This window comes from Aliirhizobium smilacinae (assembly GCF_006335145.1).
In the GTDB taxonomy this organism is placed as follows: Bacteria; Pseudomonadota; Alphaproteobacteria; order Rhizobiales; family Rhizobiaceae; genus Neorhizobium; species Neorhizobium smilacinae.
Genome location: NZ_VDMN01000004.1, coordinates 56209 through 169136 on the forward strand (window position 1 = coordinate 56209; position 112928 = coordinate 169136).

Below are 112928 nucleotides of genomic sequence, written 5' to 3' on the forward strand. Positions count from 1 at the left end.
GCCAGTTTCTCCTGCGATAACCCCACAAACATGCAGGCCTTTACGCCAGGAACCGTGACCTAGCTGCCTCACGGGTCGCGCAAATACGCGTCACTCCGATATCCTGCAGCTGTTCGTCGCCCATATCGCGCAGCATTTGCCGGCCTTTGCGGCGAGCTGCCCAGTTTCCCAGAACATCGATCAGTCCGGCGACCAGCCCTGCACGCACCGGCATCTTCGCAGGCTGCAGCAGATCACCTGCGACATGGAGTGCTTCCTCCCGTTCATAACGGTCGGGGTACATTGTATCGATTGTAGCGAGATATTCGTCGTACTTGCGCATGTCGCACCTATTGGCGTTGCATCTCATTCGGTGCAATCCAAATACATTGACTCGGAAAGAGGGACAATGTAGCTAATTGTCACTATGACAAGTTGGCTTCCAGACATTCAACAGGGCTCCGGCCCGCTTTACATTCGCCTCGCCGACCAGATGGAGAGCGCGATAGCGAAGGGCGATCTGCCGGCTGGCGGAAAATTGCCGCCGCAGCGCAATCTCGCTTACGACATCGGGGTGACAATCGGCACGATCAGCCGCGCCTATTCGCTGCTGCACGAGCGTGGACTCGTCAGCGGTGAGGTTGGCCGCGGTACTTATGTGCTTGCGCGCAATGAAGAAGAGCCCCAATCGCATCGTGACCCGGTCACCAGCAGTCTCGCCGGTACGCGTCCACTCGACGCACCGGCAAACAAGATCCGCTTCGACAGCACCGCTGCCCCCGACATCGGCCAGGGTGAGACCCTGTCGGCCGTCATATCGGATATCATGCGGGACTGTCCCCACGCGGTGGCAGGATACACACGCGGTAGTCCGGATAACTGGCAGGAGGCAGGCGTCCGCTGGCTCCGCTGTGGCGAATGGGCTCCTCGCCCCGATGCGATCGTACCCACATTGGGCGCCCATGCGGGCGTCATGGCCATCATCAGCGTGCTCACCAATCCGGGCGACCGTATAGCGTTCGAGCACCTGACCTATTCCCAGGTCAGCCGCGCGGCCGGCCTGATCGGCCGCCGTATCTCGCTGGTGGCCTCGGATGCTTCGGGGGTGATGCCGGATGATTTTGAGCGGGTCTGTCTTCAGGAACACCCGAAGATCGCCTTCTTCATGTCATCGGCACAGAACCCGACGCTCGCCACCATGCCGTTGGAGCATCGCAAGGCCATTGCCGAGATTGCCCGCCGGCATAACGTCTGGCTGATCGAGGACAATCTTTATGGCGCGATGGACAAGAAGGACATTCCTCTTATCGCGGCACTTGCACCCGAGCGGACCTTCGTCGTCGACGGGCTCTCCAAATCTGTCTCCGCCGGCATACGCGGCGGATGGGTGGCCTGCCCTCCCCATTTAGCCCAGCGCGTCCGGGTCGCGCACAAGATGATGACCGGCGGCATGCCCTTCCTGCTTGCGGAACTCAGCGCCCGCCTAGTCCTGAGCGGCGAGGCCGACGCCATCTGGGAGCGCTGCAGGAATGAGATCAACGCCCGCGAGGCAATGGCCCGCGAGATCCTCGCCGGTTACGATTTCAATTCGAGTACCGACATCCCCTTCCTCTGGCTGAAGCTGCCGGAGCCCTGGCTTTCGGCGACATTCAAGAATGCCGTTTATGCCGATGGCGTCCTTGTCGACGACGAGGACGAGTTCAAGGCGGGGCGTTCCGAAAAGATCAGCCACAGGATTCGCCTTGGATTCTCCTCACCGGGCTCCCGGCAGGAAGTCAGCGACGGCCTGCGGATCGTTCGCAGCCTGCTGGACAACGGCTCAGCCGGTTACGACAGTGTCGCCTGAGACACGGCCGGCGCAGCAGCACCTCCATACTCCTATCCTCCGCCATTGGCGGCGGAGGCTGATTTTCCTGTCGCACTGACGGAACAGTTAGGTTAAAGAGGCGCGAAAGCCCCGACCGGCAGCCATTCCAGGATTAAAGATGACGATCTCCAATTCCCGCCAGATCACTCCCGAACTCATCGCCTCGCACGGTCTCAAGCCGGATGAATATCAGCGCATTCTGGATCTGATCGGCCGCGAGCCGAGCTTTACCGAGCTTGGCATCTTTTCGGCGATGTGGAACGAGCACTGCTCCTACAAGTCTTCCAAGAAGTGGCTGCGCACGCTGCCGACCAAGGGGCGCCGCGTCATCCAGGGTCCCGGCGAAAACGCCGGTGTCGTCGATATCGATGATGGCGACGTTGTCGTCTTCAAGATGGAGAGCCACAACCACCCGTCCTATATCGAGCCCTATCAGGGTGCGGCGACCGGCGTCGGTGGCATTCTGCGCGACGTCTTCACCATGGGCGCCCGCCCGGTTGCAGCGATGAACGCATTGCGCTTCGGCGCACCCGATCATGCCAAGACCAAGCACCTCGTCTCTGGCGTGGTTGCCGGCGTTGGCGGCTACGGCAATTCCTTCGGCGTGCCGACCGTCGGCGGTGAAGTCGAGTTCGATGCCCGCTATAACGGAAACATCCTCGTCAACGCGTTTGCAGCCGGCCTTGCCAAGTCCGACGGCATCTTCCTGTCGGAAGCCAAGGGCGTCGGCCTGCCGGTCGTCTATCTCGGCGCCAAGACCGGCCGCGACGGCGTCGGCGGTGCCACCATGGCATCGGCCGAATTCGACGAATCGATCGAGGAGAAGCGCCCGACCGTTCAGGTCGGCGACCCCTTCACCGAAAAATGCCTGCTCGAAGCCTGCCTCGAACTGATGAAGACCGGCGCCGTCATCGCCATTCAGGACATGGGTGCCGCCGGCCTCACCTGCTCCGCCGTCGAAATGGGCGCCAAGGGCGACCTCGGCATCGAGCTTTATCTCGACAAGGTTCCGGTGCGCGAAGAGCGCATGACGGCCTATGAAATGATGCTGTCGGAAAGCCAGGAGCGCATGCTCATGGTTCTCGAACCGGCAAAGGAAGAGGAAGCCAAGGCGATCTTCGTCAAGTGGGGCCTCGACTTCGCCATCGTCGGCAAGACCACCGACGACCTGCGTTTCCGCGTCCTGCATCAGGGCGAGGAAGTTGCCGACCTGCCGATCAAGGATCTCGGCGACCAGGCGCCGGAATACGACCGTCCGTGGATCCAGCACAATGTCCGCGAGCCCCTGCCGGCCTCACAGGTCGCCGAACCTTCCGATTACAACGCGGCTCTGCTGACGCTCGTCGGCTCGCCGAACCAGTCAAGCCGCCGTTGGGTGTGGGAACAGTATGACACGCTGATCCAGGGCAATTCGCTGCAGCTTCCCGGCGGCGACGCCGGCGTCGTGCGCGTCGAAGGCCATGCTACCAAGGCGCTCGCCTTCTCCTCCGACGTCACCCCGCGCTATGTCGAGGCCGATCCTTACGAAGGCGGCAAGCAGGCGGTTGCCGAATGCTGGCGCAATATCGTCGCGACCGGCGCCGAGCCGCTGGCCGCCACCGACAACCTCAATTTCGGCAATCCGGAAAAGCCGGAAATCATGGGCCAGCTGGTCGGCGCCATCAAGGGCATCGGCGAGGCCTGCACCGCGCTCGATTTCCCGATCGTCTCCGGCAACGTGTCGCTCTACAACGAGACCAACGGCGTCGCGATCCTGCCGACACCCACCATTGCAGGCGTCGGCCTGCTGGGTGACTGGCAGAAGATGGCCCGCATCGGCACTGCCCGCGACGGCGACGTGCTGATCATGATCGGCACCGATGGCAGCCATCTCGGCTCCTCCGTCTACCTGCGTGACGTGCTCGACACGATCGACGGCCCTGCCCCGACCGTTGACCTTGTTGCCGAACGTCGCAACGGCGAATTCGTCCGCGCAGTCATCCGCAACGCCCAGGTCACCGCCTGCCACGACATCTCGTCGGGCGGTCTTGGCGTGGCGCTTGCCGAAATGGCGATGGGGTCGAACAAGGGCATGACGGTCAGCCTCAACGATCAGCAGGGTCCGGCCCACGCATTGCTGTTCGGCGAAGACCAGGCGCGTTACGTTATCGCAGTCCCTGCCGATCTCGCCAATTTCGTATCGGCAAGTGCCGAAAGCGCCGGTGTTCCTTTCCGCACGCTCGGCAAGGTCGGCGGCGACAGCGTTGTCATCGACGGCATCGTCAATACGGCTGTTACCAGCCTCACCACGGCGCACGAAGCATGGTTCCCCGCCTTCATGGCGTGATCCGGGGCTTCAATCCGAACCGGAAACAAATACAATGCCGGCGAGATACACTCGCCGGCATTGTCGCTTTGACCGCGCAGCCGGTTTGAGGCAGTGTTCTCAAGAATGATTGCCCTGGAACGATTCCAGGTGTTGAGAAAAAGGACACGACAGAATGCCCATGCGACCCGGCGAAATCGAAGACATGATCAAGGCGGGCATTCCCGGTGCCAAGGTCACCATCAGGGATCTTGCCGGCGACGGCGATCATTATGCAGCCGAAGTTGTCGCTGAAGCCTTCCGCGGCAAGAGCCGCGTCCAGCAGCACCAGATGGTCTACGAAGCGCTGAAGGGCAATATGGGCGGCGTACTCCACGCGCTGGCCTTGCAAACATCGGCTCCGGCGGATTGATCCGATGAGCGATCTCGTCAAGCAGATCGTGACAAGCGTCGTCGAGAACGTCATCAAGGAACTTCTCGGCAAGTCTCACGGCAAGACTGCAAGCAAGCGGAAGAAGCGTCAGGTAGCCGCCAAAAAGCCGCGACCCTCGGTCAGCGCAGTGTCCGCCAAAAAGACCACCTCCGCCCGCGCGGCGAGACCAGCACGCAAACAGGTCAGCAAAAGACGCACGACATTGAGTCGCAGCAAACAGCGCAGCGTGTAGATTCCGTGTTTTTGCATGTAAGGTTTTCCATTCGGCGCTGTAATTGCGCTGGAATTAATAAGGTTGCCTTGCTATTTAAAGGCAACGTGTAAGCGCAGCGGTCCTTGAAACCGCATGTGAAAGGATATGATATGAGCGGCATTAACGATCTCATCGCCAACGAAATCAAGACCAACGACGTCGTCTTGTTCATGAAGGGCACCCCCCAGTTCCCGCAGTGTGGGTTCTCCGGGCAGGTGGTCCAGGTTCTGGATTACCTCGGCGTCGATTATAAGGGCATCAACGTCCTTGCAGACGCGGAAATCCGTCAGGGCATCAAGGACTATTCCAACTGGCCGACAATCCCGCAGCTTTACGTCAAGGGTGAATTCGTCGGCGGCTGTGACATCGTCCGCGAAATGTTCCAGTCGGGCGAACTCAAAAGCCATTTCGAAGGCCAGGGTGTGAGCGTACGCGCCGCCTGATAGAGCAGCCAAACTCCGCTCTCGAAAATTTGAAGGCGCCGCCCCTCGCGGCGCCTTTCCCATTCTTTAGGAAATCGCTGTGACAAATCCTTCACAAATGCCGCCTGCCCGCCTTCGGGGCATGGGCAAGACGGAATTCATCGGGATGATGGCGGCGCTGATGGCGCTGAACGCACTCGCGATCGACATCATGCTTCCGGGCCTGCAACAGATCGGCGAATCGCTCGGCGTCGAGGACCCGAACCACCGGCAATATGTCGTGTCGGCCTATCTTTTCGGCTTCGGCGTCGCGCAATTGCTTTACGGACCGCTCTCAGACAGATTTGGTCGCCGCAAGCCGCTTCTTGTCGGCCTGCTGATCTACATCCTGTCCGCCATTGCGGTCGTCTTCGTGCCGTCCTTCTCCGGCCTGCTTGTCCTTCGCTTCATTCAGGGCCTGGGGTCGGCTGCCACGCGCGTCATCTCGGTCTCCATCGTCCGTGACGTTTACGGCGGTCGTGCCATGGCCGAGGTCATGTCACTGATCATGATGGTCTTCATGATCGTTCCGATCATCGCGCCTGGAACCGGACAGCTGGTGCTGTTCTTCGGCAACTGGCATCTGATCTTCGCCTTCATCGCAGTCGTCGGCATCATCGTCACGTGGTGGGTGGCAAGACGCCTGCCCGAAACGCTCGATCAGGAAGATGTCCGTCCGTTCACGGTCTCTTCCGTGCTTGCCGGCTTCCTGATCGTGCTCACCAACCGTTTGGCGCTTTGCTACACGCTGGCAACCACCTTCGTTCTCGGCGCGCTGTTCGGCTTCATCAATTCCGCTGAGCAGGTCTATGTTGGCATCTATAAGCTTGGCGTGATGTTCCCCGTCGCCTTCGCGGCAGTCGCCGTCTTCATGTCCCTGTCGGCCTTCCTGAATTCCCGGCTTGTCGGGCGGTTCGGCATGCGCCGCCTGTCTCATGGAGCGCTGCTCGGTTTTATCGCCACGACCCTGCTTTGGCTGCTGGTTCAGGTATTGGGACCGCAACCGATGCCATTCCTGCTGTTCCTCGCCTTCTTCGCACTGACAATGTTTCAGTTCGGCTGGATCGCCTCGAACTTCAACTCGCTGGCAATGGAGCCGCTCGGACACGTTGCGGGCACGGCATCGTCTGTTCTCGGTTTCCTGGGAACGGTCGGCGGCGCCGCGATCGGCGCGATGATCGGCCAATCCTTCAACGAGACTGCACTGCCGATGATCGCGGGTTTCTTTACCGTATCGATCATCGGTCTTATGTTCGTGCTGATCGGCGAAAAGGGCAAGCTCTTCCATCCACACAACCCCAAGGTCTGAATGGAACATGCCGCTCATCATGATGGGCGGCTATCTTTCCGGAGATGAACCACAACAAAAAGACCGCGACGCAGCCAGCGTCGCGGTCTTTTTGTTGTGCCTTTTTCCATGGCAGGCTGGCATCGCATCACGACAAACGAAAAGGGCGCAACCCATGAGGCGCGCCCTTTGCTTTAAACCTGCGAGGAGTTGAGGTGCTTACTGACCCTGCTTGGCAGCGCTCTGAGCTTCTTCAAGCTTCTTGCGTGCTTCCTCAGCCTTCTTCTGCATACCTTCTTCCAGCGTACGCTGGCTTTCGGCCAACTGCGACTGGGTGATCGCCGGGCCGTCGAAGGCGCCGGTGAAGCCACCGAGCGAAACCTTGATCGGGTTCGGAGCGCGGCGGAAGTTCATCGAAGTGAAGACCACGTCATTGCCCTTTTTCAGGCTGGCGATCATCGCATCCGTCAACGGAATTTCGGCTGTGCACTTGTCCGGCAGGCAGACGGTGTAATCGAGCTTCTGGCCCTTGCCGCCATCGATCTGCATGACGACGCCCGGAGGAACCAGACGCGCGGTCGGTACAGAAACCTGAAGAAGCTTGCGGTTGACCTTGCCTTCGAGCGTGATCAGGCCGACGGCGGTGATCAGCTGGCCGTTCTGCGCGAGGATGACATTCTGCACCACGCAAAGATCGGCGTCGTCCTGCTTGGTGCAGGTCTTGAACCAGCCGAGCGGCGGAGCACTAGGCGCTGCCGGAGCTGCAGCCTGCTGTGCAGATGCCGCGAACGGCATGGCAGCCGCGCCGACGGTAAGAGCCAGAGCGGACATAGCCGTCCGCAGAACTTTGGTAGCCTTAAGATTCATAACGAGATCCGTCTCCTGAAAACCCTCGGACGCGGCAATGCCTTCAATCCCTGGGGGTGTCCTACTGATGTGTCACCTGGGGTTCAAATGAGGCTTTTGAATGACCCCACCTCTCGTCCCTCTGTTACATCGCGGCCGCTCCGATATCCAGCCCCCCGCCTTTATATTTGAATACTCAAAGGCACGGATGACCAGTTGTTTTATCGGATGCGCAAGGTTGGTCGCAGGCCAAGACTGGTCTATTTTGCGGCGAATCGGCGATACCTATCGGGGTCCTTATGCGGCGTTTTCTCATCTTGTTGATTGCGGTCCTGATGCCGCTCCCGCTGGCAGCGGCCCCCATCCACGGGATTGCCATGCACGGTACGCCGAACCTGCCTGCAGACTATCGCCATTTCGACTACGTCAATCCGCAGGTGAAGAAAGGCGGATCGGTCCGTTATGGCGTTGTCGGCACTTTCGATAGCCTTAACCCCTTCAACCTGAAGAGCATCCGCACCACCGCTCGCGGCATCTGGGATCCTGCTTTCGGCAATCTGATCTACGAAACCCTGATGACCCGCTCCGGCAACGAGCCCTTCACGCTTTATGGTCTTCTAGCGGAATCCGTCGAATGGGATGACCAGCGCAGCTTCGTCCAGTTCAATCTGAACCCGAAAGCCAGATGGTCGGACGGCCAGCCGGTGACGCCCGAAGACGTGATGTTTTCCCTGCAGGTGTTGCGCGACAAGGGGCGTGTTCCTTTTTCGGCAAGGCTCGACCGGATAAGCAAGATGGAAAAGGTGGGAGACCACGGCGTTCGATTCACCTTCAACGAAAAGGCCGACCGCGAATTTCCGCTCATCCTGGCAAGCTCCACGCCGATCTTGCCGAAACATGCGATCGACGCTGATTCGTTCGACCAGTCGACGCTGAAGCCGCCTGTCGGCTCAGGCCCCTACCTTATCAAAACCATCGCCCCAGGCGAGCGCATCGTCTACGAGCGAAACCCCGATTACTGGGGCAAAGATATCCCGGCCAAGGTCGGCTTCGACAATTACGACCGGATCTCGGTGGAATATTTCCTGCAGGAATCGACGATGTTCGAGGCATTCAAGAAAGGTGCCGTCGATATCTATCTGGAAGGCAGCCCAACGCACTGGGAACGTGCCTACGATTTTCCAGCCGCCCACAATGGCGATGTGATCAAGGACACTTTCACCCCGCAACTGCCGACCGGCATGCTTGGTTTTGTCTTCAACACACGCCGCCCGCTTTTTTCCGACGTCAATGTCCGCGCCGGCCTGTCGCTGGTTTTCGATTTCGAATGGGCAAACAGGAACCTGTTCGAAAATGCCTATACGCGCACCGAGAGCTTCTGGCAGGGTTCACCGCTTTCCTCGCTCGGAACCCCCGCAGACGAGCGCGAACTCACCCTTTTGGGGGCCGAGAAAGATCGCATAGAGCCGGACATGCTCGACGGCACCTATCATCTGCCGAAAACCGATGGCTCGGGCGCGGATCGCGCAGTCCTGAAAAAGGCGGTCGATCTCCTGGAAAAGGGCGGCTACACGATCAAGGACGGCAGAATGTCGGACGATCGCGGCCGTCATCTCTCTTTCGAGGTGATGGCGCAGACCATCGATCAGGAAAAACTTGCCATCACCTATCAGCGAAGCCTCAGGCTGATCGGCGTCGATATGCGCATTCGCACCGTCGACGATTCGCAATACCAGGCGCGCTCGTCGAATTTCGACTATGACATGATCATCAAATCCTATCCGTCTTCGCTGTCTCCCGGCATCGAGCAGATCGGCCGATGGGGATCGACCGCGCGCGACGCTCCCGGCAGCAACAATTTTGCCGGCACGGCAGATCCGGATATCGACCGTCTGATAGAGGCCATGCTCACCGCCCGTCTGGACGAGGATTTCCGGGCGTCGGTGCGGGCCTATGACCGACTGCTGCTTTCAGGTCACTATCTCGTGCCGCTCTATCATGTCCCCAATCAATGGGTGGCGCGGCGCAAACATATCAGTTATCCCGAAATCTTGCCGCTCTACGGCTACCAGCTCAACACCTGGTGGGATAACCGGGCGCAGTAAAGCAATTCCAGCAAAATTGGGAAGCGGTTTTGCGTCCGGAATTGCGTAAGACAGAACACTGGAGAAGTTTCGCGTTTCGAAGAAAAGCGGAAATGCTCCGGACACCCAAACTGCAGTTTTCGCGAAGGATCCAGCCATGGAGCGCGTTACCATCGACATCGTCTCGGACGTCGTCTGCCCCTGGTGTTATCTCGGCAAGGCACGGCTCGAACTGGCGATCGCCGAAGTCCAGGATGAGCTTGGCGTCGATGTGAACTGGCACCCCTACCGGCTCAATCCGGACATTCCGCCGGAAGGGGTCGACCAAAAAGCTTATCTCGAAGAAAAGCTCGGCGGCGCTGAAGCCGTTGCCCGCGGCCACGAAATGTTGACGAAACTCGGGCAGGAAGTCGGCATCCGCTACGATTTCGACGCGATCAAGATCGGCCCCAATACGCTCGATGCACACCGTTTGCTGCATTGGGCTTCGATCGAAGGCCGCGAAGTGCAGGACCGCGTTGCGACCGCACTTTTCAAGGCGAACTTCGAGGAGGGCCGCAATGTCGGCGATCATACGGTTCTTGCCGAAATCGCCGAAAGCTGCGGCATGGATCGCAACGTCGTCGAAAACCTGCTGAAATCCAATGCGGACATTGATACAATTCTTGGCGAGATCGATGCGGCGCAGAAAATGGGCGTCAATGGCGTGCCCTTCTTCATCATCGATGGACAATATGCCATCAGCGGTGCACAGCCCCCCGACGTGCTTGCCGGCGCCTTGCGTGACGTCGCCAAACTCAAGGCAGAAGCCCGCAAGGGCATGATCTAGCTCTTTCAAAGGCCACCCCAGTGCAAAAAGACCAGTCCCTCAAGGGTGTCCTCCTCGCCTTTGCGGCATTTGCCGCCTATGCGTGGAGCGATGCCAGCGTGAAATTGATCGAGGGCCAGTTGAGCCCCTATCAATCTTCATTCCTCGGCGCCGTATTCTGCCTCGTCGGCCTGCCCTTCATCATGAAAAGCGGCGACCGGTGGAGCGATATCGTCCGCACCACCAACCGCCCGCTCTGGCTTCTGCGCTTCGTCGCCCAGGCCGGCGGCACGATCGGCAGCGTTACCGCTTTCACCCATCTGTCGATGGCGGAAGCATTCGCGCTGATCTTCCTCCTGCCCTCCTTCGTCACCATCATGTCGGTGATCTTTCTGAAGGAACAGGTCGGATACCGTCGCTGGGCGGCCGTCGTCATCGGTTTCATCGGCGTCATGGTCGTGCTGCGCCCCGGCTTCCGCGAATTGTCGATCGGCCATCTCGGCGCAGTCTTCGGCGGTTTGAGCGGCGCGATTTCGATCGTCGTCTTCCGTGCCATGGGGCCGTCGGAAAAGAACATTTCGCTTTATGGCGCAGGTGTGCTTGGTACGCTGATCGTCTGCGGCGCGCTGGCCATCCCCGGTTTCCAAGCGCCGACCGCCATGCAATGGGTCTGGCTTGCCGGATACGGGCTGCTGGCAGCACTTGCCGCCATCCTCGTCATGTATGCGGCAACCCATGTGCCGGCATCGATGATCGGTCCGATACAATACAGCCAGATGCTCTGGGCGGTCGCCTTCGGTTACCTCGTCTTTGGCGATGGTATCGATCTGCCGATGCTGCTGGGCATCGTGCTCATCATCGGTTCGGGCATGCTGACACTGATCCGCGAACGCGTCCGCGGCACCCCGCTACCGCCCGCCCTGGGCACCGATGCTCAGGCCGCAGCGGTGATGGCCCCGGAAGACGGGAATGGAAAGTAGGATTGTGCGGTAAGGCAATCCTTGCCCACAGCCGTCATGCTCGGGCTTGTCCCGAGCATCTGACCACGCTCCACGCTGGCTCCGCGACGCGGCGGATAACGACAGTCGCGCCAAGGTGAATGCGAGCATTGAGCCACTCTCGCCACAATCCGAACAGTGATCGCAGCAGATCCTCGAGACAAGCCCGAGGATGACGGTCGTGACGCTTACCCCTTCGCCAGTTCCGCAAACTGCGTCATGATCTGTGCAGCAGCCGTCAGGCGTTTGGTCGGTGTCGGCAGGTCGCGGTTGAGGAAGATGCTCTGGTCCGGACGGATCTTGGCGAGCGATCCCTGCTTGGCGATATAACCGACCAGATTGGCCGGGTTGGGGAACTGCTTGTCGCGGAAGACGATGACGATGCCCTTCGGCCCGGCATCCACCTTCTCGACATTCGCCTTGCGGCACAGCGTCTTGATATAGACAACCTTCAACAGGTTTTGCACTTCCGGCGGCATCGGGCCGAACCGGTCGATCATTTCCGCACCGAAACCATCGAGTTCCGACAGTTCCTGTACCTCGCCGAGGCGGCGATACAGGCCCATGCGCAGATGCAGGTCCGGCACGTAGTTTTCCGGGATCATCGTGGTAATGCCGACCGAGATCTGCGGCGACCAGCCGGTATCGACAACCTCGTCCTCGCCCTTCACTTCGGCAACCGCTTCCTCCAGCATCTGCTGGTAAAGCTCAAAACCGACTTCCTTGATATGGCCTGACTGTTCCTCGCCCAAGAGATTGCCCGCACCGCGGATATCGAGGTCGTGGCTTGCCAGCTGGAAACCGGCGCCGAGCGTGTCAAGCGACTGCAGCACCTTGAGGCGCCGGTCGGCCATTTGCGTCAGCACCTTGTTGACCGGCAGCGTGAACAGCGCAAAGGCGCGAACCTTGGAGCGCCCGACGCGACCGCGCAGCTGGTAGAGCTGGGCGAGACCGAACATGTCGGCACGGTGGACGATCAGCGTATTGGCGGTCGGCACGTCGAGGCCGGATTCGACGATCGTGGTCGACAGGAGCACGTCATATTTGCCGTCATAAAAGGCATTCATGATGTCTTCCAGCTCGCCCGCCGCCATCTGGCCATGGGCGACCGCCACTTTCAGCTCCGGCACGTCGGACTGCAGGAAGGCCTGGATATCGGCAAGATCGGCAAGCCGCGGGCAGACATAAAAGCTCTGACCGCCGCGGTAATGCTCGCGCATCAGCGTCTCGCGGATCACCAGCGGATCAAACGGCGAGATGAAGGTGCGAACCGCCATGCGGTCGACCGGCGGCGTGGTGATCAGCGACAGTTCGCGCACGCCCGTCATCGCCAGCTGCAGCGTCCGCGGGATTGGCGTCGCCGACAGCGTTAGGACGTGGACGTCGGTCTTCAGATCCTTCAGCCGCTCCTTGTGCTTAACGCCGAAATGCTGCTCCTCGTCGATGATCAGCAGCGACAGATTGGCAAACTGGATTCCGGCGCCGAGCAGTGCATGGGTGCCGACGACGATATCGACCTTGCCCTCGGCGATATCCTTTTTCGTCTGCGCCAGTTCCTTGGCCGAGACGAGGCGCGAGGCCTGCGCGATCTTGATCGGCAGCCCGCGGAACCGCTCGGTAAAGGTCTTGAAATGCTGGCGCGACAGAAGCGTCGTCGGCACGACGACTGCCACCTGCGCCCCGTTCATCGCCGCGAAGAAGGCGGCGCGCAAGGCCACTTCCGTCTTGCCGAAACCGACATCGCCGCAGACGAGCCGGTCCATCGGACGACCGGCGGCAAGATCCTCGCGCACCGATTCGATCGCGGTTTCCTGGTCTTCCGTCTCGTCATAGGGGAAACGGGCGGCGAATTCGTCGTAAAGCCCTTCCGGCGTCGCCAGAACCGGCGCACGGCGCACCATGCGGGTGGCGGCGATGCGGATCAGGTCGCCGGCCATGTCGAGCAGGCGTTTCTTCAGCTTCGCCTTGCGGGCCTGCCAGGCGCCGCCGCCGAGCCGGTCGAGATTGGCTTCCGCCGCATCCGAGCCGTAACGGGACAGCAGATCGATGTTTTCGACCGGCAGGAACAGTTTTGCCTGATCGGCATAATGCAGTTCGAGACAGGCGCGCGGCGCACCGGCCGCCTCGATGGTGATCAGCCCGACGAATTTGCCGATACCATGTTCGGCATGAACGACGAGCGACCCTTCGTCGAGACCGGCGACTTCGGTGAGGAAATCGGCGCCGCGCTTGCGCCTCTTGCCCCGGCGCACCATCCGGTCGCCGAGAATGTCCTGTTCGCCGATGACGACGATATTGCCCGTCTCGAAGCCTGCCTCGAGGCTCATCACGGCAGACGCCGCCTCGCCTTTTTCCAGCTTGTCGAGATCGGCAAGCTTGTCGATCTGCTTGATCCGCTTCAGCCCGCGCTCATCCAACACTTGCAGCAGGCGGTCGAGCGAGCCGGCAGACCAGCCGGTGACGACAACTTTTGCGCCCTCTGCCCGCTTGTCGGCAATATGTTTGACGACGAGATCGAAGACATTCACCCGCTCTTCGCGGTCCTGCGTCTCTGAACTCGCTTCCGCCTGACTTTTCGCCCAGCGCGGACCGGTATGGGCATCGAGTGTCACCACTGGGCGACCCGAGGCATCCATCTCGTTGAACGGCGTCAGCCGAAGCGCCGCCGCCTCGTCCAAAGCCGATGCAAAGGCCTTGCTGTCGAGATAAAGCTGGCCGGGTGAAACCGGCTTATAGGGGGTGGAATGTGCAGCCGCCCCCTTGCCCTGCGAGCCCTGATCACGCCGCGCCTCGAAATAGTCGATCACCAGCTTGGAGCGCTCGCCCGCAGCTTCACGGGCGGTATGGTCGGTGACGATGCGGAAACCGGCAAGATAGTCGAAGGCCGTTTCCAGCCTTTCGTAAAACAGCGGCAGCCAGTGTTCCATGCCGGCATAACGCCGGCCTTCGGAAACCGCCTGATACAGCGCGTCGTCGCGGTTGGCAGCACCGAACAGCGACAGGTAATTGGTGCGGAACCGGCTGATCGTATCCGGTGTCAGCGTCACTTCGCTCATCGGATTGAGATCGAGCGACCGCGCCTGTCCCGTCGTGCGCTGGCTGGCTGGATCAAACGAGCGGATTGTCTCCAGCGTATCGCCGAAGAAATCGAGCCGCACCGGCTCTTCCGATCCCGGCACGAAGACATCGAGAATACCGCCGCGCACCGCAAATTCACCGACTTCGCGCACCGTCGAAACGCGGTCGAACCCGTTGCGCTCCAGCCTTGCGGCAATATCGTCCATACGGATCTGGTTGCCGGGACGGGCCGAAAACGCCAGGCTTTCGATGATCTCCGCCGGCGCGATCTTCTGCAGCATCGCATTGACGGTGACCAGCACGATCGCCGGATGCGGCTTCTTCGCATGCGCGATCAGGCCCGACAGCGCCGTCAGTCTCCGGGCGGAGACATCGGCACTTGGCGACACGCGGTCGTAAGGCAGGCAGTCCCAGGCCGGCAGCGACAGGACCGGGATCTCCGGCGCGACGAAGGACAGCATCTGCTCGATGTCGGGCATGCGCTGGCCATCGGACACAACATAGGCGACGGACTGGCCGGAGTGGGCAAGCTCGGCCAGCACCATCGGCTCCATGCCGGGCGGCACATTGCCGATCGTCAGCGGCGCGGAAGCGGCCGCGATCTTCTTCGCATCAAATCCGGAAATCATTAGCCGAGTTTCTCTTTCAGCGATTCTGTCGTGACAATATCGAAATCCGGCTTGTAGGCGGCAACGCGCGCAAACATCGACGTATCGCGATCGGCGGGCAGCGGCTGCGCGCCGGTGATCCAGGCATGCAGGTCGTGATCATCCTCTGCCATGATCGCCTCGAACTCGTCGAGTTCCTCATCGGAGAGTTTGGCAATCTCCGCCTCGGCAAACGAACCGAAGACGAGATCCATCTCGCGAATGCCGCGATGCCAGCAGCGATAGAGGATGCGCCTGCGGCGCGGGTCGAGGTCGGCGCTGGTGCGTGCCAATCCGGTCATAAGCCAAGTCCCTGTTTTGCGGTTCATATAGGATTGTTTTCGGCCCGCGTCACCTTGCCAAATGGGCAAAATCTATCGCATCTATCGGCCATGCGCCCTGCCATACTCGATCCGCTGTTTGCTTCCGCCTCGTCGCTGCCCGGTGTCGGCCCGAAGATTGCCGACCTGATCGCCAAGGTGACCGGCCGCGAGGACGCCGAGGACTGCCGTGTGGTCGATCTCCTGTTCCACGCGCCCTTCTCGCTGATCGACCGGCGCAACCGCCCCGGCATCGCGCTCGCCCCGCAAGGCTCGATCGTCACCATCGAGGGACGTGTCGATCGCCATCAGCCGCCGGCGCGCGGCACCAACCAGCCCTATCGCGTCTTCCTGCATGACGAGACCGGCGAACTGGCGCTGACGTTCTTCCGCGCCAAGGGCGACTGGCTGGCGAAATCCTTGCCGCTCGATGAACAGGTGATGGTCAGCGGCAAGGTCGACTGGTTCAACGGCCGCGCCTCCATGGTCCACCCCGATTTCATGGTGAAGGTCTCGGAAGCGCAGAACCTGGCCCTGGTCGAGCCGGTCTATCCGCTGACCGCAGGTCTCTCGCCGAAAACGCTGCGCAAGGTCATCGAGGGCGCCTTAGAGCGCCTGCCGGATTTCCCCGAATGGGCCGATGCGGCGCTGACTCAGAAGCAGAATTTCCCGCCGGTCAACGATGCCTTCCGGCATCTGCACGAACCGGAAGACGAAAAGGACATCGATCCCAATGCGCCTGCACGGCGCCGGCTTGCCTATGACGAATTCCTCGCCGGTCAGGTGTCGCTGGCACTGGTGCGCCAGAAGATCCGCAAAGTGCCGGGCCAGCCGATCCGGGTAAAGGGCAATCTCGCCGCAAAGATCGTCCACGCCCTGCCCTTTTCACTGACACCAAGCCAGAAGACCGCGATCGAGGACATCACCAGGGACATGGCCGGCGAAGACCGCATGTTGCGCCTGCTGCAGGGCGATGTCGGCGCCGGCAAGACGCTGGTGGCGCTGCTTTCCATGGCCGCCGCCATCGAGGCCGGAGGACAGGCGGTGCTGATGGCACCGACCGAAATCCTCGCCCGCCAGCATTTTGCCACCATCTCGAAGCTCGCAGGCGCCGTCGGCGTCACCGTCGAGCTTCTCACCGGCCGCACCAAGGGCCGCGAGCGTGAGGCGATCGTCGAACGCATCGCCTCGGGCGAAGCGCAGATCGTCATCGGCACCCATGCGCTGTTCCAGGATACGGTCAGCTACAAGAACCTGATGATGGCCGTGGTCGACGAACAGCATCGTTTCGGCGTCCACCAGCGCCTGCGACTGACGGCCAAGGGTATCTCGCCGCATATGCTGGTGATGACCGCGACCCCCATCCCACGCACGCTGGTTCTCGCCGCCTTCGGCGACATGGACGTCTCGAAGCTCACCGAAAAACCCGCCGGCCGCAAACCGATCCAGACCGTCACCGTCCCGACCGAACGGATCGGCGACATCGTCGCCCGCCTGAAAGGTGCGATTTCCGAGGGCAAGAAAGCCTATTGGATATGCCCGCTGGTGGAAGAATCCGACGTCTCCGAACTGATGTCGGCGGAAGAGCGTTACGCGGTTCTCGCCCGCGAACTCGGCGCCCAAAATGTCGGCCTCGTGCATGGCCGCATGGCGGGTCCGGAAAAGGACGCCGTGATGGCCGCCTTCAAGTCCGGCGAGATCCGCATGCTGGTCGCAACAACCGTCGTCGAGGTCGGCGTCGATGTCCCGGATGCAACGATCATGGTGATCGAACATGCCGAACGGTTCGGCCTCGCCCAGTTGCACCAGCTGCGCGGCCGCGTCGGCCGCGGCGACGAGGCATCAACCTGCATCCTGCTCTACAAGGGACCGCTCAGCGAAACCGGCCATGCCCGGCTGTCGATCCTGCGCGACAGCGAGGATGGGTTCCTGATCGCCGAAGAAGACCTGAAACTGCGCGGCGAAGGCGAGTTGCTCGGCACCCGCCAATCCGGAACGCCCGGCTTCAGGATTGCCAGCCTTGCCGCCCATGCCGATCTTCTGGAGATTGCCCGCAAGGACGCGACCTATCTACTGGATCGTGACCCGGATTTGACCAGCGAACGAGGCGAAGCGGTGCGGGTGCTGCTGTACCTGCACCGTCGCGACGAGGCGATCCGGTTCCTGAGGGCCGGCTAGGCCTCCTTCGACGCAATCTTAGCGGCCTTGGCCGCCTTCTTGCGCGGCGCTGGAAGTGCCGGGATGGCCGGCCCGTTCGGATTGTAGTCCGGCGCGATCAGGCCACCCGAGATCAGCAGTTTGGCGCCCTCTTCCGGCGTCATGTCGAGCAAAACGATCTTGCTCTTCGGTACGAACATCAGAAAACCGGCCGTCGGCACCGGCGTCGGCGGCATGAACACCGCGACCATTTCCTCGCCATTGGTATTCAGCTTGGCCGCAATCTCGCCCTGCGCATCGCCGGCGATGAACACCAGAGCCCAGGTACCGGGCGCCGGAAATTCGACAAGTCCGCATTTCTTGAACGAGGTCGACTGTTCCTTCAGCACCGTCTCGAAGATTTGTTTGATGCTTTTATAGACGCTGCGGATCAGTGGCATGCGCTGCAGGATCGATTCGCCGAAATTGACGATCGTCCGGCCGATCAGGTTCTTGCCGAGAAACCCGATAATGGTGATGAACACCACCGCGATCAGAAGCCCGGTTCCCGGGATCGTCACGTCGAAATAATATTGCGGGTCGTAACGCTGTGGAATGTAGGGCGTCACCCAGCTGTCGGCCCAGTCGATGAAGGTGAAGGTCAGCCAGACGGTAATCGCCAGCGGCGCGCAAATGATCAGGCCGGTAAGGAAATTATTCCTGAGCCGACCGGCCATCGAAATGCGCTCGGGGCTCTCGGTCATATGATTTTCCTAGAAAATTTGAACCCAAAATGATTTGGGCATTGTCGCCTGATACAGGCGACAATGCCGGATGCGATGCTGCGATGCAAGGAAAAGCCTAAGCCGTAAATATCACTCGACTGTGACGGACTTCGCCAGATTGCGCGGCTGATCGACATCGGTGCCCATGAAGACCGCCGTGTGGTAGGCGAGCAGTTGGATCGGCAGCGAAAAGATCATCGGCGCGATGATTTCGTCGACATTCGGCAGCGTGATCGTCGCCATCGTTTCGAGCTTGGAAGCGGCCGCCCCCTTCTCGTCAGTGATGAAAATGATCTTGCCGCCGCGGGCCGCCACTTCCTGCATGTTCGACACGGTCTTTTCGAAGAACCTGTCATAGGGCGCAATCACGATCACCGGCATATGTTCGTCGATGAGCGCGATCGGCCCATGCTTCAGTTCGCCGGCGGCATACCCTTCGGCGTGAATGTAGGAGATTTCCTTGAGCTTCAGCGCGCCTTCCATGGCCAGCGGATAGCTGGTGCCGCGGCCGAGATAAAGCACGTCCTTGAAACGCGACAGATCGCGCGACAGCGTCTCGATCTGCGGCTGGATGTCGTTCAGCACCTTGCTCATGATCCGCGGCATTTCGGCCAGATGTTTCACCATCGCCTTCTCTTCCGCCTCGGAGACGGTACCGCGCGCGCGGCCGGCGGCGATCGACAGCGATGCAAGCACCGCCAGCTGGCAGGTAAACGCCTTGGTCGAGGCAACCCCGATTTCCGGGCCGGCGAGGATCGGGAAGATCGCGTCGGATTCCCGCGCAATCGTCGATTCGCGCACGTTGACGATGGCGCCGATCTTCAGTCCCTGATCCTTGCTGTAGCGCAGCGAGGCAAGCGTATCGGCGGTTTCGCCGGATTGCGAGATAAACAGTGCAGCCTGTGTCGGCGAAAGCGGCAGTTCGCGGTAGCGGAATTCCGACGCGACATCGATCTCGACCGGCAACCGTGCATACCGCTCGAACCAGTATTTGCCGACGAGGCCAGCGAGATAGGCCGTGCCGCAGGCGGAGATGGCAAGGCCCGACAGCTTGGAGAAATCGATCGCCTTGTCAGTCGGCTTCACCGTATGGCTGGCGAAATCGACATAATGGCCGAGCGCGTGAGAGATGATCTCCGGCTGCTCGTAGATTTCCTTTTCCATGAAGTGGCGATGATTGCCCTTGTCGACCATGAAGGCGGTCGCTTGGGAAATCTGGCTTTTGCGGGTGACCGGCTTGCCCTGGTAATCCATCACCTCGAGGCCCTTGTGGTTGATGATGGCCACGTCGCCATCGACCAGATAGGTAATCTCGTTGGTGAACGGCGACAGCGCGATCGCATCCGAGCCCAAAAACATTTCACCCTTGCCGTGGCCGATCGCCAGCGGCGGTCCGAAACGGGCCGACAGGATCGTGCCCGGATCGTCCTCAAACATCACGACGAGCGCATAGGCGCCCGAGACGCGGTTCAGCATGGCCAGCATCGCCTCGCGATGGCCAAGACCCTCGCGGGTATATTTGGCCAGAAGATGGGCGACGACTTCGGTATCCGTCTGGCTGGTAAAGACGGCGCCGTCAGCGATCAGCTCATCCTTCAGCTCGGAAAAATTCTCGATGATACCGTTATGCACGACGGCGACGCCATCGACGAAATGCGGATGGGCATTGGCCTCGTTCGGCACGCCATGGGTCGCCCAGCGGGTGTGTGCGATACCGATCAAACCGGGCAGCTGCTCGCCGTCGAGCTTCTTTTCGAGGTTGAACAGTTTGCCTTCCGCCCGGCGGCGATCGAGCTTGCCTTCGTGGATCGTTGCCACACCAGCGGAATCATAACCGCGATATTCGAGCCTACGCAGCGCATCCACCAGACGCGCCGCAACCGGCTCTTGACCGACGATACCAACAATCCCGCACATACAGGCTTCTCCAAAAGTGATTCAATCTGGGCGAATTCCTACCCGATTGCGAACGCCAGGCAATCAGTGCCGAGGTCACTTTCGGTATCGGGCGGTAACGCGCTGCGGTTTCTATTTTTTCGCTGTCTTCGCAGCCTTGATCGCCAGCGCCCGTTCGCGGATCGCGACCGCCCGTTCCGGCTTTATCTCCTGCCACGCGCGACCGAAGGCGAGCGCATCATCCGGCACGTTTTCGGTGATGACGCTGCCGGAGGCGATATAAGCGCCATCGCCGATCGACACGGGTGCGACGAGCGACGAATTGGACCCGACAAAAGAGTTCGCCCCGATGCGGGTTTCGAACTTGTTCACTCCGTCGTAATTGCAGGTGATCGTGCCGGCGCCGATATTGGCATGGGCGCCGATCACCGCATCGCCGATATAGGTCAGGTGGTTGACCTTGGCGCCCTCGCCCACCTTGCCGTTCTTCACCTCGCAGAAATTGCCGACCTTCGACCCTTGCGCCAGATCCGCGCCCGGGCGCAGCCGCGCGAATGGCCCGACCGTGGCACCGGCGCTAACATGCGCGCCCTCGATATGCGAAAACGCGTGGATGACCGCACCACTGTCGATCGTCACACCGGGGCCGAAAACCACATTCGGCTCGATCAGCGCGTCCTGGCCGATTTGTGTATCGAAAGCCAGAAACACCGTCTCCGGCGCGATGATCGACACGCCCGATACCATCAGCTCATGGCGCCGGCGCTCCTGCCACAGCTTTTCGATATAAGCCAGTTCGGCGCGATTGTTGCAGCCGGTCAGTTCGGTTTCCGGCGCATCGACGGCCACAACCTTGCCGCCTTCGGCACGGGCGATCTCGACGAGATCTGTGAGGTAATATTCGCCCTTGGCATTACTGTTGCCGATCTTGTCGAGCAGCGACAGCGCCTTCTTCCCATTGATCGCCATGAGCCCGCTATTGCACCAGGTGACCTTGCGCTCCTCGTCCGTCGCATCCTTTTCCTCGCGGATGGCGACGAGTTCGCCGCTCTCGACCAGCAGCCGGCCGTAACCGAAAGGCTTGTCGGTATGGAAACCGATGACGACGACGTCAGCGCCTTCGGCCAGCTTTTCGCGCGCCGCCGCAAACGGCGCAGCGGTGATCAGCGGCACGTCGCCATAGGCGACCAGTACGTCGTCGAAACCGTCGGCGATCGCTTCGCGGGCGGCCAGAACCGCATGCCCGGTGCCGAGCCTTTCGGTCTGCAGGAAGGAGCGCACCGAAATCCCGTCGAGCGAACCGGCCTTGGCGACCTTCTCCGCATCTCGTCCGACGACCAGCGCTGCATCGGTCATCCCCGCAGACGCCACCGCCGCCATCACATGCGCGATCATCGGCCGACCGGCGACCGGGTGCAGCACTTTCGACATCGACGATTTCATCCGCGTGCTGTCGCCGGCGGCGAGGATGACGGCAAGGCATGAACGGCTCATAGAGAATCTCCTTCGGCAATTGCTCGCTGTTTAGCAGCAACAATCTTGCGGTGCGATAAACGCCTTGTATCGGCGGGAAACAAAAAGGGCGCCCGAAGACGCCCTTTCGATCCATGCAGTGAAGAAGGCTTACTTCGGCAGCTTGTCGTCCACACCTTCGATGTAGAAGTTCATTCCGAGCAGAACGCCGTCTTCGGCCTTCTCGCCAGCCTTCAGCCATTCCGAACCGTCCTGCTTCTTGATCGGGCCGGTGAACGGATGCAACTCACCCGACTTGATCTTGGCTTCGGTCTCTTCCGCCATAGCCTTCACGTCGTCCGGCATGTTGGTATAGGGCGCCATGGTCAGGATGCCGTCCTTCAGGCCGTCCCAGATCTGTTCAGACTTCCACGAACCGTCGAGGACAGCATTGGTGCGCTTGATGTAATAGGCGCCCCATGTGTCGACGATTGCCGTCAGCTGCGTCTTCGGGCCAGCGGCGATCATGTCGGATGCCTGGCCGAAGGCCGGGATGCCGCGCTCGGCAGCAACCTGCATCGGAGCGGTCGTATCGGTATGCTGCGTCAGGATATCGACGCCCTGGTCGATCAGTGCCTTGGCGGCGTCGGCTTCCTTGCCCGGGTCGAACCAGGTATTGGCCCAGACGACCTTCAGCTTGAACTCGGGATTGATCGACTTCGCACCCAGTTCGAACGCATTGATGCCCATCACCACTTCCGGGATCGGGAAGGATGCGATGTAGCCGGCGACGCCCTTTTTCGACATCTTGGCCGCGATCTGGCCCTGGATGTAACGGCCTTCATAGAAGCGGGAATTGTAGGTCGCAAGGTTGGCAGCGGCCTTGAAGCCGGTTGCGTGCTCGAACTTCACGTCCGGGAATTTGGCGGCAACCTTGACCGTCGCATCCATGAAGCCGAACGACGTCGTGTAGATCAGGGCGCAACCGGAGCGGGCCATACGTTCGATGGCGCGTTCCGCATCAGGGCCTTCCGGCACGCTTTCGAGGAACGGCGTCTCGATCTTGCTGTCGAGAGCCTTCTGCAGCGCCTGGCGCCCGAGGTCGTGCGCCTGGGTCCAGCCGCCATCCGTCTTGGAGCCGACATAGATGAAGCAGATCTTCTTCTTTTCCTGAGCCGACGCACTGCCGGCGAAACCGCCGACCACAGCGGCTGTAGCTGCCAGCGCAATAATGAGTTTCTTCATTTCCCAACCTCTGATGGAGTATGACATTGACGTTAACGCGGTCACCGATCGGGGACAAATGGTTTTCCGAGCGAAGCCGGCGTGTTGATGAGCGTCGTGCGACGATTATGCGAAATGATGATCAGCACGACAATAGTTGCGATGTAAGGGAGCGCCGAAAGCAGCTGCGACGGAATGGCGATTCCGCCGCTCTGCGCGAGCAGCTGGGCATGCAGCTGCCCGATGCCGACGGCACCGAACAGATAACCGCCCGCCAGCAACCGCAACGGACGCCAGGATGCGAACACGACCAGCGCCAGCGCGATCCAGCCGCGGCCGGCCGACATGTTTTCCACCCATTGCGGCGTATAGACGAGCGACAGCTGTGCTCCGGCAAGACCGGCGCAGGCGCCACCGAACAGAACGGCCAGATAGCGCGTCCGCACGACGTTGATGCCGAGCGCATGCGCCGAACCGTGATTGTCACCAATGGCGCGCATCTTCAGCCCGGCGCGGCTCCTGAACAGGAACCAGCTGATGCCGAACACGAGCGCGATCGACATGTAGAAAATCAGGTCCTGGGAGAACAGCACGCGCCCGAAGAACGGGATGTTGGACAGAAGCGGAATGACGATCGCCGGCAGGCGTACGCCCGGCATGCCGACAAAAGATTCGCCGAGCTGGCCGGACAGGCCTAGGCCCAGGATCGTCAGCGCCAGACCGGTCGCCACTTGGTTGGCGACGAGCGTCAGCGTCAGGAACCCGAACAGCAACGAGAACAGGCCGCCACCGACAATGCCGCCGAGGATGCCGAGATAAGGTGAGCCAGTGAGCTGCGCGGTCGCGAACGCGGCCACCGCCCCCATGATCATCATTCCCTCGACGCCGAGATTGAGCACGCCCGAGCGCTCCGTCACCAGTTCGCCGAGAGCGGCGATGACGAGAGGTGTCGATGCGGTGATGACAGTCAGAAGGATCGCTTCGAACATCAGCTTTTTCCCTCCTGTGCCGCGGATGGATTGAGGATCAGGCGGATCCGGTAATGGATCAGCGTATCGCAGGAGAGCACGAAAAACAGGATCAGCCCCTGGAAGACGCGGCTCACCTTGTCGGAAATGCCGAGCGAAAGCTGTGCCGCCTCGCCGCCGAGATAGGTAAGCGCCAGCACGAAACCCGACGCGATGATGCCGAGCGGATTGAGGCGCCCGAGAAAGGCGACGATGATCGCGGTAAATCCATAACCCGGCGAGATCACCGGCTGCACATGGCCGATCGAGCCGGACACTTCGGAAATCCCGGCAAGCCCTGCAAGCGCACCGGAGAGCAGCATCGAGAACCACACCATGTTGCGCGCCGAAAAACCGGCGAACCGACCTGCCCGTTCGGATTGGCCAAGCACCGAAACCTGGAAACCCTTGAGCATGAAGCGCATCATGAACCACAGTGCCACGGCCGCGATCAGCGCGAAGATGATGCCGAGATGCGCGCGCCCCGAATCGAGGATTTCGGGCAGCACCGCTTCCGGCTGGAAACTTTTCGTCTGCGGAAAATTGTAGCCTTGCGGATCGCGCCACGGGCCGCGCACCAGCCAGTCGAGAAACAGCTGCGCGATATAGACCAGCATCAGGCTGGTCAGGATCTCGTTGGTATTGAACCGCGTCTTCAACAGCGCCGGAATGCCCGCATAAAGCGCGCCGCCGATCATTCCCATGACCAGCATCAGCGGCAGGATCAGCGGCGAATGCCAGTCGGGGTTCAGCACCGGCAGGATCGAGCCGGTGATCGCCCCGATGGTGAACTGACCCTCTGCGCCGATATTCCAGTTGTTCGAACGGAAACAGATCGACAGGCCGACAGCGATCAGGATCAGCGGCGCCGCCTTGATTGCCAGTTCGTGCAGCGACCAGACATCGAGCAGCGGCTCGACGAAATAGATATAGAGCGACCCGAGCGGTTTTTTCCCCAGCAGCCCGAACATGATCGCGCCCGCCACCAGTGTCAGCACCAGCGCAAGCAGGGGCGACAGGATGGAGAAGAGGGTGGACGTATTCGCCCGCTTCTGCAGTTCAATGCGCATGCGCGGTCTCCACTGCCGAATGGTTTTCGTGGATACCGCCCATCAGCAGGCCGATCTGTTCAAGCGTAAGCTCCCCGGACGGATAAGGGTCGGACAGCTTTCCGTCCGAAATGACGGAGATCGTCGTGGCGATCTCGAAAATCTCGTCGAGGTCCTGGCTGATGACGATGACGGCAGAGCCTGCCTTGGCAAGATCGACAAGCGCCTGCCTGATGCGGCTCGCAGCCCCTGCATCGACGCCCCAGGTCGGCTGGTTGACGACCAGCACGGCCGGTTGGCGGTCGAGTTCGCGGCCGACGATGAATTTCTGCAGATTGCCGCCGGACAGCGACCCGGCAGCCGGATCGTCGCCGCTTTTCCGCACATCCATGATCGAACAGATGCGCCGCGATGCAGTAAGAATCGCATCCCGCCGAAGGATCGACAGAGGCCCGCCAGCCAGAAACGCTTTTTTGTCGGAACGGCTGCGGGCGAGCAGAAGATTGTCCGAAAGCGAAAGCGCCGAAACGGCCGCATGGCCATGCCGTTCTTCCGGCACGAAACCTGCCCCGAGCAGACGGCGTCCGTTGATTCGCAGCCGCCCTACGGGTTTTCCACGAAGCTGGATGCCGTTATCGTCGGCAATCGGATATTCACCCGAAAGCGCATCGAACAGTTCCGACTGGCCGTTACCGGCAATGCCTGCAATCGCCAGCACTTCGCCAGCACGAACCTTCAGCGAAATATCCTTGAGCGAGACGGCAAACGGCGTGCGCGGCGCAACCGAAACACCGGCAACCTCGACCAGCACGTCGCCGAATGCTCCGGCATCAGCACGCTGGACTTCGGCAACGTCCGTGCCGACCATCATCCGTGCCAGAGAGGCAGGCGTTTCCTGCCGGGGATCACAGTCGCCGGTCACCTTGCCATGGCGCAGCACCGTGGCGCGGTCGCAGATACGCTGCACCTCTTCCAGCCGGTGGCTGATATAAAGAACCGAACGCCCTTCAGACTTCAGCCGCATCAGCGTTTCGAACAACCGTTCCGCTTCCTGCGGTGTCAGCACGGATGTCGGCTCGTCAAGAATGATCAGCTTGGGGTTCTGCAGCAGCGCCCGGACGATTTCGATGCGCTGGCGCTCACCGACGGAAAGATCGGCGACATGCGCCGAAGGATCGAGCGGCAGGCCGTAAGCGCGCGAGACCGTCGCCGTCTCTTCCGCGATCTTGGCCAGAGGCGTACGCGGATCGAGCGACAGCGCAATATTTTCGGCCACCGTCAGCGCTTCGAACAGCGAGAAGTGCTGGAAAACCATGCCGACGCCAAGACGGCGCGCCTCGCCGGGCGACGGGATCACCACCGGCTTGCCTTCCAGGGAAACTGTACCGGCCGTCGGCTGCAACACGCCGAAGAGCATTTTCACCAGCGTCGATTTACCGGCGCCGTTTTCGCCCAGCAGCGCATGGATCTCCCCACGGCCGATATCGAGATCGATGGCATTACACGCCGCGAAGCTGCCGAAGAGCTTGGTCAGCCCCCGGACAGACAGAAGCGGGCTTGCCTCAACGCCCTCGGAAAACGTCACGGAACCCCCTTTTATATGCAGTGCCGTCCGTTGCAGCGCTGCATTTGCTTTCGTTTTTTAAAAATGGATTGGCCGCCTTCCGCACCACAGAACGCAGCCATTTGATATTGATAGCGGATTTGCAGACATCCACAATATGTAAGAACGTTATCTCTGCTGCAGCGCGTTATTTTCCAAGATTGGGAAACAGCTGCAACACACCCCCGATGCAATAGAGGTAGATGCCGCTGATCACCACGCCCCAGACGACCCAGTCGGGCGACTCGAAATGCAGGAGCAAAGAATAGCCGCCGAGCAGGCACCAGATAGCGCCTACCGCAAGATTGAGCGGCCTCAACCGCTTTACGCGAACCGGGTGCAGGAAGCTGATCGGCAGGAAGGTCAGGATCACAGAAACGGTGACCACGATCATCGCCGTCGTCGCACTCGCATCGATGACGAAAAGCGTGAAGACCACCATGTTCCAGACGACGGGAAAACCCGAGAAGAAATATTCGTCGGTCTTCATGCCCATATCGGCATAATAGATCGCACTCGACACGACGATCATGCCGGCGGCAACGAAGGACCATGGCTCCCCGATCATGCCGCTCTGATAGAGCGCGAATGCCGGCAAAAGAACATAGGTCACGTAGTCGATGACATTGTCGAGCATGTCGCCCGACCAGTTCGGCAGAACTTCCTTCACCTTCAGCTTGCGGGCGATCGGGCCATCCACGCCATCGACCAGAAGCGCCAGGCCGAGCCACCAGAACATGTCGACGAACCGATGCTCTGCAGCGGCCACCACGCCGAGAAAGGCGAGAAAGGATCCGGATGCCGTGAAGATGTGGACAGAAAAAGCGCGAATTTCCGCGTAGGGCACCGCACGGTAATTGAAAATTCGTCTGAACACGCGCTGGTCCCGCTTTTTTCTTTAGACCTCGGATATGCGGCCAATTCCTGCATATTGCAACCGGCCGGCAGCTTCGCCACAGGTTTTACACCGGTTAGGGCAAGTGATCGATTCGCCGAATGTTACCCCATGGATTGAACAGCTAAGACGCTCTACATAGAGCCGGACAGAGAATTGGAAGCGGACAATGCAGCATTACGAGATCGCGATCGTCGGTGGCGGCCTGGCAGGCCAGGTAGCAGCTCTTGCTCTCGGTCGTGCGGGCCGCAAGGTCTGCCTGGTTGCAGCAGCCCCCCGACACGACGATGGCCGCACCACTGCGTTGATGGATCAGTCGGTGCGTTATCTCGAACGTCTGGGCGTATGGCAAAAGATCCTGCCCTCGACTGCTGCGCTGTCCGTCATGCAGATCCTCGACGGCACCAACCGCCTTCTGCGCGCCCCGCCGGCCCAGTTCCGTGCAAGCGATATCGGGCTTGCCGCTTTCGGCTACAACATCCCGAACAAGGCGCTGGCCGAGGTTCTCGATGACGCTCTGGCCGCCGAACCCAACCTCACCCGCATCGAGACGAATGTCGACAGCGTCGCCGTCCAGACCGACAAGGTGACGATCTCGATCAGCGGTGGCGAGGTCATTGAAGTCGATTTCGTCATCGGCGCGGATGGCCGCAAGTCGATCACCCGCGAGGCGGCCGGCATTGACGTGCGGAAATGGTCCTACCAGCAATCCGCCGTGGTGCTGAATTTCGCCCACACGTTGCCGCACGGCAATGTCTCGACGGAATTCCACACCGAAAGCGGTCCGTTCACCCAGGTGCCCCTGCCCGGTTCGCGCTCCAGCCTCGTCTGGGTTGTCAGACCGGAAGAAGCGACCCGCCTGACGAACCTTACGACGGAAGAACTTTCGACCACCGTCGAAGCCCGCATGCAGTCGATCCTCGGCAAGGTGACCGTCGAAGACAAGGCCCAGGCCTGGCCGCTCTCGAGCATGATGGCCGAGCGTTTCGGCACCGGACGCGTCGCCCTGATCGGTGAGGCCGCCCATGCCTTCCCGCCGATCGGCGCCCAGGGGCTGAACCTGTCGCTGCGCGACAGCATGACGCTCGCGGATCTCCTGTCCGCTGAGCGCGACCGGCCGATCCCGGCGGATGCCGGTGACCGCTACAATCGCCGCAGACGCCCGGACGTGATGAGCCGCACCTTCAGCGTCGACCTCCTGAACCGCTCGCTGCTCACCGATCTGCTTCCGGTCCAGATGGTGAGGGCCGCAGGCATGCACGTCCTCAACGCCGTCTCCCCGCTGCGCAACGCGCTGATGCAGGAAGGCGTTGAGCCGGGGCGCAGCCTGAAGAATTTGGTTCGGGAATTAGGGAAACAGATCCGGCGGTAGAATTCCGCTGGAGATGACGTAAAGCCAAACCGGCAGCGTCACGATCGATGCGAGCGTGATGATCAGAATGCTTGCCGACGCCCTCTCCTGCCACACACCGTATTGCTGGCTGATGACGAAGACATTGGTTGCCGTCGGCAGCGCCGCAAGCAGCATTGCCGCATGCATCCACACCGGATCGAAGTCACCCACCAGCGACAGTACGACATAGACGCTGAGCGGCAGGATAACGAGCTTCAGGACGGCGAGATATCCGAGCTCTGCCGGAATGCGCCTGACTGGCCGCAATGCCAGTGTCACGCCCATCGCAAACAGCGCGCAGGGAGCCGCCGCCTGTGCCAGGTAATCGACGAGCTTCAGGGCGGGTACCGGCACTTGCAGCCCGGAAGCCGCGGACGCGAACCCGAGTGCCGTCGACAGGATGAACGGATGCAGTGCCACCTTCTTCACGATAGAGCCGACAATCTGGTGTTTCGGCCGCGCGTCGTCACCGGCCACCGCCATCATCGCCGGCGCCATGATGAAATGCGCGGCATTTTCCAGACAGACGATCAGCGCGACAGGCACGGCCGCCGCATCCCCGAAGGCAAGCAACGCAAGCCCCGGCCCCATATAGCCGATATTGCCGTAGCCGGCGGTAAAGCCCTGGATCGTGCAGTCCTCGAACGAATTGCGCCGCAGCACATAACCGACCAGAAAAGCGGTTGCGAAAACAAGATAGACCGCGCCGATCTCACCGAGGATGAAATCGATGCGCGCCAGCTCCTCGATCGGCGTGCGCGATACCAGCTTGAAGAAAAGCGCCGGCAGTGCCGCATAGATGATGAACGTGTTGAGCCAGCCGAGCGCTTCGAGCGGCTGTCCTGTCGCTCTTGCCGCAATATATCCGATCAGGATCAAGCCGAAGAACGGCAGGAGAAGTGCAACGACATTGGCCATCGGCTATTTTCTGACCCGCAGCTTGGAGCAATTCCAGCAAAAGTGGGAACCGGTCTTGTGTCCGGAATTGCGTTGAAACGAAAAAAGCCAGATCGATCAGCCGATCTGCATCAGGATAGGAAACGTTTCCTGGAACCAGATCGCCGCCGAGGTGACGAAGCCGAAGATGAAGGCAAGGCCGGTAACGATCAGGAACACGCCCATCGCCTTCTCGACCAGTCCGAGATGGCGACGGAAACGGGTCATAAAGCGCATGAACACGCCTGAAAAGGCCGCTGCGATCCAGAACGGTACGGCAAGTCCGAGCGAATAGATGGCAAGCAGAGCCGCCCCCTCGCCCACCGTCTCGCGCGACGCAGCGACGCCGAGGATGGCGCCGAGGACCGGGCCGATGCAGGGTGTCCAGCCGAAGGCGAAGGCCAGCCCCATCAGATAGGCGCCGGACAACGTTGCCGGGCGACCAGAAGACTGGAACCGCGCCTCGCGGGAGAGAAACCCGATGTGCAACACGCCGAGAAAATTCAGCCCCATGACGATGATGATCAGCCCGCCGATCTTCGACAACAGGTCCAGATGCTGGCGCAAAAGCACGCCGACGGTCGATGCGCCCGCCCCAAGCATTACGAAGACGGTTGCGAAGCCGAGCGTGAAGAAGAATGCCGACCGCAGCACCGCCGCCCGTGCCGGAGATGCCCTGTCCAACGACTGGTCGCGGAACTGATCGACGGAGATGCCGGCCATGTAACAGAGATAAGGCGGGACAAGCGGCAGGACACAGGGCGAAAGAAATGACAATGTCCCCGCCAGAAGTGCGGTGAAAATGGAGATTTCGGCAATGGACACGGGGATCGCTCCGATTATCAGACGTGGCAGAGGCGCTACCGCCGATTGCCGTTTAATACCAATCACCTTTTATGCACCGAAGCAAAAAGCGTCGAACTGCGTTTTTTTTGATGGTTTTGCGGGTTGACCGCAAGATGTGACCTGCATATGTATCGCGCACTTTCGAGAGGCGCCCAGGCGCTTCGGTGAGAGAGCGTAGCTCAGCCGGTAGAGCAACTGACTTTTAATCAGTAGGTCCAGGGTTCGAACCCCTGCGCTCTCACCAAATATACCGAAAGAAAACAACACGGTCAGCTTCGGAAGCGGCCGTTGTTGTTGCATAGCAATTCCCACCTATACGCCGCATATTGGCCTTTTACGGCAGACTCGCGGCACATGAACCGTAGAGGATGGGTGGTCCCGGCTGTTATCAGGAATATCCAGATCGGCGCGATGTGTTACCGCTGGCTAGAACAACCCGGCGCTGCCACCAAAATAAAAAAGGCCGGAGCGATTCCTCGCACCGACCTCCGATGATCACCTTGCCAAGCACCATTTATCAGTGGTCGCCGGCAAGAGATGATTACTTCTTCAGCTTGTCATAGTCGAACTTCGGAGCCTTCGACAGATCGTCCTTGTTGGTGTCGACGTAGGCCTTCCACGTGCCGTTATCGTCAGCGACAGCCATGGAGGCCGGATCAATCACTACGTAGCTCGCACCCAGGCCGAGAAAGCCTCCGACACTGGCGATCACGCCGATCACCGACTTGCCATTGCCAATCACGACATCGGAAATCTCGCCGACTTCTTCATTTGCCTTGTTGTAAATGTTGAGACCTACAAGCTTCGAGGTAACGAGGTCGGAGCTCTTGATTTCGACCGTCTTGAGGGGGCTAGCGGCGGCCATGCCCATCGTGATGCCTGGACCAACGATCGTTGCATCAGCGCCCGATGCCGCGGTAGCTGCAGGCTGGGCCGCCGGTGCGGCCGGTTGCTGCGCGTAAACAGCAGTGCTCATCGTGGCGACAGCGATTGCGGCGGCGATCATGGTTTTCATGAGTATTTCCTCGTATGCTATTGTTATCACGGATTTCCGTGGCGCCTGAGAACGAGGCAGTTAGAAAATAGTTCCGGTTATCGCCTAGAAAAAGAAGCACAGCGGTGAGCCTAACTTACGTCTCTCCCGATCTAGCCCCCTCGTCGGTTACACCGCCGCAGGAATTTGTCGATCGAATGCTTCTCCCCTTTGAACTTGTCGAGAATCTGATTCGATTGCTGGATGCTGAGTTCGTAAATTTGCTGCAGCTCTTCCAATGTGTATTTGGGGATCGGTGGGGCGAGGTTCATAGACATCTCCTTGTCGTGCGGTAATACGACAAGTCATCAGATGTTCCATCAGTTGGAAAAACGTTGGGAAGCTCAGTCTCCCAACCGACCCTCCCCGCTCGATCGCACGAGAGTGCAAGAGCGGCTGGATTATGTCCGGTGCCGTGCCGCATGAGCCAACGCCGTAGCCGACAGGGATCATCGATCGCTTCATTATATTCTCGCGGCAGGGTCGACGCCGCTCCTGATGATCAACTAGGCCCAACCAAGAAAAGCACCAACCATCGGTTAGATTTCCGGAATATTCGTCAATAGGGATAGATTGGGTTGAAGTCGTTCTTAACCCGCCATATTTTGCACCCCGGCATCTTGATGCCACAACAAAGGAAATAGAGACAAATGGCAACCGGCACAGTTAAATTCTTCAACGACGACAAGGGCTTCGGCTTCATCACTCCGGAGAGCGGCGGCCAGGACGTGTTCGTCCACGTGTCGGCTCTTCAGAGCGGTAGCTCGCTGCGCGAGGGCGACAAGGTCAGCTTTGAAGTTGGTCAGGATCGCAAGACTGGAAAGTCGAAAGCCGAGAACGTTTCTGTTCTCTAGCAGGTAAATATGTCCGCCAGTCTTTCTCTTCGGAGGAGCTGGCGGATGTATATTGGTTACGCCACTCGGCGACAGGCGCGCGATTCCCCTGCAGCGCCCCACTGGTTTTGCGTCGACCAGCCTTCGATGAAGGTCGCGACCTCTTCCCAACCCGGTTCTCTGCAGATGCAATGACTGTCGTTCGGGAATTCACGTAATTCCGTGACGCTCAATGCATCGTTATACGCTTTGACGATCTTCTCGTTGAGATCGCGGACGCTATTTCGACAGACGAAGCCGGCACTCAGATAACTCGTCCGGAAAAGGAACAAATGCAGGGGGATAGCAGTTACCTGCGGTCAACTATTCGGGGTAGATCATCAACCGGCCTAATCCAAATTGCTGACGTATACGTATAAAACACGACCAAACCATTGCCTGTCCGAACGACCGTGTCACATCGCATCGGCACTCTCCAAGCCATTGAGAAATCAGGAATCTGCCGTTGAGTTACGATCGCTCCACAGTCGACCTTACGAATTGCGACCGCGAGCCCATCCACATTCCGGGAACGATACAGCCGCATGGCGCGATGATCGTGCTGGGCGAAGATGGACTGGTTACCTTCGTTTCAGACAATCTGGATAGCTTTCTCGGCGATACGAACCGGAATTATGTCGGAGCGGCGCTCGCCGATGTCGTTGGCGACAAGGTTTCGCACGATATTGCCAATGCGGTTGCGCGGGCTGGCCCCGGCCATATCGGCGGAGTCGTTTTGAAAGCCAGGCTTGCGGACGGCAGGCATGCAGCGGACATTACGGCGCATCGATATGAAGGGCGCACGTTCCTGGAGTTCGAGACCCCGGCTTCCGCCGACGACACGGAAGTCGCTTTGCATCTCACCCAATCGCTCGTGCGCCGCGTGGATGGCCTGAAGGACTTCGACAGCCTTTTCCGAGCCGTCGCACGTCTTGTACGGGCCATGCTCGGCTATGACCGCGTCATGGTCTATCGGTTCCTGCACAACGGTGCCGGCCGCGTCGTCGCCGAAGCCCGCGATCCTTCGCTGACCAGCTTTCTTGGCCAGCACTTCCCTGTTTCCGACATTCCGGTTCAGGCGCGAAAACTCTATGTGAAGAACTGGGTTCGGGTGATCGGTGACGCGTCGTTCGTGCCCGTTCCGCTGAAGCCGATGATCGCCGATGGCGAACCTCCGGTCGATTTGTCACATGCCCACCTGCGCAGCGTCTCGCCGATCCATTGCGAATATCTCCGCAACATGGGGGTGGCTGCATCGATGTCGATTTCCATCGTCGTCGATGGCGAGCTCTGGGGACTGATCGCCTGTCATCACAACACGCCGAAGCTGCTTTCCATCCCTCTGCGGGTCGCGACAGAACTGTTTGCCCAGTATTTCTCGCTTCACGTCGCAGCCATCGAGCATCGCCAGCAAAAAGCAGCCGCCGTCGCCACCCGCAGCCGCCTCGATGCAATCATTTCAGGCGTCGATTCAAACGACCCGGTGGAATTCACGCTGCAGACCCGACTGCGGGAGTTCTCGTCACTGATCGCCAGTGACGGCGCGGGGCTTTGGTCGCGTGGTCAGTGGTTTTCCTTCGGCGTGGCACCGTCTGAGGCAGCGATACCGCAGCTAATCGAGATGGTCTCGGCGAAAGCCGGGAGAAACATCTGGGATACCCAGGACCTTCAGACCGAAGTCGGAGACCAGGACGAATACGGCACACGTGTTGCCGGGCTGCTTGCCATTCCCATTTCTGTGTCTTCACAGGACTTTCTTGTCTTCTTCCGCAGCGAAGAAGCGCATCAGATCGAGTGGGCCGGTGAGCCGAGAAAAGCCGAAGATCTCACCGAAACAGGCATGCGTCTGTCGCCCCGCGGCAGTTTCGACACCTGGCGTGAAGATGTCCGTCACAAATCCTTGCCTTGGACGAATGCCGACCTGGTGGTCGCCGATGCGATCCGCAGCTACGTCAGGGACGTCATGCTCTCCCATAACGACGCGACCGAGGAGCAGCGTGAAAAGAACGAAAAACAGCGCAATCTCCTGAACTCGGAAATGACTCACCGCGTAAAAAACATCCTCGCGCTGGTGAAGTCGATTGCGATCCAGACCGGTGCCAATGCCGAATCGGTGAACGACTATACCCAGTCGTTCGAAGGGCGGCTGCGAGCGCTCTCCTTTGCACATGACCAGTCCTTCTCAGGCACCGAAGGTGGGGAACTCCGCGGTCTGATCGACGCCGAGGCGGGAATGCACCGTTTCAGCAAGATGCCCGATCGCATCGTTGTTGACGGCAAGCCCGTGGGCCTGACCGGACGCGCATTTGGCGTCTTCGCCCTGCTGTTACACGAGATGATGACCAACGCTGCCAAATATGGGAGCCTCTCGGTTCCTTCCGGCAAGCTCGAAATCTCATGGCGGGTGACCGAAAACGGCGATTGCCATCTAAGCTGGGTCGAAAGCGGTGGTCCTGAAGTCGTTCCTCCAACACGGCGCGGCTTCGGTTCCAACCTTATCGAGAAAACGATTTCCCATGATCTCGGCGGATCGGTAGAGATGATCTTCGCTCCCGAGGGCCTGAGATCGGCGATTGTTCTTCCGGCAAGTCACCTGCGAACCGTGTCGGAGCAGCATCAGGTTTCCCGTGAGACCACTGAGCTGGCCGAGCGTCCGCTGGATGGCCTTCGGGTTCTCCTTGTCGAGGATCAATCCCTGATTGCAATGGATACCGAAGAGCTCCTGAGATCGCTCGGAGCCGAGGATGTTGCGGTGGCAGCGAATGTGGAGATAGCGCTTGGGATGATTTCGGCGGCTCCACCGGAATGCGCAGTTCTCGATCTCAACCTCGGGACCTCGACATCGGAGGATGCGGCCCGCGAACTGTCTCGCCTTGCCATCCCTTATGTGTTCGCAACCGGATACCGCGATAGCAGCACGATTCCTGAAGGGTTCGAAGCCATCCCCGTGGTCCGCAAACCCGTGTCGGAAAAATCCCTGGCGGCGGCTATGAGCAAAGCGATCGACGCCGCGTCAAAGCAATCGCGAGCCGATATGGAGATAGATTAGAGTGTTCGGAACAACCGCGCCGTTTCAGTGGTTTAGCGCGGACCAGCGGCAAGCTGGCTGGTAAAGTAAGAAACAGAGGATCACACATGTCTTTGGCTAACCCGGATTGCGGTAAGCTTTTCCGCGATCTTGATTGGTCCGCGACACCGCTTGGAGCGCCAAACACCTGGAGCGTGGAGCTCAGAACGCTCACCAATGTCATGCTCGGATCGCTGCAGCCGATGCTGATCGTCTGGGGACCGGCGCAGATAACGCTGTACAATGACGGTTATGCAGCCATGTGCGGGCAGCGGCATCCTTCAGCATTCGGACACCCATTCCGCGACCTCTGGCACGATATCTGGGATCAGGTCGAGCCGATCATATCGGCAGCCTATGCCGGACAGGGCACGTCGATGGACGACATCGAATTCGTCATGCACCGCAACGGATATCCCGAAGAAACGCATTTTGCCTTTTCCTATACGCCGGTTCGTGATCCTTGGGGCACGGTGCTTGGCATGTTTTGCGCCTGTACAGAGCAGACCGCCTATGTCGCCGCGAGGAAGGCCGAACGGAGCCTCCGCGAACGCTTCGAGCGCGTGTTTGAATTGAACCCCGGCGGGATAGCAATTCTTTCGGGACCGGATCATGTCTTTCAGTATGCCAATGAGGTCTATTATTCGATCATCGGAACAAGCCGCGAAATCATCGGGAAATCGGTCGCCGAAGCCGTTTCTGAGGTCGTACGGCAGGGCTATATCGACATCCTGGATGGCGTTTACCTGACCGGTACACCATTCGTAGCGAAAAACCTGGAAATCGAATTGAACCGCGGAGCAGCGGGCGAAAAGCAAAATCGTGTCATAGACCTGGTGTATCAGCCGATGGTCGAGGACAATGGCCGAGTGAGCGGTATCCTCGTTCAGGCCCTGGATGTCACCGAACTGCGAGCCGAGCAGACAAAGCAGGAATTGCTGTCCCATGAATTGGGGCACCGCCTCAAAAACCAGCTTGCCATGGTGCAGGCAATCGCGTCCCAGACCCTCCGGAACTCAACCGATCTCACAAGCGCACGCGCCCGGCTTTCTGATCGGATAGCGGTGCTGAGCGCTGCCCATGACGTCGTTCTGCTTGGAGGAATTGGCGCATCTACGGTCACCCAGCTCGTCGACCAGATGCTATCCCTTCATGACGATGCGCTGAGCCCTCGGATCTCCGTTTCAGGAACAGATATCAAGGTCGGCACCCGCCCTTCTCTGTCCCTCGCCCTGATCCTCCACGAGCTGGCGACCAATGCGATCAAGTACGGCGCCTTGTCGACGCCCGAGGGGCGGATTGCAATCGGCTGGGAGGTGGCAGGACCAAAGTCAGATCGTTTTAAACTGGTCTGGACCGAAACCGGAGGGCCGCCCGCCCACGAACCACGAAATGCGGGTTCCGGAATGAGGCTTGTGAATGCAGGTCTAAACGGGACTGCCGACTGCAAAGTTACATTCTCATTCGAACCGCAGGGATTGGTATTCGTCATCGACGCCGACCTTGAAGGTTTCCAGAGGGAACATTGATGGATCAGCATCCTATTCTCTTGGTCGAGGACGATGGCCTGATCCGAATGGATTTGGCGGACGTTTTGAGCGACTGCGGCTTTGATGTTCTTGAGGCCGCAAACGCGGATCAGGCGCTTGCGCTGCTTGAGTCTGAAACGACGGTGAGAGCTTTGTTGACAGACATCGACATGCCAGGCTCGATGAACGGCATAAAGCTGGCGAACCTCACAGCGTCGCGCTGGCCCGAATGTAGGATCATCGTCATATCAGGGCGTTACTCGCCAGAACAGGGAAAGCTCCCCGATGGTGCGCGTTTCCTCTCCAAGCCGATTTCCGAGCACCAGCTGAGTTGCATGCTGGCCGAACTTGGCGTGATCGCATCCGAATAACGATATGACCAGAACGAGCCAATCTTTTGCAATGTTCGTTCCGCAGACTGCGACTGCAGCCCCTTATGCCGATGATCACAGCCGCGGTGAAGCGCCGGTTTTTCTTAGACAAGCGCATATCCTATCATCGCCATGTCTTGGCCTAAGGCGACGGAGTTTTTTCCCTTATTGAGGATCGCACCGCCGTTGCTGTTCACATCCTGACCATCGCGGTGCCGCCGCCATAGTGGTCCTTTGGTGTCGTACCTTCGAAGACGCCATCGAGTTCCAGTCGAAGGTCGTATGTAATCGTGTCGCGTCATGTTTCTGATAACGAAACGAAGCCGATTTGACGACTTCACCGTGACGTTGCCTGACGGCTCTTCAGTTTTCCTGAAATCGCGTTTCCCTTGATATGTCGAAAGCTCGCGGGACATGGCGCGCTACCGGCCAGCACCAATATTCTCGCCATCGCGATTCATCCCCGCACCGCGGCATTTACATGCTGCCTTTACTACGCCAGCCCGTCGGAACCCGTTCGCATCCACCGCGTTAATTTGAACCTCACGCGACCGTGAGGTTCAAAATGGATGTCGTGCATGACGCAAGCGGTTTACCTCTCCACAGACCCCTCCAGATTTCCAACGCACCGAAAGCCTGAGCCTTGTTTGATCGACAAGGCCGGCTCACCTGGCTGCGTCAGATTGACGAACTGCGATGCCGAAGAACTGGCTGGCATGGTCAAGCAAGGCGTCGCTGCCAAGTTCTTCGACTGAAGGCCTGATAAGGCGCAATGATCTCAAAGGAGAGCCGAATTTGACGTCCACGGCCGAGCCCCTTCCCGACATCGTCGAGACAAGTCCGCATCTGACGCCCGAAGAGCTTGAGCATGCGCGCAAGAAATATCTGTTGAAGCGCTTCTGGATCAGCGCGCGCGGCTATTGGAGCCGTCACGGTGACCGTTTCGCCTGGCCATGCTCTATCGGTTTGCTTATCCTGATCGGGACCAATGTCGGCTTTCAATACGGCATCAATGTCTGGAACCGCGAGATCTTCGATGCCATCGAGCAGCGGAACGCTGCAACGGTCTATCACCTGGGCACCATCTTCCCGTTTTTGGTACTGGGCAGCGTCGCTCTTGTCACCATACAGGTCTTCGTTCGGATGATGATCCAGCGCCGCTGGCGCTCCTGGCTCACCAAAGCTCTGATCGCACGTTGGCTCGACCACGGTCGTTATTATCAGCTCAACCTCATCGGTGGGGACCATCAGAACCCCGAGGCCCGTATCTCCGAAGATATGCGCATCGCAACGGAATCCCCGGTCGATTTCGTCTCCGGGGTGATTTCGGCATTTGTCTCTGCCTCCACCTTTATCGTCGTCCTGTGGACCATCGGTGGTGCACTGACGCTCCCGATTGCAGGGACCTATATCACCATTCCGGGCTTCCTGGTCGTGGCCGCGGTCATCTACGCCATCGTAACATCCGGGTCGATTGCCTTCATTGCCCGCAATTTTGTCCAGATTTCTGAAGTCAAGAACCAGGTCGAGGCCGAATTCCGCTATTCGTTGACGCGTGTGCGCGAAAATGGCGAAAGTATCGCTCTGCTCGGCGGCGAAGAAGAAGAACGAAACGAACTCGACAGGTCGTTTAAAAACGTGCGCCAGCAATGGCGCCTTCTCGCCCATCAATATATGCGCACGACGCTTGTGTCTCACGGCTCGATGCTGATCGCCCCGGTGGTGCCGGTGCTTCTCTGCGCACCAAAATTCCTCGATGGCAGCATGTCGCTCGGGGAAGTGATGCAGGCCGCTTCGGCCTTCACCATCGTCCAGACGGCATTCGGCTGGCTGGTGGACAACTATCCTCGCCTTGCTGACTGGAATGCCTGCGCCCGTCGCGTGGCATCGCTGATGATGTCTCTCGACGGATTGGAGCGGGCCGAACAGAGCGAAACTGTCGGACGCATTCAACGTGGCGAAACAAGTGGCGAGACGATGCTCAGCCTCAAGGACCTGTCCGTTTCGTTGGGCGACGGGACTGCCGTCGTCAAGGAAACGGAAGTGGATATCGAATCCGGCGAACGGGTACTGGTTTCCGGAGAGTCGGGCTCTGGCAAGAGTACGCTCGTCCGCGCAATATCGGGCCTATGGCCGTGGGGCGGAGGAAGCGTCAACTTCCGTCAGGACGCCAGCCTCTTCATGCTTCCGCAAAAGCCTTACATCCCGTCAGGAACCTTGCGCCGCGCCGTCGCCTACCCGCATGGCGTAGACGATTGGTCCGTTGAGGAGATGAAGGCAGCCTTGGATAAGGTCGGCCTCGGTCATCTCAACGAGAAGCTTGAGGACGATGCCCCCTGGGACCATACGCTTTCCGGCGGCGAGAAGCAGCGTCTCGCATTTGCGCGCCTCTTGCTTCAACGCCCTGAAATCGTCGTCATGGATGAGGCAACGTCGGCTCTGGATGACAAGAGTCAGGACGCCATCATGCAGATGCTGACGGATGACCTACCTGATGTCACCATTGTCAGTGTTGGTCATCGCGCGGAGCTGGAAGCGTTTCACAGTCGCAAGATCACGCTGGAAAAACGCGACGGCGGTGCAAGACTGGTAAGCGATGTGGATCTCATTCCACAGGCCCGGAAACGCAAGGGGTTGTCACGGTTCTTGCCGAAAACTGTCCGATAGCCCTTCAGTCACCGCGAGCCTGACCGCGTAGCGGAGAATCTGGCGGTCTTCGGCTCGCTACGCTTGAAGAATAGGTTGTTTGCGACGGAACAAAACACCCACTGCGCGATTATGAGACGCATCTCGGAAGGAGGATACGCCGATGATGAATATTCATGATTGGCTTGACGCGAAAATAAGCGAACGACGCCCCAAAGTGGTCGCCATGCCCGGCTCGTCTGGTGACTTCGAGCACTCTGAGCAGTTCGTCGGTGAGGCGCTTGCGTTAAAGCTCGCAGCGCTTGCGGATGGTTTTTCGGAGAACGAACTGATCGATGCCTGTGACGGCGATGTCGTGGAATTCGTGATGTGCCGCCAGAATCATCTCATTCATCTGGAAGCGGCGGATCGTCATTGATACCGCTCACCGCCGCGCAAATCTTCAGATGAGAGAAAACATGAGCACCGGAAAAACTGCACGCTCCAGAATGTATGCGTTTGTGAAGGTCATCTTTGTGTCGGGCCTGATGCTGGCCGGCTATTATACCGTTTTCAAGACACCAGGAGAGACCAAGGACTCTCCCACTTCTGAAGTCGTCAATCCACGATCATAACTCGTAAGCAAAAGACCTCGCTTTGGTTTTATCGAGCGATAACCAGGTTTTGCCCGACTTTTTCCAAGTTGGAATTTTTCTCGGTTGTGCTTTTGGAACCCACCACCATACAAGCTCGTTTCAACTCGGATCCAGTTTCCTGTATGGATCTAGGCGGCTGCTCGTGACCCCACAGCAGCCGCTTGATTTTACGGCGCGCAAGATGCCAAGGCGGGGGCCTCGCGGTGAGGAAAACAGCCGCTCCCACATGCAAGGGCCACGCGTCGTCTGGCATTGTTTCGACGATTGACGAAACTGTATGGGCCGGGCCGGTCTACCGGAACATCCAAACCACTAAATAAAAGGAGACGGCATCACTGCCGCCTCGGATCTCTTTGGTCGAATTCAGTATTTCGCCGCGTTATTGGCGCGATTGCCAGCGGTCCGTGCGGCACCGACAGTGTCGGCTTAATCTTGGCCTATGTAACGTCTACTCAGGACTTGCCGACGACGCTTTGGGCGGCGCCCTTGATGTGGCCTTTGGCCTGTTGGGCATCGCCCTTGGCCTCCTGTGCCGCGCCTTTTGCCTGCGTCTCATGGCTACCGGTTGCCTTGCCGACACCCTGCTTGGCTTTTCCGGCAAGCTCGTTGGCCTTGCCTGAAATCTTGTCTGCTGTGCTACCCATGATGAATTCTCCCTTGCGAAGCGGATTTGCTTCGTCGGGTACCCAACAGATGCAACAGCCTTTCGTTCCGCCCGGGCGGAACGCAATCGTCATTCGCGTATTGTGCGGGCTCCAGATGGAACCCGCTCCAGGAAAGGCGACAAATGACTATCCGCTACACTCTTGGCTGCGACCTGTCCTATGAAGTCAAAGGCCCGACCGTTTTTATTTTCAATATTGAGGTCGCCAAGCTTGCTCGCCACCATGATCTGGTCGAACGGCTTATCATCTCGCCCGACCACGAGCATCGCATCTACACCGTGCCGGACATCCGAAATAGATATTTCAGCATCGACGCCCAGCCCGGCCCTTTGAACGTCCGATACGAAGCGGATGTTACACTCGACGTCTTTCGAACCAATCCCGATAGCATCCACGAGACGCCCCTCAACGCGCTGCCCCTCGACATCATGCCGTTTCTCCTGCCGTCAAGATTTGTGCCTTCCGACCGGCTGGCTGCGTTCGCCTTGAGGGAATTCGGTGACAGGCCGGCAGGCCACAACGGTGTTACAGCCATCTGTAACTGGATCTACGACAACATTGACTATCAACGTGGTTCCTCAAACGAACAGACCACCGGCACAGAAAGTCTGATCAAGCGGGCCGGTGTCTGCCGGGATTTCTCTCACATCGGGATAGCGTTTTGCCGGGCTCTCAATATTCCGGCGCGGTTTGTATCCTGTTACGCCTACGGGCTCGAGCCAAGAGACTTCCATGCCGTATTCGAGGCTTACCTGGACGGACGCTGGTGGCTATTCGACGCCACTCGGCAAGCCAATCTGGACGGGCTGGTGCGGATCGGGGTCGGCCGTGACGCCGCGGAAATCGCCTTCGCATCACCATTCGGACAGGTCGAGTTCGGCGAGGTCAAAATCACCATCGAACATGCCGACGGGTCTCCCGAATTACCGGGGCGGACGACTGATGCAATTTCCACTGAGGAACCCGCGCCAAACGCAGGGGCTGCATAGATTACGACGCACGGGGAGGCAATCGGACTGCAACACGCAACCGCTTTGTTTCAAGCACCTGTGGGAGTCTGCCGTCCGAAGGACGCGACACCATTCAGCATGGTGTTCAGCCGTTTAGCCGTATGGCGCCCTCAACGCAGCCGTCTTTTTATCACGGACAAGTTTGTACGCTTCCGACCTCTTCAAGACCTATGCGACTAATTTTCAATCAGTAGAGCGAGGGGGGCGAGCCCCTATGTTCTCACCATCCGGTCAATTTCCCAAGCGGTCACACAGGTAACGTCCCCTCCTCTTCCGAAACAAAACTTCACTACATTCCGGCATCTTCGACTGAACACCAGGGGAACAACTGTATCGCTGATGTGTTATTTCCGCCGAAGGAGACTTACATGCGGATTATTTTCGTCATTCTTATTGCTTCGGTCCTGAGCATAGTTGGTTTCAAGTACATGGACCGGTCGATCGGCGAGACGCAGATCATGGCATCCCCAAATGAGCTTTCCGCCAACAGCTAGGGCCAAAGCCAGGGGATTACAGCACCCGCGCATCTGTATGGCATCCTTTTCATTTCGAACCCGATCCGCCTCAGACAGACACCGGCCAGGGAAGAAATGATTTATCGAGCCCCACGTTTTCCTTTGAAGAAGGAGAATTCAGATGAGACGCAGCACATTCATGATTGCTCTGGCGACCGTATTTGCAGGCGGCCTTGCCGTCCTGTCTGCAGTCGCCCCGCTTCAACCGCTTATGAGCGGCAAGTCTGACCGGCTGAGCGGAAAGCAAACGGAAACGGCATTCCTGCCTGAGCGCTTCGGCGTGCCCGCTAGCCGTCAAGAGTGAGATCAGCACAGCACCCATAAAATATGGCCGGCGCATCATCGAAGCGTCGGCCATATTGATTATTGAGAGGACGCGTCAGTGCACGCCCTTGCCGCCCTGCTCTTCCTCGAAGGTCACGGCAACGTCGCCATTGGCAGACAGCCTTACAGTGTCGCCTTCGATATCGGCGACCAATTCAAGCGGGATGAAGTGGTGATGCCCTTCATGCCGGCCTTCGCCGCTGTCCTTCTTGGTCAGTTTGATACGGCTCCCCTCGACATGATCCACCGTTCCGACGTGAACGCCGTCGGCACCGATAATCTCTGCGTGTTCCTTGATTCTCGCTACGTCGATCATTGCAGATCTCCTTTGTTGCGGGAGAGAAACGCGCGACAACCGACTTCGATGCATTTCAAGAATGGACCGGTCTGAAAATCCGCGCCACGAAAAAACGGCGGCTCGCCTGATTCAGATCATCGGCTTGGCGGTCACCGACAACTTACGGTTATTTAATTTCTCCATCAGAGCGATTCATGGCATGGAGCCAATACGATCCCCCGCCTGCCGGTTGCTACGGTCACGGCATCGACGATGGATTAGAACGACACCGAACCGATGAAAAACGAGGCTGCAGAGTGAACGCCCCTACCGATCCCGCCACACAGGATGCTCCGGATCTCGCCGCGATCCTAGCAACCTCCGGCCGCCAGCGGAAGCGTGGCCGCGGCAAGTGGGTCTTTGCGATCCTTGTTCTGCTCATTGCCGGCGGTGCCGGATATTATTTTTTTGGCACGGGCGATGGCCAGCAGTTCGACTATACGACGCAGGAAGCAAAGACCGGCAACCTGCAGGTCATCGTCACCGCCACCGGTTCTATCCAGCCGACCGATCAGGTGGATATATCCAGCGAGCTTTCCGGCACGGTGCGCAAGGTCAACGTCACCTATAACAGCCCGGTCAAGGCAGGCCAGATATTGCTCGAACTCGACACCAACAAGCAGGAGGCCGACGTCCAGAGCGCCCGCGCCCAGCTTGCATCGGCAAAGGCCAACGTGCTGAAGGCGCAGGCCGAAGCGGCGTCGGCCAAGACATCCTTTGATCGACTTTCAGGACTGGTCAGCAATCGCATTTCCAGCCAGCAGGAACTGGATGCGGCGAAATACGCCTATGATTCGGCGCTGGCGACGATTGAAATCAACCAGGCGGCAGTGCTTTCTGCCGAAGCCAGCCTTCGTCTGACGGAGATCAACCTCTCCAAGCTGAAGATCGTTTCGCCGATCGACGGCGTCGTCCTGACCCGCGACGTCGATCCGGGCGCCACCGTCGCATCCTCACTCAATGCACCGGTTCTGTTCACCATTGCAGGCGATCTGAGGCATATGGAGCTTCAGGTTGCGGTGGACGAGGCCGATGTCGGCCAGGTGCGTGAAGGACAGGAAGCAAAATTTTCTGTCGACGCTTATCCCGACAGAAACTTCCCGGCAAAAATCGAGGCCGTCCGCTTCGCCTCCGAAACCGTCTCCAACGTCGTCACCTACAAGGCGATCCTGACGGTCGACAACGAAGACCTGCTTTTGCGCCCCGGCATGACGGCCACGTCGGACATCACCGTGCAATCGGTCGGTAACGCGCTGCTCGTGCCCAATGCGGCGCTCCGTTACGCGCCGCCTTCGACCATGCAGCCCCGCGGCAGCTTCCTGTCGCGCCTGTTCTCCCCGCCCCGCCCGCGTGGAAATCGCGGCGGCCGTGGTGAAGCAGCGACAGCCGGCCGCTCGGTCTGGGTATTGCGCAATGGCGCGCCCCAACGTGTCCCGGTCGAAATGGGCGCGACCGATGGCCAGTTTACCGTGGTAAAATCGGCTGAATTGAAGGATGGCGACCAGTTGATCACCGAAGCGACAGCCCGCAGCCGGTGACTGGGAGACAGACGATGGCCGCTCCCCTCATAACCTTCAGGCAGGTCTCCAAGGTCTACGGTCGTGGCGAAGCGACCATTCGTGCGCTCGACAGAATAGACCTAACCATCACCCAGGGCGAGTTCGTGTCGATCATGGGCCCGTCCGGCTCCGGCAAATCGACGGCGATGAACATTATCGGCGCCCTCGATCTTCCCTCCTCCGGCGAATACATCTTCCAGGGTATCCCGACGAGCGGTTTCGACCGCGCGCAACTGACCTTGCTGCGCCGGCACATGCTCGGCTTCGTTTTCCAGGGCTTCAACCTTCTGGCGCGCACCTCTGCGGTCGAAAATGTCGAGCTGCCGCTCGTCTATCGCGGCATGGACCATACTGAACGAAGACGCCGGGCTATGGCGGCGCTGGAACAGGTCGGACTTCGCGGGCGTGAAGGACATACGACCCAGGAGCTTTCCGGCGGCCAGCAGCAGCGCGTCGCAATCGCACGGGCCATCGTCACCGATCCCGCCGTGCTTCTGGCCGACGAACCGACCGGCAATCTCGACACCAAGACGAGCGGCGAGATCATGGACCTCATCACAAGGCTCAACCGCGACAACGGCATTACCGTCATCATGGTCACTCATGAGGAGGATATCGCCGCCTATGCGCGCCGGCTTCTCCGTTTCGTCGACGGCCATCTCGTCAGCGACGAAATCCAGGCAAGCGAGGCAGCTCATGTGGTTTGAGACGACAAAACTCGCCTGGCGCGCCATCAGCCGCAACATGCTGCGGTCGTTTCTCACCGTGCTCGGCGTCGTCATCGGCGTGGCCGCCGTCATCGCCATGGTCACGGTCGGCAACGGCACCACTGCCAAGGTGCGCGACGAACTCTCGCGGCTCGGCACCAACACGCTGTTCGTCCGTCCGGGACAATGGGGGCCGGGCCGGGCAAGCACGGAGGCAAAGCGCTTCACCGACGACGATGTCACGGCCATCCGCGATCAGGTGAGCGGCCTGCGCGCCGTCGCCCCCGTCAATCGCGGTACCGTCACCGTCATCGCAGGCGGCGCCAACCGCTCGACCGGAGTCATCGGTACGACCAGCGATTATCTCGTGGCGCAGGACTGGGAACTGGCTTTGGGCCGGGATTTCCTGCCCAACGAAGACCGCGGCAGCCAGGCGGCCTGCATTATCGGCGAAACGACGCGCCGCGAATTGTTCGGCGCCGCCAGCCCTGTCGGCCAGAGCATCCGTGTCAGCAACGTCGCCTGCCCCGTCGTCGGCGTTCTTGCCGTCAAGGGCCAGTCGGGCATGGGCGACGATCAGGACGACACGGTGATCATGCCGCTCAAGCTGCACCAGCGACGCATCGGCGGCACCACGACCATATCGAGCATCATCCTTTCCGCCCAGGAAGGTGTGTCCACGGCAAAAGTTCAGTCGGATGTCGAAAGCCTGCTGAGGGAAAGACGCCGCATCGCCATCGGCCGCGACGACGATTTCTCGGTCAACGACATGTCCCAGATCGCTGCGGCGATGACCGGGACCACAGTGCTGCTCACCGGCCTTCTCGGCGCGGTCGCGGCCGTCAGCCTCCTTGTCGGCGGCATCGGCATCATGAATATCATGCTGGTATCGGTCACAGAGCGCACCCGCGAAATCGGCATCCGGCTCGCGATCGGCGCGCTGGAAAACCAGGTGCTGACGCAGTTTCTGGTGGAAGCGGTGATGCTATCGATCTTCGGCGGCGTGACCGGCATCGTAACTGGCCTCGCACTCGCCTATGGCGTCGTGAGCTACCTTCAGGTGCCCTTCGTGGCGAGCCCGACGATCATCCTGCTCGCCTTCGTCTTTTCGGCGGCTATCGGCATGATCTTCGGCTATTTCCCGGCCCGCCGCGCAGCCCAACTCAACCCGATCGATGCTTTACGTCACGAATAACTGAACCGCAGCGCGGCTCAGTTGGCGGACGCGTCCCGCTCTTCTTCGGCAAAAGCGGACTGGAGTTCGATCTGTACAGCATTCATGAACAGTGCGGCCTGATGACGGATCTCGTCATCCTCGACGCCCTGCGCCCGAAATCCCTTGGCAAACTGTGCCATTTCCGAACGCCAGAAACGGTTTGCCTCTTCGCCATGAAGACGCTGGAGTGCGTCGGCGCATCGCCTTACGTCGGCGGTCCGCCTGTGGGCGGGGAACTGCAGCAGTGTCATGCCATCTCCATACTCGATGGGCCGAATCGCCCGTACATGAGGCCACTTTCGCTGCCAGACCTTCACAAAAAGTGAACCAGCAAAAAACCTTTTGGTTCCGATTCAAGGCCTTGCCGTCCCATTTTCGGACAATATGTTAAGATGGAATCAGGCCTAATGATCGGTGACGCTGGCCCGCGCATCGCTTTGTGGCCAGCCCGGCACAAGCCGAAGCACCCAATCATGTCCGCACGTCATGAGGACAAACGAAAGGGACATGAATGTCTAAGGAACTTGATCTAGTGAACCAGCCGTCAGACCAGTCGATCGCACTCTTCCTGCAGGAAAACGACATGGACGGCCTGACCGACATCCTCGTCGAAGCCCTGTTTCAGGCCCTGAGCATCATGGACGACGACAAGGCCGCCACCGAAACACTGCATTAATCGGAAACCGGCGGCTGATCGTCCTGAGGCATCATCCGCTGGTAATAGACCGCAAGTTCGGGAACATCTTGCGCCAAACTCTCGACCAGATCAGCCGGTGGCATGTTCCCCTCGTAGTGAAGAGCCAAAACCTTCCCATGCCTCTCGGCCAATGACGTATCCCGATTGCGGCTGGCTGCGAAGATCCGCGTTTCCTCCAGCTTGCCCTTGACCGCGATCCTGTCGAGTTCGAACACGCCGAATACCTCATTGACCTCTGCCGCCACCCTTTCGCCGATCAGCAGCGACACGCCATAGGCCTTCGACGCCGATTCCAGCCTTGCTGCCAGATTGACTGCATCGCCGAGCGCCGAATAGTCAAAACGCTGTTCCGAGCCCATATTGCCGACGACGCATTCGCCGGTATTGACCCCGATGCCGATCCTCAGCGGAAAGAAGCGTCGGCCATCGGCTTCCGCCTCATGCTGAAGTTCCTCATTCAGCCTATCCATCGACGCCAGCATGTCGAGTGCTGCGGATACGGCGTGCACCGCATGATCCGGATCGTCAAGCGGCGCATTCCAGAAGGCCATCAGGCAGTCGCCGATATATTTGTCGATCGTCCCGCCATGGGAGAGAACGATTTCTGAAAGCGGCGTCAGCAGCCGGTTGATCAGCGCGGTCAATTGTTCCGGATCGTCCTTCAACTGCTCCGATATGGTCGTGAAACCGCGTACATCGCAAAACAGGATAGACAGGAAGCGCTTTTCACCGCCAAGCTTCAGCTTGCTCGGATCCTTGGCCAGTTGCGCCACCAGCGCCGGTGCCAGATATTGGGAAAACGCCCGCGTGATCTGCCGACGGCTGCGCCGCTCCTGCGCATAGTCCAATGTCGCCTGAGCCGCCGCCACGCCGACAAAAGCGAAGGATGGCGCAAGCGGCGACACGAATATTCCGCCCATGTGAAGCACCAGATAACTCCCGCCGGCCAGAAACAGCACTGCCGCGACACTTCCAACGATCGTCTTCCAACCGGTCCGGCGGCTGACCAGCAGATAGGCACAAAGCGCAGACACGAAGAGAATAACCTGCGCCAAACTGCCTCGTATCTCGGTGATCGAGCGGCCGAAACGCAGATTGTCGAGAATGGTCGCCTGCACCTCGGCACCGGCCGTCAGACGTCCGTCATGCACGGTATGCGATGTGGCAAACGCATCCGCCCCACCACTGTCGATGGAGGGCGCATTCTGCAGGCTCAATCCGACGATCACCGTCTTGCCGGTGAAGAAACCCGGTGGCAGGAAATTGGCGGGATCAAGCGCCTGGTAATAGGAGACCGTCCGATAGGTCCTGGCCCCACCGAAGACCTGCACGAGTTTGCCCTCTTCCGGGACCTCGACGGCATCGCCGCCTGCTGTCGCAATCGTTGCGGCAAACCCGTCGAAAACGGTCGGTACCCGCCGGAATGCACCGTCGCGATCGAGCATTATCGACGCAATCCCGGCCGCAGCTCCCTTCGCGATCAGCATGTCGAGCGGCATCACCCTTATATATTGATCGGCCTGATCCGAGGTGACGACCGTTTCATCCGCAGCCAGAACCACGTCCGGCCCTATCACATCGGCCAGCGCCTGGTCATTCGCAGCCGAAGAGGGTTCGGAGAAGATGATGTCCAGCCCGATCACCTTCGCCCCTGCCGCCCTCAGGTGGGAAACAAGCTGCGCGTGAAGACTGCGCGGCCAAGGCCATTGCGTGTTGATCTCAGCAAGCGACGGCTCATCGATGGCAACGATGACGACATCATCCGAAGGCACCCCCGGCCCCTTGATCGTCGAGAGATAATCGAATGCCCGATAATCCATCAGCGACCAGGCAGGCAGCCGCGACAGAAGCGCCACGGCACCGAAGACGAATACTGCCAGAAGCAGGACCTGCAGCGGACGCGAAACGACCAGCCTGCGCACCGTTGAACGTCTGAAGGCAGGCGGCATCAGAAACGGACCCTGAACGTGCCCTTGAATGAGCGGCCCCAACCGGGCGTGTCGGTGTTCAACTCGATATCCTGGTCCAACAGGTTATAGGCGGCCAGTTCGAGCTCGAAGCGCTTGTCGAACGGCTCCCAGACGAGATTGGCATCGAGCGTCCAGTAATCGTCGAGCGAGGCGCCGGTCTCACCGACGCGCTCCCCTACATAATTGGCGGCAAGCGTCGTCTTGATATGCGCCTGGCTCACCCAGGTCAGCGCCACCTGCCCCGCCCAATCCGGCACGAAAGGCAGCGGCCCGCCCGATGTCGGCGTGCCCGAACCCTTATCCTCGGAATCCGTATAGGCAACCGTCGAGGACAGGCCGAACCCATGGCCCAGCACCGCATTGGCCGTCAGGCTGGCCCGATCAAGTCGCCCTTCCGTCGTTGTGAAAGGTGTCGAGATCAGCGGGACCGGAATGCGCGGATCATCCATTTCCTGATGCTGGTATTGCAGCGCCGTGAAGAAATCTGGCGTCCATTCGGCATCCCAGCGCAGTGCGTAGGTATCGACATAACCTTCCGTCGCGACCGAAATCGCATTCGGTTGGATGCCGACAATACCGATCGGCGACAGCGTCGGCGTCGTCAGGTCAATGCTGCTGCGCATGAAGCCCGCCCGCAGCCACTGGCCATCCACCGGAGACCATGCCAGTCCGATCCTTGGCTCGATCCGCGCCACGTCCGCCGTATCGCCGCTGATATAACTTCCGAACAGGGCGTATTCCGCCTTCAGGCTATCGCTGATCTCATGCAGCAGATCGACATAAACGCGCCCGACGGTGCTGTCGAAACGGTCATCGATTGGCGCAGGAGATACTGGCGGATTCAAGAGATTTTCGGTTCTCTGGATCTGCCTGAGATTGATCCAGCCACCCTCGATGCCATATCGCCAGGTAAAGTCGCCTGACCCCACCATGTGGTTGACGGCCGCGACGTAGGCCTCTTGCCGATACTCTTCATAGGTCTGGCCAAGCGGGATAGGAATGCCGAAAAGACCGGCCTCAAGATATTGAGTATCCTGGCTCTTGATGCCGCTATACAGCAAGGCGGCGTTCACCACGTTCTGATAGCTTACAGTATGGCTCCAGCCCAATCCGCCTGTTGTCGAGCGGGCAGAGACATCCTGCGTAGTCGAAAGCGTTCCCGCCGGCAGGCTGCCCGGTGGCAGGCCGAAAAGGAATGACGGATCGGGAACAGCCGCCGTCAGATCTCGTGAGATCTCGCTCTTCGATTGATTGAAATAGAACACCAGCCGATCGTAAGCCGTCGGGCTTGCGGTCAGATAGGCGTTGGCGCCGATCAGCCTGTTTTCGGTTTCCAGATCGGTCAGCGCCCCGACGTCACGTGCATCCGGCACTTTTTGCCATTGCAGGTTCGCATAAAGGCTCACCGGGAAGGGCAGGTTTCGATAGGCCTGCACCTCACCTTCCGCCGTATACCCCGTCTCGCCTCCTGCAGTCGTGAAACCGCCGCCAAGCTCGACCTCGAAAAACGGCTGCTTCAGCAGGTTCGCCTCGCGCGAACGGCCGGAAATGATATGCGGATCGAGCAGCAATCCCTGCAGCAGAGAGGAAAACGCCTGGCTGTTGCCGTCGTTGGTAATGACGTTGTCGCCGTAGAAATAATTGTCGACGAAAGGATCGCTGCTGCCGCGCAGGCTCTGGTCCACATAGGCCGTCGCCTGGAACGGGTCGAAGGCCGCATCGCCGTAGAATTCGCCCCAGGCATCGAGCCCCTGCAGACGAAACGCGTCGTTGAGCGTCGACCCGGCCTCGTGATTGGCGCCGACGGAGGTGAACTCGCCGCCCCGCGCCTTAGACCGCCGCAGATATTCCTGCGCATGCCTGATCGCACCGATCGAATCGTAATCGTCGATCGCCATCGCGGTCCTCACCGCCGCAATGACGGGATCGTTGTCATCGAGCCGATCGGAGTTGTCGAGTGCCTGATTAGCGGCAACACGATCGCCCTTTTCATAATGCGCGGCGGCAAGCATCAACTGCCCCTGCGAGTATGCGGGATTGGCGACCGTGCCGGCCAGCAGGTCCTCCAGAGCCTTGTCCACCTCACCGGTCTGCAGGTAATAGCGTCCACGCGCGACGAGCGCGAGATCGAAAGCCGGATCGACATCGATCGCCTTGTCGATCTCGGCCTTGGCCTTTTCGATCCGCCCGGTATCGAGATAGAAGATCGCAAGATTGGCGTGCGGGATCGGGTCCTGCGGATCGAGTTCGATCGCCTTGAGAAACGCCACCTCCGCCTCCCGGTTCGCATCTCGGGAAGACTGCACATTGCCGATCACGTTCCAGGTGGAACTACGCCCTGGCGAGACCTTCACGGCCGCGTCGAGATCGTCCATCGCGCCCTTATTGTCGCCCTGGAACCCGGCCTTGTAGAGCGCACGCGCTTCGAGTGCAGTCGGTTCGTTCGGGTCGAGCGACAGCGAGCGATCGACAGCCTCCTGGTATTGCGGCCGGTCGTTCAGCAGAAGCGCCAGCATCGCCCGGTAGGCCGGCAGTTGCGGGTCGCTCGGATAATTTCTTTCGGCATCCTCCAGAACCTTCATCGCTGCGCGAAGATCCTGCAAAAAACCCAGTGCATAGGCTCTGAGAAACGCCGCATCCGGTCCGCCGGCGGCGCGCGGCAATTGCTCGACACGGTTCGGATCGGCAAGGCTGCGCGCGTAATAACCGCCGTAGAGCGCAACGCCCCTGCGGCGGGTATCGAGCCCGCGTTCGGCTTTTTGAAACAGTTTCGCGGCCTGCGCATATTGCTTATTGCCGGCCAGCACTATGGCCTCGATCAGCGTCACCCGTGCCTGCTGGTTCGCATTCAGCGATCGCCCCTTCAGCAAGGCAAGTGTGTCGCGCACCGCCGGGCGGCCCTCCAGCGTCAGTTGAGCCTCCGCGAGCGTCACCCAGTCCTCTGTCGTGCGCATGTCCGCCGGTTTGGCAACGATGCGGTCGGCCTCGCGCCGCATCTGCGCGACCGGCTGGTTCGATGCCGGCATGCGCCCGAAAGCCTCCCGTGCCGGAAGATAAAACAGCATCTGTTCGCGGTCGTCCGAATCGACAATCACGACCTTGCGCGGTGCCTGTCCGATGGAGGCAACGGCACCCTCGCCCTGGCGCACATCGACACTGCCTTGCGGATTGCTGAGCTGGACCTGGCCCTCAAGCACGTTGAGCAAGGTTTTTGCGCCCTCCACCGTCATCGTCCAGTCGGTACCGCGGATGGCGGCGGCCGCCGCCGGCGTCTGCACCTCGACGCCCGGACCACCGCGTTCGGCGCGCGCCCAGATCGTGCCGGCCTGCAGTTCCAGCACCGTGTCGGCACCGGAACCGGACGTGACCTGCTTGACGACCAGCGTCGCATTGCGCCCCATGCGAATCTGCGTCCTGTCGGAAAACAGAATGGCGAGCTGCCCAGTCGCATTCGTGCGGAGCACATCGCCCCCGACGAGATCCTGTTTGAGGTCTACGAACTGCCAGTTCGACACGTCGATGAAGCGCACTTCCTCGCCCGTCTTGCGCGCGATCACGGCTCCGGCCACCGAACCGCCACGCGGCACGGGTTCGCCCCACGACGGAGAGAAAAGCCCGGTCGCAAGCAGCGTCGAAAGAACCGCAAATAAAAACCGATTGAACGCCCCGCCCATGCCGCAACCTGTGGCACAAACATGTAAACTGTCAAGTTTTAGCAAGGGTATCATCTTGCTTTAAAAGGCAGGTGTATTAACACGGAGACACTATAACGGGAGATGTAACGAGTAATGAGCGATTTTGACAGCGCGCCGACCGAGATGTTGGAAATGCCGATGGCGACGGGCGTCGTCACCGAAGAATACATCAATCATATCCGCAAGGTGAACGACGTCTTCTACGACCAGATCAAGATATCGGACCAGAAGGCAGCCTATATCTTCACCTTCATGCTTGCCTTCCTGATCTCGTCGGCGGAAGGGCGCGGCGTTTTTACATTCGCCCGTTATACGGAAGGCAGCTGGCCGGCGGCGATCCTGTCGGGCGGACTGGCCATCGCATCCGTCGCCTCTATACTGTCAGCCATTCTCGTCGTCCTGCCGCGCAGGGCGGAAAAATCCACCTCGCTGTTCTGGGGAACATGGCCGCAGCACCGACCGATCTTCGAACACGCAGCACAAAGAAGCGACGTCAGCTACCTGTTTCACGAATATCTCAACAATGCGGACGTGCTTTCCCTTATCGCCCGGCAGAAGTATAGATGCGTTTCCTATGCCTTCCGCGGCCTCGTCTTCACCGTCATCGCCTATATCCTGCTGCTGCTTGCGACCTGAACCGCCTCCCCCCTTTCAACATCCGTCGGACCCCCCCCGTATGAGCTTTTCCCTGACACCCGTCCTGACCATCGGCCTTCTCATTCTCTCCAACATCTTCATGACATTCGCCTGGTACGGGCACCTGAAGTTCGAGAACAAGCCGCTCTTCACCGTCATCCTCGTAAGCTGGGCGATCGCGTTTTTCGAATATTGCGCGCAGGTGCCGGCAAATCGCATCGGCTACGGCTATTTCAATGCCGCCCAGCTGAAGACGATCCAGGAAATCATCACGCTTTCCGTCTTCGTCATCTTCTCGGTCTTTTATCTCGGCGAGAGTTTCCACTGGAAACAGGCGATCGGCTTCGGCTTCATCGCGCTCGGCGCCTTCTTCATCTTCACCAAATAGCGGGAACGTTCCCGGCCTCTCTGCAAAATAATCCCCTTGATCTGCCGCAACTTGGCCTGCGCCTTCCTGCCCGTTCATCCCCGCGGCCGCGGGATGCGCGACAATCGGCTCGTCATCGGATGGGAAACCGGGTTCGCGAACCGGCCTCCTCGTTCAGCGGGTCTCGGCTCGGTTTCCGGTGATGGTCGAAAGATCGGGGCAGACGGGAACTGACACGTCCCGAAAGATCCGAAAAAGCGGCCGGGGCAGGCAGATCGAATATCCAACCACCCTTTGAATGCCACTGCCTGCCCTATTCCCGCTCCCGCCATGCCGGCCTTGCCCGCATGGATCTTTCCGCTGCATCCGATTTCAAAAAAGAACGCACTGGCCGTCCCGACGCTCGCGCGCTTTTCATCGCCGATGCCTTCTATTCCGCCGCAGTTTGTTCTAGAGACAGTGCTTCATCCGCCGGAACAAGGCGGCAGACTGTCTTTAGGTATGTTGATCGATGCTTGATTCTCTCAGAAACGCCGCTCGCTCCTGGGTCGCGAAGTCTCTGCTTCTGCTCCTGGTTGCCTCTTTCGCCATATGGGGCGGCAGCCAATCGCTGATCGCTTCGAATGCGAACACCGTGATGACGGTCGGCGATCAGGAAATCACCCCCGAGCAGTTCCGGCTCGCCTATCAGCGCCAGATCGCAAATCTCAGCCGCCAGTTCGGCACGCAGCTGACAGCCCAGCAGGCCCGTTCCTTCGGCATCGACCGCGAGGTTCTGACCCAGCTTTCCGCAGGTGCCGCTCTCGACCAGCTGTCCGACGACATGAACCTCGGCCTCTCCGAAGAGCGTCTGGCGAACCTGATTGCCGAAGATCCGGCCTTCAAGGGCACCAACGGCCAGTTCGATCGCGACCTCTTCTCCTCGCGCCTGCGCAATGCCGGCCTGCGGGAAAACGACTATATCGCCGAGCGCAGCAAGGTTGCCGTCCGCAGCCAGGTCGTCGAAGCCGTATCCGACGGTTTCAAGCCGCCGCAGGTCATGCTCGATGCGTTGAAGCAGTATCGCGATGAAGCCCGCACCATCGATTATCTGCTTCTGTCCAACGCCAATATCGATCCGGTCAAAGCACCTGCAGACGACGTACTGACCACTTGGTTCGATGCCAACAAAGCCAAATATCGGGCGCCGGAATACCGTAACTTCGCCTATGTGAAGCTGGAGCCGAGCGATCTGGCCGACGCCTCGTCGATTACCGACGAGCAGCTGCGCGCCGAATACGACAAGCGCAAGGACGGCTACAAAACGCACGAGACCCGCACGATCGAGCAGCTGACCTTCCCGAACAAGGAAATGGCGGATGCAGCAGCCATCCAGCTGCGCGACGGCACGACCACGTTCGACCAGATCATCAAGGATCAGGGCAAGACGACGACGGACGTGCATCTTGGCGATTTCACCAGGGAAAGCCTGCCGGATCCGGCCTGGGCCGAGCCTGCCTTCAAGGTTTCCGCCAACGGTGGCACGACGCCCGTCATCAAGGGTACGTTCGGTTCGGTCATCCTGCGCATCAGCAATATCCGCCCGGAAAGCACCCGCACTTTCGACGAAGTGAAGGAAGAACTGCGCCAGCAGGTGGCAGTCGCTGCGGCTTCGCAGGAAATCACCAGCGCCCATGACCGCTTCGAAGATCTGCGCGGCGGTGGCGCAACGCTCGATGACGCAGCCAAGGAACTCAACCTCAAGCTCGTCACCGTGACGGCCGATGCGTCCGGTCAGGACGAACAGGAACAGCCGATCGCAAACCTGCCTGCCGCCAGCAATCTGGTCGCCGAAGTGTTCCGCACCGAACCCGGACAGGACACCATTCCGGTCGCTCTCGGCAATACCGGCTATATCTGGTTCGAGGTCCGTAACGTGATACCTGAACGCGACCGCACGCTTGCCGAAGTCCGTGAAAAGGTCGTTGTCGACTGGACCGCGGAACAGCAGCGCGATGCACTGACCGCCAAGGCAACCGAGTTGAAGGGCCGGGTCGACAAGGGCGAAACGCTTGCCGCCATCGCCGAAGACCTCGGCATCGCCGTGGAAACCAAGACCGGCCTGCGCCGCAATGCCGAAGACGCGATCTTCGGTGCGGAAGCGATCGCTACGGCCTTCTCCGGTCCGGTCGATACGACGGGCACGGCACTTGCTGCGGACCGCGAAAGCCGCATGCTGCTGAAGGTGACGGCCGTCGAGCAGGCTCCGACCGACGAACTGGCCAATGACCCGCAGCTTCAGCGTCTGGCGGAATCAGCCGGCGACGACATGCTCGATCAGATGGTCAACAGCCTGAAGGACCGATATGGCGTCTCCATCAACCAGACTGTCCTCGATCAGTCTGCATCCACAGTCCAGTAATCGAGGCGGATGCCGCAAATGCCTGACTTGAAGCCATTCCTCGCCAAGGTCGCCACCGGCGAATCGCTTTCCCGCGAAGAGGCGCACGACGCCTTCGGAATTCTGATGTCCGGCGAGGCGACGCCGTCGCAAATCGGCGGCTTCCTGATGGCGCTAAGGGTGCGGGGCGAAACGGTGGCGGAAATGACCGGCGCCGTCTCCACCATGCGCGCCAAGATGCTGCGTGTCGAAGCACCCGAGGACGCCGTCGATATCGTCGGGACCGGTGGCGACGGTGCGGGAACCTACAACATCTCCACGCTGGCCTCGATCATCGCGGCAGGCGCTGGTGTGCCCGTGGCCAAGCACGGCAACCGGGCGCTCAGCTCGAAATCCGGCACCGCCGACGCGCTCTCCGCGCTTGGCGTCAATCTGGAGATCGGACCGAACCTGATCGCCCACTGCATCCGCCAGGCAGGCATCGGCTTCATGTTCGCCTCCATGCACCATGCCGCCATGCGTCATGTCGGCCCGAGCCGCGTGGAACTCGGCACGCGGACGATCTTCAACCTGCTTGGGCCGCTTTCCAATCCCGCTGGTGCAAAACGCCAGTTGCTCGGCGTCTATTCTCCGCAATGGCTGATGCCGATCGCGGAAACCCTGCGCGAGATGGGATCGGAAACCGTCTGGGTCGTCCACGGCGAAGGTCTCGACGAGATCACCACGACCGGCGCGACGCAGGTCGTCGCCCTCGAAAATGGCAAGATCCGCGAATTCGAACTGACGCCGGCCGATTTCGGCGTTGCGCCGGCAACGCTCGCCGACCTCAAGGGTGGCGATGGCGTTCATAACGCCGCGGCCCTGCGTGCCGTCCTCGGCGGCGCGAAGAACGCCTATCGCGATATCTCGCTCTGCAATGCGGCGGCAGCTCTGGTCGTTGCTGGCAAGGCGGAAACGCTGAAAGATGCTATGCTACTGGCCACCGCCTCCCTCGACGGAGGACAGGCCGCGGCAGCCCTCGACCGGCTCGTGGCGGTCTCCAACGAGAAGGAATAGGATCATGGCCGATATCCTCGAAAAAATCGAAGCCTACAAGCGCGTCGAGATCGAAGCCGCCAAATCGGCCGTACCGCTTGCCGAAATCCGGGCACGCGCCGCCGAACAGTCGGCACCCCGCGGTTTCCTCAAGGCGCTGCAGGCGAAAAAGCGGGCCGGTCAGTTCGGACTGATCGCCGAGATCAAGAAGGCAAGCCCGTCCAAAGGCCTGATCCGCCCCGATTTCGACCCGCCGGCATTGGCCGCTGCCTATGAATCCGGCGGTGCCGCCTGCCTTTCGGTTCTGACGGATACGCCGAGCTTCCAGGGCGCACCGGAATTCCTCGTCGCCGCCCGCAATGCCTGCGCGTTGCCGGCTTTGCGCAAGGATTTTATGTTCGAGCCCTATCAGGTCTATGAAGCGCGCGCCTGGGGCGCCGACTGCATCCTGATCATCATGGCCTCGCTGTCCGACGACGAGGCGCTGGCGCTCTACGAGACCGCCACCGAACTCGGCATGGACAGCCTTATCGAAGTGCATGACGAAGCGGAGATGGAACGGGCGCTGAAACTGCCCTCGCCGCTTCTTGGCGTCAACAACCGCAACCTGAGAACCTTCGAGGTCAGCCTCACCACCAGCGAACGCCTGTCCGCGATGGTGACCGGCGAAGACCGCCTGCTCGTCGGCGAGAGTGGAGTCTTCACCCATGAGGATTGCCTGCGTTTGCAGAAGGTCGACATCAGCACCTTCCTCGTCGGCGAAAGCCTGATGCGCAAGGAAGATGTTGCGGCCGCGACACGGGTGCTGCTGACAGGCGAAGCAGGCACGCTGGCGGCCGAGTGATGGCCGAACAACCGAACAAGCTTACCCATATCGATCAGTCGGGCGAGGCCCATATGGTCGATGTCGGCGATAAGGCCGAGACAAGCCGTTCGGCCACTGCCGAAGGTTTCGTCCGCATGTTGCCGCAGACGCTGGCGCTGATCCGTGAGGGCAACGCCAGGAAGGGCGACGTGATCGGAACCGCGCGGCTTGCCGGCATCATGGCCGCCAAGAAGACATCCGATCTCATCCCCCTCTGCCACCCGCTGATGCTGACCAAGGTATCCGTCGAGATCACCGAGGACGAGGCCCTGCCCGGCCTGCGCGTCACCGCCACAGCAAAACTCACCGGCAGGACCGGCGTGGAGATGGAAGCGCTTACCGCCGTCTCGGTGACGTGCCTGACGATCTACGACATGGCCAAGGCAGCCGACAAAGCGATGGAAATCGGCGGCATAAGGTTGTTGGAAAAGACCGGTGGCAAATCCGGCCATTATCACGCCGAAGCCTGAGGAGATTTCGCCATGGCGCTTTTGCCCGTTTCAGACGCCAGGGCCCGCCTGCTTGCCCGCGCCGAACCGCTTCGCGAAATCGAATCGGTTCCTCTCGGTGATGCCACGACACGAGTTCTCGCCTCAGACATCCGGGCAAGACTGACTCAGCCGCCCTTCAATTCCTCCGCCATGGATGGTTATGCACTGGCTGCCGCAGACGCGCCGTCGATCGGCTCCGAACTGACGGTAATCGGCACCGCCGCCGCCGGTCACGCCTTCGAAGGCGCTTTAGGTCACGGCGAAACCGTCCGCATCTTCACCGGCGCGCCGGTACCGGAAGGCGCCGACACGATCCTCATTCAGGAAGATGCCGAGAAGATCGGCGAAAACCGCATCCGCACGACATTCGAGGTCATCGAAGGAAGACACATACGTCCCCGCGGTCAGGATTTTGCCGAAGGCGAAACCGTGCTGAAGGCCGAAACGGTGATCGACTTCTCGCATCTGACAGTCGCCGCGGCGATGAACCACCCGACGCTCCCTGTGTTTCGCAGGCCGAAGGTGGCGATCCTTGCAACCGGTGACGAACTTATCCAGCCCGGCGGCACACCTGCACCCGCGCAGATCATCGCCTCCAACACGTTCGGCATTGCCGCGCTGGTGCGCGACAATAGCGGCGAGGTGCTCGATCTCGGCATCGCACCCGATGGCCAGGAGGCTATTTCCGCCGCCATTAGCCGCGCCCGTGATGCCGGTGCCGATATACTCGTCACCCTCGGCGGCGCCTCCGTCGGCGACCATGATCTTGTGCAGGCGACCCTGAAATCCGCTGGAATGGAGCTCGATTTCTGGCGCATCGCCATGCGGCCCGGGAAACCGCTGATGGTCGGCTCACTGGACGGCATGCATGTGCTTGGTCTGCCCGGAAACCCCGTCGCAAGCCTTGTCACCGGCATGCTTTTCCTTGAGCCGCTGCTGCGCCGCCTCGCCCATCTGCCGGAGCGAAAGCGAGAAGTTTTGGGAATCACGGCACGAGCGCTTGCCGCAAACGACCAGCGGCAGGACTATCTCCGCGCGAAAATTACCCGCGACGAAGAGGGCAATCTGGTTGCCGACGCCAATCCGAAACAGGATTCGTCGATGATGAAGATTTTTGCCCATGCCGACGGTCTCATCATCCGGGAGCCTCATGCTCCGGAACTGGCCGCAGGTGCGTCCTGCCCCATATTGCTCATCCGTCCTTTTGCGTGATCTGCACCTTTGAATGATCCAGGCGGACGAAAAATCCGTAGCCTTGGGCATGCATGCCCAAACGGAGTAGATCGTGCCAGACAAGAGCCAAACAGCCGCCATCCTCTGGTTCCGCAAGGACCTTCGGCTCGATGACAATGCGGCGCTTCATGCCGCGATCGATGCAGGCGGCCCGGTCATCCCCGTCTATATCCGCGAACCCGAACATCCCGATACCGGCCCGCTCGGGTCAGCACAGGCCTGGTGGCTGCATCACTCGCTGGCAGGGCTAAAGGAACAGCTGAAGTCACTGAGCAGCGACCTGACGCTCGCCACCGGCAAGGCCGACGAAATCCTCATCGATTTCGCCCGAAAGACCGGCGCAGAAACGGTTTACGTCAATCGTGCCTACGAGCGGACGGCGATCGACCGAGACATTGCTATTGCGCTCAAGGATGCGGGCATCGCCATCCGTGCCTTCCACGGGCAATTGCTGCACGATCCGAAAACGATCCGCACCGGCTCTGGCAACGCGTTCAAGGTCTACACGCCGTTCTGGAACGCCATGCAGAAGCTGCACGAGCCGCATGAACCCATCGATCCGCCAAAAACCATTCCGTCTCCCGCAAGCCATCCCCGCTCCGAAGCTCTAGACGGCTGGAACCTGCTGCCGACCAGGCCGAATTGGGCAAAAGGCTTTTCCGAACACTGGACGCCCGGTGAAGCCGGTGCGCAGGAGAGGCTGGAAGACCTGATCGATGCCGACCTGCACGATTACAAGCGCGGCCGCGATTTTCCCGCGATCGAAGCAACATCCAGGCTTTCTCCGCATCTGGCGCTCGGCGAAATCTCTCCCGCCCGCATCTGGCACGCTACAAATGGGCTGGCGCAGAAACACCGGGACGATCTGGTGCATTATCGGAAGGAACTGGCCTGGCGAGATTTCTGCTACAATCTGCTTGTCGAGTTCCCTGAGCTTCGCACGAAGAACTGGGACGACAAATTCGACGCTTTCGAATGGGATTTCGACGCTGCCGATTTCAGCGCCTGGACAAAGGGGTTGACCGGTTATCCGATCGTCGATGCCGGTATGCGCGAACTCTGGCAGACCGGCTACATGCACAACCGGGTGCGGATGATCACGGCATCCTTCCTGATCAAGGACCTGCTGATCAACTGGCGGCGCGGCGAGGAATGGTTCCGCGATACGCTGCTCGATGCCGATCCGGCCAGCAATACCGCCAACTGGCAATGGGTGGCGGGATCGGGCGCCGACGCCTCGCCCTTCTTCCGCATCTTCAACCCGATCCTGCAGGGCGAAAAATTCGATCCCGACGGCGATTATGTCCGCCACTTCGTGCCGGAACTGAAAGACCTGCCGAAAAAATACATCCACAAGCCCTTCGATGCCCCCGACCATGTTCTGGCGGATGCAGGCGTGGATCTTGGAAAGACTTATCCGAAGCCCATCGTCAATCACGGTCTCGCGCGTGACCGTGCTCTGGAGGCCTACAAGGGCCTGAAAGGCTAGCGCCGTACCGCAACGCGCGGGATTGGCGTTTCCATCACGACAATCGGCAACTACTCTCTCCCTTCCGGAAGAGGAGAGAGCGAGATGGCGCGGCGAAAAATTGCGGTTGTCGGATTGGGCGGGATTGGCGGGGTCGCTGCCGCCTGCCTCAGCCTGTCACCGGAGAATGACGTGACCGTCTGCGCCCGCAGGCAGATCGATAAGCTCACCTTCGACCACCTTGAAGAGAGCAAGCAGATACCGCTGAAAACGCTGACGGACCCGAGCCGCGCCGAACCGGTCGATTGGGTTATCCTTTGCACCAAGGCGCAGGACAGCGCCTCCGCCGCTCCCTGGCTCGAGAGACTGTGCACCCCGCAAACGACCGTGGCCGTACTGCAGAACGGCATCTCCCACGAAGAGCGCGTAGGGCCTCACGCAAAAGGCGCCACCATCCTTCCGGCGATTGTCTATTACAACGGCGAGCGGTTTGCGCCCGACCATGTCAGGCTCCGGCATATCCGCGGCCACGACCTGCTGGTCCCGGCCGGACTGCCGGGCGACGCATTCGCAGCGCTTTTCGAAGGCACGCCGATCGATGTCGGCCGCAGCGCGGAATTCATCACCTATCAATGGCGCAAACTGCTGGTCAACGTCATCGCCAACCCGATCACCGCCCTGACGCGCCAGAGGCTCGGCGTGTTCCAGAGACCGGACATTCAGGGCCTGTCGCTCGGCGTCCTTCGCGAAGCCGTTGCTGTCGGCCGGGCAGAGGGTGCGCAACTGCGCGACAACGAGGCAGAGACGATCCTGGAGACGTTTCTGGGCTATCCGCCGGAAGCAGGCACCTCGATGTATTTCGATTGCCTCGCGGGCCGCGCATTGGAAATCGAAGCGCTGAACGGCGCCGTCGTTGCGGCAGCAAGGCGCCACGGGCTTCCGACACCATTGAATGCGGCAATGCTGACACTGTTGACGGCGGTCAGCGATGCGAATGCGGCGGAAACCAAAACCCTCTAACAAGAGATTTGATCGAAGCTGGGCCGAATAGCATTTAGCGGCGGACCAAACTCAACCCTCATTCCTGTCCTTGTGACAGGAATCCAGCCGTCGCGCGTCTGCGCGACGAGGAGAGTCTTTTCAGCCCAACGACTTGGGCTGACTGGATTCCTGTGACAAGCACAGGAATGACGCAAAGATTCAGTCGTACAAGCGATCCAAACCCGATCGCAACCGAGTCTGTCTCATCTGATTACACGAGCCGGTTCTGTTCCAGAGCCGCTTCGATGAAGCTTGCAAACAGCGGATGCGGATCGAGAGGACGGCTCTTCAGTTCCGGATGGTACTGGACGCCGATGAACCACGGGTGATCCGGATATTCGACGGTCTCCGGCAGAACGCCGTCCGGCGACATGCCGGAGAATACCAGGCCGCAGCTTTCCAGCCGTTCCTTGTAATCGACATTCACCTCGTAGCGGTGACGGTGACGCTCGGAAATATCGGTCGAACCGTAGATCTCGGCGATCTTTGTATCCTTCTTCAGGCTCGCGGCGTAGGCGCCGAGACGCATCGTGCCGCCGAGATCGCCGGCAGCCGCACGCTTCTCCAGCGCATTGCCCTTCACCCATTCGGTCATCAAGCCGACGACCGGCTCTTTCGTCGGACCGAATTCGGTCGAGGAAGCGTGTTCGATACCGGCCAGATTGCGCGCCGCTTCCACGACCGCCATCTGCATGCCGAAGCAGATGCCGAAATACGGCACCTTGCGCTCACGGGCAAACTGCGCGGCCTTGATCTTGCCTTCCGAACCGCGCTCGCCAAAACCGCCCGGCACCAGGATTCCGTTGACCTTTTCGAGGTAAGGCGCCGGGTCTTCTTTTTCGAAGACTTCCGACTCGATCCACTCAAGCTTGACCTTGACCTGATTGGCGATGCCGCCGTGATGCAGCGCCTCGATCAGCGACTTGTAGGCATCCTTGAGGCCGGTATATTTGCCGACGATCGCGATCGTGACTTCGCCTTCCGGCTGCTTGATACGGCTGCTGACCTCTTCCCACTGGTCGAGACGCGGCTTGGGAGCAGGCTCGATGCCGAAGGCGGCCAGAACCTCGTTGTCGAGACCTTCCTTGTGATAGGCGACCGGAACGTCATAGATGTTGGCAACGTCGAGCGCCTGGATGACGGCAGAGGGACGGACGTTGCAGAACAGCGACAGCTTGCGGCGTTCGGCTTCCGGGATCTCGCGATCAGCGCGAACGAGCAGGATGTCGGGATGGATGCCGAGTGCCTGCAACTCCTTGACCGAATGCTGGGTCGGCTTGGTCTTCAGCTCGCCTGCAGCCGAAATATACGGCATCAGCGTCAAGTGAACATAGATCACGGTGCCACGCGGCAGGTCGTTATTGACCTGGCGGATCGCCTCCATGAATGGCATCGCCTCGATATCGCCGACCGTGCCGCCGACTTCGCAGAGTACGAAATCATAGTCGTCATTGCCCTCGGTGACGAAATCCTTGATCTCGTTCGTCACATGCGGAATGACCTGCACGGTTGCGCCGAGATAATCGCCGCGGCGTTCCTTGTCGATGATGTTCTTGTAGATCCGGCCGGTGGTGATGTTGTCGGTCTTGGTCGCCGAACGCCCGGTAAAGCGTTCGTAGTGACCGAGATCGAGATCCGTCTCGGCACCGTCGTCGGTGACGAAGACCTCGCCGTGCTGTGTCGGGCTCATCGTGCCCGGATCAACGTTGAGATAAGGATCGAGCTTCCTCAGCCGAACCCGGTAACCCCTCGCCTGAAGCAATGCTCCGAGGGCCGCGGCCGCAATTCCTTTTCCGAGGGAAGAAACCACGCCGCCTGTGATGAATACATATCGCGCCATGGGAGTCACCGGTTACCTTTTCACACACGATTCCGCCAGCCCTAATTTTGCCAAACGCTAAAACGGCTGTGGAATGTTCACAAAATAAAACCGGCAGGCTTTTGGCCTGCCGGAGCTTGAAGACTTGACCGAAGCCTTACTGGCCGGTCGGAACGGTGTTCGACGGCGCAGCAGGTGCCGCCGGAACAGCCGTAGCAGGTGCCTGACCGGCTGCCGGGGCAGACGGCGTGGCAGCGCCGGTTTCGGATGGAACGCCGTTGCCTGCAGGTGCCTGAGCCGGCGGTGCGGCCGGTGCTGGACCGAGCTGATCGAGAATGCCGTTGCCCGTGCCCTGCTGGCTCTGCGGAATACGGTTCAGAATATCGGTCGGCTGCGAATCGTAACGGGCAAGAATGCCGAGCGCCAGCGAGGTGACGAAGAACAGCGCCGCCAGAATCGCCGTCGTGCGGGTCAGCGCATTGGCGGTGCCGCGCGCCGACATGAAGCCGGAGCCGCCGCCGATGCCCAGCCCGCCGCCTTCGGAGCGCTGGATGAGCACTACGCCGACGAGCGCAAGCACGATCATGAGATGAATGACGATCAGAACGGTCTGCATGTATCGGGTCCCTGCCCTACGCGGGCATCGAATAAGAGTTTTGCGGCTCTTTACATGAGGCTACCGCGGTTTCCAAGCCTTGATTACAAGGTTTCCGCGATCAGCCCCTCATAGACGGAATAGATGGCGAGGAAGTCGGCCGCTTTCAAGCTCGCTCCGCCGATCAACGCACCATCGACATTGGCGATGCCCATCAGCACCTCGGCATTGCCCGGCTTGACCGAACCGCCATAGAGAATACGCATCGTTTTGCCTTCATCGCCAAAACGCCGCACCAGTTCGGAACGCATGAAAGCATGCGCGACGGCGATGTCTTCGTTCGTCGGGGTCAACCCCGAACCGATCGCCCAGACCGGCTCATAGGCGATGACGGTGTTTTCAGCGTGGGCGCCATCGGGAATGGATCCATCCAATTGCCGCTTCAGCACGTCCAGCGTCTGATAGCTGTCGCGCTCGCCCGCGGTTTCGCCGATGCAGATGATCGCTGTCAGATCCGCCTGATAGGCTGCAGCTGCCTTGTCACGAACGACATGATCGGTCTCGGCATGATCGGTGCGGCGCTCCGAATGGCCGAGAATGACGTGGGTTCCGAAGCAGTCGGCAATCATCTCGGCCGAAATGTCGCCGGTATGGGCGCCCGAGACCTTCTGATGGCAATCCTGTGCGCCGATCATCAGCGGGCTGTCGGTGCACAGCGCCGTCGCGACATAGAGAAGCGTCGAGGGCGGGCAGATCAACGCTTCGACATGATCGGACAGGGGGCCGACCACTCCTTCGGCCATCGCCTTTATCTCGCCGAGCGCGTCACGGGTGCCGTTCATCTTCCAGTTTCCAGCCACGAGCGGGCGAACGTCTGGGGTCATCGGGTGGTTTCCTCCTCTATATTTCTCGACGACCTCGAAACGAGATCGCAATCATCGCCTGCAAAATCCGGTCGCCCGGATAGGTCGGCATCTTTCGTACGCTGAAAAACAATCTCGATTCAAGCGCTTGCTTCAAAGCCGGCGTTCGCCCGACCACCAGAACGAACAAAACCGCAAAACAATCCCGAGATTCAATCGGTTGGGTGGCGCCAAAGATCGATTTAACCGCCGATTCCAGTCATCTGTGGGCAACCAGCACGAAATTTAACACCTTGCGCCAATCGACCATCCGGATCGGCGTTCCATGTCCTCCCGTTTGAAAAACGGTAAAACGGGCCGGATAACCGGAAGCGCGCAATCCGCGAAAAATCTTCTCCTGATCTTCCGCCTTGTAGACGCTGTCGGCACTGCCATGGGCGAAATAGAGCGGCAGCTTGAGTTTTACGAACGCCGTGGTCGCAAGCCCCGGATCCGGCGGGCCACCGAGCAGGACCATGCCGCCGAGATAATGAACCGCTTCCTTGTCGCGCACGATGTTCTGGCAGATGATCCCGCCCATCGAGGCGCAGGCGAGAATGACCGGCTGGCCGGCAGATTGTTCGAAAGCATAGCGCAAAAGAGCACCGACATCCGCAGCCCCCTTGTCGTCGAAGGACCGGACGCTCACCGAATAATAGGTACCGCCATTGCGGCCGACGAGGTTTTTCAGCCGGTTGAAATTGCCGCCGAAACTATAGTCGTTGACGCCGAGACGGCGATCGCCACCGCGCCCATGGATAAAGATGACGGCGAAGCGTTCTCCCGAAGTCGGCCCCACCCGTGTCACGTCTACGGTCCGGTTGCCAAGCGTCAGCGTCTCATTTTCCTGCAGACGACGAACCGATGTATCGACATAGGCACCCCTGACCCGGCGTTCCGGCTCCTGGTCCCGGTCGTTGATGTCGCGCAGCTCGTTATAGTCGATCACCTCATAGGCCCCGCCATCGTCGCTTTTGAGAGTGGCGTGACTGGAAAAGAGATTGTCCTTGAACGGCGGTATCGGTCCTTCCTGCGCGATTGCAAAGTCACCGGTCGATGATATGCAGAGCGCAAGAAGCGTGCCGAAAACGAAATGAATTGTGGACATGCGGAATTTCATTTAAGTCCTTGCGTCTTCAAAGCTTGCCATCACGAGGCCCAGCTAGCATTGCTGGCAATAAAGGCCGCAAATACGGCATCGCGAAAAAGCCGGACTTTTGGCAAAATCGCAAGTGATTCGAAACGACATGAGATGGGTATGGCTTCCTCCTCGGCACCTCGACAGGTAGCAGTGAAAGACCAGATGGACGATAATAACAACGATCTTTTCGGTGATTCCTCGGCCAATGCCCAGCCGCTCGATGCAAAGGCGGCCGGCGCAAAACCGGTTGCTGCGGCGCCTGTGGCTGCAGTAGCTGCCGAACCGGCCGAGCGGCGCCCTGCTCCGATCAAGAGCGGCGACGACAACTACGGCGCCTCGTCGATCCGTGTCCTCGAAGGACTGGAACCGGTGCGCATGCGCCCCGGCATGTATATCGGCGGCACCGACGAAAAGGCGCTGCACCATCTCTTCGCCGAAGTCATCGACAACTCGATGGACGAGGCGGTCGCCGGCCACGCCAATTTCATCGAAGTGCATCTCGACGCCGAAGGGTTTTTGACCGTTTCGGATAATGGCCGTGGCATTCCGGTCGAAAACCATCCGCAGGTTCCCGGCAAGTCGACGCTCGAAGTGATCATGACCAAGCTGCATGCCGGCGGCAAGTTCGACGGCGACGCCTACGAAACGTCTGGCGGCCTTCACGGCGTCGGCGTCTCGGTCGTCAACGCGCTGTCCGACGTTCTCGAAGTCGAAGTCGCCCGCAATCGCAAACTCTATCGCCAGACCTTTTCCCGCGGCGTGCCGCAGGGCGGCCTGCAGGAACTCGGCGACGTCCACAACCGTCGCGGCACCCGCGTGCGCTTCCATCCCGATCCGCAGATCTTTGGCGATCGCGCCAAATTCGACGGCGGCCGCATTTTCCGCATGGCGCGTTCCAAGGCCTATCTTTTCGGCGGCGTTGAGATCCGCTGGAGCTGCGATCCGGGCGTCGTGCCGGAAGGTGGCGAGATCCCGGAAAAGGCCGTCTTCCATTTTCCGGGCGGCCTGAAGGACTATCTCGCCGCGACGCTCGGCAAGGATTTTACCGTCACCCGCGATATCTTCTCCGGCCGCACCGAAAAGACCGGCGGCCATGGCGCGATGGAATGGGCGATCACCTGGTATGGCGGCGACCCGCAGGTCCATTCCTATTGCAATACCATTCCGACCCAAGAAGGCGGCACCCACGAGGCCGGCCTGCGCATCGCGTTGACCAAGGGCCTGAAGAATTACGCTGAACTGACGCAGAACAAGCGCGCCAGGGAGATCACCACGGATGACGTGATGATCTCGGCCGTCGGCATGTTGTCGGTGTTCATCCGCGAGCCCGAATTCGTCGGCCAGACCAAGGACAAGCTCGCCACCGTCGAGGCCCAGCGCCTTGTTGAAAACGTGCTGCGCGATCCGTTCGACCAATATCTAGCCGGCAATCCCAACGAAGCGGGAAAGCTGCTCGAATGGGTGATCGAGCGCGCCGAAGAACGGTTGCGCCGCCGCAAGGAAAAGGAAGTCAACCGCAAGACTGCGGTGCGCAAGCTGCGCCTGCCCGGCAAGCTGGCCGACTGCTCGCAGAATACCGCAGAAGGTGCCGAGCTGTTCATCGTCGAGGGCGACTCGGCTGGCGGCTCGGCAAAGCAGGGCCGCAACCGTACCAACCAGGCCATTCTGCCGCTGCGCGGAAAAATCCTCAACGTCGGTTCGGCCAGCCGCGAAAAACTGTCTGCAAACCAGCAGATCGCCGATCTGGTCCAGGCGCTCGGCTGCGGCACCCGGACAAAATACCGCGAGGAAGATCTTCGTTACGAACGCATCATCATCATGACCGATGCCGACGTCGATGGCGCCCATATCGCCTCGCTGCTGATCACCTTCTTCTACCAGGAAATGCCGGAACTGATCCGCGGCAACCATCTCTTTCTGGCGGTGCCGCCACTCTACGTCATCCGCCAGGGCGGTAAGACGGTCTATGCCCGTGACGACGCCCACCGCGCCGAGCTGATGGAAACCGTCTTCAAGGGCAAGAAGGTCGAGATCGGGCGCTTCAAAGGTCTGGGCGAGATGATGGCCGCGCAGCTCAAGGAAACCACCATGGATCCGGCCAAGCGCACGCTCCTGCGCGTCGATATCGACGAGGTGGATTTCGAGGGCACTCGCGAGGCTGTCGACAACCTGATGGGCACCAAAGCCGATGCGCGCTTCCGCTTCATTCAGGAACGCGCCGCTTTTGCAGAAAACCTCGATATCTGAGGGTGATCTGGCCGAACAAGGATTGAATGTGACGACGTGGCGTGCTTCACGCGAGAGGAAATGTTTTTCCAGGCAAATGAAGCACACCACGCCATGAAGCAGATCCTCTCCATCCAGTCCCACGTCGCCTATGGTTATGTCGGAAACCGTGCCGCCACCCTGCCGCTGCAGCGGCTCGGCCACGAAGTCACTGTCATCAACACGGTGCAGTTCTCCAACCACACCGGTTATTTGAAATGGACCGGCGAGGTATTTTCCGCCGCCCATATCGAGAGCATCCTCGACGGGCTCGAGAGCCTTGGCGCATTGGGAAAGATGGACGCACTGCTGACCGGTTATCTCGGTGATCCCGCGATCGGCGACATCATCCTGTCGGTTCTCGATCGCCTTCCGCAAGGCACGCGCTGGCTCTGCGACCCGGTCATGGGCGATGTCGGCCGCGGCTTTTTCGTCCGGCCCGGTATTCCGGATTATTTCCGCGAAAAGGCGCTCGCCCGCGCTTCGATCATCACCCCGAACCAGTTCGAGCTGGAATACCTCGCAGGCCGCCAGATCCTGACGCTGGAAGACGCACGCGCTGCCTGTCGGATGATCCATGAGATCGGCCCGGAAACCGTGCTTCTCACCTCGCTGATCCATGACGGCACCCGCGACGACGAAATCCAGATGCTGGCCTCGTCGAAATCGGGCGAGCAGTTTCTGGCAACGACGCCGCGCTTACAATTCGATCCGGCGCCGAATGGCGCGGGCGACTGCACCTCGGCCCTGTTCCTCGGCCACATCCTCTCGGGCGCACCGCTCGACCAGGCGCTGTCGAAAACCGCCTCCAGTATCTTCGCGCTGTTCGAAAAGACGCTGGCGGCAGGCCGTCGCGAACTCAACATGATCGCCGCACAGGACGATTTCGCCCGTCCCGCCCCGTTGGCTGTAACGACGCTTTAAAGCAATTCCAGCAAAAGTGGGAACCGGTTTTGCGTCCGGGAATTGCTTTATCGCGTCTCGAGCAGTTTCGTGATCGCAGAGATCAAAGCTTCTGCTTCATAGGGCTTGCGGACGATCGGTGCTGCCAGATTGACCGGGATGATCGAACGGTCACTGTATCCGGTGGCAAAAACGAAGGGCACGCCGCGTCGCACCAGCTCCTCGGCAATCGGCAGCGACGTGCCGGATCCGAGATTGACGTCGAGAATAGCGACATCGGGGGTAAACCCTTTCAGCCTGCGCAGCGCCTCGGACACGGATGGCGCAGTCGTCACCTTGTCTATCCCGTGTTCGGCCAGCATGACTTCGACATCCGCGGCGATCAGCATCTGGTCCTCGACCAATAGAAACTCCATTTCGGACAGCTGCGGTGCCGCCAGCCTTTCGGCGCCGGTCGCTTCTACATCGCCGATAACAATGGTGGTGACGTCGTCATCGCCATGCAGGTTCTTCGACGGCACGAGGAAACGGGCCTCGACCCCGCTTTCGGGATAGTTGACCTCAGCTTCTCCGTCGAGTTCGTACGGAATGCTACGCCCGATCAGCACGCTGCCGAATCCGCTGCGGCTCGGTGGCGTTACCTTCGGACCGCCACTCTCGATCCATCTCAGCTCGCAGGCGCCCGATTCGAGTTTTGTCCATCGAACGTCGAGCCTGCCGCCGGGAACCGACAGCGATCCGTATTTTGCCGCATTGGTCGACATTTCGTGCAGAACCAGGGCCATGACCGAAAATGCCCGGCTGTCGAGCCAGATGCGCGGACCTTCAAGCACCACCGATCGGGTGCCCTCCATGTAGGGCCGCAGTTCCGCGTCCAGCAGGTCCACAAGCGAACCGCCGTCTCCGCCGCGCACCACCTGGTCGTGGGCGAAGGCAAGCGCCTGGATGCGCCCTTTCAGAGAATCGACATAATCGGGAAGACTGCGCCCGCCTTCGACAGGATGACCGACCAGTGCCTTGATGATCGACAGGATGTTCTTGACCCGGTGATTGAGCTCCTCGTTGAGCATCCGCTGCCGCACGTCCGCCTTGCCGCGCTCGTCGGCCAGTATTTCGTTATGATGCAGAACGATCTCGACGAGAACGGCGCGGATGGCTTCGGCTATTTCCCGATCGGCGTCGGTCCAGGGCTGGGCCTGAAGCCTCACGGTCTCCTTCCAGATGGCAAAGCTCTTGCGCGGCGTCAGCCGGTCGCCCATCGGCCCGGTCGTATAGGATTTGTCAGGATTTCCGGCCCAGTCCAGTGTCTGCACCACTTCCTTGCGGAAGAAGAACAGATAGTCCCGCGGCCGCTGCGATAGCGGAATGGCCAGCACGCCGCAAACGTCATCCGGCGAAATCTCTGACTGAGGCAAGGATTGCGACAACTGGAAAGTCGACCAGACCTTGCTCCCGGTCATGCCACCGATCCCGTTAGCCAGCTCACCGATCATCTCTGACGGAGGCGCGGTCCCCTGGCTGCTCCAGACGCCATCGAGCCACAGGCCGACGCCATCGCAGGGCATCATCGCCGAAAAGACCTCGAGCGAGTTGCGCAGCAGAACGCTGATATCCCGGTGATGCGAGGCTTCCTGCAGGAACCGGTCTAGCGAACGCCGGGCCTGTCCCGCCGTTTCATGCAGCTCTTTCTGCCGCAGGGCGGAAAGATGCAGCGAGAAAAATTCGCCGAACGTCTCCGCGGCCACACGCTGGGGCATGGACAGAATTTTGGGCGAATAATGGTGGCACGCAATCAGCCCCCAGAGTTCGCCATCCACCACGATCGAGATCGACATGGATGCTCCGACGCCCATGTTGCTCAGATATTCGCAATGGATCGGCGAAACGCTCCGAAGATGCGCGAAGGACAGATCGAGCGGTTGATCGTTTTCATCGAGTTCTGGCACGATCGGCACACGCTGGTAATCGGCGTCGCAGATCACACGAATGGTGTTCTTGATGTAGAGTGCCCGCGCCTGGACAGGAATATCGCCTGCCGGAAAGTATTGCCCGCGGAAACTTTCGAGATCGCGCCTTTTGTATTCGCTGATGACCTTGCCGGAGCCGTCCTGTTCGAACCGATAGACCATGACGCGATCATAACCCAGCATCGCATACATCAGCCGTGTCGCACTCTGCACCAGCCGGTCGAGGCTGGAGACGTTGCGGATGCGGCTGATCAGCATACGGGCGACTTCGAGAGGCTGATCGGTATCCGTCGACGCCGGTTCGAATTCGAGGATCACCTTGTCGCCATTGCGGTGAAGCGCAATATCCATCCCCCGCCCCGAAGCGAGGCGTAATGCGTGGCGCAGTGCCGGCCGGGCGGGATCGTCGGAGGTCGCAAGCGCATTTCTCAGCGTATGGGCGACATCACCGCCCAGGACCGCCTCCATTCTTTCGCCGATCACCGGAGATTTGAGCCCCAGCATCTCGCCCAGATTGGCCGAATGCTGCAGGATGACGGAGCCGACACTGTCGCAGACCATCAGGCAACCATGCGGCTGGATAAATCCGGGGATATGGATAGGCTCGCGGTCGCAATTGGTAAGGTTGACCGCTTCAGTCTGACGCATCAATTTTCCCTTGAAGCTCCTGGCCTGCCAATGGCACACATGGCTTCTGTTTCCCCGCGCGCCTATAAAGACCCGCAAGCTGTTTAAAACATGCCCGTGTTAAATGGAGCGGCATTGCCAATTGGCAATTTCATATTTCTATCGCATCTACGCGCTACCGCAAGTAATGAAATAGCGTTTTAATGAATCGGTGCGAAGCTTGTTTTCACGATCTCCGCTGGCCATATAGGAGCCAGCTTTAGACAGGACCTTATGGTGAACCGCAGCAGCAATCGAAAAGGCACCGAGCCGCGTTGGCTTGGCCCCGTCAGCCCGAACAGGATTGCCCTGATCTCACCGATTTCGGCCGCGCGCTGGTTACTCATCATTGTCGCAGCCGCCGCCATCTATTTCTTTCACGGCTTCATGGTGCCGGTTCTGGCAGCATTGGTGATCGGTTTTGCCAGCTGGCCGCTCTATCGTCGCCTGCTCGGCCATGTCGGTGGCAACACCACGATCGGCGCGACGCTGGCGATCATCTTCATCGTCATCTTCATTGTCGTGCCCGTCGGTATCGGCGCATCCTATGCGGCGCGTGAAATCGCCGAATGGTTCCGTTGGGCGGTCGAAGTCAATCGCAACGGCGCACCGCCACCCGTCTGGATCACCGGCCTTCCCTTCGCAGGCGAATGGCTCAGCGTCCAGTGGACCCGACATATCGGCGCCCCCGGTGCTGTCGGAGAGCTGGCACAACTGATCAGCGGCGCCAATATCGGCGCGATCTATCATGGTGTGCTGGTGGCCGGCAACAGCGCCTTCCACATCATGCTGACGCTGCTGTTCATGCTGATTGCCCTGTTTTTCGTCTATCGCGACGGCGCATCCTTCAGCGCTCAGATCGACCTTCTCGGGGAACGGTTTTTTCCGACACGCTGGGAGCGGATTTCCCGCGTCGTACCCGCCACGATCAGCTCCACCGTCACCGGCATGACGCTGATTGCCATCGGCGAAGGCATCGTTCTCGGCATTGCCTACTGGATCGCCGGCGTGCCCTCGCCCGTCACCTTCGGGGTGCTGACCGGCATTATGGCGCTCATTCCGGGCGGCGCGCCGCTCTCCTTCACGCTCGTGTCGGGCTATCTCGTCGCCAACGGCTCCTATGTTGCCGGTGCCGGCCTGTTCATCTGGGGCAGCGTCGAACTCTTCATCGTCGACAAGACCCTGAGGCCGCGGCTCGTCGGCGGCCCGATCAAGCTGCCCTTCCTGCCGACCTTTTTCGGCCTTGTCGGCGGCGTCAAGACGATGGGCTTTCTCGGCCTGTTCATCGGACCCGTGCTCATGGCGCTCGTCGTATCGATCTGGCGCGAATGGATCCGCGAAGTGCGGATCGCGGATGTGACAGAAGCCGAGCAGCCGGCAGATCCCGAAGCTGTGCTTTCGGAAGACGATTTGCCGATCGTGCGCAAGGCTTCCGCTCCCTGAGCCCATACAGGCCCTGAGCCAGCCTTCATCGAGCCATGATCTTCGCCATAAGCTGCTGCGAACGGATTGGAGATCGCAATGAACGCTGCCCTCGTCGTCATGACCATTCTCGGCTGTAACGACAGCGGGACGGACTGCCATTACATCGCAACCGCCCAAGAACGTTGGCCGACGGTTGCCATGTGCGATTCGGTGTCGGAAGACCATCTGCCGAAATATGCGAACCAGCCCTACCCGGTTCTGATCTCCGTCTGCCAGGATCCGGAAACGGCAGGCGTCCCGAGTGCTGCCCCAGTTCCCGCAACGCGCCCTTCATCGACCCCGGCACACACCGCCGAGAACGCTGCACCGGCAAGCGGGAACACGGAAACAACCCAAGCTGCGGAAGTGACACCGGAAGAGGCCGAGACGCTGGCAGGGCGTGCCATCCAGCGCGTCCGCAACGTGCTGCCGACGACCGAAGGCGTCAAGACGCTGATGACGAAGCCGGTACGGCTTGTGGAAGGCGGTTATTCCTGGGTTGCCCGCAAGTTCGATCGCTGACGCATCGCGGTTTTGAGATAGCGCCGCGCAACGTTTGACCGGTCAGGCGACAAGCGAAACATCCGCGGCGTAGGACCGCGCATTGCGGCGCATCTCGCCACGGTGAAGCAGGTCGACCATATCCAGCAATTGCCCGATGGCACCGCCATCTCCGCGCGAACCGTCGAATTGCTCGAGAAGCGCGAAATAGCAGGTATCGAGCCCAGCCCCTGCCGCCGCACGCCGCCAGAGAAACACCGCTTCGACAAAGACGGCGACAATATCCCGTCCGATGCCGGCTGCCTCGAACAGCGCCCGGACCGCATGGATCCTGCCGGTGGCGAGAATGGCGCGCACGCGACGTTCTTCAAGATTGACGAGCGACACGATCGCCGACGCGAAGAAATCGACCTTGCCGCTGCACAGCGCATGGATGAGAAGCGCCGGCGTCAACCGACCGCTCGTCTTCAGATGTTCGACCAGCGCGGGAATTTCATCCTGCGCGATCGATCCGGCAATCGCCACGACTGCCTCGTCACCGGCTTCGCGTGTGACGATATCGATGCGTTTGGCGCCGATCGTTCGCGTCACGAGGTCCGAATCGGCAAGCGCCGCTGCCACATGCGCGACCAGCATATGCCGCGCATCGGCCGGAAGGTTGCTGCGGTCGAGCAGCATGTGCCGCACATCCGCCAGATGGCCGAAACGCTCCGCCATGCGGCGCAACGAAATACGGCTGATCGAGGCCGTCTCGTTTTCCAGAAGAAGGATGATTTCGGGACCGTCGCCCACTTCCGCGACCGCGGCGGCAGCGCTGTAGCCAAGCGAGGGACGCGCCGCAACCAGAGACCGTGTGAACGAATCGCCCCGGCCGGCAAGTTCGACCAGATCGGCATCACGCAGAACCGGTGAACAGGCGATCACCGTGCAGGCGATTTCCGGCTGGTCTTCGGCAAGCGACATGATGATGGCCCGCGGCGCGGCGTCGGACGATGCGAGCGCCTGAGCAAGCGACAGCCGCACCTTTGGCGACGGGTCATCGAGAAGATAGGTCATCGCCATCATCGCGGCACGATGTTCGTCCGGACCGAGCGCCGACTGGACGAACGCCTTGGCCAGTGCGTTTGCAGCCCTTGCCCGCTCGCCGGTCCTTGCCGTTTCAGCCCAACGTAGAAATGCCTGTACGATCACAATGCGCCCCGGAAATCTGGCCGATGCCTGAACGGCCCGACTGTCCGAAAGCTAGCTCCGAAAGGTTAATATTGGTTCACCACGTTTATTAACCCCGATATTCGCTCCGCCTTTATCGGGTCGGGCGCTTGATCTGGAACACATCCGAGCCACCATCGGCATAATCCATATATCCCATCCGGGCGATCGGCCGTGCGAGATCCATGGCGATTCGCCCGTCACGGATGATCTCTTCGCTGATATGGATGCCCACCACCTCGCCGAAGACCATGAAGGATTGCGCCTTCTCGCCATCCAGCCCCTTCGGCTGGATGATTTCGGTCAGGCGGCATTCCAGTGCGGTATAGGCCTCGGCCACATAGGGCGCATCGACCACCTGCCCCATCGCGGCAGTCAATCCCGCCAACTCGAACTCGTTCACCCCGTAATCGACCGGCGCAGAGGACGCGTTGACGTGATCCGCCAGATGGCGACTGGCAAGGCTCGCGGTGAACACGCCGGCTTCCTCGGCATTCCTCAGGCTGTGCTTGCGTCCCGAGGATGAAAACATCACCAGTTTCGGGCTGTCGGACACGATATTGAAGAAGGAATAGGGCGACAGGTTGAGCGACCCGTCCCTGCCCTTCGTGCCGATCCAGCCGATCGGCCGTGGCGCGACGATAGCCTTGAAGGGATCATGCGCCATGCCGTGGTCGTTGGTATCCGTGCGGTAGAACATGGAATGCCCCGCCTCAGGCATAGGTGAGGATGTCGGAAAGCTGCGGGCGCGGCCGGTCCGGTGTCGGAAAATCGCTGGAGCCGATATGGATGAAGCCGGCAACCTTCTCGCCTTCTTTGATGCCGAGCGCCTTCAACGCCTTTTCATCATAGGCGACCCATTCGGTGCGCCAGTTGGCGACGTAACCGCGCGCTTCGCAGGCCATCAGCAGGTTGAGGCAGACGGCACCGGCAGACAGGACCTGCTCCCATTCCGGGATTTTCGCATGCGGCGCGGCGCGGCTGATGACGCCGACGATCAATGGTGCTCGGGTAAAGCGCACACGCTCGGCTTCCTTCGCGGCCTCGGTCATTTCGCCATTCTGCGCAGACGCGATTTCGAGGAAGGCCTCGCCGAGAGAGGCGCAGATATCGCCGCGATAGACGACAAGCCGCCAGGGAGCGATCTTTCCATGGTCGGGAACCCGCACGGCCGAGGTCAGGATCTCTTCAAGTTCGGCGGTTTCCGGCCCCGGCCCTTTGATCTGCGCGACGGGCGTCGAATGACGTCCGCGCAGGTAATCGATCAGCTTTACGTCATTATTCATGTCGGAAACCTTCATTTGATGGGCTGTGTTAGGGGTGTGGTAGAATGAGGCCTTGAATTTGCCTTTCCCATGGTCTTCAAGTGGCCAGTCGTAAAACAAGAGTCAACCGGTCATCGAATGTCAGGCACTTTCATTGCTCGCCGTATACTCCTTGCACAAGCGTTGATGCTTCTGCTGGCGACAGGCGGTCACGCGCAGGATGCCGACGCATTCAAGAGTTTTCGCCAGCTCGACAGCTCCGCCAAGATGCCGAAGCTGAACGCCTTTTCTCCATCCTCGATCCTGCCTCAGAGCGCCGTTGCCAAAGACGTGCGTTTCAGCGCCAAACTGACCAATAACGGCGATGTGATGAAGGACGGCCTCGCCTGGAGGGTGTTCAGCCCGATCGCCGGCGAAGACGGCAAGCTGCCGCTCGTGGCAAGCTCGGATGGCGGTTCGGCCGATTTCCAGCTGGCGCCCGGTGACTATTTCGTCAACTGCGCCTTCGGCCGCGCCGGCATCACCAAGAAGCTGACTGTTCCGGCGGAAGGCAATGTCTCCGAACAGACCCTCGTGCTCGATGCGGGCGGCTTCGTGCTGAATGCAGTTGCAGGGGCCGACCAGCGCATCCCCCCGGCACAGCTCAGCTTTTCCGTCTACTCCTCCGAGGTGCGCGACAACGGCGACCGCGCGCTTGTCATGTCAGACGTCAAGCCGAACACGATCGTGCGGCTGAACGCCGGCACCTATCACATCGTTTCAGAATATGGCGACATTAACGCCGTTGTGCGCGCCGATATCCAGGTCGAGGCCGGCAAGCTCACCCAGGCGGTAATGCAGCATAAGGCGGCCCAGATCACCCTCAAGCTGGTTTCGCAACCCGGCGGCGAAGCGATTGCCGATACCGCATGGTCCGTGCTGACGGCCGCCGGTGACGTCGTCAATGAAAGCGTCAGCGCCTTTTCCATGATGGTCCTGTCGGAAGGCGAATACCTCGCCGTCGCCCGCAACAAGGACAAGATCTATCAGCGCGAATTCAGCGTCAAAGCCGGCCGCAACACCGATGTCGAAGTGCTGATGCGCAATCCGCGCAATACCGGCGCACAGGCTGCCGTCGAGCCGCAGGATTAAGCGGCTACTTTCTCATCTCGCAGCAGGCTTTATATCGAAAAAACGACCTTGATCATGATCGAGGTCGCGCCCTTTCTAATTTCATTCGACCCTGAACCTGACACAGCCGAGCGCAGCAGAAAGCGCATGGCGATGATGGCACAGGAGAACCGGGATGAATTTCGCAACCACCATACTTGTGGCGATCGCCACCTCCCTTCTGATAGCAAGACAGCCGGGGCTGGCGACCGAGAATGTCGGCATGCGTCAGATTACAGCCCATTCAAAAGAGCGCGGCGCCGATCTCGCGGTGACCGTCTGGTATCCCGCGGAACGAGGCGGCAAGCCTGTCACACTCGGGGAAAGCGTCTTTTTCATCAGCACGCCGGCAATGCACGATGCGCTGGTCCGGCATGGGAAATATCCCCTCATATTGCTGTCCCATGGCGCGGGCCTTGCCGGAAACCCGGAGGCCTTGAGCTGGCTCGCGACACCATTGGCAGAACACGGAGTCATCGTTGCGGCCCCGACACATCCCGGGAATTCCGGACCGAACCGGTCCGCGGCAGAAACAATGAAGCTCTGGCTCCGCCCTCAGGATATCACCGCGACTTTGAATGCAGTCAGCGAGGATGCTTCTTTCGCAGGCCATATCGAACCTTCGAGGGTCGGCATGCTCGGTCTGTCGATGGGCGGCAGCACCGCATTGGCGATCGCCGGCGCACGGATCGATCCTCAGCGGCTGGCGAGCTATTGCGACACGGACATGCTCAACCAGTCGCTATGTGGATGGGTGAGGAAAAGCGGCGTCGATCTGCATGCCATGGATCTGCGTCTGGCTGGCCGCAGCAATACGGATCGTCGCATCCGCTTTGCCATGGCGATCGATCCCGCGCCCGTCGATGTCTTCGATTTCAGCAGCTTTTCCGGCATCTCGATCCCCGTCGAACTGGTCAATCTCGGCATGCCCGGGACGATCCCAAGGACGACGCAGGCCGGCGAGATTGCAAAGGCCATTCCAAACGCGCGCTATTCAACGATCAGCGATGCCAGCCACTACAGCATGTTCGCAGAGTGCAAACCTGGAGCAGCGGAGATTGCCGAAGCCGAAGACATAGGGGATCCGATCTGCTCGGATGGCGCAGGGCGAAGCCGTAGCGAAATTCACGGACAGATGATCGACATGGTCGTCAGCGCATTCGATCACGCCCTGAACCAGGGCCGATGAATTGGATCAGGCCGCTTCTCTGCCGACGATCTCTTGTGCGGCAAGGCGCCTCTGCTGGAACTTGGCGAGGCGCGACTGCCGTATCGGGCGCATCGAGAACACCGCGTCGTGCAGGACTATGAGCAGATCCTTGCGGTCGCGGATGCCGGAAAGCTCTTCCCAGCTCATCATCGCGCCCACCCGCGCCCGGATCGAACTGCCCGAAAGCCGCTTGAACTCGCGGATCAGCAGCGACAGCCTGAGTGTCAGCGACAGTTTACTGGCTATGTGGAAAAGCGCACCGTTCTGGCCGTCGAAATAGATCGGCACGACATCGGCCTTGGCCGCCTGCACCAGTTTTGCCGTAAAGATCTTCCAGGGCAGGTCCTGCGCCACGCCAAAACCCTTTTTGGCCGTGGCAACCCCGCCGGCCGGGAAGATAATGATCGTCACGCCTTCCTTCAGAAGCTTCAGCGCCTCGTGCCGGGTCTGCATGTTAATCGCCAGTGCTTCCTTGGTTTCCTCGAAGGAGACCGGCAGCGAATAGGGCGCGATCTCCGGCACCTTCAGCAATTCGTTGTTGATCAGCACGCGGAACGGACGGCCGAGCTGTTCGGCCATGGCCAGAACCGCGATCCCGTCGCCGATGCCGAAAGGATGATTGGCGACGATGACGAGCGGGCGGCCGTCTTCGACGACCGGAAGCCACTCTCCCTGCACATCGAGTTCGACATCGATCAGGTCGAGCATCTTGCCGAACACGCGATCGGTCTTGCCGACGATGTCGATACGCCAGATATCGTAGAGACGGGCATAACGGTCACGGCCCGAAAGGCCCTCGATCGAACGGATGAACCAGCGTTTCAGCTTGGGATCACGCTCGTTGGCGTAGGAAAGTTCCTTGAAGCGCAAATCACTCTCCGCGGAATATCCGCCATTGATGAGGGGGATAGAATATTGCAGTCCAATGACAGAATTCTGACAGCGCCCGTGGATGACGGGCGCTGTCGATCGTTTGGCGATCAGGCAGCCTTGTTTCGGGCAGCCTTGCGGCGCTTGACGTCCGGCGGCGTCGCTTCGTCGGTAAGCGAGGCCAGCGCCTCGTCGAGCGACATCGACGTCTGTGCCTGTGAGCCGAGACGACGGATATTGACCGAACGCTGCTCGGCTTCCTGACGACCGCAGACGATGATCACCGGCACCTTGGCAACCGAGTGCTCGCGGACCTTGTAGTTGATCTTCTCGTTGCGGAAGTCGGTATCGACCTGCAGTCCGGCATCGCGCAGCTGTTCGGCAACTTCACGGCCGTAATCGTCAGCATCCGAGGTGATCGTCGCGACGACGACCTGCGTCGGCGCGAACCACAGCGGCATATGGCCGGCGAAGTTTTCGATCAGGATGCCGAGGAAACGCTCCATCGAACCGCATATGGCGCGGTGGATCATCACCGGCTGGGTCTTTTCCGAATTGGCGTCGATATAGAAGGCACCAAAACGTTCCGGCAGATTGAAGTCGACCTGCGTCGTGCCGCACTGCCATTCGCGACCGATCGCGTCCTTCAGCGTATACTCGAACTTCGGACCGTAGAACGCGCCCTCGCCCGGCAGGATACCGGTCTTGATGCGGCCGCCCGACTGTTCCTCGATCGTCTTCAACACGTCGGTCATCACGCTTTCGGCGCGATCCCAGAGATCGTCGGTACCAACGCGCTTTTCAGGACGCGTCGACAGCTTGACCACGACTTCCTCGAAGCCGAAATCCTCGTAGACCGACAGGATCAGCGCATTGATGCGCAGGCATTCCGCCGCCAGCTGCTCGTCGGTGCAGAACACATGCGCATCGTCCTGCGTGAAGCCGCGCACGCGCATCAGGCCGTGCAGCGCACCGGACGCCTCGTAGCGATGTACGAGACCGAATTCGGCAAGACGGATCGGCAGTTCGCGGTAAGACTTCAGACCATGCTTGAAGATCTGCACGTGACCCGGGCAGTTCATCGGTTTCAGCGCGAAGACACGGTTATCCGCTTCCTCGTCCTTCGGATGGGTGAAAGCGTAGGCGGATTTTACCGCGAACATGTTTTCCTGGTACCAGCCCCAGTGACCCGACGTTTCCCACAGCGAGGCATCAAGCACCTGCGGTGCGTTGACCTCTTCATAGGTACCGGCCAGACGGCGGCGCATATAGGCCGTCAGCGTCTGGAACATGCGCCAGCCCTTGCCGTGCCAGAACACCACGCCCGGACCTTCTTCCTGAAAATGGAACAGATCCATTTCGCGGCCGAGCTTGCGGTGGTCGCGCTTTTCGGCTTCCGCCAGAACATGCAGATACTGGTCCAGCTCTTCCTGGGTTGCCCAGGCCGTGCCGTAGATGCGCGTCAGCATCGGTTTGGTCGAATCGCCACGCCAATAGGCGCCGGCAACCTTCATCAGCTTGAAGGCCGTGCCGATCTGGCCGGTCGAGGCCATATGCGGACCGCGGCAGAGATCGAACCAGCCGCCCTGATTGTAGATCTTCAGGTCCTGGCCTTCCGGGATCATGTCGACCAGCTCGACCTTGTAGGCCTCGCCCTTGTCGGCAAACACGTCCTTGGCCTTTTCGCGGGTCCAGATTTCCTTGGTGAAGGCGGCATTCTTCTGGATGATTTCCTTCATCTTCTTTTCGATCTTCGGCAGATCGTCGGGCGTGAAGGGCCAGTCTTCGCGGCTGTCCGGATGGATGCGCTTGAAGTCGTAATAAAAACCGTTTTCGATCACCGGGCCGATCGTCACCTGCGTGCCGGGCCACAGATCCTGCACGGCCTCGGCCATGACATGGGCGGCATCGTGGCGGATCAGTTCGAGCGCACGCGGATCGGTGCGGGTGACGATCTCGATCCGACCATCGGTGACGGGATCGGAGAGATCGCGCAGCTCGCCGTCGAGCGCGATTGCCACGGCCTTCTTGGCCAGCGACTTGGAAATGGATTCGGCAACGGCAAAGCCGGTCGTGCCAGCGTCGAAGACGCGGACGGAGCCATCGGGAAATGTAAGGGAAACGGACATCAAAATTCTCCTGTCCAGTCCCGCCAACGAATGCGGGTGGTCAAAAAAGGACCGCGCGGCTTTTCCGGCGCGGCATCGAACGCGTGCGTGATAGTCAAAAATCGCTGCGGAGTAAAGGTTACGAGGTCTTTCGACCGACACGCCAGAGCCGCCAGGGCATCCATCGCCAATAGCCGGTCGCGAGTGCATCGGGTACCGGATCAAGCCCGCTCGTCCCGCCCGGTCCGCAACGGACGACCCGGAACAACGTCAGCCAGAAACCTGACCAGAAACCGTGCCGGGCAAAGGCCTCGTAACCGTATTCCGAACAGGTCGGGATATGGCGGCAGGAATTGCCGATAAAGCCGGACAGCGTCAGCTGGTAGAAGCGGATGAAACCCATGCCGAGAAGCCGTCCGGGTGTCTTGCGGAACTGTCCCTGCCAGTTACGGGACCGGCTTGGCTGTGATGGTTTTTCGTGACTGCAGTCGGGGGAGCCGCACATCAGACGAACATGGCGGAAGCAGCGGCTTTCCGTTTCCCCTTTGCGCCTGCCGGGCCCCCTCTGCCCTGCCGGGCATCTCCCCCACGAGGGGGGAGATCGACTCGCGGCCCTAGTTTCGCCAAACGGAAAGTTTGGCAATGTTGGTGACGCGTTTCCCGCCAAGTGGCATCGTTTGCTGTGGAACGAGTGGCCGCGCCCAGCTGATCTCCCCACCTGTGGGGGAGATGGCCGGCAGGCCAGAGGGGGGTGATTGCCGCAGCGCTCAATTCAAGCCTCCAGCCTGTCCACCTGCTTCGCCTCGATCTGGTCGAGCACATCCACTACCGCATCGAAGGTCAGCATGGTGGAGGCGTGGCGGGCCTTGTAGTCCTTCACCGGCCTCAAATAACGCATCTCCTCGAAGCGGCCGACAGGCCCCTCGCCGCCATCCTTCAGCATGGCCAGCATATCGAGACGGGCCTGACGCAGTTCGCCTGAGGTTGCACCGACCACATGCAGCGCCATGATCGCCGACGACGCCTGCCCGAGCGCGCAGGCCCTGACCTCATGGGAAAAATCCGTCACCAAATCGCCATCCAGCTTGAGATAGACGCGCACTTTCGAGCCACAGAGTTTGGAATGTTTCTCCGAACTCGCATCCGCATCGGGCATTGCGCCGCTGCGGGTGATGTTACCGGCGAATTCCAGGATCCTGTTGCTGTAGATGTCGTCCATACCAATTCGTCCGCTTCGTCGTGATCCGGTGAACGGATCGTAGCGTAAGGTGAGCTATCGAAGAAAGTCGTTAGTCTCTATATGTGATGGCATCATACAGCGATCAATAAGGCAGGTTTTTGCCGAATTCGATCTGCGGTGAAACAGAATATCTTGTCAAAAGCCCCGTCAGCCATCAGATAACGGGCACGGACAGAGATGTGTTGGGCGTTTTTCTCGTTAAAAGACGCCTGTATGTATGTCGGATGCGGCCTTGAACCGCATCGGGAGATCATAGATGGATGCGATTGTGAAGAATTTTCCGGCCCAGGGCCAGGAATCGAGCAAGGATCAGGCCCGCCCTTCCCAGGCAGAGGCCGAAGAAGCCGTTCGGGTATTGCTGCGATGGGCAGGCGATGACCCGACGCGCGAAGGCCTGCTCGACACGCCGACGCGTGTCGCCAAGTCCTATCGCGAACTGTTTGCCGGCTATGACCAGTCATATGAAGAGGTTCTCGGCCGCACGTTCGAGGAAATGTCGGGCTTCGACGACGTCGTACTGGTGCGCGACATTCCTTTCTTCTCTCATTGCGAACACCACATGCTGCCGATCAAGGGCATGGCGACGGTCGCCTATCTGCCGAACGGCCCGGTCCTCGGCCTGTCGAAGATAGCCCGCGTCATCGAGATTTTCGGCCGCCGGCTGCAGACGCAGGAAAATATGACGGCGCAGATCGCCAACGCGATCCAAGACACATTAAAGCCGCGTGGCGTCGCCGTGCTGATCGAAGCCGAACATATGTGCATGGAAATGCGCGGCGTACAGAAGCAGGGCTCCCGTACGCTGACCACCACATTTACCGGCGAGTTCAAGACCAACGCGACCGAGCAGGCACGTTTCTTCACGCTTGCCCGCAACAGGTAATCGACATGACAGCCCAGGATTTTCCGGCACCGTCCACCGACAAGGTCGAGCTGGAGGGCGCCGGCCTCTTCACGCCGCGCTTCGACGCAAGCGGCCTGATCACCGCCGTCGTTACCGATGCCGGCGACGGCGAGTTGCTGATGGTAGCCCATATGAATGCCGAATCATTGCGGCTGACGATCGATACCGGCATTGCCCATTATTACAGCCGCTCGCGCCAATCGCTGTGGAAGAAAGGCGAGACCTCCGGCAACCTGCAGACCGTGCATGAGATTCGCACCGATTGTGATCAGGATGCGATCTGGCTGAAGGTCTCCGTTGCAGGCCATGACGCCACCTGCCACACCGGCCGCCGCTCCTGTTTCTATCGGGCCGTAACAAAAGATGACGACAGGACCATCCTTGAAATCAGGGATGATGCGCGTCATTTTGATCCTGAAGCCGTGTATTCCAGCAAGCCGACCGAATAGGTACCCGCCTCGTTCCGATCCAGCTCCCGCCAGAGTAAACGCTTTCGAAACCATCCGATGCGTTAATTACCGATCACGCAATGATCGGCTCAGGAGGGTATGGATCAATGCTGAACTGGAGCTGGAACCGTCAGGATCGTCAGCCCGCATCGCAGGATGCAGGTTTGACGGGCGTGCAGAACCCGACGCCGCCTGTCGCGATCGCCCCTCCCCGTAAAGCGAAACTGTCACTTGCGCTTGGCGGCGGGGCTGCCCGCGGCTGGGCCCATATCGGTGTTCTCAGGGCACTGGACGAAGCCGGCATCGAAGTCGGCATGATCGCCGGCACCTCGATCGGCGCGCTGGTCGGCGGATGTTACCTGGCCGACAAGCTGGACGAACTGGAAACGTTTGCCAGATCCCTCACCATGCGCCGCATCGCGGCACTGCTCGATCTTACCATCGGCGGCGGCGGCCTGCTCGGCGGCATGCGGTTGACCAAACGGATGCAGGAACATCTCGAGGGCCTTAGCATCGAGGACCTCGACCGTCCTTTCGTCGCCGTTGCAACAGAACTTCTGACTGGCCACGAGATCTGGATTTCGAGCGGTTCGCTGATCACCGGTCTTCGAGCATCCTATGCGCTGCCCGGCATTTTCGAGCCGGTGAAATGCAACAACCGCACGCTGGTCGACGGTGCCCTCGTCAATCCGGTGCCGACCTCCGTCTGCCGCGCCTATGAACAGCCGCTCGTCGTCGCGGTGAATTTGAACTACGACATTTTCGGCCGCTCGGCCGTGGTCAAGCACAATGCCAGCGTCCAGACATTCGACGAGGTGATCAGGGAAAAGTCGGATGCGGCGCGCGTCGGCATGACGGCCACCATGGTGCAGGCGTTCAACATCATCCAAGAGCGCATTTCCCGCGCCCGCCTGGCCGGCGATCCGCCAGATCTGGCACTTCATCCGCGCCTGAGCGATATCGGCCTGTCGGAATTCCACCGTGCCGGCGAAGCGATCGAACGCGGCTACGAGGAAACCATGGCGCAGATCGGCGCCCTGAAGCGCATACAGGAAGTGTTCGCCCGCTGAGCGCGGGCGAGGAATTTTTCAAATCTCGCAGTCGCGTTTCGGTCTGCCGTCAGCTGGCGATATAGGCCTTCATCTGCTCGGCCTCGTGCTCGACCTCGCGCATGCGCGCCTTGACCACGTCGCCGATCGAGATAATTCCGGCGAGCTTGCCATCGGTTTCGACCGGTACGTGGCGGAAACGGCCGCCGGTCATCATTTCCATGACTTCCTCGACCGTCTGGTCCTCCCGACAGCGTGTCACGCCGGTCGTCATCATCGTCTGGACCGGCTGTTCCAGTGCTGCAACGCCATGCGTTGCAATCGTCCTGACCAGATCCCGCTCTGTAAAGATGCCGGCGATTCGTCCCTCCAGACCGGCAACGATCACAGCACCGATCTTCCTGTCGTTCAGAACCGTCGCAACCTCCAGCAGCTTCCGATCCGGCTCGACCGTCTCCACTGCGCGCCCCTTGGCGTCAAGCATCATCTTCACGGTAGTCGACATGCTTTCTCCTTACCAATCCACATGACCCATCAACGTGCCGAATCTCTCCTCCTCCGAGATTTCCGGCACCTTCTCCATGCATCTGGGATTGTAGATCGGGCCCGAGGCGAGTTCAAGCGGAAGCCTCTACACCTCACGGTAGCGAATAGGATCAAAAAGACCAAAAAGCAGGAAACCGAAAAGAAAGCCGCCGATATGGGCATCCCAGGCGATATCGCCTGCATCACTGCCGATCAGCGGCAGGCCGACGGCCACGAGAATATTTCCGAGGAACCACATGGCGGTGAAGATCACCACCGTGCGGTTGGAAAACGCGCCCAGGATCGACTGGCGTGGGTAAAGATGGCCGTGCGTGCGATCATAACCGCCGCCATCGGGGAAAGCGAAACGGCATGCCGCACCCATCAGCGCCGAGACGACGCCGGAAGCACCGATCAGCAGCGTCTCTTCACCCCAGTGAATCCCGGCATGAAAGAAAGCCGCGGCCGCAGCCGACAATATCCAGAAGATCAGAAAGCGGACCGTCCCGATCCGCCGCACCACCGGCGTGCCGAAGGCGGCAAGCCACAGGGCGTTGAAAGCGATATGCTCGACGCTGCCGTGAAGCAGCGAATAGGTGACCGGCGTCCAGAGCCATTCCAAACCCTGCTCGGACAGCGGGAAGATGTAGCGGACGGGCGTGAATGCCAGCGTCACGATGAATTCGGCGCGCGCATCCGCGCTCAGCATATATTCCTGGACGACGTAGAGCACTGCCAAGAGCGCCATGCTGGCAAGCATAATGCCGGGCATATTGAAGATGGGCTGGCTTTGGCGTTTTCCGTTGTCTGAAAACGCCTCGTCATCGGGGGCCATGTCGGGCCTATCGTCCATGGCCAATCCTTCCGTCATCAACAGTCCAGCAGGCATACAGCAGCGTTTCAGGCTTGAAAAGCCACGCGGGCAAGCCGGCCCCATGCGGAAAGCGACGGCGCGGCCGCGTTCACGCTCCAACTGGCACGATTTTCGCTGAATGAAGCCTATCCACACGACTCCAAGGGGTATTCTGGATCATTATTGGACAGGAATAACGCATGAGAAACACGGCAACACAAGAAATCTTTAACTATTGGAACGGCTTAAGAGGAAGCCGGCCAGCCCCTCTGCGTTCCGAGATCGATCCGTCGGCCCTGCGCCGTTTCCTGCCACATCTGTTCATTGTCAACGCGACCCTCCCGGCCAACCCGACTTTCGCTCTTGCCGGTACACGGATATGTGAACTGTTCGATCGCGAACTTCGCGGCCTCGATTACGCATCCATGTGGCTTGGCACCGAAGACGAAACGCCGACGACGATTCTCAACCATGTTCTGTTCTACGAAAGGCCGGCGCTGCTGGATATCCGCCTGTCGCATGGCGAGGATGACTATGCCCACGATCTGCTTCTGATGCCGATGCGTTCGCAAGGGTACCGAAGCGACCGGGTTCTCGGAGCGCTTGTCCCGCGCCACAGCCAGCTTCCGTTCACCGCACTGCCGATACGGGGCCTTGCTTTCGAGGGCTGGGGCTTTGTCAAACCCGACGGCACACGACCGACCGTCAGCGCCGATAGCCACGTCTCTACCGCAATGCCAGCCACCTTCTTCCGCCGCCTTGTCGGCCAGAAATTCACCCAACCCGGACGTTAACATCGCGCGTTGGGACAACCATCTGTTAACTGCCTAATGTTATCTGTTTGGTTCAGTATCAGCCCAGAGCCAATCGTACCGATATGTTTTCCTTCCAGCCGGCACAGACCCAACCGACGCATGCGATCGCTGCCCAGCGTTCGTTTCAGCGCGTCACGGTCAATGTCGAAGGAAGACTGATGCTGGCCGATCACGAGGAATATCCCTGCTCGGTGGTAGACATGTCGCCCGGCGACGTAAGTTTCGTCTGCGCCGGGCAGCCGCGCCTGAACGAACGGGTCATCGCCTATCTCGACCACCTGGGACGCCTCGAAGGCACAGTGCTCAGCCTGTCGAACGACGGTTTCGTACTGTCGATCAATGCGACCGAACGCAAGCGCGAAAAGCTGGCGGCCCAGCTGACCTGGATCGCCAACAAGCACGAACTCGGCCTGCCGGAAGATCGGCGCCATGATCGTCTGACACCGCGCAACACCCTGACCGAACTGACGCTTGAAGACGGCAGCCGATATGCTTGCCGCCTGATGGACTTGTCCTTGTCCGGCGCCGCCGTCGATGTCGAGATCCGTCCGGCTCTCGGCACGCCTGTCCGGCTCGGCAGCATGCGTGGCCGCGTCGTGCGTCACTTCATGGAAGGCGTCGCAATCGAGTTCGCCTCGGTCCAGTCACGCGAAGCCCTGACCTCTTTCCTTTAAACCACCCGATCACCGATTCATCGACCAGCCGCTGCATCGCCGCGTCCGAAATCGGCACGGCATGAGCGGATTTTTTGCGTCCGCCTGTTCGAAAATCGGCCAGGGTCGAAAAAATGTATCTTTTCGGGATTTTTTTCGCGGTGGTTTTGACCATGTCACGGGCCGTTCTCACTCCATTTTCGACCTCCGCAAGCGCTGCCGCCGACACCGAACAGAGACAGACCGCCCCGGCTCCTTGCCCGCTCAGCCGCGACAGAGACGAACCGGCACCTCGAAAATCCAATGACTTACCCGCCGACTGATCGAATTCATCTCGAATTTTAGCTAAATTTGTCGCGAATTTTCTGCGCATTCGAGTCGAATACTGCGCGTGTTTTATTCGGTTTTTCTTCGAAATCGATTAGAATAAGCGTTTGATTTTACGACGCTATTTTGCGTTCACTCAAAATCTTTCCGGCACTGTCGCTCCAACCACGGGGAGACAGAAAAATGACGCTTCCGAAAAGACTTGCACAGGTACTCCTGACCGCCGCCATCGCGATCGCCGCCGCTACACCATCTTTCGCGATGCCGGCCGGAGCCATGCGCGTCATCGGCAAGGCCAGCCCGCCGATCGGCCACTACGAGTTCTGCAAGAACTATGCGAGCGAATGCAAGCCACTCAGGGGAGACGCCGGTCCGGCAGCGTTGACGGAAGACAAGTGGCGGACGCTGCTCGACGTCAACTACACGGTCAACACCGAGATCACCCCGATGACCGACCAGGAGCTCTATGGTGTAGAGGAATACTGGACCTACCCGACCACGGCCGGCGACTGCGAGGACTTCGTTCTTCTGAAGCGCAGAATGCTGATGCAGAAGGGTTTTGACGCATCGGACCTGTTGATTACCGTCGTGCTGCAGCCAAGCGGTGAAGGCCATGCCGTACTCACCGTGCGCACCGATCGTGGCGATTACGTCCTCGACAATATGCGCAACAAGGTCCTTCTCTGGACGGATACCGAATACACCTACCTGAAGCGTCAGGATAACGTTGATCCCTCCCGCTGGGTCAAGCTGCAGGATGGCCGTGCGATCGCTGTCGGCAGTGTCAGCCAGTAAGCAACCAACCACCGAATTCACCGAAAATTAACCTTGCCCGCGAGACTATCGCGGGCAGAGGCGTTTGGACCCCGTATCCTGTTCCGGTCCCGCATAACGACATCTGGACACGGGGCCAAGCCATGACACGCCGCGCCACAGCGCCGCCGCAGGAAGACCTGCCGCTGATTTCCGACCGGTTTCTGCTGTGCCTGACGCTCGCCGCCATCCTGCTCATACTGGTTACATTGGCGATAAGCATCGGTGGGCGCTGGCTCGGTCAGCGCATGGCGCTCGGCGGGCATTCCGAAAGTGGTGCGGCACTTGCCATCACGATTGGCGAGGACACGCTGCATATCCCCGAAAACACCATCCGATTTGCCGAGCAACGCCGTTCGGGTCCGGCTGAGCGGATAGATCTCTATCTCACCTGGCCCGGCCTGATGGGTTACAGCCAGGAATACCGTGACAGTTTCGACAATGCCGGGCGCCCGGACCTGCTGCTGTTCCTGCAGATTTCCCAAAGCACAATGTCGAAGGACATGTCGGGCCGCCTGGAGCCAATCTATAGCCAGCTCTTCGATGGCCCGGCCGAGTCGTTCGGCGATGGATTGACCCTTCACCACCTCAAGAACACCAGCGGTTACGGGTCGGAAGTGCTGCTGACGGCGGATCGTCCCGGCCAGCCGCCTTTCGCCGTGCGCTGCCTTCTTCCGGCAGCAGAGGAACGCGCCACCAGCGGCGACTGCCAGCGCGACATCCATGTCGGCCGCGATCTCAGCGTACTTTATCGATTCTCCAGCAGCCTTTTGAAGGACTGGGATCATATTGATGCCGCAGTTGCATCCTTTGTCGGCGCGCGGATTGATGCCACCGGCAGCAACCCCGCCCCGAAAGGCAACTAAAATGCTTCAAATCGAAGTAAGTGGCCGTTCATCATAAACCTCTTGGTAACGCTGATCTCCTAGATTGGTCCCCTAGCGATCTGGGGTGGGGGCACGTCCGGATCTATTGAAAAATGACAGAATCGATGAGTGCGGCAGTGTTGAAAACCATGTTCCCGGCGTCCCTTCCCAAGGGTGCAGTGAAAGTGCAGGCGAAACGTCTCGGATATCTCTTCGCAATAGCGTTGTCGTTGTCCGCTTTGGCTCAACCGGCGCGCGCGGAGCCCAAATATGCAGGCATCGTCGTCGATGCCAAGTCGGGCAAGGTGCTGTATGGCGAAGACCCTGATGGTCTGCGCTACCCCGCATCGCTCACCAAGATGATGACCCTTTACCTGACATTCGAAGCGCTTGAAGCAGGCCGCTTCAGCCTCGAATCGAAGGTGCCTGTGTCCGCACATGCTGCGAGCGAGCCACCGTCGAAGCTCGGCGTCCGCGCCGGCGGCAGCATCTCTGTCGACGACGCCATTCGCGCGCTTGTCACCCGTTCGGCAAACGACATGGCGACGGCGCTCGGCGAATATGTCGGCGGCTCCGAAGCACGCTTCGCGCAGTTGATGACCAACAAGGCTCGTGCGCTCGGCATGACCCGCACGACCTATCGCAACGCCAACGGCCTGCCGAATACTGCGCAGATGACGACGGCCCGCGACCAGGCCCGCCTCGGCATCGCGCTGCGTCAGCACTTTCCGCAATATTACGGTTATTTCAGCATCCGTTCCTTCCAGTTCGGCAAGCAGACAATCGGCAATCACAATCGCCTCGTCGGCACCGTCAAGGGCGTGGACGGCATCAAGACCGGTTACACGCGCGCTGCCGGCAGCAACCTTGCCACCTCGGCGCAGTTCGATGGACGTTCGATCGTCGCAGTCGTTCTCGGCGGACGTTCGAGTGCCGCCCGTGACGCCACGATGCGCAAACTGGTTGCCGAATATCTTCCCAAAGCCTCCCGCGGCGGTAATTCCAACCTGATCGCCCAGACGGCACCGGCCGCTCCCGCGACACCCGTGCCGCGTACTCCGGCCGTCACTGCCGAAGTTTCCGAAGGCCGTCAGGTCGCAGCGCTCGATCTGCCCAATAGCGGTCCGCTTCCGGATGCACGTTACGAACAGCGCGAACAGCGCCCGACGGCTCCGCTCGCCGTGCCCAAAATGGCTTCAGCGTCCGCCTATGCCGGTGAAAGCGCTCAGAGCAAGTCGGCAACCCAGGCTCTCGCAGCACTCACCCCTCCGGCATCCGTGCCGAAGCGGGAAGCAGCGTCCAGCAAGCGCGATCTGCCATCCGAGCCCGTCGATCAGGTCACCACGGCTTCGACCCGCGCAAGCACATCGACTTCGGTCACATCCGGCTGGGTCATTCAGATTGGCGTCTCTCCGAGCGAGAAGATGGCCTTCGATCTCCTGCAGAATGCGCAGGATAAAGGCGGCAAGGTATTGCGTTCCGCCAAACCATTCACGGTCGCCTTCAGCAACAAGGGCGAACAGATCTACCGCGCACGTTTTGGTGGTTTCGACGACCAGAAGACCGCGGTCGATGCCTGCAACGTTCTGAAGAAAAAGGGCGTAGGCTGCTGGGCATCCATGCAGTGAGGGCGGGGCGCGAGCCCTTCCTCGACACCGCATCGGAAACGGTGCGGCGAAATCTCGAATTGTAATGTGTAAACGGGGTTTCCGATGGGAATGAATGAAAATAGCGCCAATTTCGGAACGGCCCATCTGTCCCGGGCCAAGGGTGTGGCACTCAATCCGCTTCACGAAGCGGCGATGCGGCTTGCAGGCCTTGGCCTGACCCGCTCGAAGGAAAAGACGAGGGATCTGGTCTCGCTTCTGCTCAGCCATGGCGCACGCGCCTGGCGTCAGGCTCAGCCCGAGGCCGGCATCCATCTGCATGTAGCAGCCCATTCCGGCCGCGCACCGGTGCGGATGAAGCTTCCGCCCAAGACGATCGCTTAAAGCAGACCCAGATCCGAGAGTTCGCGGCGCAGGTCTTCGGGAAGCGCCGCGACATCGTCGCCCAGCGCACCGAGATCGCGCGGCGTCTCTTCGTCCTTCAGATACCGCCAGCCCTGAAACGGCCGCTTCGGCTGCGATGCGGTTTCGATCACTTCGGGACCGAGAACCAGCTCGCATCTCTGGATGCCGTCGGCACCTTTGACAGTGCGCAGATCGAGCAGCTTCTGCCGGGCGGAAACCTGCCCCTTGATTACCCAGTAAAGCGAACCGCCATCGAGCAGTTCGTCCACCCGCTTCGGCACCATGCGGGTCGTGTGGATGCTGTGCGGCTCCAGGCCGACAGCCATGGCGGTCAGCGACCGCTCCGATACCCAATCCCTGAGATCCTGGATACTGTCCGCGCCGACGCAAAGCTTGATGAGATGAAGAGCCATGACTGGCTTGAAGACCCGTAAGTCCCGCCAGTCAAGTCAAAACCCGATCGGGTCCACAGAGACGCGCGGAATCAGCATTCCACCACGTTGACGGCAAGCCCGCCCGTGGAGGTCTCCTTGTATTTCTCGCTCATGTCGTTGCCGGTCTGGCGCATCGTCTCGATACAGGCGTCGAGCGGCACGAAATGCGTTCCGTCGCCCTTGAGGGCAAGCGACGCCGCAGTGACCGCCTTCACCGCGCCCAGCGCATTGCGCTCGATGCAGGGTACCTGGACGAGGCCGGCAATCGGATCGCAGGTCATGCCGAGATGGTGCTCCAGCGCGATCTCGGCTGCGTTCTCGATCTGCTCCGCCGAACCGCCCATCACTGCGGCCAGCCCGGCAGCAGCCATGGCGGCCGCAGAACCAACCTCGCCTTGGCAGCCGACTTCGGCGCCGGAAATCGAGGCATTGTGCTTGATGATGCCGCCGATCGCGGCGGCCGTCAGCAGGAACTCGCGAATGTCGTCCTTCGTCGCGTCCTCGTGGAAATGCAGGAAATATTTCAGCGTCGCCGGTATGACGCCGGCCGCCCCGTTGGTCGGTGCCGTCACGACGCGACCACCGCCGGCATTTTCCTCGTTCACCGCCATCGCGTAAACGGAAAGCCAGTCGTTCGCCAAAAGAGGATTTGGCCGGTTGCTGCGCCATTCCTCGTTGAGACGATCATGGATGGCCCTCGCCCGCCGCTTGACCTTCAGCCCGCCCGGCATGATGCCGTCGACCTTCAGGCCGCGATCGATGCAGCCGTTCATCGCCTCCCATATGGCGTCGATACCGTCATCGAGCGCCTGCGTGTCTGTCCGCGTCAGTTCGTTGGCCCGCTTCATCTGGGCAATCGAAAGACCAGCGCCATGCGACATGTCGAGCATCTGCCTGGCGGTCGAAAATGGATAGGGCACACGCTCGCCACCGGCCGCATCCTTCGTCGCGCGCATCGCCGCAAGCTCCGTATCGGTCACGACGAAACCGCCGCCGATCGAATAATAGATGCGCTTCAGGAGCAGCCTTCCGTCCTTGTCGAGCGCCGAAAAGCTCATGCCGTTGGCATGACCCGGCAGCGGCTGCTTCTTGTCGAAGACCAGGTCCGTCTTCGGCTGGAAATCATAGGCGGGGTGACCGGGTGGCGTCACGCGTCCGGTCCGCTCAACCTCGTCGATGATCGCGTCCATCCGGTCGGGATCGACCGTGTTCGGCGCTTCGCCCATCAGGCCGAGAATGACCGCCCTGCCCGTTCCATGACCGATCCCGGTAAAGGCGAGCGATCCGTGCAGCGATGCGGACAGGCCCGCGACATGCGCACCGGCGGGGCGCGGCCAGTCGTCGGACAGAATGAGTTCGAGAAACCGGTTCGCAGCCGACATAGGCCCCATCGTATGGGAGCTCGAAGGACCGATGCCGATCTTGAAAACGTCGAATACGGATAGAAACATGGAAGTTCAACAATCCAGATATTGGCTGCGCGAATAAGGTCGATTTCAGCCTATGTCATATGAGTGTGCCGTCATGTTGACGCTCCGACACCCTATTGGACAACAACGACATCACGCGCGGATCTCATATGCGACCTCGTCCGCAGATGCGCAAGTCCGCACAAACTGTTGTACCGGAATGGTTGGTCCTCTTGCCGCCGACGCCGAAACAACGCAAAAGTTCGGCGATACGATTTCGGCTCCCGGCAGTTTCCCATGATTCTTGCAGATTACATCGCGCTCGCCCTCTTCGCCGTTTTGTGGGCGGCTTACTCCTGGTTCTCAGCGGGTTCGGGAGGAAAATTTCTTCCTCGGCAGAGCCTTAACCAGGCCATGGTCGAGCGCAGGCATCGCTGGATCTACAATTCGCTAAAGCGCGAGTTGCGGATGATCGATACGCAGATCTTCGCCGGATTGCAGAATGGTACCGCCTTCTTTGCCACGTCGTCGATCTTCGCGTTGGGCAGCTGCTTCGCGCTTCTCGGCTCGACCGACAAGGTGAATGCGGTCTTCTCCCATTTGCCCTACGTTCCTTATGGCGGGCAAGCGGTCTTCGAAATGAAGGTTGGTGGACTGGCCTTCCTTCTCGGCCACGCTTTCTTCAAGTTCGGCTGGGCCTACCGGCTGTTCAACTACTGCACGATCCTTTTTGGCGGACTGCCAATGACCAGGGAGGCCGAAGCCGACCCCGAGACTGCACGCCGGGCTGCCGATCACGTCATCCGGATGAACATGATTGCCGCAAAACACTTCAATTCCGGCCTAAGGACACTTTTTCTGTCGATCGGCTATCTCGGATGGTTCGCCGGGCCCTATGTGTTCATGGCAACGACGGTGATCATCATCGTCGCGCTGGTCCGCCGCCAGTATTTTTCCGAGGCGCGGCTCGCCATCATGGATGACGACTAAGGATTTAAAGTAGAGTGACTTCAGCCGACACCCCCACGCAGCCGACAGGCGAGCGCCCGCCGCGCATACTGCTGATCGATACGTTTCGCGGCATAGCGCTGATCGCCATGGCGACCTATCATTTCACCTGGGATCTCGAGTTTTTCGGCTATGTCGATCCCGGCACGGCCACCCAGGGCTTCTTCCGGCTTTATGCACGGGCAATCGCCAGTTCGTTCCTGTTTCTCGCCGGCGTCAGCCTCGTGCTGGCGCATGGCCGCGGCATTCGCTGGCATTCGTTCGGCAAGCGACTGGCCATCGTTGCCGGCGCCGCAATCGCCATCAGCGTCGCCACGCTTTTCGCCTTTCCGCAGGAATGGATCTATTTCGGCATCCTGCACAATATCGCCTTGTCGAGCCTGATCGGCCTCGCCTTCCTAAGGGCACCTCTGGGGATCGCCTTCGCAATACCGATCCTGATCGTCGCAGGCATGATTATCGACGCCACGGTCATGCCCGGTATCCTGCAGTCCCCCCTGTTCGATACACGCTGGCTGGCCTGGATCGGATTTTCAGAATTCCCGCCACGCTCGAATGATTACGTGCCGCTGTTTCCATGGCTCGCTGCCTTGCTGACCGGGATAGCCATCACACGCCTCGCCATTATACGCGGCTGGACGGGGCGATTGGCCGAACTGCAGCGCAACGACACGATACTCGCCAAGGCGGGTCGCAACAGCCTGATCGTCTATCTGGTACACCAGCCGATTCTGCTCGCGCTCGTCTATCTGTTCTCGCTGATCTCGCCGGCTCCTGCACCCGATCCCCGGCTGGTCTACATGAACAGTTGCCAGCCGAGCTGCCTGCGCGAAACAGGAGATGCGGCGCTCTGCCAGCGGTTCTGCGGCTGCACGGCAGACAAGTTGATCGGTGAGCAGCTGATGACACCGCTGCAGAGCGGTACGATCAGCGCGCAGGACAATCGTATCCAGATCATGGCGCAGGAATGCTCGATCAGCGCCGGGCAGCCTTGACGGCCCTCAGGTACCGACGCCGATTTCCGCCAGGCGTGTAAGGCAGGCCTCTTCGACATTGTCGAGTTCTGCAAGCGTTTCGTCGATATCCTTGCGCTTCTGGCGAAGCTCGTCGCGCTTCTCGTCGACGCGTTTCATCAGCAGCTTGAGCTGCCCCATTTCACCGGGCGGCTCGCGATAGACATGGATGATCTCGCGGATTTCGGAGATCGTGAAACCGATGCGGCGGCCGCGAAGAATCTCCTGAAGAAGGCGTCGGTCCGTGGCCCGGAACAGACGTGTCCGTCCGCGCCGTTCGGGATGAAGCAGACCTTCGTCCTCATAGAATCGAAGCGTGCGTGTCGAAACGCCGAATTCGCGGGTCAGCTCGGTAATGCTATAATATTTGTCCACGTCGGTTCCCTGCTGTGGTTCGCGAAAATAATTGACTTTTACGTAACAGTCAAACCGCGCCTATTTCAGCAGCCACAGGGTCGCAAGACCGAGGAAACTCATGAACCCGGTCATATCCGTGATGGCGGTGACGAACACGGCCGACGACACGGCGGGATCGGTTCCCGCCTTGTTAAGCAGGATCGGGATCATCATGCCGGCCATGGCGGCTGCGAACATGTTGATGATCATCGCCGAGGCGATCACCATTCCAAGGTGGTAATCCGCAAACCACCAGCCCGCCACCGACCCGACGACGGTTCCGAACAGTGCACCGTTGATCAGGCCGACACCGGCCTCGCGGCGCACGACGCGCCATGAATTGTGGATGTCGAGGTCGCGGGTGGCAAGCGCCCGCACCGTCACCGTCATCGTCTGCGAGCCGGCATTGCCGCCCATGCCGGCCACGATAGGCATGAGGATGGCGAGCGCCACGATCTCCTCGATCGTCGCCTCGAACAGCCCGATGACAGATGCCGACAGGAAAGCGGTGACGAGATTGACCATCAGCCATGGCACGCGCGACCGCGACGTATCCTTGACTGTATCGGACAGTTCTTCGTCACCGACACCGGAAAGACGACGAAAATCCTCTTCCGCCTCTTCCTGGATCACGTCGACCACGTCGTCGATGGTCAAGACGCCGACGAGGCGACCATTGTCGTCGACGACGGCGGCGGACAGAAGGTCGTACTGCTCGAAGATCTGGGCAGCCTCTTCCTGGTCCATGTCGGCCGGGATCGGATGGCTCGTGTCGCGCATGATCGTTTCGATCCGAACCTGCCGCTTGGTCCGCAGTATCCGGTCGAGATCGATGATGCCGAGCAGCCGGAACGTCGGGTCGATAACAAAAATCTGCGAAAAGCTCTCTGGCAGGTTCTCCTCGTCACGCAGGTAGTCGATCGTCTGCCCGACCGTCCAGAATGGCGGCACGGCGACGAATTCCGTCTGCATGCGCCGGCCGGCGGAGCTTTCCGGATAATCCAGAGCCCGCCGGAGACGCACCCGCTCGGTAAACGGCAGCTGCGCCAGAATTTCTTCCCGGTCCTGATGATCGAGATCTTCCAGAATGTAGACGGCATCGTCCGAATCGAGGTCACCGATCGCCGCCGCGATCTGCGCGTTCGGCATCTGGTCGACGATCTCCATACGGATGGCTTCGTCGACTTCGGTAAGGGCCGTGAGGTCGAAATCCTTGCCGAGCAGTTTGACCAGCGCATGGCGCTGATCGGGAAGGATAGATTCGAGCAGGTCGCCGAGTTCGGATTCGTGCAGCTTCGCAACGTTCTGGCGAAGGAAGAGTACGTCACGATCGGCAATGGCCGCACCGACGCGTGCCAGGAAGTCCGACCGGATCGATCCGCTTTCGGAATAGATGTCGTGCCCTTCGCCGCCGACTTTCCGGTCGATGAGGGTGTCGTTCTGGTTATCACTCATCAACCGCCCTCGCCTTGCACGATTGCCGCTGCCATGACAGCGACCGAAAACATATAGTCAACAATCAGATAGCATGAAAGACTGAAGCAATTTTATCGACAGCCGCAATGCGGCTTTCGGCTCGTATTTCGTCAGGGGTGGCATATCTGCCGCCACGCCGCAGAAAGAGAACCGCCATGACCATCCGCACCATTCTGAACTATCCCGATCCGGGCCTTTCGAAGCCTTGTGCGCCGGTCACTCGATTCGACGACCAACTGGCAGTGCTGGCACAGGACCTGCTCGAAACGATGCGCGCCGCCCCCGGCGTCGGCATAACCGCCGCCCATATCGGCATCTTCCAGCGCCTTTTCGTGCTGGAACTCTCGGCTGCACAGGGGCCGCTTTATTACGTCAATGCGGAAATCCTGTCGGCGAGTGAAGAAACGATTCGTCACACGGAAGGCAGCGTTTCCATGCCCGGAGCAACCGACGAGGTCGAGCGTCCGCGGAGTGTTCGGGTGCGATATCAGGATTTGCAAGGCACAGTGATCGAGGAGGATGCGCAGGATTTCCATGCTGTCTGCATCCAGCACGAAATCGATCAGCTGGACGGCATTTTCTGGCTTCGCCGCCTGTCGCGGTTGAAGCGCGAACGGCTCGCGCGCCGGTGGCAGAAGGAAAAATGAGTTTTCGGGAGAACCGAGCAGGTTCTGGCGCGTTATACGCTCATGGTTCAACGAGGAGAAAGACCATGACGGAAATATCCAAGATCGATGGCAAAGACCTTGGTAGCGAAGTGGCGGCACGCCTCGCATCGCTGCCGGATGTCGACGCTTCTGCAATAGAAGCTCATGTCGAAGGCAGCAAGGTCGTGCTGGAGGGCGCGGTGGACAACATCATGTCCGCACGCAAAGTCATTTTGGCAACGGAAACCATGGACGGCGTCCACGACGTGGAAAACCATCTGACCCTGACCGGCAACAAAAACAACACGCAGAACTGAGCGCGACCACCAAGGTCCCCGACACTGACGCAACAAAGCCAAGGAGGCCTTGATGTCACCGAAAAAGGATATCGACGACATTTCGCGCGAAGAGGACTTTCGCGATTACGACGATCGAAACATTGATGACGGCTGGCCTTATGCGGACAAGCCGGGCGAAGCCTCCGGCCCCGTCGACAATGCCGAATATGGTAACTCGAACCCGAATACCGAAACGGATCGCAATCCGGGCTTTCTCGTCGACGAAGCGGGTTTCGACGGCCTTGAACCACCACAGCGCGACAGTCTGCGCCCCGGCACGGTCGGCCTCGAAGACTCGGACGATCTTGAGGAACGCATCACTGATGCAATCGACGGGCTCGGGATCGTCGACATGGACCTGATCGACATCCATGTTGACCGCAACAACGTCACGATCGAAGGTCAGGTGGACGATGCAACGACTTCACACCGGATCATCACCGCGACGCAGACGGTCACGGGCGTCGGCCGCATCACCAATCACCTGCGCCTCGCCGGCGTAGACAGCCGCATTCCGGACAGTGACTGAGCCGGTCAACCGATGGAAAGAGAAATGGCCGGGGGCGTCTTCAGCGTATTGCTGACGGTGCAGATTTCCTCGGCCATATGAACGATCTGATGACGCTCGCCTTCCGAAAGATTGCCATCGATCCTGATCTTCACGATAAAACGTTCGACCCGATAGGGCTCCTCTGCAGACTTTTCACCTGTCACTTCAGCCGATGCGCCATCGAAACGGTCTAGAAGAGCAAGCTTGCTGGCAGCGATTCGGGCGGAGAGAACAAGGCAGGCCGAAAGCGAGGCGAACATCAGGTCGAGCGGATTGAAACCCTCTTCCGATGCGCCGGTGACGACACCGATGCGACCGCCTGTCCGGCTTGTCACCTCTGGGTGACCATTTCGCGCAACCTCAGCGACGGCTCCGATCGGGCGCTTCTTTATCTTCAGATCAACCATTGACTACGCCTTCTCGATCACCGTCGGCCCGAAAATTTCTTCGAAGGCCTGACGCAGCCGGATATCGACATCCTCCATCATCACGAGCATTCCGAGATCCACGAGGCTCGTCACCCCGTAGGACGTGACGCCGCAAGGAACGATGCCTGAAAAATGCGAGAGGTCGGGATCGACATTTAACGACAGCCCGTGAAAGCTCACCCAGCGGCGCAGGCGAATGCCGAAGGCCGCGATCTTGTCTTCCGCCATGCTTCCATCCGGCAACCTTGGCTTTTCCGGCCTCTGAACCCAGACGCCGACTCGGTCTTCGCGGCGCTCTCCGCGAACATTCATCAGTTCAAGCGTCTGGATGACCAGTTGCTCCAGTGCAGCGACATAGGCCCGCACGTCCTGGCGGCGTCGTTTCAGGTCGAGCATCACATAAGCGACCCTTTGTCCGGGGCCGTGATACGTATATTCGCCGCCGCGGCCGGTGTCGTGGACCGGGAAACGGTCGGGCTCTATCAGGTCCGCAGCATTGGCGCTTGTGCCGGCCGTGTAGAGCGGCGGGTGCTCGAGCAGCCAGACGAGTTCATCCGCCTTGCCGTCGGCAATTGCGGAGACCTCGCGCTCCATGGTCGCCAGCGCCTCTTCATAGGGCACGGGACAGTCGCAGATGCGCCAGCGCACCGGCGCACAGTCCGCCGCAGGGAACATCAGGTGGTCAAGATCGGTTCGTGTCTGCATGACAGCCTTCTGACAAGAAGATTGGTGGTTTGCAAGGCGCCTGTCCGGCCCGCAAAACAAGGGCTTTAGGGAAACTGTCCACAGGCCGGCCTGTGGACTTCGAATTTATCCTTCAAAAAACTGTCACGACGCACTTGTGCAGCCAGAATCCATTTGCTAGATGCTGCGTCGCCGGAGCAATTCGGCTCTACCACGATGCGGTCGTGGCGGAATTGGTAGACGCGCAGCGTTGAGGTCGCTGTGGGGCAACCCGTGGAAGTTCGAGTCTTCTCGACCGCACCAAAAGAACCCGGCTTCGGCCGGGTTTTTTGTTTTCTGGCAATAGCTTACTTGCCGCAATGCCCGTATGGAAATTCATCGCAGGGCATCTGGATCGGCAAGTCGATTTGCGACAGCAGCAATCGATTTCAGGCGTTACGCGACCCTTCGACGGCCAGCGACTGGATAACCAGACGACAGTTCTCGTTGCCCTGAGGAAGCAGCGTGATGGGATCGACCAGACCGGCGCTGACACCGATTGCATTAGCTGCAGCCCATCCCCAGTTGTCCTGAGCATATCGGAGCAGCCCTGGCCCTTCGACCGAGATACACGCCTTGCCGGCTTCGACAAGTTCCTGCGAGGGCACGCCTTGCAGGCGCTCCGAAAGTTCAGCCTGAAGCGGCGTCACGACAAAGATGGCGAACAGATAGCTGATGAATTCCGACAACGACATCTCCTGGGTTCAGACAGGCAGATAGGGACGCCGGATACGCTGTGCCAGTAGGCACACGCGCAATCACGCCCTCGTCTCAGGCTTGAACCCCACTTGCGGCTATGGTTGAACACTGCAGCCCCATAAGAGTGTTGCCCATGTCCGATTCTTCCCCGCAAAATCCGATCAAGGGCATGGCGATCATGGCGGCCTGCATGGTCGTCCTGCCGATGATGGACGCGATCGCCAAATACATGGCGACCTTCGAGACCATGTCGCCGGGTCAGGTAACCTTTTATCGGTTCTTCTTCCAGTTTCTGGCGCTGCTGCCGATCGCCTTTTTCGTTCCCGGCGCGATCCGTGGAGGCAAGCGCCCCTGGATGAACCTGTTGCGCGGCGCGCTGCATGCCGCCGCCAGCCTGATGTTCTTCATGGCGGTCAAATACATGCCGCTCGCCGATGTCTTCGCCATCTATTTCGTCGAGCCCTTCATGCTGACGATGATGTCGGCGCTGTTTCTCGGCGAAAAGGTCGGTTGGCGACGGTGGCTCGCCATTGCCATCGGTTTCGGCGGCGCGATGATCGTCATCCAGCCGAGTTACGAAATCTTCGGCTGGACGGCGCTGCTGCCGGTCCTGTGCGCCTTTCTCTACACGCTCTACCTGTTCCTCAACCGCGCGATCGGCGATGCCGATTCGCCGCTGACGATGCAGTTCGTCGCCGGTGTCGGCGGAACCCTGTTCATGACGGCAGGGCTGTTTGCCGGGCACTTCATCTATCCGGTGGAGTTCGAGGCCTCGCTGCCCTCATCCGGCCTTGGACTGGTTTTGCTGATCATCCTCGGCAGCCTGTCCGGATACGTGCACCTGCTGGTGGTCCGCGCCTTTCGCATGGCGCCTTTGTCGTTGCTCGCGCCCTTCCAGTATTTCGAGATTATTTCGGCGACGGTGCTGGGTTATCTCCTGTTTGCCGACTTCCCCACGGCATCGAAATGGCTCGGGATCGCCATCATCGTCGCCTCCGGCCTGTTCATCATCTGGCGCGAACGTGCCAGGGTGAAACAGATTTCGGCCGAACCGCCGCTTGGCTAGTCTTCGTTAACCGCCCTTATTGTCGGCCTCTCAACTTCTCCAAATTAAGAGCAATATCAGTTTCATGATGAAACGGAGAAAGAGATGAGCGGTACCCGCTTTTCTTTTCCGGCATGTATTATCGCCGGAAAGGGCCGCATAGACAGGCACGACCTGTTGATTCTGCGAAAATACGCCTTTACGAACGGAATCCGTGGTTACGACGACGCGCTGCTTCTTCTGGCTTTGAACGACATGTGTCCGGCCCATTGTGAAGAATGGCCGGCCTATTTCGTCGAGCAGATGACCGCATTCATCGTCGATACAGCGGCACCCAAAGGCCGGTTGGACGCTGCGAAATCCGCGTGGCTGATCCGCGCGCTGGCACTCGACGGCCGTGTCGAGCATCCGCTGCAGCTGGAAACCCTTCTGCATGCGATAGAACGCGCCGACAGTTGCCCGGACATCCTGCTTGCCTTCGCGCTCGACCAGTTGCGCCACAGGCTTATGGACCCACTGGAAACGTCGTATGGCATCCCGGCACCTCGCCATGCGGGTATCACCGCCGATGACATGGCCTATATCTGGCGGCTGCTCAGATGCCGGATTGATAGTGGCCGTCTCTTCATTTCGGCGCTGGAAGCCTCCAGCCTCGCGATGATAGACGATGTCGTACGGCATCGGGATAACCATCCGGGCTGGCAGGAGGTTATGGACAATGTTGCGGGCCAGGAGCGTCATGGCGAAAACCTTCGCTCTCACCCATGGCTGCTGACCGGCAATAGTGCCGTGACGTGGGACGAGCGTGTGGCCTGAGCGGGTAATTTTATCCGCAAACGGTTGACATGAGCGGGCCAAAACAGTCCAAGAGCGCATGCAAACGTCAAATCCCACGCTCCCGTTCGGTTACTCTCCCGTTCCCGCGGGAAAGCTCGCCAACATGGTCACCTGCCTCGAAATGTTCGAGCGCCCGGCCGCCCGGCCCTTGCCTCCGGCAAGCGGCCTGCGGGTCGAACGCTGGGCAGCGCCTTCGGTGGAGGACTATCGCGATCTGTACCGACGGGTCGGTGAAGAATGGCTGTGGATCTCGCGGCTTGTGATGCCGGATGCCGAGCTGGAAGCGATTCTGACCGATCCGCTGATCGAGGTCTATGTGCTGACTGACGGCGAACGCCGGCTAGGGCTTCTGGAACTCGATTTCCGCGAAGAGGGCGAATGCGAGATCGCCTTTTTCGGCGTCGTCTCGGAAGCGATCGGCAACGGCTCTGGGCGTGTCGTGATGAATGCCGCGATCGAGAATGCCTGGTCGAGGCCGATCAGCCGGTTCTGGGTGCATACCTGCAATTTCGATCATCCGGCAGCGCTCGCCTTTTATCAGCGCTCCGGTTTCAGGCCCTATTCCTTCATGGTCGAAATCTGCGACGATCCCCGGATCGATGGCCGCATGTCGCGCGATCTCGCACCGCATGTTCCGATCATAGAACCCCGCTGATCGAAGCGTGATCGGCATCTGTCGTTTTGCGGCATGCCGCATCGGGTTCCGGCTTGAGCCGGATCGCCCGAGCGTGCAAAAGTCCGCGCAGATTCTAATTCAGTAACAACACTTTTCGAATTGCCAATCCAAGGAGAGACACGATGGATGTCCGCGCCGCTGTAGCCGTTCAGGCAGGAAAACCGCTGGAAGTGATGACGGTCCAGCTCGACGGCCCGCGTGCCGGCGAGGTGCTGATCGAGGTCAAGGCGACCGGCATTTGCCATACCGACGACTTCACCCTCTCGGGCGCCGATCCGGAAGGCCTGTTCCCGGCGATCCTCGGCCATGAGGGTGCGGGCATCGTCGTCGATGTCGGCCCCGGCGTCACGTCGGTGAAGAAGGGCGATCACGTCATTCCGCTCTACACGCCGGAATGCCGCGAGTGCTATTCCTGCACCAGCCGCAAGACCAATCTCTGCACCTCGATCCGAGCAACGCAGGGCCAGGGCGTCATGCCCGACGGCACGTCGCGCTTCTCGATCGGCAAGGACAAGATCCACCATTACATGGGCTGCTCGACCTTCGCCAACTTCACGGTCCTGCCGGAGATCGCGGTGGCCAAGGTCAATCCGGACGCGCCGTTCGACAAGATCTGCTATATCGGCTGTGGCGTGACGACAGGCATCGGTGCGGTGATCAACACCGCCAAGGTAGAGATCGGCTCGACTGCGATCGTTTTCGGCCTCGGCGGTATCGGCCTCAACGTGCTGCAGGGCCTGCGCCTTGCCGGTGCCGACATGATCATCGGCGTCGATATCAACAATGACCGCAAGGAATGGGGCGAAAAGTTCGGCATGACTCACTTCGTCAATCCGAAGGAAGTCGGCGACGATATCGTTCCCTATCTGGTCAACATGACCAAGCGCCATGGCGACCTGATCGGCGGTGCGGATTACACGTTCGACTGCACCGGCAACACCAAGGTCATGCGCCAGGCGCTGGAATCCTCGCATCGCGGCTGGGGCAAGTCGGTGATCATCGGCGTTGCCGGTGCCGGCCAGGAAATCTCGACGCGTCCGTTCCAGCTGGTCACCGGCCGCAACTGGATGGGCACGGCCTTCGGCGGCGCCCGCGGGCGTACCGACGTGCCGAAGATCGTCGACTGGTACATGGAGGGCAAGATCCAGATCGACCCGATGATCACCCACACCATGCCGCTCGACGACATCAACAAGGGTTTTGAGCTGATGCATTCGGGCGAAAGCATCCGCGGCGTGGTGGTCTATTGACCACCGTTCCAACCTACATCGTCGACGTGCGGAGACTCGAAGAGTTCTCCGCACTCGACCTTTATGCGATGTTGAAAATGCGGGTCGACGTTTTCGTCGTCGAGCAGGAGTGCCCGTACCCGGAACTCGACGGCAATGACCCCGACTGCCTGCATCTTCGGTTGCTGGACGGCGACGACCTGCTCGCCTGTGCCCGCCTCTGGCGCCCGACGCCGGATCACCTGCCCCGCATCGGCCGCGTGGCAGTCTCGCCGAACCACCGCGGAAAACATCTTGGCGAAGCGCTGATGCGCGAGGCGATTACCGAGTGCGAGAAAGCCTATCCCGGCGAGGCGATCGAGATTTCCGCCCAGGCTCATCTGCAGAAATTCTATGGCTCGCTCGGGTTTGAGCGAACGTCGGAAGAATATCTCGAGGACGACATTCCGCACGTGGATATGGTGCGGCCGATTTCGAATTAGCCGCAGAACGGCATCTCTGGCTTTGGCGCCACAAGATTGATAGAATCGAATACGCTAACACTGGAGCATCTATAGATGTCTGCCGTCTCATTGAACAAGAAACAGCAGGAACTTATCGACCGGCTCGTTCTTACGGGACGGTACGGCGGCGCAAACGAAATCGTCGCTGCCGGGCTGCGGCTGGTGGAAGAACGTGAAGCTCAAGCAGCCAAATTTCTGACCGATCTGGAGGCTGAAATCGACATTGGCCTGATCAGCGGGGACGCCATGCCGATGGAGACCGCCGAGGAATTGGTCGCCGATTTTCGCCAAAACCGGTAGGCTGTAAGTGGGCACTATTCTTCGCCGACCTCAATTCATCCGGGATCTGCGCGATACCTGGCTTTTTATCGCCAGAGACAGTGAGGTGAATGCTGACAGATTCATATTCGCACTGGAGAAGCGATATATGATGCTGGCGGACAATCCTTCACTCGGAGCGAAGTGATTTCCAAAATATCCGACGACGCGCATCTTCAGTTATCGGAACTATCTCATCATCTATACGCCGTTGCCAGATGGTGCCGGTATCGAACTGATACGCCTTCTTCACGCGGCCAGAGATTATCATCGGTATTTTGACGACTGACGCATAAAGCAAGGAATCCTAAAAAGCCTTACCTTGCATTTCCCTTTGCCCAATCTATCATCCGAACCGGGAAGTAGAGAGAGAGGAAGTCAGCATGTACAAATTCGAAGTCTACAAGGATAAGGCAGGCGAATACCGTTTCCGGTTCAAGGCCTCCAATGGCCAGAACATGTTTTCGTCGGAAGGTTATTCGGCCAAGGCATCCGCGCTGGCGGCGATCGAATCCATCAAGAAAAACGCACCCGCTGCAAATATCGACGATCAGACGACTGCAACGGTTTAATGTGCTAATTCGCCTTCCTGCTCGTTGGAACAAGCAAGAAAGCGAATACCGTTGATTTATGTCGATGCCGATGCCTGCCCGGTAAAGCCGGAAATCCTCAAGGTCGCGGAACGCCACGGCCTTGAGGTGACGTTTGTTGCCAATTCCGGCCTGCGCCCTTCCCGTGATCCGATGGTCAAGAATATCATCGTTTCCGGTGCCTTCGACGCCGCGGATGACTGGATCGCCGAGCGCGCCACGACCGGCGATATCGTCGTAACCGCCGACGTGCCGCTTGCGGGGCGCTGCGTGGCGGCAGGCGCGTTCGTCACGGGTCCGACCGGCCGCCTGTTCGACAAGACCAATATCGGCATGGCGACCGCGATGCGTGATCTTGGCGCTCATCTGCGCGAGACGGGCGAAAGCAAGGGATATAATGCCGCCTTCTCGCCGAGGGATCGCTCGGCATTTCTGGAAACTCTCGACCGGCTTTGCCGCAGGGCAAAATCGACCGGCTGAGCGATATGGATCAATCGAAATATGGCAAGGACTGACGGCGGCGACCGAAAACGGCATTGGCGTCATCACCGCCATGGCCCCTTCTTTGCAGCGGCAATTGCGTCGATCGTTACCCTGCCCGTTCTGATCGTCGTATTACCAGAAGTCGCCGCAGCTCTGACGGCAATCGTCTTCTTCGTCATCTATCTTGCCATGATCGGCTTGCGCATTCGCCATCTCGATGCCGACAAGCTGGAAGCGAGCGGCCAGAACACCGATGAGCCTGCGCCGATCATTCTGGCGGTCACCTTGCTTGCAGCGGTCGCGGCACTCGTCACCCTGTTCGAAGCGCTGAATCAGAAACAGCCGTCGGGTCTGCTGGATGTGGCGGTCGGTTTTGCCGCCGTCATTCTTGGATGGTTTTCGATCCACACGATGTTCTCGCTGCATTACGCCCATCTCTACTGGCGCCCCGGCGACAAGGATGATGGCATATCGGTCGGCGGGCTGGATTTTCCCCAGACGGATCGGCCGGGTGCCTGGGACTTTCTCTATTTCGGTTACGTCATCGGCATGACGGCGCAGACCTCGGATGTCGCGATCACCTCCACCGACATGCGCAAAATCAATCTGCTGCATTCGGTCGTGTCTTTCTTTTTCAACACCGTACTGGTAGCCGCTGCGGTCAACGCCATCGTCTCGCTGGCGACCTGAAGCCTTTAAGCCTCGATCCCGAAAGGACCACCCCATGAAGATCATTTCACAGAACACTGCCTTCGGTGGGATGCAGGGTGTTTTCGCCCACGACTCGGACGCCTGCAAAGGTGAGATGACCTTCGCCGTCTTCGTGCCGCCCCAGGCAATCCAGGAACCCCGCCCTGTTCTCTGGTACCTTTCGGGCCTCACATGCACGCATGCGAATGTCATGGAAAAAGGCGAATATCGCCGGCTTGCTGCGGAACTCGGCCTCATCATCGTCTGCCCGGATACGAGCCCGCGTGGCAACGACGTGCCGGACGAACTGACCAACTGGCAGATGGGCAAGGGTGCAGGCTTTTATCTCGACGCCACCGAAAAACCCTGGGCCGAGAACTACCAGATGTACACCTACATCACCGAAGAACTGCCCGCGCTTGTCAGCGAACAGTTCCGCGTCGATATGGGCAGGCAGGGGATTTTCGGCCATTCGATGGGCGGCCATGGTGCCATGACCATTGCTCTGAAGAACCCGGACCGTTTCAAGAGCTGCTCCGCTTTTGCACCGATCGTCGAGCCATCGACCGCCGACTGGTCAGAACCTGCACTTGAAAAATATCTCGGCGCCGACAAGGCCGCCTGGCGCCAGTATGATGCGTGCGCACTGGTAAAGGATGGCGCACGCTTTCCGGAATTTCTGATCGATCAGGGCAAGGCCGACGGTTTTCTGGAAACCGGTCTGCGCCCATGGCTGTTCGAGGAAGCGGTAAAGGGTACCGATATCGGCCTGACGCTCAGAATGCATGAGCGTTACGACCATTCCTATTACTTCATCTCCACCTTCATGGACGATCACCTCCGCTGGCATGGCGAGCGGCTTGGTTGATCTGAAAGATGGATGAAGCCGGCGACCCGCCGGCTTCAAGCTATTTGCGATTTTCAGATCTTCTTGCGGTTATCGACCGAGAACGCGCCTGCGCCCGCAAAGAAAAGATAGATGAAGACGAAAGAGAACAGGATGGCGGCTTCGCCATTGTTCAGTGCCGGCCAAAAACCCTTGGACGCATGCGCCATGAAATAGGCGACCGCCATCTGGCCGGAGAGGATGAACGCCACCGGTCGGGTGAGGAAACCGATCGTGATCAGTATTCCGCCGACGAACTCCAGCAGCGCTGCGGTCAGCAACAGCGGCGACAGGTGGTCACCGCCCTGAGCCGCCGGGAAAGAAAAAAGCTTCATCGTGCCGTGCTCGAGAAAGAGCAGACCGGTCATGATTCTTAAGGCAGCCAGGCCATAGTCCCGGTAAGCTGCCAGACGATCGAAAAGTGCCATAGGTGTATTCCCATAAAAGCGTTGCACGGCAGCGATAGTGGGGATCTCGTACTGCCAAAAGTCAATTCTATGGCATTACACGAAAATTGCAGGAATCAGGCGATCGTAGAGACTTTTCAGCGTCTGACGCTCTCGGCATATGCGGTGATCGTGGTCGCTCTATGCGGATTGGTCAGGCGAAATTCCGAAGCAATCTGGCTGGCAATCTTTTCGGCGAGCGAATCGGCAGCTCCCTGCTCGGCGAAAGCAAACGAGGTCGCTTCGAACGATCCCTCTGCCACCGGCTCTCCTGATGTAACGGAAACCGCCTTGACCGTCACCCTTGCAGAATATCGATAACCGAACAGAACGGGCGATGGTCGCGCCTCGCCGATCCTGACCGTCAGGATCGTCCGCGGCAGAATGATCGAACGCGTGGTCGCCTGGATCGCGGTATCGATCAGCAGATCGGTGCGTGTGATGAGATCACGCGAGACATCGGGTTGCGCCGTCACGAAAGCACCCCTTATGTCGTAGAGCATGTGCTCCGACACGTCGCCATTCACCGGCATGCGGAAGCCTGTCAGCATCAGCATGGTCAGCGGCAGGATGGCGATACGGAACGGACGGAGAGACATGCAGGCACCAAGGACAATGAGCCTGCATGTTCCCTGTTTAGGGTTATCGAAGCATTAAACCGAAGGCTTCAGCGCCTCGAAAACCGCAACTGCAGCCTGGAATTCCGCATGGCGTTTCTCGCGACGGTTTTGCGCTTCCGCATCCTCGCCCCAATGCTCAGCTGTCCAGTCTTCTTCGAGATGCGCAATTCCCCAGACATCCTCAGCCGAAAGATGGCCTTCGGCAAAAGCAAGCGCCAGAATTGCCGAACCCGTCAGCGTGGTCACGGTGTGGAGAACGGCCAGTTCGATCGGCATTTCGTATTTTCTGAGCGCCGAGGAAAATGCCGCCGTGGCTTCACGGGGTTGTTCCTTCGGCATCACGCCTTCGATCAGCTCGAAACGCGCGCCGTGCCGATCGGCGACCCAGTCCAGAACAGGATCCCACTGGTTTTGCTGGCGAAGAACCAGATTTTCAGGGTTTTCCGCGCGGTAGCAGAGCATGTCGCTGGACGAGAACCGCAGGATATCCTCGAACACGGCCTGCGATTCGACAGCGACACCGTCGATGGCGGTATTGATCAGCCGGGTTACCGGCATGGTGCGCGGGTCGATGACCTCGACCTGATTGGCCCATTCGTCCCTCAGCAGCTCGGCAGCCCGCACAGTCGGCACGGCAAGCGCTGCTTTCGCCGGCGTCTTGACCGGGCGACCGTCGAGATGGACCGCATGTCCGCCCTCGTCTTCGACGATTGAGACCTCTTTGTAGAAGCGCTTGGGCAGCGGCTTCTGCATCTGGATCTGCGCCCGCCGTGTCGGGTCCGGATGGCTCATCGCCTCGGAAGGATCGGGGAAAAGTTCGCGCATGTCTAAATTCCTCAGCCGATATGGGCCAGTATCTCGCTCGGGTGATCGACGATCACGTCGGCACCGGCCTGCCTCAGTTCTTCAACCGAGGCGTAACCCCAGGAAACGCCGATCGCCGTTGCACCGGCAGCCTTGGCCATCTGCATATCGTAGATCGCATCACCGATCACAAGTGTGTCGGCAGGCCGCATGCTCGTCTCGTCGCAGCATTCCGTCACCATGGCCGGATGCGGCTTTGACGGGCAATCGTCGGCCGTGCGGGAAGCCACGAACCTGAAACCGTGCGTTTCCCTGACGGAATCCAGCCCACGACGCGACTTTCCGGTCACTGCGCCGAGAATGATCTCTTCACGCTTCTCCAGTGTCTCCATCAGGTCGAAAATGCCGGGAAACAGCGGCTCGCGATAATCCATATCGGTACGGACAGTGGAAAACAGCGACTTGTAATAGGCCATCATCTCGACAGCCTCCTGATCCGCATGTTGTTTGCCCTGCATCCGGGCGATCGCGATGTCGAGCGTCAACCCGATGATCGCCTTGGTATCGTCGAATGTCGGCTCAGGTTTGCCGAAATGCAGAAACGTCCGGCGCATGGTTTCGTGGATCAGGGCTGCGCTATCGACCAGCGTGCCGTCGCAATCGAACAGAACCAGTTTCATTCGTCGTCGTCCCTTGCACCGTTTTCCATATCAAACCCAAGCAGGTTCCAGGTCTGCACCATATGCGGCGGCAAAGGCGCGGTCACCTTCAGGCGCCCCCCGTTCGGATGCGGGATGTCGATATGACGGGCATGCAGATGCAGCTTCTTCTGGATACCGCCGGGGAACGGCCAATTGATATCGTCATCCTGATATTTCGGATCGCCGATGATCGGATGCCCGATGGAAAGCGCGTGAACGCGCAGCTGGTGAGTACGGCCCGTATAAGGCTCCATCTCCAGCCATGCCATCGTCTGCGCCGCGGTTTCGAGCACGCGGTAATAGGAGATCGCGTGATCGGCGCCCTCTTCGCCATGCCTGGCGATCCGCATCCTGTCACCATCCGGTGTCTGCTCCTTGACCAGCCAAGAGGAAAGCTTGTCCTCGCGCTTGCGCGGCACGCCCTTCACCAGCGACCAGTAGGTCTTCTTGGTGTCGCGTTCGCGAAACGCGGCCGTCAGCTTCTGT

Annotated in this window: 112 protein-coding genes, 2 tRNA genes and 2 pseudogenes (1 of these 116 running past the window's edge); 68 read left to right on the plus strand and 48 right to left on the minus strand. The window is 59.9% G+C overall.

What is annotated here, in order from left to right; all coding sequences use genetic code 11:
• Positions 1-40: 40 nt before the first annotated feature.
• Positions 41-322 (minus strand): DUF1127 domain-containing protein, encoded by a 282-nt coding sequence (locus tag FHP24_RS18205; RefSeq protein ID WP_139677666.1) that lies wholly within the window; start codon positions 320-322, stop codon positions 41-43.
• 84 nt (positions 323-406) lie between these two features.
• On the opposite strand from FHP24_RS18205, the gene FHP24_RS18210 reads away from it, so the two are divergent.
• The 6 genes from FHP24_RS18210 (at position 407) to FHP24_RS18235 (ending at position 6607) form a co-directional block, all read left to right on the plus strand.
• Entirely contained in the window at positions 407-1825 is a 1419-nt protein-coding gene (locus tag FHP24_RS18210) for an aminotransferase-like domain-containing protein (RefSeq protein WP_139677667.1), read from the plus strand.
• Positions 1826-1964: 139 nt separating this feature from the next.
• Complete coding sequence (purL, locus tag FHP24_RS18215; protein WP_139677668.1) at positions 1965-4172, plus strand: phosphoribosylformylglycinamidine synthase subunit PurL; 2208 nt, start codon at positions 1965-1967, stop codon at positions 4170-4172.
• Between the two features lie 154 nt (positions 4173-4326).
• Entirely contained in the window at positions 4327-4563 is a 237-nt protein-coding gene (locus FHP24_RS18220) for a BolA/IbaG family iron-sulfur metabolism protein (protein ID WP_139677669.1), read from the plus strand.
• 4 nt (positions 4564-4567) lie between these two features.
• On the plus strand, positions 4568-4816 hold the full coding sequence (locus FHP24_RS18225; protein ID WP_139677670.1) for a hypothetical protein: 249 nt from the start codon (positions 4568-4570) through the stop codon (positions 4814-4816).
• A 131-nt stretch (positions 4817-4947) separates the two neighbouring features.
• Positions 4948-5280, plus strand: coding sequence for a Grx4 family monothiol glutaredoxin (grxD, locus tag FHP24_RS18230; protein WP_139677671.1), 333 nt, complete (start codon positions 4948-4950; stop codon positions 5278-5280).
• A 121-nt stretch (positions 5281-5401) separates the two neighbouring features.
• A complete protein-coding gene (locus FHP24_RS18235) occupies positions 5402-6607 on the plus strand; it encodes a multidrug effflux MFS transporter (protein WP_139677971.1) in 1206 nt (401 codons plus the stop codon).
• A 198-nt stretch (positions 6608-6805) separates the two neighbouring features.
• On the opposite strand, the gene FHP24_RS18240 is transcribed toward FHP24_RS18235, so the two are convergent.
• Positions 6806-7453 (minus strand): invasion associated locus B family protein, encoded by a 648-nt coding sequence (locus tag FHP24_RS18240; protein WP_139677672.1) that lies wholly within the window; start codon positions 7451-7453, stop codon positions 6806-6808.
• A gap of 278 nt (positions 7454-7731) precedes the next feature.
• Between FHP24_RS18240 and FHP24_RS18245 the strand changes: the two genes are divergently transcribed.
• From FHP24_RS18245 to FHP24_RS18255, 3 genes are all read left to right on the plus strand, one after another.
• Complete coding sequence (locus FHP24_RS18245; protein WP_139677673.1) at positions 7732-9537, plus strand: extracellular solute-binding protein; 1806 nt, start codon at positions 7732-7734, stop codon at positions 9535-9537.
• 136 nt (positions 9538-9673) lie between these two features.
• Positions 9674-10345: a DsbA family oxidoreductase gene (locus tag FHP24_RS18250; RefSeq protein ID WP_139677674.1), complete on the plus strand. Its 672-nt coding sequence runs from the start codon at positions 9674-9676 to the stop codon at positions 10343-10345.
• A gap of 20 nt (positions 10346-10365) precedes the next feature.
• On the plus strand, positions 10366-11304 hold the full coding sequence (locus FHP24_RS18255; protein ID WP_139677675.1) for a DMT family transporter: 939 nt from the start codon (positions 10366-10368) through the stop codon (positions 11302-11304).
• A gap of 206 nt (positions 11305-11510) precedes the next feature.
• Here FHP24_RS18255 and mfd read toward each other — a convergent pair whose 3' ends face one another.
• Together mfd and FHP24_RS18265 are read right to left on the minus strand one after the other, a co-directional pair.
• On the minus strand, positions 11511-15029 hold the full coding sequence (gene mfd, locus FHP24_RS18260; protein ID WP_139677676.1) for a transcription-repair coupling factor: 3519 nt from the start codon (positions 15027-15029) through the stop codon (positions 11511-11513).
• On the minus strand, positions 15029-15349 hold the full coding sequence (locus FHP24_RS18265) for a succinate dehydrogenase assembly factor 2 (protein ID WP_139677677.1): 321 nt from the start codon (positions 15347-15349) through the stop codon (positions 15029-15031). The genes mfd and FHP24_RS18265 overlap by 1 nt, the downstream gene beginning before the upstream one ends.
• A 90-nt stretch (positions 15350-15439) precedes the next feature.
• Here FHP24_RS18265 and recG point away from each other — a divergent pair, with 90 nt between their 5' ends.
• Positions 15440-17545, plus strand: a complete 2106-nt coding sequence (gene recG / locus FHP24_RS18270; protein ID WP_139677678.1) for an ATP-dependent DNA helicase RecG — start codon at positions 15440-15442, stop codon at positions 17543-17545.
• Here recG and FHP24_RS18275 read toward each other — a convergent pair.
• The 8 genes from FHP24_RS18275 to pcsA all read right to left on the minus strand — a co-directional run bounded on the left by FHP24_RS18275 (position 17542) and on the right by pcsA (position 27396).
• Positions 17542-18267, minus strand: a complete 726-nt coding sequence (locus FHP24_RS18275) for a DUF502 domain-containing protein (RefSeq protein WP_246091828.1) — start codon at positions 18265-18267, stop codon at positions 17542-17544. The two genes, recG and FHP24_RS18275, sit on opposite strands and share 4 nt — an antisense overlap.
• A 111-nt stretch (positions 18268-18378) precedes the next feature.
• Positions 18379-20205: a glutamine--fructose-6-phosphate transaminase (isomerizing) gene (glmS, locus tag FHP24_RS18280; RefSeq protein ID WP_139677679.1), complete on the minus strand. Its 1827-nt coding sequence runs from the start codon at positions 20203-20205 to the stop codon at positions 18379-18381.
• 111 nt (positions 20206-20316) lie between these two features.
• Positions 20317-21678 (minus strand): bifunctional UDP-N-acetylglucosamine diphosphorylase/glucosamine-1-phosphate N-acetyltransferase GlmU, encoded by a 1362-nt coding sequence (glmU, locus tag FHP24_RS18285; RefSeq protein ID WP_139677680.1) that lies wholly within the window; start codon positions 21676-21678, stop codon positions 20317-20319.
• Between the two features lie 129 nt (positions 21679-21807).
• Positions 21808-22881, minus strand: coding sequence for a BMP family ABC transporter substrate-binding protein (locus tag FHP24_RS18290; protein WP_139677681.1), 1074 nt, complete (start codon positions 22879-22881; stop codon positions 21808-21810).
• Between the two features lie 41 nt (positions 22882-22922).
• Positions 22923-23849 carry an ABC transporter permease gene (locus FHP24_RS18295; protein WP_139677682.1) on the minus strand — a complete coding sequence of 309 codons (927 nt, stop codon included), beginning with the start codon at positions 23847-23849 and terminating at the stop codon, positions 22923-22925.
• Positions 23849-24937 carry an ABC transporter permease gene (locus FHP24_RS18300; protein ID WP_139677683.1) on the minus strand — a complete coding sequence of 363 codons (1089 nt, stop codon included), beginning with the start codon at positions 24935-24937 and terminating at the stop codon, positions 23849-23851. The genes FHP24_RS18295 and FHP24_RS18300 overlap by 1 nt, the downstream gene beginning before the upstream one ends.
• Positions 24927-26501 (minus strand): ABC transporter ATP-binding protein, encoded by a 1575-nt coding sequence (locus FHP24_RS18305; protein WP_139677684.1) that lies wholly within the window; start codon positions 26499-26501, stop codon positions 24927-24929. The genes FHP24_RS18300 and FHP24_RS18305 overlap by 11 nt, the downstream gene beginning before the upstream one ends.
• A 166-nt stretch (positions 26502-26667) precedes the next feature.
• Positions 26668-27396 carry a phosphatidylcholine synthase gene (gene pcsA / locus FHP24_RS18310; RefSeq protein WP_139677685.1) on the minus strand — a complete coding sequence of 243 codons (729 nt, stop codon included), beginning with the start codon at positions 27394-27396 and terminating at the stop codon, positions 26668-26670.
• Between the two features lie 187 nt (positions 27397-27583).
• Here pcsA and FHP24_RS18315 point away from each other — a divergent pair, with 187 nt between their 5' ends.
• The gene (locus FHP24_RS18315) at positions 27584-28786 is read left to right on the plus strand and encodes a UbiH/UbiF family hydroxylase (protein WP_139677686.1); all 1203 of its coding nucleotides are present in this window, start codon (positions 27584-27586) and stop codon (positions 28784-28786) included.
• On the opposite strand, the gene FHP24_RS18320 is transcribed toward FHP24_RS18315, so the two are convergent.
• Positions 28763-29725 carry an AEC family transporter gene (locus FHP24_RS18320; RefSeq protein ID WP_139677687.1) on the minus strand — a complete coding sequence of 321 codons (963 nt, stop codon included), beginning with the start codon at positions 29723-29725 and terminating at the stop codon, positions 28763-28765. The genes FHP24_RS18315 and FHP24_RS18320 overlap by 24 nt on opposite strands.
• 96 nt (positions 29726-29821) lie before the next feature.
• Positions 29822-30568: a cytochrome c biogenesis CcdA family protein gene (locus tag FHP24_RS18325; protein ID WP_139677688.1), complete on the minus strand. Its 747-nt coding sequence runs from the start codon at positions 30566-30568 to the stop codon at positions 29822-29824.
• 189 nt (positions 30569-30757) lie between these two features.
• Between FHP24_RS18325 and FHP24_RS18330 the strand changes: the two genes are divergently transcribed.
• Positions 30758-30833 (plus strand) — tRNA-Lys (locus tag FHP24_RS18330).
• A gap of 297 nt (positions 30834-31130) precedes the next feature.
• On the opposite strand, the gene FHP24_RS18335 is transcribed toward FHP24_RS18330, so the two are convergent.
• Positions 31131-31604, minus strand: a complete 474-nt coding sequence (locus FHP24_RS18335) for a PRC-barrel domain-containing protein (protein ID WP_139677689.1) — start codon at positions 31602-31604, stop codon at positions 31131-31133.
• A 131-nt stretch (positions 31605-31735) separates the two neighbouring features.
• The gene (locus FHP24_RS28770) at positions 31736-31894 is read right to left on the minus strand and encodes a hypothetical protein (RefSeq protein WP_180356048.1); all 159 of its coding nucleotides are present in this window, start codon (positions 31892-31894) and stop codon (positions 31736-31738) included.
• Positions 31895-32272: 378 nt separating this feature from the next.
• On the opposite strand from FHP24_RS28770, the gene FHP24_RS18340 reads away from it, so the two are divergent.
• The 4 genes from FHP24_RS18340 to FHP24_RS18355 all read left to right on the plus strand — a co-directional run bounded on the left by FHP24_RS18340 (position 32273) and on the right by FHP24_RS18355 (position 37461).
• Positions 32273-32476: a cold-shock protein gene (locus FHP24_RS18340; RefSeq protein WP_139677690.1), complete on the plus strand. Its 204-nt coding sequence runs from the start codon at positions 32273-32275 to the stop codon at positions 32474-32476.
• Between the two features lie 484 nt (positions 32477-32960).
• Positions 32961-35543: an HWE histidine kinase domain-containing protein gene (locus FHP24_RS18345; protein ID WP_246091830.1), complete on the plus strand. Its 2583-nt coding sequence runs from the start codon at positions 32961-32963 to the stop codon at positions 35541-35543.
• A gap of 221 nt (positions 35544-35764) precedes the next feature.
• Positions 35765-37090, plus strand: coding sequence for a sensor histidine kinase (locus tag FHP24_RS18350; RefSeq protein ID WP_246091854.1), 1326 nt, complete (start codon positions 35765-35767; stop codon positions 37088-37090).
• Entirely contained in the window at positions 37090-37461 is a 372-nt protein-coding gene (locus FHP24_RS18355; protein ID WP_139677693.1) for a response regulator, read from the plus strand. The genes FHP24_RS18350 and FHP24_RS18355 overlap by 1 nt, the downstream gene beginning before the upstream one ends.
• 202 nt (positions 37462-37663) lie before the next feature.
• Here FHP24_RS18355 and FHP24_RS29045 read toward each other — a convergent pair.
• Positions 37664-37877 (minus strand): annotated as a pseudogene (locus FHP24_RS29045) (DNA polymerase ligase N-terminal domain-containing protein); the annotation flags it as partial.
• Positions 37878-38087: 210 nt separating this feature from the next.
• On the opposite strand from FHP24_RS29045, the pseudogene FHP24_RS29050 reads away from it, so the two are divergent.
• The 4 genes and pseudogenes from FHP24_RS29050 to FHP24_RS28775 all read left to right on the plus strand — a co-directional run.
• A pseudogene (locus tag FHP24_RS29050) lies at positions 38088-38216 on the plus strand (L,D-transpeptidase family protein); the annotation flags it as partial.
• Positions 38158-40128 carry an ABC transporter ATP-binding protein/permease gene (locus FHP24_RS18370; RefSeq protein WP_139677694.1) on the plus strand — a complete coding sequence of 657 codons (1971 nt, stop codon included), beginning with the start codon at positions 38158-38160 and terminating at the stop codon, positions 40126-40128. The pseudogene FHP24_RS29050 and the gene FHP24_RS18370, both read left to right, overlap by 59 nt.
• 142 nt (positions 40129-40270) lie before the next feature.
• A complete protein-coding gene (locus FHP24_RS18375) occupies positions 40271-40525 on the plus strand; it encodes a hypothetical protein (protein WP_139677695.1) in 255 nt (84 codons plus the stop codon).
• 40 nt (positions 40526-40565) lie between these two features.
• Positions 40566-40721, plus strand: a complete 156-nt coding sequence (locus FHP24_RS28775) for a hypothetical protein (protein ID WP_180356046.1) — start codon at positions 40566-40568, stop codon at positions 40719-40721.
• Positions 40722-41194: 473 nt separating this feature from the next.
• Here FHP24_RS28775 and FHP24_RS18380 read toward each other — a convergent pair whose 3' ends face one another.
• Positions 41195-41386: a CsbD family protein gene (locus tag FHP24_RS18380; RefSeq protein WP_139677696.1), complete on the minus strand. Its 192-nt coding sequence runs from the start codon at positions 41384-41386 to the stop codon at positions 41195-41197.
• A gap of 149 nt (positions 41387-41535) precedes the next feature.
• On the opposite strand from FHP24_RS18380, the gene FHP24_RS18385 reads away from it, so the two are divergent.
• The 3 genes from FHP24_RS18385 to FHP24_RS18390 all read left to right on the plus strand — a co-directional run bounded on the left by FHP24_RS18385 (position 41536) and on the right by FHP24_RS18390 (position 43236).
• The gene (locus FHP24_RS18385; RefSeq protein WP_139677972.1) at positions 41536-42396 is read left to right on the plus strand and encodes a transglutaminase-like domain-containing protein; all 861 of its coding nucleotides are present in this window, start codon (positions 41536-41538) and stop codon (positions 42394-42396) included.
• 389 nt (positions 42397-42785) lie between these two features.
• The gene (locus FHP24_RS29240; protein WP_281287457.1) at positions 42786-42911 is read left to right on the plus strand and encodes a hypothetical protein; all 126 of its coding nucleotides are present in this window, start codon (positions 42786-42788) and stop codon (positions 42909-42911) included.
• A gap of 142 nt (positions 42912-43053) precedes the next feature.
• On the plus strand, positions 43054-43236 hold the full coding sequence (locus FHP24_RS18390; RefSeq protein ID WP_139677697.1) for a hypothetical protein: 183 nt from the start codon (positions 43054-43056) through the stop codon (positions 43234-43236).
• Positions 43237-43311: 75 nt separating this feature from the next.
• Here the strand turns inward: FHP24_RS18390 and FHP24_RS18395 are convergent, their stop codons facing one another.
• Positions 43312-43572 (minus strand): DUF2171 domain-containing protein, encoded by a 261-nt coding sequence (locus FHP24_RS18395; protein WP_139677698.1) that lies wholly within the window; start codon positions 43570-43572, stop codon positions 43312-43314.
• Positions 43573-43850: 278 nt separating this feature from the next.
• On the opposite strand from FHP24_RS18395, the gene FHP24_RS18400 reads away from it, so the two are divergent.
• Genes FHP24_RS18400 through FHP24_RS18410 form a run of 3 tightly spaced genes read left to right on the plus strand, consistent with a single transcriptional unit; the run spans position 43851 to position 47054 of the window.
• Positions 43851-45131 (plus strand): efflux RND transporter periplasmic adaptor subunit, encoded by a 1281-nt coding sequence (locus FHP24_RS18400; RefSeq protein ID WP_246091832.1) that lies wholly within the window; start codon positions 43851-43853, stop codon positions 45129-45131.
• Between the two features lie 14 nt (positions 45132-45145).
• Entirely contained in the window at positions 45146-45859 is a 714-nt protein-coding gene (locus FHP24_RS18405; RefSeq protein ID WP_139677700.1) for an ABC transporter ATP-binding protein, read from the plus strand.
• Positions 45849-47054, plus strand: coding sequence for an ABC transporter permease (locus FHP24_RS18410; RefSeq protein WP_139677701.1), 1206 nt, complete (start codon positions 45849-45851; stop codon positions 47052-47054). Before FHP24_RS18405 ends, FHP24_RS18410 begins: the two co-directional genes overlap by 11 nt.
• Positions 47055-47071: 17 nt before the next feature.
• Here the strand turns inward: FHP24_RS18410 and FHP24_RS18415 are convergent, their stop codons facing one another.
• Positions 47072-47326 carry a DUF6074 family protein gene (locus tag FHP24_RS18415; RefSeq protein WP_139677702.1) on the minus strand — a complete coding sequence of 85 codons (255 nt, stop codon included), beginning with the start codon at positions 47324-47326 and terminating at the stop codon, positions 47072-47074.
• Positions 47327-47586: 260 nt separating this feature from the next.
• On the opposite strand from FHP24_RS18415, the gene FHP24_RS28780 reads away from it, so the two are divergent.
• Positions 47587-47751, plus strand: coding sequence for a hypothetical protein (locus FHP24_RS28780; RefSeq protein WP_180356049.1), 165 nt, complete (start codon positions 47587-47589; stop codon positions 47749-47751).
• On the opposite strand, the gene FHP24_RS18420 is transcribed toward FHP24_RS28780, so the two are convergent.
• Positions 47748-49721, minus strand: a complete 1974-nt coding sequence (locus FHP24_RS18420) for a CHASE2 domain-containing protein (RefSeq protein ID WP_139677703.1) — start codon at positions 49719-49721, stop codon at positions 47748-47750. The genes FHP24_RS28780 and FHP24_RS18420 overlap by 4 nt on opposite strands.
• Positions 49721-53416 (minus strand): FecR domain-containing protein, encoded by a 3696-nt coding sequence (locus tag FHP24_RS18425; protein ID WP_139677704.1) that lies wholly within the window; start codon positions 53414-53416, stop codon positions 49721-49723. The genes FHP24_RS18420 and FHP24_RS18425 overlap by 1 nt, the downstream gene beginning before the upstream one ends.
• 114 nt (positions 53417-53530) lie before the next feature.
• Here FHP24_RS18425 and FHP24_RS18430 point away from each other — a divergent pair, with 114 nt between their 5' ends.
• The 9 genes from FHP24_RS18430 to FHP24_RS18470 all read left to right on the plus strand — a co-directional run bounded on the left by FHP24_RS18430 (position 53531) and on the right by FHP24_RS18470 (position 62932).
• Positions 53531-54073, plus strand: a complete 543-nt coding sequence (locus FHP24_RS18430; protein ID WP_139677705.1) for a Pycsar system effector family protein — start codon at positions 53531-53533, stop codon at positions 54071-54073.
• Between the two features lie 40 nt (positions 54074-54113).
• Entirely contained in the window at positions 54114-54461 is a 348-nt protein-coding gene (locus FHP24_RS18435) for a DMT family protein (protein ID WP_139677706.1), read from the plus strand.
• 490 nt (positions 54462-54951) lie between these two features.
• Positions 54952-56841, plus strand: coding sequence for a peptidylprolyl isomerase (locus FHP24_RS18440; protein WP_139677707.1), 1890 nt, complete (start codon positions 54952-54954; stop codon positions 56839-56841).
• 18 nt (positions 56842-56859) lie between these two features.
• Positions 56860-57876 (plus strand): anthranilate phosphoribosyltransferase, encoded by a 1017-nt coding sequence (trpD, locus tag FHP24_RS18445; protein WP_139677708.1) that lies wholly within the window; start codon positions 56860-56862, stop codon positions 57874-57876.
• Between the two features lie 4 nt (positions 57877-57880).
• The gene (gene trpC / locus FHP24_RS18450; protein WP_139677709.1) at positions 57881-58699 is read left to right on the plus strand and encodes an indole-3-glycerol phosphate synthase TrpC; all 819 of its coding nucleotides are present in this window, start codon (positions 57881-57883) and stop codon (positions 58697-58699) included.
• The gene (moaC, locus tag FHP24_RS18455) at positions 58699-59190 is read left to right on the plus strand and encodes a cyclic pyranopterin monophosphate synthase MoaC (protein WP_139677710.1); all 492 of its coding nucleotides are present in this window, start codon (positions 58699-58701) and stop codon (positions 59188-59190) included. The genes trpC and moaC overlap by 1 nt, the downstream gene beginning before the upstream one ends.
• A 12-nt stretch (positions 59191-59202) precedes the next feature.
• The gene (locus FHP24_RS18460) at positions 59203-60423 is read left to right on the plus strand and encodes a molybdopterin molybdotransferase MoeA (RefSeq protein ID WP_139677711.1); all 1221 of its coding nucleotides are present in this window, start codon (positions 59203-59205) and stop codon (positions 60421-60423) included.
• A 73-nt stretch (positions 60424-60496) separates the two neighbouring features.
• Complete coding sequence (locus FHP24_RS18465) at positions 60497-61933, plus strand: cryptochrome/photolyase family protein (protein WP_139677712.1); 1437 nt, start codon at positions 60497-60499, stop codon at positions 61931-61933.
• 84 nt (positions 61934-62017) lie between these two features.
• Positions 62018-62932 carry a 2-dehydropantoate 2-reductase gene (locus FHP24_RS18470; protein ID WP_139677713.1) on the plus strand — a complete coding sequence of 305 codons (915 nt, stop codon included), beginning with the start codon at positions 62018-62020 and terminating at the stop codon, positions 62930-62932.
• Positions 62933-63164: 232 nt separating this feature from the next.
• On the opposite strand, the gene FHP24_RS18475 is transcribed toward FHP24_RS18470, so the two are convergent.
• The 4 genes from FHP24_RS18475 to FHP24_RS18490 form a co-directional block, all read right to left on the minus strand.
• Entirely contained in the window at positions 63165-64793 is a 1629-nt protein-coding gene (locus FHP24_RS18475; protein WP_180356050.1) for a CTP synthase, read from the minus strand.
• A 136-nt stretch (positions 64794-64929) separates the two neighbouring features.
• Positions 64930-65388: a preprotein translocase subunit SecG gene (gene secG, locus FHP24_RS18480; protein WP_139677715.1), complete on the minus strand. Its 459-nt coding sequence runs from the start codon at positions 65386-65388 to the stop codon at positions 64930-64932.
• Positions 65389-65471: 83 nt separating this feature from the next.
• The gene (gene tpiA / locus FHP24_RS18485; RefSeq protein WP_139677716.1) at positions 65472-66251 is read right to left on the minus strand and encodes a triose-phosphate isomerase; all 780 of its coding nucleotides are present in this window, start codon (positions 66249-66251) and stop codon (positions 65472-65474) included.
• Between the two features lie 238 nt (positions 66252-66489).
• Complete coding sequence (locus tag FHP24_RS18490) at positions 66490-67377, minus strand: alpha/beta fold hydrolase (protein WP_180356051.1); 888 nt, start codon at positions 67375-67377, stop codon at positions 66490-66492.
• Between the two features lie 195 nt (positions 67378-67572).
• Between FHP24_RS18490 and parE the strand changes: the two genes are divergently transcribed.
• Together parE and pdxY are read left to right on the plus strand one after the other, a co-directional pair.
• On the plus strand, positions 67573-69657 hold the full coding sequence (gene parE / locus FHP24_RS18495) for a DNA topoisomerase IV subunit B (RefSeq protein WP_394344649.1): 2085 nt from the start codon (positions 67573-67575) through the stop codon (positions 69655-69657).
• Positions 69658-69717: 60 nt separating this feature from the next.
• Complete coding sequence (pdxY, locus tag FHP24_RS18500) at positions 69718-70599, plus strand: pyridoxal kinase PdxY (protein WP_246091833.1); 882 nt, start codon at positions 69718-69720, stop codon at positions 70597-70599.
• A gap of 47 nt (positions 70600-70646) precedes the next feature.
• Here the strand turns inward: pdxY and FHP24_RS18505 are convergent, their stop codons facing one another.
• On the minus strand, positions 70647-73193 hold the full coding sequence (locus tag FHP24_RS18505; protein ID WP_139677719.1) for an HWE histidine kinase domain-containing protein: 2547 nt from the start codon (positions 73191-73193) through the stop codon (positions 70647-70649).
• Between the two features lie 252 nt (positions 73194-73445).
• On the opposite strand from FHP24_RS18505, the gene FHP24_RS18510 reads away from it, so the two are divergent.
• A complete protein-coding gene (locus FHP24_RS18510; protein WP_139677720.1) occupies positions 73446-74654 on the plus strand; it encodes an AI-2E family transporter in 1209 nt (402 codons plus the stop codon).
• Positions 74655-74732: 78 nt separating this feature from the next.
• Positions 74733-75197, plus strand: coding sequence for a hypothetical protein (locus tag FHP24_RS18515; RefSeq protein ID WP_139677721.1), 465 nt, complete (start codon positions 74733-74735; stop codon positions 75195-75197).
• A gap of 42 nt (positions 75198-75239) precedes the next feature.
• Here FHP24_RS18515 and FHP24_RS18520 read toward each other — a convergent pair whose 3' ends face one another.
• The 3 genes from FHP24_RS18520 to FHP24_RS18530 form a co-directional block, all read right to left on the minus strand.
• Entirely contained in the window at positions 75240-76367 is a 1128-nt protein-coding gene (locus FHP24_RS18520; RefSeq protein WP_139677722.1) for a DUF2336 domain-containing protein, read from the minus strand.
• 112 nt (positions 76368-76479) lie between these two features.
• Positions 76480-77085, minus strand: a complete 606-nt coding sequence (locus FHP24_RS18525) for a flavin reductase family protein (RefSeq protein ID WP_139677723.1) — start codon at positions 77083-77085, stop codon at positions 76480-76482.
• A gap of 13 nt (positions 77086-77098) precedes the next feature.
• Complete coding sequence (locus FHP24_RS18530) at positions 77099-77671, minus strand: nitroreductase family protein (protein ID WP_139677724.1); 573 nt, start codon at positions 77669-77671, stop codon at positions 77099-77101.
• A gap of 117 nt (positions 77672-77788) precedes the next feature.
• Between FHP24_RS18530 and FHP24_RS18535 the strand changes: the two genes are divergently transcribed.
• Both FHP24_RS18535 and FHP24_RS18540 read left to right on the plus strand, forming a co-directional pair.
• Positions 77789-78781 (plus strand): hypothetical protein, encoded by a 993-nt coding sequence (locus FHP24_RS18535; protein WP_139677725.1) that lies wholly within the window; start codon positions 77789-77791, stop codon positions 78779-78781.
• A 154-nt stretch (positions 78782-78935) separates the two neighbouring features.
• Positions 78936-79988 carry an alpha/beta hydrolase family protein gene (locus FHP24_RS18540; RefSeq protein ID WP_139677726.1) on the plus strand — a complete coding sequence of 351 codons (1053 nt, stop codon included), beginning with the start codon at positions 78936-78938 and terminating at the stop codon, positions 79986-79988.
• 6 nt (positions 79989-79994) lie between these two features.
• Here FHP24_RS18540 and FHP24_RS18545 read toward each other — a convergent pair whose 3' ends face one another.
• From FHP24_RS18545 to FHP24_RS18560, 4 genes are all read right to left on the minus strand, one after another.
• Positions 79995-80879 (minus strand): 1-acyl-sn-glycerol-3-phosphate acyltransferase, encoded by an 885-nt coding sequence (locus tag FHP24_RS18545; protein WP_139677727.1) that lies wholly within the window; start codon positions 80877-80879, stop codon positions 79995-79997.
• Between the two features lie 110 nt (positions 80880-80989).
• Positions 80990-83008: a threonine--tRNA ligase gene (gene thrS / locus FHP24_RS18550; RefSeq protein ID WP_394344643.1), complete on the minus strand. Its 2019-nt coding sequence runs from the start codon at positions 83006-83008 to the stop codon at positions 80990-80992.
• A 118-nt stretch (positions 83009-83126) separates the two neighbouring features.
• Positions 83127-83492, minus strand: coding sequence for a membrane protein insertion efficiency factor YidD (gene yidD / locus FHP24_RS18555; protein WP_139677728.1), 366 nt, complete (start codon positions 83490-83492; stop codon positions 83127-83129).
• 267 nt (positions 83493-83759) lie between these two features.
• The gene (locus tag FHP24_RS18560; RefSeq protein ID WP_139677729.1) at positions 83760-84206 is read right to left on the minus strand and encodes an iron-sulfur cluster assembly scaffold protein; all 447 of its coding nucleotides are present in this window, start codon (positions 84204-84206) and stop codon (positions 83760-83762) included.
• Positions 84207-84483: 277 nt separating this feature from the next.
• Here FHP24_RS18560 and folE point away from each other — a divergent pair, with 277 nt between their 5' ends.
• The 3 genes from folE to FHP24_RS18575 all read left to right on the plus strand — a co-directional run bounded on the left by folE (position 84484) and on the right by FHP24_RS18575 (position 86650).
• Complete coding sequence (gene folE / locus FHP24_RS18565) at positions 84484-85110, plus strand: GTP cyclohydrolase I FolE (protein WP_139677730.1); 627 nt, start codon at positions 84484-84486, stop codon at positions 85108-85110.
• 5 nt (positions 85111-85115) lie between these two features.
• Positions 85116-85580 (plus strand): phosphoribosyl-AMP cyclohydrolase, encoded by a 465-nt coding sequence (hisI, locus tag FHP24_RS18570; protein ID WP_139677731.1) that lies wholly within the window; start codon positions 85116-85118, stop codon positions 85578-85580.
• 107 nt (positions 85581-85687) lie between these two features.
• Positions 85688-86650: a patatin-like phospholipase family protein gene (locus FHP24_RS18575; protein WP_139677732.1), complete on the plus strand. Its 963-nt coding sequence runs from the start codon at positions 85688-85690 to the stop codon at positions 86648-86650.
• A gap of 49 nt (positions 86651-86699) precedes the next feature.
• On the opposite strand, the gene FHP24_RS18580 is transcribed toward FHP24_RS18575, so the two are convergent.
• The gene (locus FHP24_RS18580; protein ID WP_139677733.1) at positions 86700-87134 is read right to left on the minus strand and encodes a CBS domain-containing protein; all 435 of its coding nucleotides are present in this window, start codon (positions 87132-87134) and stop codon (positions 86700-86702) included.
• Positions 87135-87260: 126 nt separating this feature from the next.
• Positions 87261-87989: a rhomboid family intramembrane serine protease gene (locus FHP24_RS18585; RefSeq protein ID WP_246091855.1), complete on the minus strand. Its 729-nt coding sequence runs from the start codon at positions 87987-87989 to the stop codon at positions 87261-87263.
• A gap of 218 nt (positions 87990-88207) precedes the next feature.
• On the opposite strand from FHP24_RS18585, the gene FHP24_RS18590 reads away from it, so the two are divergent.
• The 6 genes from FHP24_RS18590 (at position 88208) to FHP24_RS18615 (ending at position 93472) form a co-directional block, all read left to right on the plus strand.
• On the plus strand, positions 88208-88801 hold the full coding sequence (locus FHP24_RS18590; RefSeq protein ID WP_139677735.1) for a PAS domain-containing protein: 594 nt from the start codon (positions 88208-88210) through the stop codon (positions 88799-88801).
• An 83-nt stretch (positions 88802-88884) separates the two neighbouring features.
• Positions 88885-89496 (plus strand): PilZ domain-containing protein, encoded by a 612-nt coding sequence (locus tag FHP24_RS18595; RefSeq protein WP_139677736.1) that lies wholly within the window; start codon positions 88885-88887, stop codon positions 89494-89496.
• A gap of 489 nt (positions 89497-89985) precedes the next feature.
• Positions 89986-90597 (plus strand): transglutaminase-like cysteine peptidase, encoded by a 612-nt coding sequence (locus FHP24_RS18600; protein ID WP_139677737.1) that lies wholly within the window; start codon positions 89986-89988, stop codon positions 90595-90597.
• Between the two features lie 122 nt (positions 90598-90719).
• The gene (locus tag FHP24_RS18605) at positions 90720-91481 is read left to right on the plus strand and encodes a hypothetical protein (RefSeq protein WP_139677738.1); all 762 of its coding nucleotides are present in this window, start codon (positions 90720-90722) and stop codon (positions 91479-91481) included.
• A 113-nt stretch (positions 91482-91594) separates the two neighbouring features.
• Positions 91595-93109: a serine hydrolase gene (locus FHP24_RS18610; RefSeq protein ID WP_394344644.1), complete on the plus strand. Its 1515-nt coding sequence runs from the start codon at positions 91595-91597 to the stop codon at positions 93107-93109.
• Between the two features lie 84 nt (positions 93110-93193).
• Positions 93194-93472 (plus strand): hypothetical protein, encoded by a 279-nt coding sequence (locus FHP24_RS18615; protein ID WP_139677739.1) that lies wholly within the window; start codon positions 93194-93196, stop codon positions 93470-93472.
• Here FHP24_RS18615 and FHP24_RS18620 read toward each other — a convergent pair.
• The gene (locus FHP24_RS18620) at positions 93469-93906 is read right to left on the minus strand and encodes a DUF1489 family protein (RefSeq protein WP_139677740.1); all 438 of its coding nucleotides are present in this window, start codon (positions 93904-93906) and stop codon (positions 93469-93471) included. The two genes, FHP24_RS18615 and FHP24_RS18620, sit on opposite strands and share 4 nt — an antisense overlap.
• A gap of 71 nt (positions 93907-93977) precedes the next feature.
• Complete coding sequence (locus FHP24_RS18625) at positions 93978-95378, minus strand: L-serine ammonia-lyase (RefSeq protein ID WP_139677741.1); 1401 nt, start codon at positions 95376-95378, stop codon at positions 93978-93980.
• Between the two features lie 255 nt (positions 95379-95633).
• Between FHP24_RS18625 and FHP24_RS18630 the strand changes: the two genes are divergently transcribed.
• Positions 95634-96326: a DUF599 domain-containing protein gene (locus FHP24_RS18630; protein WP_139677742.1), complete on the plus strand. Its 693-nt coding sequence runs from the start codon at positions 95634-95636 to the stop codon at positions 96324-96326.
• A gap of 14 nt (positions 96327-96340) precedes the next feature.
• On the plus strand, positions 96341-97339 hold the full coding sequence (locus FHP24_RS18635; RefSeq protein WP_246091834.1) for a DUF1624 domain-containing protein: 999 nt from the start codon (positions 96341-96343) through the stop codon (positions 97337-97339).
• 6 nt (positions 97340-97345) lie between these two features.
• On the opposite strand, the gene FHP24_RS18640 is transcribed toward FHP24_RS18635, so the two are convergent.
• The gene (locus FHP24_RS18640) at positions 97346-97732 is read right to left on the minus strand and encodes a MerR family transcriptional regulator (RefSeq protein WP_139677743.1); all 387 of its coding nucleotides are present in this window, start codon (positions 97730-97732) and stop codon (positions 97346-97348) included.
• 60 nt (positions 97733-97792) lie between these two features.
• The gene (mgtE, locus tag FHP24_RS18645; RefSeq protein ID WP_139677744.1) at positions 97793-99208 is read right to left on the minus strand and encodes a magnesium transporter; all 1416 of its coding nucleotides are present in this window, start codon (positions 99206-99208) and stop codon (positions 97793-97795) included.
• Positions 99209-99384: 176 nt separating this feature from the next.
• Between mgtE and FHP24_RS18650 the strand changes: the two genes are divergently transcribed.
• From FHP24_RS18650 to FHP24_RS18660, 3 genes are all read left to right on the plus strand, one after another.
• Positions 99385-99876 (plus strand): peptide deformylase, encoded by a 492-nt coding sequence (locus FHP24_RS18650; RefSeq protein ID WP_139677745.1) that lies wholly within the window; start codon positions 99385-99387, stop codon positions 99874-99876.
• A gap of 65 nt (positions 99877-99941) precedes the next feature.
• The gene (locus FHP24_RS18655; RefSeq protein WP_180356052.1) at positions 99942-100193 is read left to right on the plus strand and encodes a BON domain-containing protein; all 252 of its coding nucleotides are present in this window, start codon (positions 99942-99944) and stop codon (positions 100191-100193) included.
• 52 nt (positions 100194-100245) lie between these two features.
• Positions 100246-100743 carry a BON domain-containing protein gene (locus FHP24_RS18660; RefSeq protein WP_139677747.1) on the plus strand — a complete coding sequence of 166 codons (498 nt, stop codon included), beginning with the start codon at positions 100246-100248 and terminating at the stop codon, positions 100741-100743.
• Positions 100744-100748: 5 nt separating this feature from the next.
• Here the strand turns inward: FHP24_RS18660 and FHP24_RS18665 are convergent, their stop codons facing one another.
• Positions 100749-101171, minus strand: coding sequence for an OsmC family protein (locus tag FHP24_RS18665; protein ID WP_139677748.1), 423 nt, complete (start codon positions 101169-101171; stop codon positions 100749-100751).
• Between the two features lie 3 nt (positions 101172-101174).
• Positions 101175-101897 (minus strand): lipoyl(octanoyl) transferase LipB, encoded by a 723-nt coding sequence (lipB, locus tag FHP24_RS18670; RefSeq protein ID WP_139677749.1) that lies wholly within the window; start codon positions 101895-101897, stop codon positions 101175-101177.
• A 197-nt stretch (positions 101898-102094) separates the two neighbouring features.
• Here lipB and FHP24_RS18675 point away from each other — a divergent pair.
• Positions 102095-102179 (plus strand) — tRNA-Leu (locus tag FHP24_RS18675).
• A gap of 125 nt (positions 102180-102304) precedes the next feature.
• On the opposite strand, the gene FHP24_RS18680 is transcribed toward FHP24_RS18675, so the two are convergent.
• Complete coding sequence (locus FHP24_RS18680) at positions 102305-102604, minus strand: hypothetical protein (RefSeq protein WP_139677750.1); 300 nt, start codon at positions 102602-102604, stop codon at positions 102305-102307.
• 143 nt (positions 102605-102747) lie between these two features.
• On the opposite strand from FHP24_RS18680, the gene FHP24_RS18685 reads away from it, so the two are divergent.
• From FHP24_RS18685 to fghA, 11 genes are all read left to right on the plus strand, one after another.
• Complete coding sequence (locus FHP24_RS18685; RefSeq protein WP_180356053.1) at positions 102748-103680, plus strand: DMT family transporter; 933 nt, start codon at positions 102748-102750, stop codon at positions 103678-103680.
• An 84-nt stretch (positions 103681-103764) separates the two neighbouring features.
• On the plus strand, positions 103765-104475 hold the full coding sequence (locus FHP24_RS18690; RefSeq protein ID WP_139677751.1) for a hypothetical protein: 711 nt from the start codon (positions 103765-103767) through the stop codon (positions 104473-104475).
• Positions 104476-104533: 58 nt separating this feature from the next.
• Positions 104534-105151, plus strand: coding sequence for a GNAT family N-acetyltransferase (locus FHP24_RS18695; RefSeq protein WP_139677752.1), 618 nt, complete (start codon positions 104534-104536; stop codon positions 105149-105151).
• A 143-nt stretch (positions 105152-105294) separates the two neighbouring features.
• Complete coding sequence (locus FHP24_RS18700; protein ID WP_139677753.1) at positions 105295-106422, plus strand: S-(hydroxymethyl)glutathione dehydrogenase/class III alcohol dehydrogenase; 1128 nt, start codon at positions 105295-105297, stop codon at positions 106420-106422.
• On the plus strand, positions 106419-106883 hold the full coding sequence (locus FHP24_RS18705; protein ID WP_246091835.1) for a GNAT family N-acetyltransferase: 465 nt from the start codon (positions 106419-106421) through the stop codon (positions 106881-106883). The genes FHP24_RS18700 and FHP24_RS18705 overlap by 4 nt, the downstream gene beginning before the upstream one ends.
• Positions 106884-106958: 75 nt before the next feature.
• Positions 106959-107204 (plus strand): type II toxin-antitoxin system ParD family antitoxin, encoded by a 246-nt coding sequence (locus FHP24_RS18710; protein WP_139677754.1) that lies wholly within the window; start codon positions 106959-106961, stop codon positions 107202-107204.
• A 7-nt stretch (positions 107205-107211) separates the two neighbouring features.
• Positions 107212-107370, plus strand: a complete 159-nt coding sequence (locus tag FHP24_RS29435; RefSeq protein ID WP_139677755.1) for a type II toxin-antitoxin system RelE/ParE family toxin — start codon at positions 107212-107214, stop codon at positions 107368-107370.
• A gap of 235 nt (positions 107371-107605) precedes the next feature.
• On the plus strand, positions 107606-107794 hold the full coding sequence (locus FHP24_RS18720; protein WP_139677756.1) for a YegP family protein: 189 nt from the start codon (positions 107606-107608) through the stop codon (positions 107792-107794).
• A 51-nt stretch (positions 107795-107845) separates the two neighbouring features.
• Positions 107846-108292, plus strand: coding sequence for a YaiI/YqxD family protein (locus tag FHP24_RS18725; RefSeq protein WP_139677757.1), 447 nt, complete (start codon positions 107846-107848; stop codon positions 108290-108292).
• 21 nt (positions 108293-108313) lie between these two features.
• The gene (locus FHP24_RS18730; RefSeq protein ID WP_139677758.1) at positions 108314-108985 is read left to right on the plus strand and encodes a DUF1345 domain-containing protein; all 672 of its coding nucleotides are present in this window, start codon (positions 108314-108316) and stop codon (positions 108983-108985) included.
• A 34-nt stretch (positions 108986-109019) separates the two neighbouring features.
• A complete protein-coding gene (gene fghA / locus FHP24_RS18735) occupies positions 109020-109853 on the plus strand; it encodes an S-formylglutathione hydrolase (protein WP_139677759.1) in 834 nt (277 codons plus the stop codon).
• Positions 109854-109906: 53 nt separating this feature from the next.
• Here the strand turns inward: fghA and FHP24_RS18740 are convergent, their stop codons facing one another.
• The 5 genes from FHP24_RS18740 to FHP24_RS18760 all read right to left on the minus strand — a co-directional run.
• Positions 109907-110299, minus strand: coding sequence for a DoxX family protein (locus FHP24_RS18740; protein ID WP_139677760.1), 393 nt, complete (start codon positions 110297-110299; stop codon positions 109907-109909).
• Between the two features lie 116 nt (positions 110300-110415).
• A complete protein-coding gene (locus FHP24_RS18745; protein ID WP_139677761.1) occupies positions 110416-110916 on the minus strand; it encodes a hypothetical protein in 501 nt (166 codons plus the stop codon).
• A gap of 54 nt (positions 110917-110970) precedes the next feature.
• On the minus strand, positions 110971-111762 hold the full coding sequence (locus FHP24_RS18750; RefSeq protein ID WP_139677762.1) for an ATP12 family chaperone protein: 792 nt from the start codon (positions 111760-111762) through the stop codon (positions 110971-110973).
• An 11-nt stretch (positions 111763-111773) separates the two neighbouring features.
• Positions 111774-112421, minus strand: a complete 648-nt coding sequence (locus FHP24_RS18755; RefSeq protein ID WP_139677763.1) for an HAD-IA family hydrolase — start codon at positions 112419-112421, stop codon at positions 111774-111776.
• Positions 112418-112928: the 3' portion of an RluA family pseudouridine synthase gene (locus FHP24_RS18760; protein WP_139677764.1), read on the minus strand. It continues 479 nt past the right edge of the window; only the last 511 of its 990 coding nucleotides appear in the window; its start codon lies beyond the right edge, outside the window; its stop codon occupies positions 112418-112420. The genes FHP24_RS18755 and FHP24_RS18760 overlap by 4 nt, the downstream gene beginning before the upstream one ends.

Coding starts and splice junctions, on each gene's coding strand:
- FHP24_RS18205 (WP_139677666.1), bottom strand. CDS start 322: ATGCGCAAGTACGACGAATATCTCGCTACAATCGATACAATGTACCCC.
- FHP24_RS18210 (WP_139677667.1), top strand. CDS start 407: ATGACAAGTTGGCTTCCAGACATTCAACAGGGCTCCGGCCCGCTTTAC.
- purL (WP_139677668.1), top strand. CDS start 1,965: ATGACGATCTCCAATTCCCGCCAGATCACTCCCGAACTCATCGCCTCG.
- FHP24_RS18220 (WP_139677669.1), top strand. CDS start 4,327: ATGCCCATGCGACCCGGCGAAATCGAAGACATGATCAAGGCGGGCATT.
- FHP24_RS18225 (WP_139677670.1), top strand. CDS start 4,568: ATGAGCGATCTCGTCAAGCAGATCGTGACAAGCGTCGTCGAGAACGTC.
- grxD (WP_139677671.1), top strand. CDS start 4,948: ATGAGCGGCATTAACGATCTCATCGCCAACGAAATCAAGACCAACGAC.
- FHP24_RS18235 (WP_139677971.1), top strand. CDS start 5,402: ATGGGCAAGACGGAATTCATCGGGATGATGGCGGCGCTGATGGCGCTG.
- FHP24_RS18240 (WP_139677672.1), bottom strand. CDS start 7,453: ATGAATCTTAAGGCTACCAAAGTTCTGCGGACGGCTATGTCCGCTCTG.
- FHP24_RS18245 (WP_139677673.1), top strand. CDS start 7,732: ATGCGGCGTTTTCTCATCTTGTTGATTGCGGTCCTGATGCCGCTCCCG.
- FHP24_RS18250 (WP_139677674.1), top strand. CDS start 9,674: ATGGAGCGCGTTACCATCGACATCGTCTCGGACGTCGTCTGCCCCTGG.
- mfd (WP_139677676.1), bottom strand. CDS start 15,029: ATGATTTCCGGATTTGATGCGAAGAAGATCGCGGCCGCTTCCGCGCCG.
- FHP24_RS18265 (WP_139677677.1), bottom strand. CDS start 15,349: ATGACCGGATTGGCACGCACCAGCGCCGACCTCGACCCGCGCCGCAGG.
- recG (WP_139677678.1), top strand. CDS start 15,440: ATGCGCCCTGCCATACTCGATCCGCTGTTTGCTTCCGCCTCGTCGCTG.
- FHP24_RS18275 (WP_246091828.1), bottom strand. CDS start 18,267: ATGACCGAGAGCCCCGAGCGCATTTCGATGGCCGGTCGGCTCAGGAAT.
- glmS (WP_139677679.1), bottom strand. CDS start 20,205: ATGTGCGGGATTGTTGGTATCGTCGGTCAAGAGCCGGTTGCGGCGCGT.
- glmU (WP_139677680.1), bottom strand. CDS start 21,678: ATGAGCCGTTCATGCCTTGCCGTCATCCTCGCCGCCGGCGACAGCACG.
- FHP24_RS18290 (WP_139677681.1), bottom strand. CDS start 22,881: ATGAAGAAACTCATTATTGCGCTGGCAGCTACAGCCGCTGTGGTCGGC.
- FHP24_RS18295 (WP_139677682.1), bottom strand. CDS start 23,849: ATGTTCGAAGCGATCCTTCTGACTGTCATCACCGCATCGACACCTCTC.
- FHP24_RS18300 (WP_139677683.1), bottom strand. CDS start 24,937: ATGCGCATTGAACTGCAGAAGCGGGCGAATACGTCCACCCTCTTCTCC.
- FHP24_RS18315 (WP_139677686.1), top strand. CDS start 27,584: ATGCAGCATTACGAGATCGCGATCGTCGGTGGCGGCCTGGCAGGCCAG.
- FHP24_RS18320 (WP_139677687.1), bottom strand. CDS start 29,725: ATGGCCAATGTCGTTGCACTTCTCCTGCCGTTCTTCGGCTTGATCCTG.
- FHP24_RS18335 (WP_139677689.1), bottom strand. CDS start 31,604: ATGAAAACCATGATCGCCGCCGCAATCGCTGTCGCCACGATGAGCACT.
- FHP24_RS28770 (WP_180356048.1), bottom strand. CDS start 31,894: ATGAACCTCGCCCCACCGATCCCCAAATACACATTGGAAGAGCTGCAG.
- FHP24_RS18340 (WP_139677690.1), top strand. CDS start 32,273: ATGGCAACCGGCACAGTTAAATTCTTCAACGACGACAAGGGCTTCGGC.
- FHP24_RS18350 (WP_246091854.1), top strand. CDS start 35,765: ATGCTGATCGTCTGGGGACCGGCGCAGATAACGCTGTACAATGACGGT.
- FHP24_RS18355 (WP_139677693.1), top strand. CDS start 37,090: ATGGATCAGCATCCTATTCTCTTGGTCGAGGACGATGGCCTGATCCGA.
- FHP24_RS18370 (WP_139677694.1), top strand. CDS start 38,158: ATGCCGAAGAACTGGCTGGCATGGTCAAGCAAGGCGTCGCTGCCAAGT.
- FHP24_RS18375 (WP_139677695.1), top strand. CDS start 40,271: ATGATGAATATTCATGATTGGCTTGACGCGAAAATAAGCGAACGACGC.
- FHP24_RS28775 (WP_180356046.1), top strand. CDS start 40,566: ATGAGCACCGGAAAAACTGCACGCTCCAGAATGTATGCGTTTGTGAAG.
- FHP24_RS18380 (WP_139677696.1), bottom strand. CDS start 41,386: ATGGGTAGCACAGCAGACAAGATTTCAGGCAAGGCCAACGAGCTTGCC.
- FHP24_RS29240 (WP_281287457.1), top strand. CDS start 42,786: ATGCGGATTATTTTCGTCATTCTTATTGCTTCGGTCCTGAGCATAGTT.
- FHP24_RS18390 (WP_139677697.1), top strand. CDS start 43,054: ATGAGACGCAGCACATTCATGATTGCTCTGGCGACCGTATTTGCAGGC.
- FHP24_RS18395 (WP_139677698.1), bottom strand. CDS start 43,572: ATGATCGACGTAGCGAGAATCAAGGAACACGCAGAGATTATCGGTGCC.
- FHP24_RS18405 (WP_139677700.1), top strand. CDS start 45,146: ATGGCCGCTCCCCTCATAACCTTCAGGCAGGTCTCCAAGGTCTACGGT.
- FHP24_RS18410 (WP_139677701.1), top strand. CDS start 45,849: ATGTGGTTTGAGACGACAAAACTCGCCTGGCGCGCCATCAGCCGCAAC.
- FHP24_RS18415 (WP_139677702.1), bottom strand. CDS start 47,326: ATGACACTGCTGCAGTTCCCCGCCCACAGGCGGACCGCCGACGTAAGG.
- FHP24_RS28780 (WP_180356049.1), top strand. CDS start 47,587: ATGTCTAAGGAACTTGATCTAGTGAACCAGCCGTCAGACCAGTCGATC.
- FHP24_RS18420 (WP_139677703.1), bottom strand. CDS start 49,721: ATGCCGCCTGCCTTCAGACGTTCAACGGTGCGCAGGCTGGTCGTTTCG.
- FHP24_RS18425 (WP_139677704.1), bottom strand. CDS start 53,416: ATGGGCGGGGCGTTCAATCGGTTTTTATTTGCGGTTCTTTCGACGCTG.
- FHP24_RS18430 (WP_139677705.1), top strand. CDS start 53,531: ATGAGCGATTTTGACAGCGCGCCGACCGAGATGTTGGAAATGCCGATG.
- FHP24_RS18435 (WP_139677706.1), top strand. CDS start 54,114: ATGAGCTTTTCCCTGACACCCGTCCTGACCATCGGCCTTCTCATTCTC.
- FHP24_RS18440 (WP_139677707.1), top strand. CDS start 54,952: ATGCTTGATTCTCTCAGAAACGCCGCTCGCTCCTGGGTCGCGAAGTCT.
- trpD (WP_139677708.1), top strand. CDS start 56,860: ATGCCTGACTTGAAGCCATTCCTCGCCAAGGTCGCCACCGGCGAATCG.
- trpC (WP_139677709.1), top strand. CDS start 57,881: ATGGCCGATATCCTCGAAAAAATCGAAGCCTACAAGCGCGTCGAGATC.
- moaC (WP_139677710.1), top strand. CDS start 58,699: ATGGCCGAACAACCGAACAAGCTTACCCATATCGATCAGTCGGGCGAG.
- FHP24_RS18460 (WP_139677711.1), top strand. CDS start 59,203: ATGGCGCTTTTGCCCGTTTCAGACGCCAGGGCCCGCCTGCTTGCCCGC.
- FHP24_RS18470 (WP_139677713.1), top strand. CDS start 62,018: ATGGCGCGGCGAAAAATTGCGGTTGTCGGATTGGGCGGGATTGGCGGG.
- FHP24_RS18475 (WP_180356050.1), bottom strand. CDS start 64,793: ATGGCGCGATATGTATTCATCACAGGCGGCGTGGTTTCTTCCCTCGGA.
- secG (WP_139677715.1), bottom strand. CDS start 65,388: ATGCAGACCGTTCTGATCGTCATTCATCTCATGATCGTGCTTGCGCTC.
- tpiA (WP_139677716.1), bottom strand. CDS start 66,251: ATGACCCCAGACGTTCGCCCGCTCGTGGCTGGAAACTGGAAGATGAAC.
- FHP24_RS18490 (WP_180356051.1), bottom strand. CDS start 67,377: ATGTCCACAATTCATTTCGTTTTCGGCACGCTTCTTGCGCTCTGCATA.
- parE (WP_394344649.1), top strand. CDS start 67,573: ATGGACGATAATAACAACGATCTTTTCGGTGATTCCTCGGCCAATGCC.
- pdxY (WP_246091833.1), top strand. CDS start 69,718: ATGTTTTTCCAGGCAAATGAAGCACACCACGCCATGAAGCAGATCCTC.
- FHP24_RS18505 (WP_139677719.1), bottom strand. CDS start 73,193: ATGCGTCAGACTGAAGCGGTCAACCTTACCAATTGCGACCGCGAGCCT.
- FHP24_RS18510 (WP_139677720.1), top strand. CDS start 73,446: ATGGTGAACCGCAGCAGCAATCGAAAAGGCACCGAGCCGCGTTGGCTT.
- FHP24_RS18515 (WP_139677721.1), top strand. CDS start 74,733: ATGAACGCTGCCCTCGTCGTCATGACCATTCTCGGCTGTAACGACAGC.
- FHP24_RS18525 (WP_139677723.1), bottom strand. CDS start 77,085: ATGTTCTACCGCACGGATACCAACGACCACGGCATGGCGCATGATCCC.
- FHP24_RS18530 (WP_139677724.1), bottom strand. CDS start 77,671: ATGAATAATGACGTAAAGCTGATCGATTACCTGCGCGGACGTCATTCG.
- FHP24_RS18535 (WP_139677725.1), top strand. CDS start 77,789: ATGTCAGGCACTTTCATTGCTCGCCGTATACTCCTTGCACAAGCGTTG.
- FHP24_RS18540 (WP_139677726.1), top strand. CDS start 78,936: ATGAATTTCGCAACCACCATACTTGTGGCGATCGCCACCTCCCTTCTG.
- thrS (WP_394344643.1), bottom strand. CDS start 83,008: ATGTCCGTTTCCCTTACATTTCCCGATGGCTCCGTCCGCGTCTTCGAC.
- yidD (WP_139677728.1), bottom strand. CDS start 83,492: ATGTGCGGCTCCCCCGACTGCAGTCACGAAAAACCATCACAGCCAAGC.
- FHP24_RS18560 (WP_139677729.1), bottom strand. CDS start 84,206: ATGGACGACATCTACAGCAACAGGATCCTGGAATTCGCCGGTAACATC.
- folE (WP_139677730.1), top strand. CDS start 84,484: ATGGATGCGATTGTGAAGAATTTTCCGGCCCAGGGCCAGGAATCGAGC.
- hisI (WP_139677731.1), top strand. CDS start 85,116: ATGACAGCCCAGGATTTTCCGGCACCGTCCACCGACAAGGTCGAGCTG.
- FHP24_RS18575 (WP_139677732.1), top strand. CDS start 85,688: ATGCTGAACTGGAGCTGGAACCGTCAGGATCGTCAGCCCGCATCGCAG.
- FHP24_RS18580 (WP_139677733.1), bottom strand. CDS start 87,134: ATGTCGACTACCGTGAAGATGATGCTTGACGCCAAGGGGCGCGCAGTG.
- FHP24_RS18585 (WP_246091855.1), bottom strand. CDS start 87,989: ATGGCCCCCGATGACGAGGCGTTTTCAGACAACGGAAAACGCCAAAGC.
- FHP24_RS18590 (WP_139677735.1), top strand. CDS start 88,208: ATGAGAAACACGGCAACACAAGAAATCTTTAACTATTGGAACGGCTTA.
- FHP24_RS18595 (WP_139677736.1), top strand. CDS start 88,885: ATGTTTTCCTTCCAGCCGGCACAGACCCAACCGACGCATGCGATCGCT.
- FHP24_RS18600 (WP_139677737.1), top strand. CDS start 89,986: ATGACGCTTCCGAAAAGACTTGCACAGGTACTCCTGACCGCCGCCATC.
- FHP24_RS18605 (WP_139677738.1), top strand. CDS start 90,720: ATGACACGCCGCGCCACAGCGCCGCCGCAGGAAGACCTGCCGCTGATT.
- FHP24_RS18610 (WP_394344644.1), top strand. CDS start 91,595: ATGACAGAATCGATGAGTGCGGCAGTGTTGAAAACCATGTTCCCGGCG.
- FHP24_RS18615 (WP_139677739.1), top strand. CDS start 93,194: ATGGGAATGAATGAAAATAGCGCCAATTTCGGAACGGCCCATCTGTCC.
- FHP24_RS18620 (WP_139677740.1), bottom strand. CDS start 93,906: ATGGCTCTTCATCTCATCAAGCTTTGCGTCGGCGCGGACAGTATCCAG.
- FHP24_RS18625 (WP_139677741.1), bottom strand. CDS start 95,378: ATGTTTCTATCCGTATTCGACGTTTTCAAGATCGGCATCGGTCCTTCG.
- FHP24_RS18630 (WP_139677742.1), top strand. CDS start 95,634: ATGATTCTTGCAGATTACATCGCGCTCGCCCTCTTCGCCGTTTTGTGG.
- mgtE (WP_139677744.1), bottom strand. CDS start 99,208: ATGAGTGATAACCAGAACGACACCCTCATCGACCGGAAAGTCGGCGGC.
- FHP24_RS18650 (WP_139677745.1), top strand. CDS start 99,385: ATGACCATCCGCACCATTCTGAACTATCCCGATCCGGGCCTTTCGAAG.
- FHP24_RS18655 (WP_180356052.1), top strand. CDS start 99,942: ATGACGGAAATATCCAAGATCGATGGCAAAGACCTTGGTAGCGAAGTG.
- FHP24_RS18660 (WP_139677747.1), top strand. CDS start 100,246: ATGTCACCGAAAAAGGATATCGACGACATTTCGCGCGAAGAGGACTTT.
- FHP24_RS18665 (WP_139677748.1), bottom strand. CDS start 101,171: ATGGTTGATCTGAAGATAAAGAAGCGCCCGATCGGAGCCGTCGCTGAG.
- lipB (WP_139677749.1), bottom strand. CDS start 101,897: ATGCAGACACGAACCGATCTTGACCACCTGATGTTCCCTGCGGCGGAC.
- FHP24_RS18685 (WP_180356053.1), top strand. CDS start 102,748: ATGTCCGATTCTTCCCCGCAAAATCCGATCAAGGGCATGGCGATCATG.
- FHP24_RS18690 (WP_139677751.1), top strand. CDS start 103,765: ATGAGCGGTACCCGCTTTTCTTTTCCGGCATGTATTATCGCCGGAAAG.
- FHP24_RS18695 (WP_139677752.1), top strand. CDS start 104,534: ATGCAAACGTCAAATCCCACGCTCCCGTTCGGTTACTCTCCCGTTCCC.
- FHP24_RS18700 (WP_139677753.1), top strand. CDS start 105,295: ATGGATGTCCGCGCCGCTGTAGCCGTTCAGGCAGGAAAACCGCTGGAA.
- FHP24_RS18710 (WP_139677754.1), top strand. CDS start 106,959: ATGTCTGCCGTCTCATTGAACAAGAAACAGCAGGAACTTATCGACCGG.
- FHP24_RS18720 (WP_139677756.1), top strand. CDS start 107,606: ATGTACAAATTCGAAGTCTACAAGGATAAGGCAGGCGAATACCGTTTC.
- FHP24_RS18730 (WP_139677758.1), top strand. CDS start 108,314: ATGGCAAGGACTGACGGCGGCGACCGAAAACGGCATTGGCGTCATCAC.
- fghA (WP_139677759.1), top strand. CDS start 109,020: ATGAAGATCATTTCACAGAACACTGCCTTCGGTGGGATGCAGGGTGTT.
- FHP24_RS18740 (WP_139677760.1), bottom strand. CDS start 110,299: ATGGCACTTTTCGATCGTCTGGCAGCTTACCGGGACTATGGCCTGGCT.
- FHP24_RS18745 (WP_139677761.1), bottom strand. CDS start 110,916: ATGTCTCTCCGTCCGTTCCGTATCGCCATCCTGCCGCTGACCATGCTG.
- FHP24_RS18750 (WP_139677762.1), bottom strand. CDS start 111,762: ATGCGCGAACTTTTCCCCGATCCTTCCGAGGCGATGAGCCATCCGGAC.
- FHP24_RS18755 (WP_139677763.1), bottom strand. CDS start 112,421: ATGAAACTGGTTCTGTTCGATTGCGACGGCACGCTGGTCGATAGCGCA.